The sequence below is a fragment of the Methylobacterium tardum genome, from assembly GCF_023546765.1.
Lineage (GTDB): Bacteria > Pseudomonadota > Alphaproteobacteria > Rhizobiales > Beijerinckiaceae > Methylobacterium > Methylobacterium tardum.
This window is the reverse complement of sequence record NZ_CP097484.1, coordinates 4,792,687-4,906,224: the sequence shown is the minus strand read 5'-3', so window position 1 is coordinate 4,906,224 and position 113,538 is coordinate 4,792,687. Positions and strand designations below refer to the sequence as shown.

Here is a 113,538-nt window from a genome sequence, read left to right as displayed (position 1 = left end):
AGGACGTCGCCGGCCACCGCGCCGGCGGATTCAAGGGCCCGTCCCGCCTTCGCCTCGTCGCTGTCGGCCCGAACCTCGGCGAACAGCTTCCGCGCCAGACGGTCGAGTTCCTCGTCCGACAGGGTCTGGTCCGGCTCGTCCGTCATGGGCGTCCCCTTCGCGGATCGGCCGCTCGGCCCCACCCCGATCTGCTCACGGGGCGGGGGAGCGTCCGATCTCACCAGCGTGGGCCGATACGCAACGCGGCCCGACCGTAAGGTGCCAGGATCAGGTTAGCGGGACGTCAGCTCCACCGGCCCTGCTGTGTGCCGGATCAGGCCATGGACCGTGCGGCGAGCCCGGGAAGGGCCAGGCGCAACGGTGCTTCACGCGCTTCCGGTTGAACACCCCATATGATGGCAACCGGTCTGTGAGCACGGGGTCCGGCCATGCGGTATCACCTGCGGATCGCCCGAGCACGTCTGCAAGGCAGCGTGGATACGCACTGCACTGTCCTCAACGCCCCGACCATCGAGGCCGCGATCGACCGCGCCGCCGCGATCGTGGACAGCGTCCTCGACGGCCGGCCCGGGGTCGCGACCCTCACCAGTCCCTATCGCGGGCTGATCTGGGCGCATCGCCAGAATTTGCCGGCCCCCGCGTGGCCGTAGACGAAGCCGGGCGGACGTCGCCCGCGCAGGCCGCGCGATCGCGGGGCCAGGGCGGCGATGCCGGTGACGTGGGCGTCACCCGTACGCTCATCGCCCTGCTGCGCGCTTCTGCAACGGGCGGATATGGCGGCCCAGGCCGCGGCGCGGACGCCGCGTGGCATCACGGTCCCGCGGCGGTTGCTCGACACGGATGGATCGGCGGTGCCGCAGGCTCCGCAGCCATCTGTGCCGCCGCAGGGCAACGGGGCCGGCCGGCCCCCGTCGGACAGGGATGTCAGCGCAATCCGTCGGCCGGTCCACCCGCGTGCTGACCCGAGTAGCGGTAGGCCGGCGCGGCCCGGTAGTGGGTCACCGAGATCTCCGGCAGCAGAATCGCGGCAGTGTTGCCGGCGTAACCCGCGTAGGCTGACGCGGGGTAGGGGCTGTGCTTGCTGTCGATGCCCTGCGCGAGGGCGGGCGTGGCGACGGCGACCAGGGCGGCGGCAGCGAGGATGTGGGCCTTCATGACGATCTCCATGCGTGTGCGTTTGACTTCACGGGGAAGCCATCCGGTCAGTCGGGTCGCGTGAGGAAGATCGTCGGTCTGGCGGTCTTGATCGCGGCGGCTGTGCTTGGCCGGCAGTGACCTCTCAACGGCGATCCTCCGCCGATCGTTCGCCGGATTTTGTGCGCCGCCACACAGGACACGCGGACGGCGTGCCGAGCGGTTCAGGAGGTCCGTCCCGGTCGAGGCGTCGGAGCGCGCGACAGCCCCTAACCCCGCCGGCTCCGTTGCCCGAGACGACGGCCTGCCGCGCCGCAACGCGGCCTGCCGACTCAGAACAGGGCGACCATGGCCACGCCGGCGATCATCAGCAGGGCGCCGAGGACCCGCCACAGACTGGCCGGATGCACCGGAAAGCCGACCCACCCGTAATTGTCCAGCACGAGCGAGACGGCGACGCCCACCGTCACGATGATGCCGAGGAACGACGCGGCGCCGATCGCGGGCGAGGCGTAGAGCTGAGCCAGGATCAACAGGACGCTGAAGAACCCTCCGAGCCAGGCCCACCAGGGCACCGCAGCCAGTTGCTGTCCGCTCGGCATCTCAAGCTTTCCGATGGCGAGGCCACCGATCAGCAGAGCCGCTGAGCTGACGAGGCGCGTGATCAGCCCCGCCGTGACGGGGAGCCCGAGCGACTTCGACAGCGTCGCGTTCTGGCCAGGCTGGATCGCGTTCGCGATGCCCGCGAGGATGGTGAGACCGTAGAGGAGCAGCATGCTCGGCTAGCGCGCGGGCACGCGGTCAAGCTCCGCCGATAGGGCGATGCGCGGGGTTCTGCCGCACCGCCGAAGCCCGGTGCGCCGCGCGTCCGGCCCCCGACCGTGACCCCCAGGACGACGGATGGCTCTGCCTTCGGCCCGCGGCGGCGATGCGGTCGTGCGTGTGCGCCTGCCCAGCCAAGCCGGTGGCGTGCGGCGTGCGGTGGTGTAGGAGGGCGTGACGACCCCGGCGGAGACGGTGTCGCATCCCTCTCGTGTGTGGGTCGCGGTTCATGCGCGCAAGCCGGTCGTGGTGATCTCCCGCTGGATCGCGGGCCTCGCGCTCATCGCTGTCCTGTGGGCATTCCCGACCGCACCACGCGCACAGACGCCCCCGCCCGGCTTCGGCGGCCTCGCGCTCAGCCGCGACCTGGACGAGCACCTCCGCACCATCCACGACCGGGCGAACCATCTGGCGGTGGCGGCCGCCGGCATACCGGCGGCGACCGCCGCGGCGCTCTCGGACATCGCCGCGGACGAGACGGCCTCGCCGGCCGGTCTGGCCGCCCGCCTGCTGCTGCTCTGGCTCGGGGGCTGGCTCGCCGAGCGGCTGTTCTGGCGCTGGTCGGCATCGTGGATGCAGCGGATCGTCGACAGCCCCCTGGACACGGCGCGCCAGAGGCTGCTGGCGCAGGTCCAGCGCCTCCTGTTCGCCCAGGCCCTCGTCCTGAGCTTCGCGGCGGGCGCGTGCCTCGCCTACCTCGTCGCCGCCCCGTCGGGCGCGGCCGGCGTCATGGCCCTCGACGCGCTCCTGGCCATCGTGGCCGTGCGCAGCACCCGCGCGCTCGGCCGCTTCCTGCTGGCGCCCGGCGGCGCGCGACTGCGTCTGGTCGCCCTGCCGACGCAGGCGGCGTGGCGTGCGCAGCACGGGGTCACGACACTGGCCCTCACGGCGGCGACCGGGCTGCTGTGGGCGGCCGGGCTGCGCTCGGGCGGCGCTGATCCGGCGATCGCGGACGCGGTCACCAGCCTGACGCTGCTGCTCGTGGCGCTGATGGTCCCCGCCGTCGTCGGACTGGTTGCCCTGTCGCTGCGCGGGCCCGACAGGCGGTCGCCGCGCCCGGCCGCGCTGATCCTGGGGCTCGTTCCGATCGCCGCATGGCTGCTGGCCCAGGCCGGCCTGCCCAGCGCCGCCTGGGCCACGCTGGTCCTCGGCGTCGCGCCGGCCCTGTCGCTGGCCCTGGGCGACGCGGCCCGCACGGTCGCGTTCGGGCCGAACCGCGCCGGCGAATTGACGCGCGAGGAGCGCATCGTCGCGCGTGCCGCCCGCAACGTCGCCCTGATCGCGGCCCTGCTGCTCCTCGCGGAGCGGCTGCCGGGCGCGGACGGGGGGCTGGGCCCGGCGATGACCGCGCAGATCGTGTCGGCCCTGCTGATCCTGCTCGGGACCGACCTGGCCTGGCAGGTCGTCCGGAGCCTCATCGACCGCGGTCTCGCCCACGTGGGCGGGGACCCGCGGGCGGACCGCCTCGCCACGATCCTGCCCGCCATGCGCACGGTCGTGCTCGTCGCGCTCTCGGTCACGGCCGCCCTGAGCATCGCCTCCGCCTTCGGCCTGCAGATCGGCCCCCTGCTGGCGGGCGCGGGCGTGGTCGGCCTGACGATCGGCTTCGGGGCGCAGGCGCTGGTCCGCGACGTCATCGCGGGCTTCTTCCTGCTGCTCGACGACGCCTTCCGGGTCGGCGAGACGATCGAGAGCGGCAACCTGCAGGGCCAGGTCGAGGCGTTCTCGCTGCGCTCCGTCCGGCTGCGCGACGACAACGGCCACATGCACACGGTCGCGTTCGGCGAGCTGAAGGCGGTGACGAACTTCTCGCGGGACTGGGCCGGACTGGAGGTGCCGGTCTACGTGCCGCACGGCGTGCCCTACGCGGCCGCGGCGGGGGTGATCGAGGCCGCCATCGCCGAGCTGGAGAGCGACGCGGCGCTGAGCGCCTTGATGGTGACGCCGCCCAAATTCGTGGGGCCCACGGCCCTGTCGGAGACCTGCGTCCGGCTCGCCGTGCAGGTTCGGACCCTACCGGGCAGCCAGGCGCGGCTCAGGTCGGAGCTGCTGCGCCGCATCCTGTCCGGCATGGCGGAAGCCCATGTTCCGCTCAGCACCGGCTAGAGCCGGGACCGTCGGTGTTGCGGCACGCTCCGGGGGTGGGAAGCGTGCCGGCGCGCCGCAGCAGACAGCCGCTGTCCCATCCCTGCCCTCATCCTGAGGTGCGGCGCAGCCGCCTCGAAGGAGGGCTCCAGGGATGGCAGCGGCATCTGGAGGGCTCCTTCGAGGCCTCCGCTACGCTCCGGCACCTCAGGATGAGGGCGAGGGTGAGAAAACCCACCCCCCACGCCACGACCTGGATCCTGCCGTCGCGCGCCCGAACGCGGCCGGAGCCCTAGCGCGGGGTCACGCGCGCCGCCTGCAGATCCGGACGGCGCTGCAGGGCGAGCAGCCCGGCCGAATAGGTCAGCGAGACGACGAGCGCGGCCGTAAGGGCGAGGGCGGCCCCGAACGGCTCGACCAGCAGATGGAGCGTGAGGAGCGTCAGGCCGAAGCCGAAGACGCCGCGGATCGTGATGCTCGCCAGCCGGGCCATCGCCGTCCCGCCGACGCGGCGGTGCAGGATCACGAAGGTGCTCGTGAGGGTGACCGGATAGGCCGCGACGACCCCGGTCCGCGCCGGGCCCAGGGCCGAACTCACGGCGAGGACGGCGGCCACGAACAGGGCGACGGCGGCCGCCCGGACGATGAGGTCGAGCGGCCGGGGTCGCGCGACCACGGTGCTCCGGGCGAGCGAGGTGCGCGCCGCCGGCCGGGTCAGCAGGGTGCCGGCTCCGTACACGGCCGCATTGAGCAGGAACGCCGTCAGCGGCGTCCACGCGACGGCCGAGATCGGAGCGGCCGCTGCGAGCCACGCCACCGCCGCCGGGCCCAGGCTGAGGGCCAGGCCCCGGCCGGCCGCGCGCCGGGCATAGACGATCAGGAACACGCCCGTCGCCGCGGTCGCCGCGAAGCCGTTGAGGGCCGCGCCGGCGACGAAGGCGGGATCGTGTTCCAGGGCCATGAACACATAGGCCGGTCCGGCCGAGACCGGCAGGCTGATGATGAGCGCCCCCCAGACCGGCCCGAGGATCTCCGCCAGCACGGAGGCGAGCACGACGACGGCGCCCGAAGTCAGGGCCCGGATAAGCGCTGTCACCCAGATCGCTGACAAGACCGTATCCCGTGTGTCGTGCCGCCGATCCGCGGCGGCTTCGGAGTCGCGGCCTCGCTATCACGTGGGACGTGGGACGGGCGAAGGCGTCCAGCGCGATGACGCGCGATTCTGGACGGGTGTGGCGCAAGCCGCCGCAGGATCTCCGGGCTCTGGATCCGTCAGCTGCCCCACCGCGAAGGCCGACACGCGGCGGCGCACCGATCCCGGTCCGTCGCAGCTCAGGTCCGATCGCCTCTTGAACAGCCCAGAGACCGTCGGCATCTCGGGGTCATGCCCGATGCCACGCTCGACGAAGCCAGCCTGTCCCGCTTTCTCGACGCCTTCTATGCCCGCGTGCGCGGCGATACGTTGATCGGCCCGGTCTTCGCAGCCGCGATCCCCGACCCGGACTGGCCGCAGCATATGGCGACGATCCAGGCCTTCTGGTCCTCGGTGCTGTTCAAGACCGGCCGCTACAAGGGCAACCCGTTCGGCAAGCATGTCGCCTTGGGGCAGCTTCAGCCGCCGCACTTCGCCCGCTGGCTCGGCCTGTTCGAGGAGACCGCCCGCGCGCACTTCCCGCATGACGCGGCGGCCATCCTGATCGAGCGCGCGCACCGCATCGGCGACAGCCTGAAGGCGGGCTTGTTCTTCCGACCGGGTCCGTCAGGGGCGATCTCAGGTGATCCCGTCCCGGATGCGGTCGGCGGATGATCGCGCCCGGCCTGTTCGCTGACGTGAAACGGTCGTTGACCGTCCGGATGCTGGCGGCTGTCATCGGCGCCTGCGGGCGCAAACAGGGATTCCCAGGATGAAGACGATCGGGTTTCTGTCGTTCGGTCACTGGTCGCCGACGGGGCATTCAGAGACGCGCACGGCGGGCGACACCCTGCTGCAATCGATCGACCTCGCGGTCGCGGCGGAAGAGCTCGGCGCGGACGGAGCCTATTTCCGGGTTCATCATTTCGCGCGCCAGCTCGCCTCGCCGTTCCCGTTGCTCGCCGCGGTGGGCGCCCGGACCAAGCGCATCGAGATCGGCACCGGCGTCATCGACATGCGCTACCAGAACCCCCTCGCCATGGTCGAGGATGCCGGCGCGGCAGACCTGATCGCGGGCGGCCGCCTCCAGCTCGGCATCAGCCGGGGCTCGCCCGAGCAGGTCATCGACGGCTGGCGGCATTTCGGCTTCGCGCCGCGTGAGGGCGAGAGCGATGCCGACATGGGGCGCCGGCACGCGGAGGTCTTCCTCGATCTGCTGAAGGGGACGGGCTTCGCCGAGCCCAACCCGCGGCCGATGTTTCCGAACCCGCCCGGTCTCCTGCGCCTGGAGCCGCATTCCGAGGGCTTACGCGAGCGGATCTGGTGGGGCTCCGCGTCCGACGCCACCGCGATCTGGGCGGCGCGGCAGGGCATGAACCTGCAGAGCTCGACCCTCAAGGCGGATGAGACCGGCGAGCCGTTCCACGTCCAGCAGGCGAAGCAGATCCGCCGTTACCGCCAGGCCTGGGCGGAGGCGGGGCATCCCCGGACGCCGCGGGTCTCCGTCTCCCGGTCGATCTTCGCGCTCGTGAACGACCGCGACCGCGCCTATTTCGGCCGCGGCTCGAGCAGCGACCAGGTCGGCATCATCGACAACATGCGCGCCGTCTTCGGCCGGTCCTACGCGGCGGAGCCCGACCGGCTGGTCGAGGAACTCCGGGCCGACGAGGCGATCGCCGAGGCCGACACCCTCCTGCTGACGGTGCCGAACCAGCTGGGCGTGGCCTACAACGCCCATGTCATCGAGACCATCCTGACGCACGTGGCCCCGCCGCTCGGCTGGCGCTGACCGATCCGACCGCCGGCGGTGCGGCGGGCACGGTTCCGCGCCCGCCCCGACCCGTGCTTCCGGAATGCCCGCCGGCCGGCCGTCAGAGATCCCCGGCGTGGACGCGACGCGGGATCATCGCGCGGATACGGGATGCCAGGGCCTCGACGGCGAACGGCTTGGTCAGCACGGCCATGCCGGGCTCGAGCTGGCCGTTGGTGAGCAGGGCGTTCTCGGCGTAACCGGTGATGAACAGCACCCGGAGGTTCGGCCGGGTCGCCCGCGCCGCGTCGGCCATCTGGCGGCCGTTCAGGCCGCCCGGCAGGCCGACATCGGTGACGAGCAGGTCGATCCGCGCGTCGGACTGAAGGACCTTGAGCCCGCCGGCCCCGTCGGCAGCCTCCACGGCGGTGTAGCCGAGGTCGCCGAGCACGTCCGTCACCAGCATGCGCACGCTCGGCTCGTCGTCCACGACCAGCACGGTCTCGCCGGCCTCCGCGACCGGCATCGGGCTGCCGTCCGGCAAGGCTTCGTCGCGCTCGGCCCCGCCCCGGTGGTGCGGCAGGTAGAGGGTGACCGTCGTGCCCTGGCCCACCTCGGAGTGGATGCGGACCTGTCCGCCCGACTGCTTGGCGAACCCGTAGATCATGGACAGGCCGAGGCCCGTGCCCTGGCCGAGCGGCTTGGTGGTGAAGAACGGGTCGAAGGCCTTGGCGATCACCTCCGGCGTCATGCCCGTGCCGGTGTCCGATACGCTCAGCGACAGGTACTCGCCCGCCGGCATGTCCTGCCGCTCGGCGGCCGGCGAGGCGATCCGGCGGTTGGCGGTCTCGATGATGATGCGGCCCCCGTCCGGCATCGCGTCGCGGGCGTTGATGCAGAGGTTGAGCAGCGCGTTCTCGAGCTGGGACGGATCGACCAGCGCGGGCCACAGGCCGGCCAGACCGGCCGTGTCGACCTGCACGCTGGGCCCGACCGTGCGCCGGATCAGGTCGACCATGCCCTCGACCAGGACGTTCACGTCCGTCCCCTTGGGGGCCAGGGTCTGCCGGCGCGAGAACGCCAGCAGGCGGTGGGTCAGCGCCGCCGCCCGCTTGGCCGCCCCCTGCGCGGCGGCCATGTACCGGTCAACATCCGCCAGGCGCCCCTGGTCGATGCGGGTGCTCATCAGTTCCAGGCTGCCCGAGATGCCGGCCAGCAGGTTGTTGAAGTCGTGCGCCAGGCCCCCGGTCAGCTGGCCCACCGCCTCCATCTTCTGGGCTTGGCGGAGCTGCTCCTCGGTGTTCATCAGCTCCGCGGTGCGTTCACTGACGCGCTGCTCCAGGGTCTCGGTCAGGGCGCGCAGCTGCATGATCGCGCGGTCGCGCTCCTGCTCGACGATGCGGCGCTCCTCGACGTCGAGGACCACGCCGGGAAAGCTCAACGGCGTCCCGTCCGCCGCGTGATCGACCCGGCCGTTGGCCTCGATCCAGTAGTAGCGCCCGTCCGCCCGGCGCACCCGGTACTGGTGCGCGTAGGCGCCGCCCCGGGCGATGGCCGCGCTGATCGCCCCCGCCAGCCCCTCCTGGTCGTCCGGATGGACGGTGGCGACGATCTGGGCGAGCGGAATGCCGTCGCGCCCGAGCGCGGGATCCAGCCCGAAGCTCCGGGCGAAGCCCTCGTCGACGGTGAAGCGGTCGGTGGGCAGGTCCCAGTGCCAGGTCCCGATGATCGCGCCGGCCGCCAGGGCGAGCTGCACCCGCTCGATATTGGCCCGGGCGAGGGCCTCGCTCGCCCGCAGGCGCTCCTCGGCCTCGCGCCGCGCGGTCACGTCGTTGAAGATGATGGCGATCTGCCGGTCGACGGGGTCGCCGACCGGCACGGCCCGCACGTCGAACCAGCGTGAGAACGCCTTCGCGTAGCTCTCGAAACTGGCCGGCTCCCGAGTCTTGGCGACGCGCCCGTACGTCTCGAACCAGAACTGCTCCAGGTCCGGCGCGAACTCGGTGACCCACTTGCCGCGAAGATTGACGCCGGATTCGCGCTCGAAGGCCGGGTTGGCTTCGAGAAAGCGATAATCGACGGGCCGGTCGTCGGCGTCGAACTTGACCTGGACGATGGCGAAGGCCGCATCGACGGTCTCCAGGATGGTCCGGAACCGCGCCTCGCTCTCGCGCAGGGCAGCATCCGCCGCGCGCAAGTGCAGGATCTCGGCCTCGAGCTCCGCGCGAGACAAGGCATTCAAAGCGGCACCCGACACGAACGACATGTTCCTTCTGGCAGCCGCTGACCGGCGGCGCCCGTGGCAAAGAATGAAAGCGGCCGTGCCCCGGTTCAGATCACCGCCCCGTATGAGGATGGCAACGCGCGTGCCGAGCCCTTGGAGGGCGGCGTATCGGGTGCCGGTGCCACGCAACCATGACCGGAAGCAGGCCGCGTCGTCACGGCTTCCGGCGGCTCCGGAGCGGCTTCCTGCGGCACAGTCGGGTCCTTCTGTGGAGCCGCTTGGCCGCCGAGGCCCGCTTCATACCGGTTCTGCGCGCGTCTGTCCGCTTCCGAGAGGCTGAAGGTCACCGGACGCCCGCGATTGCGCATCCGGGCCGCACGCGATCTGCAAAGGACGGTCCCATCTCCAGGGCGCGCATCTATTGTGTCGGAACACGGAAGGCTGAATTCCACCATCACCCTGTTCTGATCCCGGCCAAGTCCCGGCATCATGGCCTGGCCGTCGGGTCCACCTCCCGGGCGATGGTCTCGTCCCGCTCGACCGCGAGGCGGCGGATCCTGACGTCCCTGATCCCGCCGGTACGAGGCGCGCCATGATGCGACACGAGCACGGATCCGAGGTGACCGGAGGCGGATTGGCCCGGGCGACGCGGCGGCATCTGCTCGCCGGCGGCGTTCTGGCGACGGGCGTGGGGTCCGCTGGCGCCGCCGGGGCGGAAGGCCGCCCCGCGCCGGTCGGCGCGGTCCGCCACGGTACCGTCCGGGCCGACGGCGTGAACGTCTTCTACCGGGAGGCCGGCCGCCCCGACGCGCCCGCGTTCCTGCTGCTGCACGGCTTCGCCAATTCGTCCTTCTACTTCCGCCATCTCATGCCGAAGCTCGCCGACCGCTTCCGCCTGATCGCGCCCGATCTGCCGTCCTTCGGCTTCACCGACGTGCCGGAGGACCGCAGCTACGTCTACGACTTCGCGTCGCTGTCGCGCACGATCGAGGCCTTCGTCGATGCGCTCGGCCTCGACCGCTACATCCTCTACACCTTCGACTACGGAGCGCCGGTCGGATGGGATCTGGCCCTCGCCCATCCCGATCGGGTCGCCGGCATCGTGTCCCAGAACGGCAACGCCTATCTGGACGGGCTCGGCGAGGCGGCCTGGGCGCCGCTGCGGGCCTATTGGGCGGCGCCGAACGAAGCCGCCGTCGGGGCGATCCGCGCCCGCATGACCCTCGACGGGGTCAAGGCCGCCTACTTCCAGGGTGTCGCGGATCCATCGCGGATCGAGCCCGAGGCGTACACGCTCGACGCCGCCATCCTGGCGCGCCCCGGCAATGCGGACCGGCAGGTCGCGCTCAAGCTCGACTACAAGCGCAATCTCGAACGGTATCCGCTGGTCCAGGCCTATTTCCGCGCGCGCCGCCCGAAGCTCCTCGCCATCTGGGGCCGCAACGACCTGTTCTTCATCCCGGCGGGCGCCGAGGCGTTCCGGCGCGACATCCCGGAGGCGCGCGTCACCTTCCTCGACACCGGGCACTTCGCCCTCGAAACGGACGGGGACGCGATCGCGGAGGAGATCCGACGCCTCTTCTGAGGCGCTGCGCCGGTTCGGAATGCCGCCGTGCATCGCTCGGTTCGGCCCGTGACCGGCTCGGGCGGCGGCGCCATGCCTTAGGCGCTGTCGCGGAGTCCCGGCCTGGGCCCATCCTCACCGACGAGGGTCGCGATCAGCCGCCAGAGTTCCTGATGCTCGGGGCCGTTACGGCCCGACGCGAGGAAGGTCGCGAGACTGAAATCCGTCACATGGCCGCCGGACGCGACGTTGCCGGTATGGCGGACGAAGCTGTGCCCGGTCGTGGGATCGAACAGAAGATGCCAGTGGTCGCCGTTCGGGCTGGCATAGATCTGGCGCGCGCGTTCGGACGGGCTCACGATCATCCTCCGACCTGGGGCCCAGCGTCGTGCGCCGCGCGGATGCGCAACGCGCTAGTCGCGCCGCGCCTCGGCGCTCGCGCGCTCGACCAGGGCCCGCAACGCTGCGCTGCCTTCCACCGCGAACCAAGCGCGCAGCATGCTGGTGGTCTCGGGCGTGTCGTCCGGCCGCTCGCGGTACAGATCGGCGGCGCGGGCGAGTTCGCGCTCCACGAACATGTCGAGGTAGGCCGCCCCCTGGTCCTGGCGAGATCGGCGAGCGCGTCTTCGAGGACGCGCCGCATCATCTCGCCGACCATGGCCGAGACGTAGACCGCTTCCGCGCTTCCCTGTTCGGGCTCGTTCAAGAAACGCTCCAGCCTGCCCAGCCGCAACCCTGATCCGCGACGGGCAGGATACAATGAGCGGGCCCCAAGGCCGAAGCCCCGGGTTCTGTTGCTAGGCGTGCCCACGCCCCGGAAGATTACGCCGCGAGGCGCATCTCCATGCCGACGTTGTCGTTGGCATTTAGAGTTTTGGTCAGGTGCTCGGAACGAGGGTTGCCCGCGCCGAACCGGTCGAGTCCTTACCGAAAGCCGCATCTTACCCTGCCGAAGCAGGACAGAACTCGCGATCCCTTTACCGCCCAGTCGAACCTGTTTCACCCCCAGCAGAAGCACCCTGGCAGCGCGCCATCCGCAACGCCGGACGCGCGCCCTAACCCCCGTGCGGTATCCGGGGCAGGATGCTTCTGGTGGAGGCGCCGGGTACCGCCCCCGGGTCCTGAAGCGTTATTACGAACCGGTCATCAACCTCGCGGCCAGCGTATCCGATTGTGGCCGGCCCGTCCATCGCAGACGGGCCACGAACGCGGTCCGGAGATGCTGGCGCGCCGACAGCCGGGGCCGCGCTCGCCCCTGGAGAGACCCAGGCAGGCCCTGAGTGGATCGGGTGCCGGCCGATCCGGATCGGAGCGGCGCCTTTTATGCCGCACTGAATTTTGAATGCATCGAACGATCGTGCTGCGTTGCGGCGCGTTGGCAAGCATGGCCATTCCGAACCGCTCCGATCGTCACAACGCTGCGCTGAAGCGGCTCGCGCGCGCCCTGAACGTGCCCGCGGAGACCTTCCTGGGCGACCCGCCGGAAGGCGTCGCCGGCGAGCTGTTCGCTCTGGTGCGCCACTGGTTGGCGATCGAGGACAGCCAAGGCCGCCGACGCGTCCTCAGCGCGGCGCGCCAGGAAGCGGAGCGGTCCGGCTACAAGGAATGCGCCTGAGCCGTCCCAACCCATGTGGGCAAGGTCGCTTCTGGCCGCATGGCCACTGAGGCGGGCCTGCCATAGCTCGGCCGCATGGTCTCCGATTTCGCTCCCACCATGCTCCCCGACGCCGCCGCCCTGTGGCGCAGTGCGATCGCGGACCTGTCCCCGGACGCCTCGCCGTGCCGGCATCTCGTCCTGGCGCGCTGGGCGCCGATCCGAGAGGCGGCGATCGATTTCTGCGACCGTCTGGGCCCCGAGGCGCACGCGCTCGGCTGGACAGCGCCCGAGCTGTTCGCCGTTCACCCGGAGCACGGGACCCTGCGGGTCGATTACTGCGGCGTGCTGATGGTCACCGGCGATCGGGCGCAGGCGGTCGAGCCGGGCCGGCTCGTCTTCGCGCGCGGATCCGCCTACCGGACACGTCCCGGTCAGGTCTGGGGCGTGCCGGTCTGGGAATTCGCGGCGCGCGGTCACGCCAGCGCGTGAGGCCGGCTGCGGCCTGAAAGAGACGCTGCCCGACGCAATTGCCTGCAGGTCCGATCCGTACTTCCGCCGCGATCCAATGGCTCGATAGAGTGTCGAGACGTCGGTGATTGCAGCGATAACAGCTGCGGCCGAGATGGGGTGGATTGATGGCCCAGGGCTATTCGCGCGCTGCAGACGTTGCGCGCACCGTCAGGACCGCAATGCGCAACCTCGCTCTCGGACGCGACGATACGCTTCCGGTCGCGCCGCCGCCGCCGCGGGGCCCGTCTTATACGGTCGAAGCCGATGTCCCGGTCGATATCGGCTGCATCAAGGTTTTCCGCGCCGAGAGCTTTCCGGAATCCGGGCCCAGCCCCTGGCTCGATCAGCCCGATGCCTTGGAGATCATCGACCGGCGGGTGGCGCGACGCGAGATCAGCCCGAAGCAGGCCGAGATCTGCCGGCACTGGGAGAAGCACGGCTACTACGTCCTGCGCGGCGCCATCGATCCCGACACGATCGACGAGGCGTGGCGTGCCTACGAGGCGGCGATCGCGCGCGGCGACCTCACGCTCGCACCCGAGAAGGCTGCGGCCGATGATCCGCATCCCGGCCGGTATCTCAACCCGCACCTCAAGGTCGAGGAACTCGATTTCCTCCTGAAGCATCCGGTGCTGATGAACTTCAGCAGCATGGTGCTGGGCCGGCCGGCGATCCCGTTTCAGACGATCTCGTCGCACAAGGGCAGCCAGCAATCCGAGCACTCCGATTCAATCCATATGACGACCTATCCGCTGGGCTATCTGGCCGCCTGCTGGGTCGCGATGGAGGACATTCACGCTGAGGCCGGGCCGCTGGTCTACTACCCCGGCACACACCGTCTGCCGTACCTGTTCAGCCACGACGTCGGCATCTCGACGGACGATTTCCGCGAGCGCGGCTACGGGGCCTACGTCGAGCGCTATGAGCCTGCCATCAAGCACGAGATCGCGGAGCATGGCGCGAAGCCGGAATACTTCACGGCGCGCAAAGGTGACGTGCTGTTCTGGCACGCCAACCTGCTGCACGGGGGCTCGGCCCGCGCCGACATACAGCGGTCCCGCAAGGCCCTGGTGCACCACTATTTCGCCGAAGGCTGCGTCTGTTACCACGACCTGTCGGCCTCGACGTCGGCCGTGCATGGGCCGGTCGAGAATCTGCCGACCTGCGGTGCGTCGAGCCCCAACATCCCGGTCAGGGACAAGATCGCATCCTCGATCGCGTCCGGGATCAGGTGATCCGGCCACGAAGGCCTGAGCGTCGAACCGGGCATGGGCGCGAGACAGGCAAAGGCCCCGGGACGTCTCCGCCCGGGGCCTCAAGTCAGGTCGGATCGCGCCGCTGCGGCCTACGGGCAGTGATGCCGACGGCCATCGTTGCCCAGGTAGGTTCCCGTGCGCTGATCGTATGACCGGAAGCGCTGGACGCAGTAGCTGACGGAGTTGTCCGGCGTCGTGGCCTCGGATTCGGTCGTGCCCAGGTCGGCGCCGTATCCGACCGGCGCGTAGCCGGCGCCGTAGCCGGCCGGTCCGAAGTCGGCTCCGTAATAGCCATCGTCGAAGGCCCCGTAGCCGTAGCCCAGACCGGCACCGGCAAGACCTAAGCCGACGCCGAGCCCCAGGCCGCCGTAGCCGAAGCCTCCGCCACGGCGGAAGCCGCGTCCGGCAAACCCGCGATTGCCGACAAAGCCGGCCCCGCGCAGGCCCGAACGGCCGGCGATCCCTCGGCCGGCCAAGCCGCCCCGGAATCCTCCGCCCGCGAGCGCATTGCCTCGGAAGCCGCCGCCGACGGCGCCGCCGCGAAAGCCGCCGGCACCCAGGCCAGCGCCGCGGAAGCCACCGCCGAAGCCGCCACCGTGGAATCCACCACCGCGGAATCCGCCCCCTCCGAAGCCTCGCGCATCGGCCGAAGCCGGGATCAGCGCCAGCGCGCCAACGATCGTTGCAGCCGTCAAGACGATACGGTTCATCGTGTTCCGCCGATATGTGTGAGGAGTATCTGACGGGACAACACGGCGGCGACCGGGTTGGTCCCGCCGCAATCGGTCCGTGTCGCCGCAGGCCGTGCAGGCCCGAGATTCTGGAGCCGTCGATGGGTCTCCGCAGGGCCGGCCTGGATCGAGGACGAACGACTCGGCGCCGGCGTCCTCGAGAGCCGTCCCCGACCACGTCGAGATGGCCGACGGCAGGACACGGGCCGTTGCGTCGGGTTGGGCTTTTCTACCCTCGACCTCATCCTGAGCTGCCGAAGCGCAGCGGAGGCCTCGAAGGAGCCCTCCAGATGCCGCGGCGATCCCTGGAGCCCTCCTTTGAGACCCGCTGACGCGGCACCTCAGGATGAGGGTGGGGATGGGACATGAGCTGGTCACCGCCTTGCCAGCGCCCCCGCGCCCAGGCGTATCGCAACACGGACGGTCGCGGCTCTCGGCCGGCTACCGGTGCGGTCTCCATCGCGTCTGCCGTGACACGGTGCGGCGCGGAGCGGGTGGCACGCCGAGGCGCTGGCTCGCACCGCCGCGGCGACCGCGCCCCGCCGCACCCCGCGCTGGCACGACGCAGGAACACCCTCGGTCAGCGCGCGATGACGGTTCATCGGAACAGGAGGTCTCATGTCCGTTCGCGCTTTCGCCGCCGTCTTTGGCGTCGTGTTCCTGCTGGCTGGAATATCCGGCTTCATCCCCGGCCTGTCGCCCGAGCACGCGCATCCCGGCATGGTCGTGACGTCCGAGTCCCGGCTCGCGCTCGGGCTGTTTCCGGTCAATGTGCTGCACAACCTCGTGCACCTGGCGTTCGGCGTCTGGGGCCTCCTGGCGGCGCGGACCGTCATCGGCTCGATCCACTATGGACGGGGCGTGGCGCTCATCTACGGGCTTCTGACCGTGCTGGGCCTGATCCCGGCCACCAGCACCACGTTCGGCCTTGTGCCGATCTACGGCAATGACGTGTGGCTGCACGCCGGACTTGCTGTCGTCGCGGCGTATTTCGGATTCATCCACAAACGGCCCGCCGGAGGCTACTCGCAGGCTTGAGGGGAGAGGCTGCGCCGAGGGGCGCGGCCGGGCGGCCGCATCGACACGGCTCGAACAGCGCCGTTCGTCCCGGCGATGGAGTCCGCTGACGCGTCGGAGCAGCGGAACGGTATTCAAGGCTTGCGGTTTTCCTGATCCAGAGTGCCTTACAGGAGTCGCGTCATGCCGAATGGTGCTCAGGATCAGGGATCCCGCGCCGCCGATCCCGATGCCGGCGCGGCTCAGAGCCTGGCGGAGACGCTGCGCCAGCAGACCCAGGGCTATGCCGACAAGCGCAAGGCCGACGCGGCTCGGCTGGTCTCGGATGTCGGTGACGCGATCCGCGACACCGGCAGCAACTTCGACGGGCTGCCGCAGCTGAAGGAATTCTTCGGGCAGGCCGCGCTCGGCGTTGACGAATTGGCCGACAGCATCGCGCCGCTCGTTCAGTGAGATGTACGACGAGGTGCACGCCGCCATCCGGCGCCGTCCCGCCTTGGCGACCGCGGCGGCCGTCCTGGCCGGGTTCGCGCTGTACCGCACGTTGAATGCTTCGAAGATCCGCCCGATCCCGCGCTCGCATGCCGTGATTCCGGTCGATGTCTTCCCGACACCGGACCTTTAGGAGGACGTCATGGCTGAGCCGGGCTTGCGCAGCATCCCAACCCTGGTCGGCGATGCGGTCCGCGAATTGCGGGACCTCGTCGGCAGCGAGATCACGCTGTTCCGCACCGAGCTTGCGCAGGGCGTCCATCGCATCAGCTTCGGGCTCAGCCTGCTGCTCGTGGCGGCGGTGTTCGCCATCGCGGGCCTGTTCACGCTGCTCCTCGCCCTGGTGAAGGGCATTGCCGTCCTCGTGCAGTCGGACGCGCTGGCCGCGTTGATCGTGGGCGGCGTCTTCCTCCTGCTGGCGATCGGCCTCGGCCTGTTCGGACGCAGCAAGACGTCGCTGTCCACACTGGAGCCGACCCGGACGGGGCGGCAGGTCAAGCAGGACGCGCAGGTTCTGACGGAACGGATGGACACATGAGCGACGCGCCGGACAAGCTGGAACGAGACGTCGAGGCGAGCCGCGGGCGCCTGGACCGGACGCTGGCCGATCTGCAGGCCCGGTTCAACCAGCCGGGGATTCCGCGCGACTTGGCCGATCTGCGCCGCTCGGGGCAGGCCGCGAGCGAGACCGTGGAGCGGATCGCCCAAGATGTCCGGCTCAATCCCGTGCCGGCGCTACTGATCGCGGCCGGCTTCGGATTGCTCGTCTACGAGGCCTTCCGGACCGCCGCGGAGCGACGGCGCCTGACCCTCGTCCCGTCCGCGACGGCGATGCCGGACCGCCGCCTGCCGGAGAACCATCCGGACCCGATGCACGCGCGGCTCGACGATGCGCTGGAGGAGAGCTTTCCCGGCAGCGATCCTGTCTCGGTGCGGATCACCAAGTAAGGCCCTTCGCGCTTCGACGCTTCGAGCCGGGCCGCGGCCCTCAGTGCTGGCGGCGCGTCACCGGCCCGCACCAGCCGGGCAGGTAGTCGGCATCCTTCGACTTGGCGAGGCCCATCGCTTTCTCCAGGGCGGCGTCGAAGTCGTTCTCGATGCGCTTCTCCTTGATGTTCCGCCGCAGGAAGTCGGCCCAGAGGAACTCGCTGAACGGCGTCGTGTCCTTGGCGAAGCCGCCGGCCCGGCGCAGCTCGCCGGCGAGGCTGCGGTAGGGGTCGTCCACCAGCGCATCGATCGACTTCGGGATGTCCTTGAAGTGCTGACGCACGCCCTCGGCATCGTAGGGATGCACCCAGGACTTGTGATCGCACACCGTCCAGAAGGCGTCCTTGTCGAGGTAGTGCAGGTCCGCCACTACGGTGACCAGCACGCTCTCGACGCCCTCTTCGTGCAGGGCCCGGGACAGGTGGTGGTGGTCGATGATGTAGTGGTGCTTCTTCGGCCCGAGCAGCGTCGGGATCATGTGAGCGCCGAGAAATTCCTTCTTCTTCTCGCCGTCGTAGTCCCGCCAGCGCCGCCGCTTCTCCGCCACCTCCCGGTAGCCCACCGTCATCTGCGTCGGGCGCAGCTCGGCGATGGGGACGGGCTTGAGCAGCGGTTCGCGATTGGCCATGGACGATCCTTCCTGCGTGGTTTTGTCACGCGATCGTCGCAACATATTCAGGATGACGGGAGCGGACAGGGCGCAGGGCGCTCACGTTTCCGGGATCGCCCGCACGGCCTCCAGCACGAACACCCGGATCGCCGAGGACAGGTTCTGCGCGCCGCGCCCGGCGTCGATCGCGCCGATGAGCGCCTGGACCGACTGGCCGCGCGCTTCCGCGACCTCGCGCAGCGCCGCCCAGAACGGATCCTCCAGGGAGACGCTGGTGCGGTGGCCTGCGATCATCACGGAGCGCTTGGTGACGCCGGCGCTCATGCGGGATCGGCTGCGCGCCCCATCCCCGCTTCGCTCCGCTCGCAAGGACGCCGGCCGGGGAGCGACAGGATCATTTTGCGGTATCGGGCTCGGAGGCGGCCCGCTCCAGGCGGTGGCCCTCGTGCCGCTCGGTCTCCAGGACCTTGCGGCGCTGCTGGAGCGTCTTGGCCTTCTTCGGCTGTCCGAAGGCGATCCGGTTGGCCTCGGCTTTCGTGTCGGCCTCGGCGCGGGCCTTCGCCTTGCGGACCTGACGCAGGTTGATGATCTCGGCCATGGATCGCCTCCCGGCAATGGCGGCCGGCGCAGGACATCCGCGCCGGCCAGGTCGCAAACTTAATCGGCGCTGGGGGCCAGCATGGTCTCCGGCCGGACCACGCGCTCGAACTCCTCCTCGGTGACGTAGCCGAGGCGCAGGGCCTCCTCCTTGAGGGTCGTGCCGTTCTTGTGCGCGGTCTTGGCGATCTCGGCGGCCTTGTCGTAGCCGATCGAGGGGGCGAGCGCGGTGACCAGCATGAGCGAGCGGCTCATCAGGTCGGCGATCTTGTCCTCGTTGGCCTTGATGCCGACGACGCAATTGTCGGTGAAGCTCACGGCCGCGTCGGCGAGCAGGCGGATCGACTGCAACACCGCGTTGGCGATCACCGGCTTGAACACGTTGAGCTCGAAATTGCCCTGGGAGCCGGCGAAGCTCACCGTGGTGCCGTTGCCGATCACCTGGGCGCAGACCATCGTCAGGGCCTCGCACTGGGTCGGGTTGACCTTGCCGGGCATGATCGACGAGCCGGGCTCGTTCTCGGGCAGCGACAGCTCGCCGAGGCCGGAGCGCGGGCCCGAGGCGAGGAAGCGGATGTCCTGGGCGATCTTGAACAGGCCGGCGGCCAGCGCCGACAGGGCACCCTGCGTGAACACCAGGGCGTCGTGGGTGGCGAGCGCCTCGAACTTGTTCTCCGCCGAGGTGAAGGGCAGGCCGGTCAGCTCGGCGACCTTGGCGGCGAAGCGCTCGGCGAATTCCGGATGGGCGTTGAGGCCGGTGCCGACCGCGGTTCCGCCCTGGGCGAGGGCCAGGACACCCGGCAGGGTCGCGGCGACCCGCGAGCCGCCGAGCGCGACCTGCGCGACGTAGCCGGAGAATTCCTGGCCGAGCGAGACCGGCGTCGCGTCCTGCAGGTGGGTGCGGCCGATCTTGACGATCGACTCGAATTCCTTGGCCTTGGCGTCGAGCGCCGCGTGCAGGTGGCTGAGCGCCGGCAACAGGCGGCCCTGGATCTCGCGGGCCACCGCGATGTGCATGGCGGTGGGGAAGGTGTCGTTGGAGGACTGGCCGCGGTTGCAATGGTCGTTCGGGTGGACCGGCGACTTGCCGCCGCGGTGGCCGCCGAGCCGCTCATTGGCGAGGCTGGCGATCACCTCGTTGGCGTTCATGTTCGACTGGGTGCCCGAGCCGGTCTGGTAGATGACGAGCGGGAACTCGTCGTCGTGGCGGCCCTCCACCACCTCGGCGGCCGAGGCCGCGATGGCGTCGGCGAGCTTCGGGTCGAGGGCGCCGAGATCCTTGTTCACCAGGGCGGCGGCCTGCTTCACCACCCCGAGGGCGTGCACCAGCGGCGCCGGCATCCGGTCGGTGCCGATCTTGAAGTTCTGGATCGAGCGCTGCGTCTGCGCGCCCCAGTAGCGATGCGCCGGAACCTCGATCGGCCCGAAGGTGTCGGACTCGGTGCGGGTGGCTGTCTCGGTGGGCGACATCGTGGCCTCTACGTCTGGTGCAGTGCGGTGCCTACTTAAATGAGGCGCGGGGGAATCGCGATGCCGGTTTTCCCGGCGCGCCGACAAGGGCGGGGCTCTGTTCCCGCCGGACAAGGAGCCGATGAGCGCCACGATCGATCTGCCCGAGCCCGCCACGCGGTTTCGCCCGACCGTGCCGCCCCCGCTGAAGGAGCCGCTCGGCCTGTTCGAGTTCCTGCGGGCGGCCCGGAAGAATCCGATCACCACCTGGATGGACGCGCATTTCAAGCTGCCGGTCGTGGCGGCCGAGAGCGCGATGGGCCGGATCACCCTGGTGAGCGACCCGGCGCTGATCCGCTACCTGCTGATCGAGAACGCCGACGGTTACCGCAAGGACGACCTGCAGCGGCGGGTCCTGGCCCCGGGGCTCGGCAACGGCCTGCTCAGCGCCGAGGGCGACGAGTGGCGGCTCCAGCGTCGGACGCTGGCGCCGATCTTCAACGCCCGCACGGTCCAGGGCTTCTCTGACGCGATGAACGCCGCCGGGGCGCGGCTCGGCCGCCGCCTCGTCCGGCGCGACGGCAAGCCGGTCGACGTCGCCCTGGAGATGACCCGCGTCACCCTCGACGTGCTGGAGCGGACGATCTTCACGCAGGGGCTGCCGAGCGATCCCGACGCGCTGGGCCGCGCCATCACGCGCTTCCTGGAGGCGGTGGGGCCGATCGATCCCCTCGACGTGTTCGGCGTGCCCGATTTCGTGCCGCGGATCGGCCGCCTGCGGGCGCGCCCGGCGGGCCGCTTCTTCGCCGAGGTGGTCGACGCGCTCATCGCCCGGCGCAAGGCGCTGATGGGGCAGGGCGAGGCGCCCCGGGACCTGCTGACGCTGCTGCTCGCCGCGCAGGATCCCGAGACCGGCAACGGGCTCTCGGACCTCGCCGTGAAGGCCAACATCGTCACCTTCATCGCCGCCGGCCACGAGACCACGGCCAATTCCCTGACCTGGGCGCTCTACTGCCTGTCGCAGGATCCCGCCGCTCAGGCGCGGGTCGAGGCCGAAGTCGACGCGGCCGGGCCGGGGGATTTCGCCGTCGAGCGCCTGCCCTTCACCCGGGCGGTGATCGAGGAGGCGATGCGGCTGTTCCCGCCGGTGCCGTTCCTCAGCCGGCAGGCGATCCGGGACGACCGGCTCGGCCGGATCAAGGTGCCGCGGGGCTCGCTGGTGATGGTGGCACCCTGGGTGCTCCACCGCCACCACCTGCTGTGGGAGGACCCGGAGGCTTTCGTGCCGGAGCGTTTCCTGCCCGGGAATCGGGACGCGATCCCGCGCTTCGCCTACCTGCCGTTCGGGGCGGGGCCGCGGGTCTGCATCGGCCAGAGCTTCTCGATCCAGGAGGCGGTGATCCTGCTGGCGCACGTGGTCCGGGCGGTGCGCTTCCGGCTGCCGGAGGATCACCCGCCGATCACGCCGCTCCACCGGGTAACGCTCCGGCCGGAGCACGGCTTACGCATGGAGGCCGAGCGGCGGGCCTAATCGCCCTGCCGCGCTTCGAGCTTGCGCGTGTTGCGGTCGTAGATCCGTGCGGCGACGAACAAGCCTCCGAGGCCCGGCGCCGACACGGCGACCGCGACGACCGGGATCTGGAGAGCATAGGTCTGTGGCATGTCGCTCTTCCTCCGCCCGCAGGAACAAATGAAGCGCGATCTGACCGATCAGATGTAGGAGGAGGGCTGCCAGCAGGAAAGCCCATCCGCCGCTCGTCAGGACAGCCGTCGGGTGCTGAACCAGCAGCGTTATGAAGGCCGTTCCGAGTGTCAGGATCGCCGTGGCGTTGAAGACCGTCGCGGTAAGCTTCACGCCTTCGTTGAAGCGCTTGGCGCGATGCGTCCACTCGCTCGCCGACAGCATCGGCTGCTCGACCGTGTCGTCCACCGCATGAACCCCCGGCCGTCGAGTCGGCCGGGGAAGTTCAGCTCTTCTTGCGGAAGGCGTCCAGGCTCACGACCTCGGCGCTGCCCTCCTCGCCCTCCTTCTTGGCGGCGGGGCGGGGCGCCTTGTCGTCGGACGTGCCGGCGGCCTTCTCGCCCTGGGCGGCGGGCGCGGGAAGTCCCTTCGGCGCGCTCGCGCCGATCGTGGCGAGGCCGGCGCTCTTGGGCCGCACCTCGCTGGGCTCCGAACCGGCCCCGCGCGGGCCGGGCTTGGCCGGGGCGGTGTTCGCCTCCTCGGGGGTCTCGCCGGCCTCGCTGAGGTCGAACTTCAGGCCGAACTGCACGGAGGGGTCGAAGAAGCCCGACAGGGCGTCGAACGGCACCAGCAGGCGCTCCGGCACGCCCGAGAAGGACAGGCCGACCTCGAAGGCGTGCTCGGTGACGTTGAGGTCCCAGAACTGGTGCTGCAGGACGATCGTCATGTCCTGCGGGTACTTCTCGCGGAGGGCCTGCGACATCCGCACGCCGGGCGCTTCCGTCCGGAACGAGACGTAGAAATGGTGCTCGCCCATCAGCCCCTCGCGGGCCGCGTCGGTCAGCACCTTGCGCACGACGCCGCGCAGGGCGTCCTGTACCAGGAGATCGTAGCGGATCAGGTCGTCTGCCATCTGCGGTCGCGCTCTAGCCCGGTCTGCCCGGCGCCCCGCCGCGGATGGCCGGACCGAGGAATGAGTGGAGGCTTCTGTTGCCAGGTGCCTCCGAACCCCGCCTATGCGGTGCTACCCGCTAGGTCTTTAGGTCGGTATTGGGGACCGCTTACGCGGCCACCGCCACCGGAGCAAAGTTGTCGTTGGCAACTATTGCAAAGGCCCGATAACGGCGGAACCATGCCGAGCGAAAGTCCAACCTTTACGCCCTCGCCGATCCTATTTCGCCCCCGCCGGAACCCAGGCTCGCGGTCACGCGCCTTGCGGCAGCATGTCCTGGGTTCGGGTGGAGGCGCCGGGTACCGCCCCCGGGTCCGATAGGTTTATTGCGAAGAACGTTTATCGCCATAGCCGGCCTCGCGACCGGCTCCCAAGATATAGAGGGGATCGGTCCGGTTTTGAAGCCCGATCGTGTCGCGCCGCTGTCTCATTTGGAGCCTCCGGACGAGGCTGTTGCCGGAAGTGCGCAGTCGCGCGCCTCTGGCCCCGACCACCGCGGGCCGCTCGACCGGGCCTGGGCGGCGACTGGCGTCTCGGCGCCCTGGTCGCCCTCGTGATCCTCTATCTCGGCGCGGCGAGCCTGCTGTCGCTGGCCGCCGTGCGCGTCGGCTTCGACCTGTGGAACGGGATCGACCCGTTCCTGCCCCCGGAGCGGCGCCCGTTTCTCGGCGCGGTGGAACTCGCCCACCGGGCCTTCGCGATCGACGCCCTGCGCCAAGTCTTCCTCGCGGCCCTGGTGCTCGGCGGCGCGTGGTGGCGCGACCGGTCCGGCTGGCGGCGTCGCCTCGCCCTGGACCGCGAGCGCCCGAACGGGATGCGGCCGGTCGCGCTGCTGGGCCTGCTCCTGGTCTGGCCGGTGCTGCACATCGCCTGGGTCACCGGCACGGCGGAGCTGTTCGGCGCGAGCTTCGGCCAGCACGTGCGGCTGTCGCCGTTCATGAGCCAGGCCGCCGTCGCGGCCTGGCTCGTCTATCTTGCGATTCTGGCCCCCGTGGCCGAGGAGCTGCTGCTGCGCGGCGAGGCCTTCGCCCGTGCCGGCGCGGCGGTGGGGCCTGTTGGGGCGATCCTGGTCACCGCGATCATCTTCGCCGCCGCCCACATCTCGTCCTGGGGGCTCGCCCGGCCGGTCTCGCTGCTGCCGCTCGCCCTGGCGCTGGGCTGGCTGCGCTGGCGCACCGGCCGGCTGTGGCCGGGCATCGCCCTGCACGGCTGGTCGAACCTCGCCCTGGTGACCTATCTGCTCTGGCCGGGCTGATCACCATGATGCGGGACGGCGGTGGACATATGCCGGCGGCCAACTTGCCGGGCGGCGCGCCGACGCGCAGGAATGGGCCATGGACGCTTATCACGACCTGCTCCGGCGCATCCTCGACGCGGGCGTCGCCAAGGACGACCGGACCGGCACCGGCACGCTCTCGGTGTTCGGCCACCAGATGCGCTTCGACCTGTCGGCGGGCTTCCCGCTGGTCACCACAAAGCGGCTGCACCTGCGCTCGATCATCCACGAGCTGCTCTGGTTCCTGACGGGCGACACCAACGTGTCCGCGCTCCAGGCGAACGGCGTGACGATCTGGGACGAGTGGGCCGACGCGAATGGCGATCTCGGCCCGGTCTACGGCCGGCAGTGGCGCTCCTGGGAGAAGCCCGGAGGCGGCACGGTCGACCAGATCGCCTGGGTGCTCGACGAGATCCGGCGCAACCCCGACTCCCGCCGCCTGATCGTCTCAGCCTGGAACCCGGCCGATCTCGACCGGATGGCGCTCGCCCCCTGCCACTGCCTGTTCCAGTTCTATGTCAGCGAGGGGCGGCTCTCCTGCCAGCTCTACCAGCGCTCGGCGGACGCCTTCCTGGGCGTTCCGTTCAACATCGCGAGCTACGCGCTCCTGACCCACATGATCGCCCAGGTGACCGGCCTCGGTGTCGGCGACTTCGTCCACACCTTCGGTGACGCCCATCTCTACCGGAACCACCTGGAGCAGACCCGGACCCTGCTGGCCCGCGCCCCGCGGCCGCTGCCGCAGCTGCGGCTCAACCCGGAGGTCCGCGACCTCTTCGCCTTCCGGTACGAGGACATTGCCATCGACGGCTACGAGCCGCATCCCGCCATCGCGGCCCCGGTGGCGGTATGAGCACGACCATTGCCCTGGTCGCTGCCGTCGCCCGCAACGGCGTCATCGGCCGCGACAACGGCTTGGCCTGGCACCTGTCCAGCGACCTCAACCGCTTCAAGGCCCTGACCATGGGCAAGCCGATGCTGATGGGCCGGCGCACCTGGGATTCGATCGGCCGGCCGCTCCCCGGCCGCCGCACGCTTGTCCTGACCCGGGACCGCGGCTTCCGCGCCGAGGGCGCCGAAGTTGTCCACGACTGGGAGGCCGCGCTGGCCGCCGCCGCCGGCACCGAGTTGATGGTGGTGGGCGGGGCCGAGATCTACGCACTCGCCCTCGCGCAGGCCGACCGGCTGCACCTGACCGAGGTGGCGGCCGAGCCGGACGGCGACGTGCGATTCCCGGCCTTCGACCGGGCGCAGTTCCGGGAAACGTTCCGCGAGGCGCATCCCGCCGGACCGCGCGACGAGCACGCCTTCGCGTTCGTCGATTGGGAGCGCATCCGCTGAGGCGCGCCGCCGCATTTGCCTTCCGCGCTCCGCGTGCCCACCTGCCAGCCTTGACAGCATGGGGCGCACGCCCGCAGGTGCCTGTGAGGTGCGCATGCCCATGCGGGCGTCCGCATCCTGCGGGAAGATGCGTGCGGTCAGGCGCTTAGGCCGGCCTCAGGGACCGGGCCGCATCGCGGCCGATCGTTGGGGCCGGGACTAGGCGGGCGAGCGTGGCCGTTCACGCAGGGGGCGTCGGCCGGGGTTCCGGTCGGGCGCGGACAGGCAGGAGACGACGGCTAGGATGCCTTGGAGCAATCAGAGCGGCGGCGGGGGCCCGTGGGGCCGGCCCGGCGGCAACGGCGGCGGACCCTGGGGCAACGGCGGCAAGACACCGCCGAACCTTGAGGACCTGCTCCGGCGCGGGCAGGACCGGCTGCGCGGCCTGATCCCGGGCGGTGGCGGCACCGGCGGCTACGGTGGCGGCGGCGGTTCCGCGGGCATCGGCGGCGGCCGCAGCGCGGCCGTGATCGCGGCTCTCGCCGTGGCAATCTGGCTCGCGACCGGCTTCTACACCGTCTACCCCCGTCAGGTCGGCATCGAGACGATCTTCGGCCGCTACGTCGGCACCAAGGGCGAGGGCCTGCGCTACAACTTCCCCTATCCGATCGGCGGCGTTGTCAAGCCGGATGTCGGCTCGCAGAACTCGATCCAGATCGGCTTCCGTTCCGGCCCCGGCGGCCAGGGCCGCAACCGCGACGTGCCCGACGAGAGCCTGATCCTCACCGGCGACGAGAACATCGCCGATCTCGACTTCGAGGTGCAGTGGCGGATCAATCCGCTGAAGGCTTCCGACTTCGTGTTCAACCTCCAGAACCCGGAGGGCACCATCAAGGCGATCTCCGAGAGCGCGATGCGTGAGGTGATCGGCCGCCGCAACATCCAGGCGATCCTCACCAACGAGCAGTCGAGCATCGCCCAGGAGGTGAAGGAGATGGTCCAGAAGGCGCTGGACGAATACGGTGCCGGCGTGCGCATCGAGGTGGTGCAGCTCGTCTCGGTCAACCCGCCGCCGGAGGTGCGCCCCGCCTTCATCGACGTGAACGCGGCCCAGCAGGACGCCGACACGGCGCAGAACGAGGCCAAGACCTACGCCAGCCGCGAAGTGCCGCAGGCCCGGGGTCGTGCGTCGCAGATCGTCCAGCAGGCCGAGGCCTACCGGACCAAGGCGACCGCCGACGCCACCGGACAGGCGGCGCGCTTCAGCGAGGTCTACGCCTCCTACAAGGCTGCCCCGGCGATCAGCCGCGAGCGGATCTTCCTGGAGACGATGGAGAAGGTTCTGGGCTCCGTGAACAAGGTGATCATCGATCAGAACGGGACGCAGCCGGCACGGCCTCGGCCGCCGGCGTGCTGCCGGTGCTGCCGCTCGCCGAGTTCGGCGGCCGGGTCCAGAGCCAGACGGGAGCCGCCCGATGAAGCAGGCGCTCCGCACCGGCCTGATCGCCATCGCGGCGATCGTCGCGATCGGGCTCTACGCCTCGATCTTCACCGTCGGCCAGATGCAGCAGGCGCTGGTCCTGCAGTTCGGCCGCGTCCGCGCCGTCCTCAACGCCACCGGCGAGGACAAGCCCGGCCTCTACTTCAAGGTGCCGTTCGTCGAGAACGTCGTGATCTTCGACAAGCGCGTGCTCGACCTCGACCTGCCGGTGCAGACGGTGCTCACCGCCGACCGGCAGAACCTGGAGGTGGACGCCTTCGCCCGCTACCGGATCCTCGATCCGCTGCGCTTCTACCAGGCGGTGGGCAATATCGGGCTGGCCAACCAGCGGCTCGCGAGCTTCACCAATTCGGGCCTGCGCAACGTGCTGGCCCGCTCGACCCGCGACGCCATCGTGAAGACCGATCGCGGGCAGCTGATGCACCAGATCCAGGAGGACGTGAACCGGCAGGCCAAGGCGCTCGGCATCGAGATCGCCGACCTGCGCATGACCCGTGTCGACCTGCCGGCGCAGAACTCGGCCGCGGTCTACAAGCGGATGAAGACCGAGCGCGAGCGCGAGGCCGCCGACATCCGCGCCAACGGCGACCAGATCGCCGCCACGATCCGCGCCAAGGCCGACCGCGAGGTCACGGTGATCCTCGCCGAGGCGACTCAGAAATCCGAGCAGCTGCGCGGACAAGGCGACGCGGACAAGAACCGCATCCTCGCGGACGCGTTCGGTCAGGATGCGGACTTCTTCAGCTTCTACCGGTCGATGCAGGCCTACGAAGCTGGGCTGAAGGGCTCCGACACCCGGCTGGTGATCAGCCCGAGTTCGGACTTCTTCCGCTACTTCAGCGATCCGCAGGGTCGGGCGGCCGCCGCGGCGGCGCGTCCCGCGCGCGGACCCGCCGATCCGAGCGCCACCACCGGCTCCACCGCCGGGGCAGGGCGCTGACCGGGTACGTGTCGGCGCACTAGTGCGCCGACATCCCTTGCGACAACATTGGCGGGCGTCCGACATCCGGTCGGCTGCCCGCAGAGCCGGAAACGCGTTCTTGAAGAGGTCGATCATGTACCCCGTCGCGAGCGCCCCCGAGGCGTCCTTCGGCCGCGCGAAGGCGCAACCCCGCTCACGCGCCCGCGCGCTGATGGCGTCGATCTTGGTCGGCGCGTCGGTGGCGACGGCAGCCCTTCCGGTCCCGGCCTTCGCCAAGGGCCCGGCCTCGCTCGCCGACCTCGCCGAGCAGGTCACCGACGCGGTGGTGAACATTTCGGCCTCCACCACGGTCGAGGCGCGCAGCGGCCGCGCCGGGCCGCAGGTGCCTCCGGGTACGCCCTTCGAGGACCTGTTCGAGGAATTCTTCAACCGCCGGGGCGGTCGCGGCGGCGGTGGCGAGCGGGGCGACAACGACACGCCCCGCCAGCAGCGCAAGTCGAACTCCCTCGGCTCCGGCTTCATCATCGATGCCGCCGGCCTCGTGGTGACCAACAACCACGTCATCGGCGACGCCAACGACATCCAGGTCATCCTGCACGACGGCACGAAGCTGAAGGCCGAGATCGTCGGAAAGGATTCGAAGATCGACCTCGCCGTGCTGCGGGTGAAGCCCACGGCCGACCGGCCCCTCAAGGCGGTGCCGTTCGGCGATTCCGACAAGATGCGGCCCGGCGACTGGGTCATCGCCATCGGCAACCCGTTCGGGCTCGGCGGCTCGGTCTCGGCCGGCATCGTCTCGGCCCGGGGGCGGAACATCGAGTCCGGACCCTACGACAACTACATCCAGACCGACGCGGCCATCAACAAGGGCAATTCGGGCGGTCCGCTGTTCAACATGGACGGCGAGGTCATCGGCATCAACACGGCGATCCTGTCGCCCACCGGCGGCTCGGTGGGCATCGGCTTCGCGGTTCCGTCGGGCACGGCCAAGCCCGTGATCGACCAGCTGCGCGACTTCGGCGAGGTCCGCCGCGGCTGGCTCGGCGTGCGCATCCAGAACGTCGATGACGCCACCGCCGAAGCCCTCAACCTGAAGGGCGGGGCGCGCGGGGCCCTGGTGGCCGGCGTCGGCGAGAAGGGTCCGGCCAAGACGGCCGGCATCGAGCTCGGCGACGTGATCGTGAAGTTCAACGGGACGCCCGTGAAGGCGTCCGGCGACCTGCCGCGCATCGTCGCCTCGACCCCGGTCGGCCAGAAGGTCGACGTGGTCGTGATGCGCAAGGGCGAGGAGGTGACGAAGGCCGTCACCCTCGGCCGCCTGGAGGACGGCGACAAGCCGCAGCTCGCCAACCTGCGCCAGCCGGAGCCCGAGAGCGCGACCCGTCAGGCGCTCGGCCTCAACCTGTCCGGCATCACCGACGAGCTGCGCAAGAAGTACTCCATCAAGGACACGGTGAAGGGCGTGGTCGTCACTCGTGTCGATCCGAACTCGACGGCCTCCGACAAGCGGATCCAGCCCGGCGAGGTGATCGTCGAGGTCGGCCAGGAGGCGGTGAGCACCCCCGCCGACGTGACCAAGCGGGTCGATGCCCTGAAGAAGGAGGGCCGCAAGTCGGTCCTGCTGCTCGTGGCGAGCGCCACCGGCGACGTGCGCTTCGTCGCCATCGGGCTGGACTGAGCGACGTCAGGGACGACCTCCGAGGGGCTGTCGAGGCCGCGCGAAGCGGCTCATCGGGCCCGATGTTCGGAACGCGCCCGCCACACGGGATCGGATGTCTGATCGGCGCGGGCTTTAAAGGCCCGCGCCGATCATGCGTTCTGGCATCCGCAGCCGCGCCGATCCGCCGTCGGGTCGCATCCGCGCCGCCGCGATCACGCGGTCAGCGCGCGTGCCGGGGCGGTGCTCCCGAACCCATCGCCGAGCTGGCCGCGGAGCCGATCGCCAGCGTCCCTGTCTGGCGGCTCGCCAGGATGTGGCGGTGAGCCAGTCGCTCCATCCGAAACGGAAAACGCCCGGCCGTTTCCGGCCGGGCGTTCCGCAGCGTGGCTGATTAGTCTGGCCTTAAGCGGTCAGGACCGTGTTCGGCTCGACCTTCACGCCCGGGCCCATCGCCGAGGTGACGGCGATGCGCTGGACGTAGGTGCCCTTGGCGCCCGCGGGCTTGGCCTTGGCGACCGCGTCCGCGAAGGCCTTGATGTTCTCGGCGAGCTTGTCGGCGTCGAACGAGACCTTGCCGACGCCAGCATGGACGATGCCGGCCTTCTCGACGCGGAACTCCACCGAGCCGCCCTTGGCGCCGGCGACGGCGCCCTTCACGTCCATGGTGACGGTGCCGACCTTCGGGTTCGGCATCAGGCCGCGCGGGCCCAGCACCTTACCGAGACGGCCGACCAGCGGCATCATGTCGGGGGTCGCGATGCAGCGATCGAAGTCGATCTTGCCGCTCTGCACGATCTCCAGCAGATCCTCGGCGCCGACGATGTCGGCACCGGCGGCCTTGGCGTCGTCCGCCTTGGCGCCGCGGGCGAAGACCGCCACGCGCACCGTCCGGCCGGAGCCGTTCGGCAGGTTGCAGACGCCGCGGACCATCTGGTCGGCGTGGCGGGGATCGACGCCGAGATTCATCGAGACTTCGACGGTCTCGTCGAACTTCGCGGTCGCCCGCTCCTTCACCAGCTTGATCGCCTCGTCGAGGGGATAGAGCTTGGTGACCTCGATGCCCTCGCGGGCGGCGCGGATGCGCTTGCCTTCCTTAGCCATGATGTCCTCCCTCAGGCCGTGACTTCGAGGCCCATGGCCCGGGCGGAGCCGCGGATCATGGCAACGGCCGACTCGACCGAGTCGCAGTTGAGGTCGGGCATCTTCTTCTCGGCGATCTCGCGCAGCTGCGCCTCGGAGATCTTGCCGACCGTCGGGCCCTTGCCGGGGGTCTTGGAGCCGGAGGCGGGCTTCTTGCCGAGCTTCAGGCCGGCGGCCTTCTTCAGGAAGAAGGTGACCGGCGGCTGCTTCATCTCGAAGGTGAAGGAGCGGTCCTGATACGCGGTAATGATCACCGGGATCGGGGTGCCCTTCTCCATCTGCGCGGTCTTCGCGTTGAAGGCCTTGCAGAATTCCATGATGTTGAGGCCGCGCTGACCGAGCGCGGGACCGATCGGCGGCGACGGGTTCGCCGCGCCGGCCGGGACCTGAAGCTTCACGTAGCCCGTGATCTTCTTCGCCATGGGACTGCTCCCAATGAGAATCCGCCCCCACGCGGCCTGAAGCGCGGCGGGTCGGACGGTTGCAGGTCGCGGTGCGAGCCGTGGATCCCGGAGGCGAGGCCGGGCGGATCTCCCGCGGATGATGCCCCAGCCTCAGGAGGATGGGGCAAGTTCGCGGCCGCCGCTCAGCGTCGGCCGGAAGGACGTAGCGGCCTAAGGGCCGCCGAAATCAGGAGGCTCAGGCCTTCTCGACCTGGGCGTATTCCAGCTCCACCGGGGTCGCCCGGCCGAAGATCGACACGGCCACCTTGAGGCGGGAGCGGGCGTCGTCGATCTCCTCGACGGTGCCGTTGAAGCTGGCGAACGGGCCGTCGGCGACCCGGACGGTCTCGCCGATCTCGAAGGAGATCGAGGGCTTCGGCCGGTCGACGCCCTCGGCGACCTGGCCCTTGATCCGCTCGGCCTCGGCATCGGGGATCGGAACCGGCTTCGACTTGTCGGCACCGAGGAAGCCTGTGACCTTCGGGGTGTTCTTGATGAGGTGGTAGACCTCGTCGGTCAGGTCGCACTTCACCAGGACGTAGCCGGGGAAGAACTTGCGCTCGGCGTCGACCTTCCGGCCGCGGCGAACCTCCACGACCTTCTCGGTCGGGACCATCACCTCGTCGAACAGCTCGGTCAGCCCGCGCTGGGCCGCCTGGTCCTTGATGGACTGGGCAACCTTGTTCTCGAAGTTCGAGTAGGCGTGGACGATGTACCAGCGCTTCGACACGGTTCCGTTCAACTCCGACAAGTCCGCGGGGTCTCCCCCGACCGGCGGCGAGCCGCCCTCAGACGCCTCCGACTCAGACGCCCAGGATCAGGCCGACCAGGAAGCGCAGGGCCTGATCCACGACCGTGAAGAACAGGCTGGCGGCCACGACCATCACGAAGACCATGATCGTCGTGATCGTGGTCTCCCGGCGGCTCGGCCACGTGACCTTGCGCGCCTCGTCGCGGACCTGCGCGAAGAACTCGCCCGGCGTGGCGCGCTTCTGCGGCGCGCGCGCCGGCGTCGCCGGCCGGGCCGGCGGCGGGTTCGCGGGGCCGCGGGCTGCGCCGCGCACCAGGTCCACCTTCTTGGTCGCTTCGTTCGATGCCATGGCGCCAGTGTCTGTGCGTGTTCGGCCCCGAGGCAGAGACCGCATCCGGGAATGCGAATATCGGCGCCGAGGACCCGGATGGGCCCGCACCGACGGTCGCTTCAGATCTCGGATTGCGCCCGCTCTAGCGCAACTCCCCCGGCTTGTCGACCGGGCTGCCGCGCGCAATCGGGCAGGTTCTCTGACGGGCCGGGAATCTGGCAGGAGTGGAGGGACTCGAACCCGCAACCTCCGGTTTTGGAGACCGGCGCTCTGACCAGTTGAGCTACACTCCTAGCGCACCGCCCAATGCCCCATCGGGGCTCGGCTTGCAAGAGGCTGTATGCGGGAAGGGGCGCTCCGGATGCGGGGTCGCGGCGCTGCCCCGCCGAAAAAACCGTGTCACCGCCCCAAAACGGCGACGCCGGCCCCCGTCGAGACGAGGACCGGCGTGGCAGGGCAGGGCGGCGCGGGACCCGCCCCGGGTCGGGCTTCAGTCGTTGATGGCGGCGACGACGCCGGCACCGACGGTGCGGCCGCCCTCGCGGATGGCGAAGCGCAGCTTCTCCTCCATGGCCACCGGCACGATCAGCACCACGTCCATGGTCACGTTGTCGCCCGGCATCACCATCTCGGTGCCCTCGGGCAGCGTCACGATCCCGGTCACGTCCGTCGTGCGGAAGTAGAACTGCGGCCGGTAGTTCGTGAAGAACGGCGTGTGACGGCCGCCCTCTTCCTTGGTCAGGATGTACGCCTCGGCCTTGAACTTGGCGTGCGGCTTCACCGAACCCGGCTTGCACACGACCTGGCCGCGCTCCACGTCCTCGCGCTTCGTGCCGCGCAGCAGCACGCCGACGTTGTCGCCCGCCTGACCCTGGTCGAGCAGCTTGCGGAACATCTCCACGCCCGTGACCGTCGTGGTCTGCGTGTCGCGGATGCCGACGATCTCCACCGTCTCGCCGACCTTCACGATCCCGCGCTCGACGCGGCCCGTCACCACCGTGCCGCGGCCCGAGATCGAGAACACGTCCTCGATCGGCATCAGGAACGGCAGGTCGATCGGACGCTCCGGCTGCGGGATGTAGCTGTCCACCGTCGCCATCAGCGCCAGAACCGCGTCCCGGCCGATCTTCGGCTCCTTGTCCTCCAGCGCCATCAGCGCCGAGCCCTTGGTGATCGGGATGTCGTCACCGGGGAAGTCGTACTTCGACAGGAGCTCGCGCACCTCCAGCTCGACCAGCTCCAGGAGCTCCTCGTCGTCGACCATGTCGACCTTGTTGAGGAACACCACCAGCGCCGGAACGCCGACCTGACGCGCCAGCAGGATGTGCTCGCGGGTCTGCGGCATCGGGCCGTCAGCCGCCGACACCACCAGGATCGCGCCGTCCATCTGCGCCGCGCCCGTGATCATGTTCTTCACGTAGTCGGCGTGGCCGGGGCAGTCCACGTGCGCGTAGTGCCGGTTCTGCGTCTCGTACTCCACGTGCGCCGTCGAGATCGTGATCCCGCGCGCCTTCTCCTCCGGTGCCTTGTCGATCTGGTCGTAGGCCGTGAACGTCGCGCCGCCCGACTCCGCCAGAACCTTCGTGATCGCCGCCGTCAGCGACGTCTTGCCGTGGTCAACGTGGCCAATCGTGCCAATGTTGCAGTGCGGCTTGGTGCGGGAGAACTTTTCCTTGCCCATGATTCCCGTTCCTGCGCGGGGACCGGATCGGTGCCCCGGATTGACTCGGCCGCCCCGAACTCGGAACGGGGCGAAAAGCGCGGTCCGCTTAGAGGGTCGGCCGCCCGCGATCAAGCTCCGGCGCGCGGGACGCGTCTGGCGGGCGGTCCGCTGTCAAGCGCCGAGGGCGAATCGTGCACGGGGCGATAGCAGTCCTCGGCAGTGTTCGGGCGCTTTCAGGTCACACTGTGGCATTGCGGGCATAGCGGGATCAGTGCGGCCGAGCTTAACTGCGGGCAACAACGCGAAACGTCGGATCTCGCCACCATGATCAAGAAGCTCCTCCTCGCCACCGCCGCGACGGCCCTCGTCGCGACCGCCGCTTCGGCCGCCGACCTGCCGCGCCGCGCCGCCCCGCCGCCGGTGTTCACGCCGGTGCCGGTCTTCACCTGGACGGGCTTCTACGGCGGTCTCGAGACGGCCTACACCTTCACCGACAGCCAGCGGATCACCACGGTCGGCATCTCGCCGGTGAACGCCGCCAACGTGGCGACGGGTGCCCGCCCGGCCGCGACCCGGATCTCCGATGACGGCTTCGCCAACATCGGCGGCACGGCCGGCTACAACTACCAGTTCACCCCCGGCTCGGGCATCGTGGTCGGCATCGCCAACAGCATCGACTGGACCGATCTGGCCAAGAACCGCGCCTATCTCGGCAGCACCGGTGCGCTGAGCAGCTTCCGTCAGGGCACCGATTGGGTCGGCACGCTCGTGGGTCGAGTCGGCTACGCCTTCGACCGCGTGATGGTGTACGGCCTCGGCGGTCTGGCCTACGGCAACGTCTTCTACGACGCGAACTTCTTCGCGCCGAACGGCCGCCTCGCCTTCGCGGGCCGCCACGACGACTTCGAGACGGGCTTCGCCTACGGCGGCGGCATCGAGTTCGCGCTGCCCACCGACAGCTTCCTGAACACCTTCGCGGTGGGCCGGTATCTGGGCCTGAAGTACGACGCCCTGACGGTCAAGGCCGAGTACGTCCACTACGATCTCGGCAGCCGGAACGTGCTCGTCGGCGCGATCCCGGGCGTCGGCGTCGGCTCGGGCTACATTTCGCGCTTCCGGACCGAGGGCAGCATCGTCCGCGCAGGCTTCAACTACAAGTTCGGCGGCCTCTAAGGGCCACGAATCGTATCGCCCGGACGCCGAACGGCCCGGGCGGATCTTTCAGGGCGCGCGCCGGAACCGGCGCGCGCCCTTTTTCATGCCGGCTCTGTCCCGAGCGCCGGCGCAGACCGCATGGCCCCGCCTCGGCGGCGGAAACGGCCACGACCCTGCGGCGACGCGGCCCGCCCCTTGCCTCCCTGGACGTGATACCGAAACATACTGGGTGTCCGGTGTGCCGGTACACAACGCGGAGTTGCCGGCCCGCCGCCGGCCGGCGGAGACCGCATGGGCCTCGTCCTCTACGCCCTCAAGTTCCGGATCACGACCTACGTGCTCGCGGTGCTGATGATGCTCGGCGGCGTCGGGGCGATCCTCGTCACGCCCAAGGACGTGCTGCCGGTCGTCGATATCCCGGTCGTCGTGGTGGTCTGGACCTATACCGGCCTGTCCGCGCCGGAGATGGAACAGCGCATCACCACCTATGCCGAGTACGGCATCTCCAACAACGTGAACAACATCCGCCGCATGGAATCGGCGACGCTCCAGGGCACGGCGGTCCAGCGGATCTACTTCGACCCCTCGGTCAGCATCGACCTCGCCATCGCGCAGGTCGTGTCGTCCACCAACTCGATCCGCGCGGTGATGCCCACCGGCACGCAGCCGCCGGTGATCGTGCGCTATTCGGCCTCGTCGGTGCCGGTGATCCAGCTCGCCCTGACCTCGGCCAAGCAGAGCCTCAACGAGGTCTACGATTACGCCCAGTACCGGATCCGCCAGACGCTCGCGCAGGTCCCGGGCTCGACCCTGCCATCCCCGTTCGGCGGCGCCCCCCGGCAGATCATGGTCGATCTCGATCTCAACGCCCTGCAGGCGCTCGGCCTGACGCCGCTCGACGTCACCAACGCCATGACGGCCCAGAACCTGACGGTGCCGTCCGGTCTCACCAAGATCGGCGAGCAGCAATATCCCGTCCAGCTCAACGCCACCCCGCCGTCGATCGAGACGCTCAACACCGCGCCGATCAAGGTGGTCGCCGGGCAGCCCGTGCTGATCCGGGACGTCGCCTATGTCCGCGACGGCGGCCCGCCGCAGGTCAACGTGGTCAGCGCCGACGGCCGGCAGGCCGTGCTGATGCAGATCATCAAGAACGGCACCGCCTCGACCCTCAACGTCGTCAACAACGTCAAGGCGGCGATGCCGACGATCCGCGCGGCGGCGCCCGACGGCCTGTCGATCAAGCAGCTGTTCGATCAATCGGTCTTCGTCTCGAACGCCATCGAGGGCGTGCTGCACGAGGCGCTCACCGCGGCGGCGCTCACGGGGCTCGCGATCCTGCTGTTCCTCGGCTCCTGGCGCTCGGCGATCATCGTGCTGATCTCGATCCCGCTCTGCGTGATGACCTCGCTCGCGGTGCTGGCGGCCCTGGGCCAGACCATCAACGTCATGACGCTCGGTGGCCTCGCGCTCGCGGTCGGCATCCTGGTGGACGACGCCACGGTGGCGATCGAGAACACCTACCGGCTGTTCGAGGAGGGCGAGGAGTTCCGCGAAAGCGTGGTCCACGGCGCCGCCGGAATCGCCAAGCCGGCCCTGATCTCGACGCTGGCGATCTGCGCCGCCTTCACGGCGGTGTTCGCGCTGACCGACACGCCAAAGTACCTGTTCACCCCGCAGGCGCTCGCGGTCGTGTTCGCGATGCTGACCTCCTACCTGCTGTCGCGCACCCTGGTGCCGCTGCTGATCGACGTGATCGTGGCGCCGGAATACCGGCAGAAGCACGCCAAGAATCGGGCCGCGCACGAGGCTCCCCGCCGGGGCCGGATCGCCCGGGCCGTCGGTCTCGTCGGCGCCCCCGTGATGCGGCTTGCCGGCTGGATCCATGGCCACTTCGAGCGCGGCTTCGCGCGGTTCCACCGCGGCTATGTCGGCCTGCTCCACGCGGTGCTGCGCCACCGGATCGTCACCCTGGGCGCGGTCGGCGGCGTGCTCGGCCTGACCGGGGTGCTGTTCGTGTTCGTCGGCCAGGACTACTTCCCGCAGATCGAGGCGAGCCAGATGACCATGCATCTGCGCACCCGCACCGGCATGCGCATCGAGACCGCCCGGCAGGTCTTCGCCGAGATCGAGGACACGGTCCGCGAGGTGATCCCGCCGGACGAGGTTGACCAGATCCTCCAGAACATCGGCCTGCCGTCGAACAACTACAATTTCGCGTTCTCGGACGGTTCGTTCGTCTCCTACAACGACGGCCAGATGCTGATCAGCCTCAAGGAGGGGCACCACCCGGTGGCCGGCTATCAGAAGCGCCTGCGCGCGGTGCTGATGAAGCGCTTCCCCGACGTGGTCGTCTATTTCCAGCCCGCCGACATGATCACCCAGATCCTGAATTTCGGCGTGATCACCCCGATCGACGTGCAGGTCTCCGGCCGCCACAAGGAGAAGGATCTGGAGGTCGCTCAGCGCATCGTGCAGCGGCTGAAGCACACCAAGGGCCTCGTCGATGTGCACCTGCAGCAGATCGTCAACGAGCCGCAATTCTACGTCGACGTCGACCGGCGCCTCGCCTCCGAACTCGGGCTGACCGAGCAGCAGGTGGCGCAGAACATGAACATCTCGCTGTCGGGCAGCTACCAGGTGACGCCGAACTTCTGGCCCGATCCGAAGACCGGCATTCCCTACCAGCTCTGGGTGCAGACGCCCGAATACCGCAACAGCTCGCTCACCGACCTGCGCAACACGCCGATGTTCGTGCGCTCCGCGACCACCGGCTCCGGTCCGGGCGTGCTGACGCTGCTCTCCAGCCTCGCCGACATCCGCCGGGTGCCGACGCAGACCATGATCAGCCACGTCAACATCCAGCCGACCTTCGACATCTTCGCCTCGGTCCAGGACCGGGATCTCGGCGCGGTGGCCCGCAACATCGACGCGATCGTCCAGGACGAGCAGAAGAACCTGGAGGCGCCCGACAAGATCACGGTGCGCGGGCAGATCGAGAACATGCGCTCGGCCTTCTTCCGCCTGGAGGTCGGCCTCGCCATCGCGCTGATCGCCGTCTACCTGCTGATGGCGGTGAACTACCAGAGCTGGGGCGACCCCTTCGTGGTGATCGCGGCCCTGCCGATGGCCTTCTGCGGCATCACCTTCGCGCTGTTCATCACCGGGACCACGTTCTCGATCCCGTCGATCTTCGGGGCGATCATGTCGGTGGGCATCGCCTCGGCGAACTCGATCCTGCTCGTCACCTTCGCCAAGGAGCACCGGGAGGAAACCGGCTGCAGCGCCCTGGAGGCGGCGATCACCGCGGGCGAGACCCGTCTGCGGCCGGTGCTGATGACCGCCTCGGCGATGTTCCTGGGGTTGATCCCGATGGCGCTGGGCACCGGCGAGGGCGGCGAGCAGAACGCCGCGCTCGCCCGCGCCGTCATGGGCGGCATCGCCTTCGCGACGCCGGCGACGCTGCTTCTGGTGCCGTTCCTCTACGTGCTGATGCGGGGCGGCCCGGCCCAGCCGGTGCAGGATTACCTGGAGCCGGGCGCGCAGCCGGCCGCTTGACGATCAGGCAAGCGGAGCGGGCACCGTCATGCCGGGGCGCCGAAGGCGAGCCCGGACTCCAGAGCCGCGGTTCTGCCAGGATCCGGCATGTCGGCGGCTTTGGGTCCCGGGCTCCGCTGCGCGGTCCCGGGACGACACGCTGTTCAGACGATCTTGAAAACCCCCGGACCGCTCACCCCTCCTTGAACCCGTATTCCGGCGTGTCGTCGTCGTTGCCGTAATACTTGTACGGCAGGAACTTGCCCGACATGGTGAGCCGCACGCGGTCGCCCTTGTTGTTGGCCTCGCGGGCCATGTCCATGTTGAAGTCGATCGCCGACATGATGCCGTCGCCGAACTCCTCCTGGATCAGCTCCTTGAAGGTCGTGCCGTAGACCATCACCAGTTCGTAGAACCGGTAGATCAGCGGATCGGTGGGCGGCATCGACGGGATCGAGCCCCGGTAGGGCGGCTCGTTGAGCATGCGCTCCTCGGCGACCGTCAGGCCGAACAGCTCGGCCGCCCGCTTGGCCTGAGCCTTCGGCAGTTTCATCTGGCCCATGCAGGCCGCGGTGATCAGGAACGGCGACAGGCCGCCGATCTCCTCATGGATATGCTTCCAGCTCCAGCCCTTCTCGCGCTTGATGTCGAGCAGCTTCTCGGTGAGGTCCTCGCGCTTCATCGTCCGCTCCCAGGTCGACCGTCGGTTTGGCTCGGGTGAGACCGCGGACACGTCGCGGTCTCACCCCACCCCCGAGGGGTGCGCACCCGGACCGCGCCCGGTGAGGGGAAACGGCCGCGCCCGAGCACGGAAGGCTGCCCGCCTTGAGATCGACGCGGCGCCTCTCCTGGCACTGCGACGACCGACGGCGGTCGCATGATCTTCGGCAAACGGTGTGCCAGGCAGTGCCTGCACGAAAACATGCGACGTTACAGAATGTTGGCTGCGCCGCGTACATTCACGACATCTCGTCGGAAACGAGATATCGTCAACGGATGACGAGATCTCGTGAGCCCAGCGAGCCGTGCCCATTCGGCCCCATCTTCGAGGCCAGCCCGGATCCGATGCTGGTCCTTGCGCCGGAGGAGGACCGGATCGCGGACGCCAATCCGGCGGCGGTACGGCTGCTCGGCCATCCGCGTCAGACATTGCGTGGCGCGCGGGCCAGCGCGCTCTATCCCGGGCAACTCGCCGCCCTCACGGTCTTCACCCAGGCCGTCCTGGCGAAAGGGCATTGGTGGACGCGCGCGCTCGCGCCGCGCGACGCCGCGGGCCGCGACCTGCGGGTCGAGACGGCGGCCTTCCCGCTTCCGGGCGGGCCGACGCTCCTCCTCGTGACTCTCGCAGATCCCGACACTGTCCATCGCCGGCAGGTCGACGGCGAGGCCGAGGCCTACATGCGCGCGGGTCTTTCCGAGTGGCAGCGCATGGAGCGGATCTTCCGCGATATCGAGCACGGCAACCAGTTGATCCTTCGGGCAGCCGGGGAGGGGATCTACGGCGTCAACGCCGAGGGCGTGACCACCTTCGTCAACCCGGCCGCCGAGCGGATGCTCGGCTGGGCGGCCGCCGACCTCGTCGGCAAGGACATGCACGCCGCCGTGCACCACACGCACCCGGACGGCAGCACCTATCCGCACCGGGACTGCCCGATCTACGCGGCCTTCCGGGACGGCGCTGTGCGTCAGGTCGATCACGAGGTCTTCTGGCGGGCGGACGGAACGTCCTTTCCCGTCGAGTACACCTCGACGCCGATCCGCGACCGCGGCCGCCTGCTGGGTGCCGTGATCGTGTTCCGCGACGTCAGCCAGCGGCGGGAGGACGAGCGCCGGCTGAAGAGCGCGCTCGCCGAGGTCGACACGCTGCGGCAGCGCCTGGAGCTGGAGAACGCGTATCTGAAGGAGGAAATCCGGGCCGAGCGCCATCACCAGGGCATCATCGGCCGCTCGCCGGCCATCGCGGCGACGCTCAGGCAGATCGAGCTGGTGGCCGGTACCGACGCCACCGTGCTGATCACCGGCGAGTCCGGCACCGGGAAGGAGCTGATCGCCCGCGCGATCCACGAGGCGAGCCGCCGCAGCGCCCGCCCGATGATCCGCGTGAACTGCGCGGCGATTCCGCGCGACCTGTTCGAGAGCGAATTCTTCGGCCACGCCAAGGGCAGCTTCACGGGCGCACTCCGCGACCGTGTCGGCCGGTTCGAGCTCGCCGATGGCGGCACACTGTTCCTCGACGAAGTCGGCGAGATTCCCCTGGACCTGCAGGGCAAGCTGCTGCGCGTGCTGCAGGAGCGCTCCTTCGAGCGGGTCGGCGAGGCGCGCACCCGTGCGGTCGACGTGCGGGTGGTGGCCGCCACCAATCGCGACCTGCGCGCCGAGGTGGCGAGCGGGCGCTTCCGCGACGACCTCTACTTCCGCCTCAATGTCTTCCCGATCCAGGCGCGGCCCCTGCGCGAGCGTCCCGAGGACATCCCTCCGATCGCCCAGCATCTGCTCACGGCGGCGGCGCGCCGCCTCAACATCCCGGAGCCGCGGCTCTCGGAGGGCGATGTCCGGCGCCTCTGCCGCTACGCTTGGCCGGGGAATGTCCGCGAGCTGGAGAACGTGATCGAGCGGGCGGCAATCCTCAGTGCCAGGGGGCGGCTCCGCCTCGATCTGCCCGACGGCGAGCCAGCCCGGACGCCCGATCCGGTCCGGTTGCCGGTCGCCGCACCCGATGGACGGCCGGCCACCGAGGCCGAGCGCCGCGCCCGCGACCGCGCCGAGATCGTCGCAGCCCTGGCGCTGACGGGCGGCCGGATCTCCGGGCCCGGAGGCGCGGCCGCGCTGCTCGGCCTGCGCCCGACGACGCTCGCCTCGCGCATCAAGGCGCACGGCATCTCCCGCGATGACGGCGATCTCCGGCGCAGCTGATCTTTTCGCGGCGCTGCGAGCGTGGTTTCGATGCACCGGGCCGGCGGGAAGCGCACAACCGCGGCCGGAAACGCTTGCATCCGTGGCGTGTTTCCGGACCATGCGCCCTCTGGTCTCGGAGGCGGGCTTTGGACGGAGACGATCGGGACGGTCAGAGGGCCGACGAGGGGGCGGGCGCGTCCGCGCCGCCGGCCCCGTGGGAGTTCGTGCTTCCGGAAGAGACGGCGACCGAGGATCTCGGCCTGTTCCTCTCCGAGTTCCTGTGTCCGGGCGACGTCGTGGCCCTGTCGGGCGGTCTCGGCGGCGGCAAGACGACGCTCGCCCGCGCGGTGATCCGCGAACTCGCCGGCGATCCGCGCCTCGAGGTGCCGAGCCCGACCTTCACGCTCATTCAGCCCTACACGGCCCGGGACGGCCGCGCGATCATCCACGCCGACCTCTACCGGCTGCGCGACCCCGATGAATTGGTCGAGCTCGGCTTCGGACGAGATGGCCGAGGATGCGATCACGCTTGTCGAATGGCCCGACCGGCTGCCGCCCCGCGACGCCCCGGTGCTGACCGTCGACCTGTCCCTGCGGGCGGAGTTCGGCCCCGAGGCGCGGCTCGCCCGGATCGACGGCACCGGCGGGATGCGGGCCCGCCTCGACCGGGCCCGGGCGGTGCGCCGGCTCCTCGACCGCAGCGGCTGGGATGTGGCCGAGCGCACGCTGATGCAGGGCGACGCCTCGTCCCGCGCCTACGAGCGCCTGACCAAGCCCGACGGCACCAGCGCCGTGCTGATGATCGCCCCGCCCCGGCCCGACGGGCCGCCGGTGCGCGACGGCAAGCCCTACAGCGCGATCGTGCATCTGGCCGAGAGCGTCCACGCCTTCGTGGCCCTCGACCGGGGCCTGCGGGCGCTCGGCTTCTCGGCGCCGAAGATCTACGGCGAGGACCTCGCCGAGGGGCTGCTGATCCTGGAGGATCTCGGCAGCGAGCCGGTGATCGAGGCCGGCGCGCCGCGGCCCGAGCGCTACGCCGAGGCGGTGCGGCTGCTCGCCAAGCTCCACGCGACGCCGCTGCCCCCGGTCCTGCCGGTGGCGGACGGGATCGAGCACGTGCTGCCGCCCTACGACACGGAGGCGCTGCTGTTCGAGGCCGAACTGATGCCCGACTGGTACGCGCCCGCGATCCGGGATGCCACGCTGTCGGCCGAGGCGCGGTCGGACTTCGTCGACCTGTGGCGGGCGGCCCTTCAGGGCGCGGTCCCGGACCGGCCGACCTGGACGCTGCGGGACTACCACTCGCCCAACCTGATCTGGCTGCCCGAGCGCGACGGGCTGGAGCGGGTCGGCCTGATCGACTTCCAGGACGCCGTGATGGGTCATCCGGCCTACGACGTCGCCTCGCTGCTGCAGGATGCCCGCGTCGACACCTCCGCCGAGTTCGAGCTGCGGCTGCTCGGGCTCTACGCTCGCGAGCGCCGCGGGCGGGATCCGGCCTTCGACGTCGGCGCCTTCGCCACGGCCTACGCGCTGCTCGCCGCGCAGCGGGCCACCAAGATCCTCGGCATCTTCGCGCGGCTCGACCGGCGCGACGGCAAGCCCGGCTATCTGGCCCACCTGCCGCGGATCGAGGGCTACCTCGCCCGCAACCTCGCCCATCCCGCGCTCGCCGGGCTGCGCGACTGGCACGCGGCGCATTTGCCGGGCCTCGTCAGCCCCGCCCCCGAATCCTGACCACCGGACCTTCGATCGCATGAGCGAGCTCAAGCCAGCCGTCAGCCGCGCCTTCGTCCTGGCCGCCGGCCTGGGCAAGCGCATGCGTCCGGTGACTGCCACGGTGCCCAAGCCGCTGGTGGAGGTCGCCGGCAAGGCGCTCCTCGACCACGCCCTGGACCGGGTCGCGGAGGCCGGGATCGGCACGGCCGTGGTCAACGTCCACTATCTCGCCGACCTGATCGAGGGCCATCTCGCCCGGCGGGCGGAAGAGTCGGGCCGGGGGCCGGCCACGATCGTGTCGGACGAGCGCGCGGCGCTTCTGGAGACCGGCGGGGGCATCCGCAAGGCGCTGCCGCTTCTGGGCGCGGAGCCCTTTGTGGTGCTGAACTCGGACTCGTTCTGGCTCGAAGGACCGGCCTCCAACCTGAGCCGGCTGATCGGCCGCTGGGACGCGCACCGCATGGACTGCCTGCTGCTGGTGGCCCCCACCGCCACCAGCCTCGGCTACGAGGGCGCCGGCGACTTCGTGATGGAGCCGGATGGACGCCTGGAGCGCCGCGGGGAGCGCGAGGTCGCCCCCTTCATCTACGCCGGGGTGGCGATCCTGAGCCCGAGCCTGTTCGCCGACACGCCGGAGGGCGCCTTCTCGCTCAACCTCCTGTTCGACCGGGCGATCGAGGCCGGCCGGCTGTTCGGCCTGCGCCTCGACGGCCAATGGCTGCATGTCGGCACGCCGGAGGCGATCCGGGCCGCGGAGGAGCGGGTGCGGGCGAGCGCGCGGACACCCTAGCCGGATCGGTCGGCCGGTCTGCGGTCGCGGCGGATGGGCGGTGACGTTTCCGCATCGACCGAGTGGGGTGAGGCCCCATACCGTGCGGGTCATACGCTGTGATGTAACGAGGTGTCTTGCCAAGCCCGATCCGAGCCTCTAGAAGCCCCCTCACACCGGCGGGCCAAGACCCCGCCGCCGTGTCAGGCGCCCGTAGCTCAGCTGGATAGAGCACCAGACTACGAATCTGGGGGTCAGAGGTTCGAATCCTTTCGGGCGCGCCATCACTCAGCTTGACTTCAAAACATCGCCGAATCGACCGGGGCAACGCTGCGGCTAGCAGCGGGACAACTCGGGTTCAGCTTCCGCGCACCGGATGCGCGAGCGGCACGCGTGAACGGCAGGCTGATAAAGCTGTCGACAGCGTCCGCGCCCTGGAACCGCTCAGCGCTCCATCCGTAGCCTCCGTGTCACTGATTGATACGGAGGCCATCATGATGGCGCTGGGCGTGTTCTGTGTCTTGGCAGGCGTCAGCATGGCAGCCGGATCCCTGTGGTCTCCGCGCTACCGCGCCATCCTTGAGGTGATGGGTGGCAGCCTGTTCCTCGCCGGGCTTGGCTTCGCGGGAGCAGACCTCACGCTGGCGTCCTAATCGAGCCCATCTCTCGGTCCGCGACCCAGAGCGACAGCGTCCCGCTCGGGCGGGTGCCGCGACGCTAAACTCTTTCGTGATCGGTCCTCCGGAACCATCAATCAGCGCCCTGCCTTCCTCAAGGGGTCGAGGACGTTTTGCTGCCCCTCGATCCGCTGGTTATCCGGCTCCAACGGGCGGTACGAGAGGAAGCCTTCCTTGCGCACATCGATGATCACCGCCGCTCTCCTGGCCACGTTCAGTGCCGCCGCGTTTGTTGCCCCGGCCTCAGCGGCCCCACTCAGCCCGGTGCCAGCCGCGACGGTTGCCGGTGCCCCGGGCAGCATCACGGACGTTCGCTGGCATCCGATCCGCCGGATGCGCCGTATGATGCATCGGCACAGGCACCACCGCGTGTAATGACCGAGCGGTCGCCGTCGGCGCCGCTGCCTGAGGCTCGGCCGCGGATGATACCGCGGCCGGGTCTTCCTTTTGCGAGCCGGGGCTCGGCGCCTCGGCCGCATCCACGTCGCCTTGAGCGCGCTAAGGCACGGCCGCGTCGATGATCAGCAAGCCACGGGCTTTGCCGGACGTGGCGTCGAGCGTCGTGACGGCGCGCCACAAGCGCTCGCTGCCGACAAGAAAAGGCCGGTAATCGCCGTTCACATCGCCGACAAAGACGAGATCTCGGTCCGGGAGATATCCGAGGATCGGCGAGAAGTGCCCGGCGCCCCGGCCGAACAAGGGCCCCCGGTGAAAGTTGACGATCAGCCGCTTGGCGGGATCGTTGCCGCTGATCATCGCCGCGCGGAACTCAGGCAACGAGAGATCACGGACAACACGGACCGGACGATCGAGCCGCCTTCGGATCAGCGACGCCAGCTCATCCAGCGTCAGGCCGTTCACCAGCACGCCGAACCAGGGCTGAAACGCCGTGCCGCGGAGCACGTCGGCTTGTGAAAAATCGACGCCGAGGGAGCGGAGCAGGTTCGCTACGCTGGCAGGACCGCAGAAGCTCGGGTTGCTCTGGTATTCGTAAGGACGACGCCGGTACGCCGCGGCCACGGGCAGGGCCCAGGCCCGCGCCAGAAGGGCAGGATCGTGAAAGTCCGAGCCCGTCGCGATCGAGATCACGGACGTGTCGGCGTTCGGGCTGACGAGACGCGGACCGAGGATCGCGGCGCCGAGGATCCCGGCCAAGAGCGCGATCGCGCCGAGGACAGCGGACCGGCGGCGCCTCCAGCCACGGCCGCGTCGCACCTGTTCGGCTACCATGCTGCAAGCCCTCCGCGTCGAATGGGATTGCGCCCGGCCGCTACGGAGCCAGCCGGATGGCGAACAGGCGCAGGACGGCACAGGCTCCGCGCACCGGCCGAACGGCGACGATCCGCGCCTCGCCGGAGGTCGCATCCCGAACCACGGCCTCCGAAACGATGCAGTCGCAGGCCAGGGTGCGGGTCATCTGCTCTAGGCGGCGGGCCACGTTGACGGTGTCGCCGACCGCGGTGAACTCGACGCGCTCCGCCCCGATGGTACCGATGAAGACCGAGCCGCGGTGCAGCCCGATCCCGATCCGGACCGGCGGCAGGCCTGCCTGTTCCCGCTCGCCGCTCCAGGCCGTCATCGCGGCCGCGAGTGCGCGGGCCGCCGCCACGGCGCGATCGGTATCCCCAGGCGCCGCGTGCGGCACGCCGAACACGGCCATGACCTCGTCGCCGACGAACTTGTCGACAAGGCCGCCCGCCGCCTCGATCGCCCGCGCGGTGCGCGTCCGGAACTCCGCGAGGAACGCCGCAACCTCGCCGGGCGCCAAGGTCTCGCACAGACGGGTGAAGCCGCGGATGTCGGCAAACAGCACCGTCGCCTCCTGCTCCCAGCCGGCGCGCAGCGCGACCGAATCGGTCTCGGCAACCAAGCGGGCGACCGCCGGCGCAGCCAGGCGCGCGAGGTTGTCGCGATGGCGCGTCGCGATCCGGGCCGCGGAGCGCAGGCGCTGCGTCCGCAGCGCGAGCCACGTCAGGGCAAGCCCGGCGAGGCTGAGGGTGACGGGTTCCGGCGCCGTCGCGGTTGCGAGTCCCAGAAGCAGCGGCATCGCCGCCGCGGCCAGGAGCGGGGCGCCCCATGCCGCGGCGGTGTCGCGTTGGCGGACGGACTGCGCCGGCCCGGCTTCCCGGCGCTCCCGACCGGACCCGGGACCGGCGTCCGCCGCCGCCGTGCGGGCGTCCGGAAGGGACATCGTTGGCATCAGCAGCCCGAGCAGACGCGGTTGATGATGCGCTGTGCCTTGAGGTGCTCGCGCTCGACAGCGGGAGAGCGGGAATCCTGGCCCCGCACGGCCGGGAGGGGATGGGCCATCGCGGCCAGGCTCGGAACGTCGGGCTGCGCGAAGCGCGGGATCGGCTGCGACCACGCAGCATTCGGGGCCGCCAGCGCGAGGACAAAGGCTGCGATCGCGGCGCCTGCCGTGGATCGTGTCCGATAGTGGGTCATGGTTCTGAGCTCCGAATTTCGGAGCCTCATGCGTACATCTTCGATATTTCGCCGCTGTTCCGCAAAGCGGAAATGCTATTACAGCGGAAATGTGGCAGATGTTTTCAATATTTCGAGGAATTTTCTGACCAATATCTATTTATTATTTGATTTGGCGTGAAATCACGCGAAAAGCACCCGATCCAGCGGGCCGGGTGCCGTCATGGTCACAGAGAGGGCGGCCGCTTTTCCCGCGGCGGCCCTCGGCAAGGTCCGGTGTTCGCTCAGGCGGCGTTGCGCACGCGGCCGCCGCCGTATTGGGACAGGAGCCGCAGGATCTCGGCCTTCGCGTCGTACGTCGCATAGGCGGCGGCGAGGCGCTGCGCCTCCCGGCGGTGGCCCGGCGCGTCGAGCACGGTCCGGACCGCCCGCCGGATCGCCGCCGGCGTCGGCTCGTTCGTGGCGAGATCGATCCCGGCCCCCGACCACGCGATGCGGGCGTTCACGTCGGCCTTGTCCTCGGTGAGACCGGCGGCGACGAGCGGGATTCCGAAGCTCAGCGCCTGGTTGACGCTCCCGTAGCCGCCATTGGTCACCATGGCGTCGATCCGGGGCAGCAGCCACTCGAACGGCAGGTATTGTGACAGCCGCGCATTGGCGGGAATCGGACCCGGGATGGCGTCCAAGCCCCGCCCGCCCGCCGTCACCACGGTCAGGATGTCGGGCTCCCCGGCGAGAGCCTGGAGGGCCGGGCCGACGAGCAGGCCGAAATCGTGGTTCGCGACCGTGCCCTGCGTGACGAGCACGACCTTGCGGGTGCCGTCGAGATCGCCGGCCCAGGGCGGGAGCGCCGCCTGACCCGGGACGATCGGCAGGGCTCCGATGAAGCGCACCGTCGGCGGCATCGCGAACGGGTATTCGAAGCTTGGCACGGTGAGCTGCAGGTAGGTGTCGGCGAGCCGGACGACCGCGTCGAACAGCGGCCAGGGCGGCGCCGCCAGGCCGAGCTTCGCCAGCACGGCGGCGAGGCTCAGCCCGACCGGCCGGTCGACCGCCGCGTCGTAGGCCTCGGCGATCCGTCCGTAGGCCCTCTCCTGCTCCGGTGACTCCGCCGGCGGAAGGCCCATGAAAGCCGGGGCTTTGTCGGGGCGCGTGCAGTGGAGGAACGAGGTGCCGCACAGGACGATGGCGGGACGCTCCGCCCGCGGCCCGAGCAGCAGCGGCAGGGCGCCGAAGAACATGTCGTCGCCGATCACCACCGAGGCGGGAAAGGCCCGCAGCGCCGCGCGCAGGCCCTGGTGCTGGTCGGGGATCCGGTCGACGAAGATCCGCTCCATGGCGACGCGCAGCCAATCCGGCCCGGGCGGGATCTGAGCCAGTTCGGGCACGACGGCGCGGAGATCGCGGCCGTCGAAATCCGCTATCCCCGGCAGGGCCATGAAGCGCGCGCCCGATGCCGTGATGCGGTCGCGGAAGGCGGAGCCCGACAGGACCATGACCTCGTGGCCGTCATCGACCAGCATGCGGGCGATGGCCAGCAGGGGGTTGAGATGCCCGGTGGCGGGCGTCGAGCAGAGAAGGACCTTCATCGCATGTCCTATCTGTGAGGGGGATAGCGGGCGCCGCACGATCGCCGCGAGGCCCGGGAGACAGGCTGGGGGCGGCCTGTTACGGCGCGGCTGCGGAGCGCGGCCGAAACGGTTACGGCTGAAACGGGGGCGGGCAGGCCCTAGGCGGCGACCCGCAGCGCATCGATGCGGCGGATGCCGCTATGGCCCTGGATGGCCGGCATAGCGCCGGTCAGGCGCAGGTCTGGGGCGAGACGCATCAGGGCGCCCAGGCCCTCTTCCAGCTCGATCCGGGCCAGGGCCTCGCCGATGCAGCGGTGCGCGCCGCCGCCGAAGATCGGATGCAGGCGCGGAAGGTCGGCGCGCCGGATGTCGAACGTGTCGGGATGTGCGTAGACCGCTTCGTCCCGCAGCGCCGACAGCGTCGAGAGCAGGATCATGCTACCGGCCGGCACGACATGCCCGTCGAGCGCAATATCCTCCTGGGCGACCCGCCCGGCGGAGCCGACGCTCGGCTCGTAGCGGAGCGACTCCGCCACCGCGGCCGGGATCAGGCCGGGATCGCGGCTCACCGCCGCCCATTGCTCGGGATGCTGCAGCAGCAGTGCCACCTGCATCGCGCCGGCGACCCGGGTCGTGTCGGTGCCGCCGATGATCATCTGCACGAGCTGGACGACCACCTCCTGCGGGGTGAGTTCGCCCGCCGCATCCGCCTCCGCCAGGAAGCGCGACAGGAAATCGTCCTGGGGCGACGACCGGCGCGCCTCGAGGATCGCGCGCACGTAATCCTGCAGCGCGAGCGCCGCCGCTTCGAGATCCGGGATGTCCTCCGGTCCGAAGGTGAAGCTCAGCACCCGGGAGACCTCGTAGGCGAGCCGCGTGAAGCGCGGGATGTCGTCGCGCGGCAGGCCGAGGATGTCGGCGATGGTCTGGGCCGGGATCAGGGACGTGTAGCGCTCGACGAGGTCGACCTCGTCCTCCGCCAGCACGTCCCGGACGAGGCTTTCCGCGGCCGCCCGGATCCGGGGGCGCAGGCCTTCGATCATCCGGGCCGCGAAGGTGCGGGTGAAGGGCGAGCGGCGCCGGCGATGGACGGTCCCGTTGGCGGTGAGCATCCCGTGCGCGAAGATGTCGAACAGCGTGCCTTCCGGGATCCCGCGCGTCTCCGGATAGAGCGTCTCCGTCGCCCGGGCGCGGGGGTCGCGCATCAGCAGGTCGACATCGCGGGCACGGAGCACGAGGTAGCCCGCGACCTCGTGGCCGACGACGGGCAGCCGGGGTCGCCAGGTACGGAACACGCCGTGCGGATCGGCCTCCAGCTCCGCCACCGTCAGCGTCGGGACGCCGTCCGGGATCGCGGACAGGTCGGCGTGACGCGTCGGGTCATCGGTTCCGTTCATCTGTCATCCTCGCTGCTGTGATGCGCGAGAACTCTCGGAAGCCCGAGCTACAGGATGATTTCGGAAGCTCGGCCGACGGTTACGATCATAACATTCGGCGCGCCGGACTGCACGAGCAGAAGCGCCGGCGGGCGGAAGAGCCATCCTCCCGGGATGTGCGCGCGGACACGTCCGGCGCGCTGCGTTTCGTGCGTCAGATGTTCTGAAATCAAGCCGTAACCCGGCCCATCAAGAAAGGCTCCGCTTCACGAAAGGAGAAGTCCTCATGGTTGAAGGGTGGGCGGATACGGACGACGTCTTCGAGACGTTGTTGAGGCGGACGATCACCGAGTCTGTGATCGGCGGTCTGGATCACGGGGTCGTGCGTGACGAAGATCTTGTCCTGCGCCTGCGGGATTACGAGCGGCGGGCACGTGCGGAGCAGCTGAGCTCTCAGACGCTCCAGGTCATCACATCGGCGCGGCGCCTCCTGGGTGATCGGTCCGGCCAGGACGGGATCGGTGGCGGCAGATCGCGGTGACGCCTGATCGGTGCGCGCTGGCGGTGCTGTCAGTCCGGTTGTGGCACCGCCTCCGGTGCCGCATGTGGCTCGATGTCCCGCCTACATGCGGGTTTGCGGTTCCACCTTGTGCGTTCTGCTCCACCCCCACCTTCAGAGCCTGCCCACGAGGGCTACACGCGATAAGCGTGAAAAAATTTATCTGCCTGTCGATGGCATGTGCCTGTTGAGTGAGCCCGTCATTTCGGGGCGCCGCAGGCGAGCCCGGACCCGGAGGGGCACGCCGGAGGCGGGCAACCCAGAACCGCTCTCAGCGCAAGGTCTTGCCGCGTCGGCGTGTCTGGATCCCGGGCTCCGCTGCGCGGCCCCGGGATGACGCGGAGATGCGGCGATAGAGAAAAGAAGATGGAGAGGCTGTCTCAAACGGGAGATGACAATCACCCGATGTGCAACCCTTGGCCACGAGGGGAAGAAGCGGGCGTCGCTCCTCTTCGGAGACGCGGCGTGACCATCCATCCCTCAGTGGCGGAGTGAGCCGGGCGCGCCGGTCCGCGCCGCCACCGGAGCCTCGCCTTCCGCAGGGCGCGGCTATCGCCCGCGGCTCCGCAGGCCGACCGCCAGGAAGCGCTCGATCATCGCGTTGACCTGCTCGGCCACCTCGATCGTGTTGAAGTGGCCCGCGAGCAGCGTCTTGGCGGTGACGACCTGCGGGCAGAGTTCGCGCAGCAACTCCAGGTCGCGCGCCGCCTCGACCAGGGGCACGTCCGCCGAGATGTAGGCCATGGGAATCCGGCAGGCGCGCGCAGCCGGCACCGGGTCGTGGTGCCGGATCATGTTGCGGAGCGCCGAATAGGCCACGTGCTGGGGTGTCCTCAGGCAGGGGCCGAGGATGAACGTGTCGAAGAGTGCCTGCCGCCGCGCCGGGTGGTCGTAGTCGCAGCCGATCGACCAGGCCATCTCGCGCACGACGGCCCGGTAATCCGGGCCGCCGACGCCCGCCAGCAGCCCCTCGATCTCGGGGCTGCCGGCCGCATCCGGTGACGGCAGGACGATCGTATCGATCATCACGAGACCGGCGGCGAGGTCGGGATGGCGGCCGCACAGCTCGAGGGCCACCGCGCCGCCGAGGCTGTGGCCGATGACGACCGGCTTGACCAAGCCGAGGGTCCGGCTTTGCCACGCGATGTCGTCGGCGAAGCCCGCCATCGTGTAGTCCTGCTCGGGCGCATCGCTGGCGCCGTGACCCCGCAGGTCCACCGCCACGACCCGGCGGGTCTTCGAGAAGTGCCGGATCTGCGGCGTGAAGATGCCGTGATCGCCGGTCCAGCCGTTGATCAACAGGAGCGGCTGCCCCTCGGGCGTGAGCGGTCCGGCCTCGATATGGGCGAGCTTGGCGCCGTCGCGCGTCAGGTGGACGGGCTGCCACGGGGGCGGGTCGAAGATCATGCGGTTTCTCCGTGCTGTCGAGCGGGGGACGGGAAGGGGGCGGGGGATCGCCGGTCGGCCGGGCGCGTGAGGCCGGCCTGGGCGGCGGCCGCGGCGAGGCTGCATCCGAGCATCACGGTGGCCATCGACAGGGCGGACCGCCCGTCGAAGAACCGGGCCACGAGGTCGCTCGCGAGGGCCGCGCCGCCCATCTGCAGGAAGACCGCGACGGCGCTCGCCGCGCCCGCCGCATCCGGGCTGAGCTCCGTGGCGCCGTGCATGGCGTTCGGCGAGACGAGGCCGAAGGCCAGGGCGACGCCGACCATCGCGGCGATTACCGGTGGGGCCGCGGGAGGCCCGGCCAGGGCGGCACCGAGGAGGAGCGCCGCGGAGGCGGTCGCCAGGGCGAGGCCGGTGCCGATCACCCGCGACGGCCCGATGCTCCGGGCCGCGAGGCGGCCGTTCAGGAACGCGCCGCCCATCACCGACAGGGAGCTCGCCCCGAAGACCAGCCCGTAGGTCAGCGGACGAAACCCGAGGGCGTCGATGAACACCAGCGCGGAGCCGGTGATGTAGGCGAACACCGCGCCCGCCGCCGCGGCGTTGCACAGGGCGTAGCCGAGGAAGACCCGGCTCGCCAGGATCCGGCCGTAGCCGCGTAGGATGCCGGTCGCCGCCCGCCCGGGAGCCAGGACGCGCCGCAGGGGCTCGTCGATGTGCCGGATCGCCGCCAGCGCCACCACGGCGGCGGCGATCGGCGCGGCGTGGATCAGGCGCCAGCCGCCGAGATCCATCAGCCCCGCGCCCACCGTCGGGGCGATCATCGGCACCACGTTGATGGTGAGGACGACGAACGACATCCGGGCCCGCGCCGCCTCGCCCTCGAACAGGTCGCGCACCATCGCAAGGACCGCCATGCCGGGGCCGGCGGCGCCGATGCCCTGGAGGGCCCGGAACAGCAGGAAGTGCGGCAGCGTCCGCGCCGCGGCGCAGCCGAGGCTGCCGCCGATCAGGAGCAGGCAGCCGCAGGCGATGGCGGGCTTGCGGCCCAGGCGGTCCGAGACCGGACCGTAGACCAGCAGCGCCCCCCCGAGGCCGAGCAGGTAGGCGCCCATGGCCGCGCCCATCGCGGAGGGCGGGACATTCAGCGCGGCGGCCGTGTCCGACAGGCTCGGCAGGATCATGTCGATCCCGAAGGTGGGGAGCGCCGCCAGCAGCCCGAGCAGCGCCGAGAAGGCGGCCGAGCCGGGGCGGATGCGCGGATGCGCCGGCACGGCGGCGGCCCGGATCAGGCCCAAAGCCGATCTCCGACCCGGGCGGCGCCGCGATGCGCCGCCGTCATCGCCTCGATCTCGCGGACGAGCCCGTTCGCGTCGAGATCCGCCCGCACGGCCGCGCCGAGGGCCGCGGCGGCGGTGCGGAAGCCCGGCTCCGCCAGGATCCGGCGGGCGGCCGCCGCGATCTCGACCTCGCTCGCCCCGGCGGGCAGGCGCAGGCCGGCGCCGCGCAGGGCGATGCGGGCGGCGTTGTCGGTCTGGTCGCGGGCCAGCGGGATCACCAGCAGCGGCGCGCCGTGCAGGAGCGCCCGGCTGACGGTGCCGTGACCGCCCTGGCACACCACCAGATCGGCTTCCGCCATGAGGGCGTCATGGGAGGCGGCCGCCACGACCCGGATGGAGTCCGGGGCGGCGAGCTCCTCCGCCCCGACATGGGGGCCGGTGGTCAGGACGGTCTCGGCCTCGATCGTCCCGAGCGCCCGCGCGACCCGCCGCAGGAGGTCGGTCTGGTTCTGGGCGCCGGTGCTGCCGGCGACGAGGATCCGCGGCCGGCGCGCCCCGGGCCACGTGGTCAGCGCCCCGCGGGACCAGCCCGGCGCGTCGAGCAGGGGCCCGATGTACCGGTAATTGGCGGGCAGCGCCTCGGTGTCGAAGTCGAAGGTGCGGCTGACGGCCAGGAGGACGCGGTCGGCGCGATCGAAATGGGCGAAGGCGCTGGCGACCGGCGGCAGCCCGAAGGCGCGCCGCGCGGCGTTGAGCGCCGGCCGACCCTGCTCCATGGCCGACACGATCGCGTCGGTCGCCGCGTCCACCACGGCCCGCTCCTCGGCATTCTGCGGCGGCGTCAGGCCGCTCGCGGCGGGCGGCATGCCGGGCAGCGGGCGGATGCTGATATGCGGCGACAGGACCGCGTGCGGCAGGCTGGCCGCCTCGGCCGCCAGGGCGCAGCCGGGCAGCAGATCGAGGCTCAAGACGGCGTCGGTGGGGAGGCGGCGGATCTCGTCGAGGGTGTCGGCCGCGTAGGCGCCCGCCGGAGCGAACATGGTCTGGCGCAGCCAATCGGCCAGATCCGAGAAGTCGGCCGGATCGGCATCGCTGCCGGTCGGGGCCCGGCGCCACCCGATGAACGGGAAGCCCGCAGCCTCGACCTCGCCGCGCATCACCGGATCGGCCATGACGCGCGGCTGGTGCCCCGCCCGGTTCAGTTGCCGGGCCGCCGTGAGCACGGGGCTGAGATTGCCCGTGGTTCCCCACGAGATGCAGAGGACATTGAGCGACATGGACTGTGTTTCCCAATCTGATCGCGCAGTCGGGCCCATCGGACGGACTGTATTCGAGCGCTTTCTCGGGGATCGGCGTTGAGTTATTTGGTGATAAGATTTGGATATGGATCTGTTTGTTGATCTAGAAGATTAAGTAGCCTTGCGAGTTTTATATTTATGACTCGGGCGGTCTGCTTAGATCGCGCAGGAAGTCGACATAGTCCGGATGAATGTTGTGGATGCAGCCGCCGTAGGCGAAGCTGACCACCAATCCCTCCAGCAGCCACCGACCGAGGCCGCGACGCGCCGATCGGCCCCGTGCGTCAGACGCTGAAGCCGGGCCGGCCCGCTCCCGCGACCAAAATCCCGATCGTTTCGCAAGATCAGCTACGGCGTTACCGCGCGCTGATCGTGATTTGAGCGCGTACCGTCCGCCATTCTGGCGCACATCGGAGATTGCGGCGTCAGTCATGGTCGCCTCTCTATTGCGAGAGAATGACCCTGGTATTTGCAGATTACATCCCTATTTCGGGGTGCATCGGTTCCGGTTACAGCGGTAACAGTGCCAATTTTCTTTGTCCGGACCAGCCATGTCCGGTGCGAATGCTCGTATTGTGTTGCCCCGCACAATACGAAGGGCGCAATCCTTTGGGGGCCGTGATATCAACGCGACCGTGCAAGGCCCGACGTCCGGACGCGCCGCGATGGGCCGCCGGGATGGGTCGGCGATGGACGCGAAGGTCACCCGGTCGGCGATATCCCCGATCGGGGCGGCGCTCCCGCTCCGCGAGCCGGCGCATCGAGATCGTGCCGTCGCGGCAGGCTGCCGCGAACCGGAGGTGGCCATGATCGAACCCAGTCTGGACCGGGGTCAGGGTCGGAATGCGCGTCCCGGCACGACCCGCATTCTCCTCATCGAGGACGATGCGGGCATGCAGCGCATCGTCTCGGACCACTTCGCTGACCACGACGTCGACGTCACCCCGGCGATCAACCGGGCGGAGGCGGAGAAGCGGCTCGCGGAGGATGATTTCGACCTCGTCGTGCTCGACCTGCGGCTGGGCTCGGAGAACGGTCTCGACCTGCTGCGCGACCTGCGCGCCAAGAGCGATCTTCCGGTCATCATCACCACCGGCCACCGCCGGGACGAGATTGACCGGGTGATCGGCCTCGAACTCGGCGCCGACGATTACCTCGTCAAACCCTACGGGCTGCGCGAGCTGCTCGCGCGGGTGCGGGTCATCCTGCGCCGGGCCGAGGTCGCGCCCGCCCCGGCCCGGGCCCAGGATTCCCACCGCAGCCGCTTCGACGGCTGGGTGCTCGACCGGCGTCGGCGGCGCCTCGCCAACCCGGCCGGCGCGGATGTCGCCCTCAGCAAGGGCGAGTACGCCCTGCTGGTGGCCTTCCTCGACGCGCCCCAGCGCCCGCTGAGCCGCGAGCAGCTCCTGCAGGCCACGCGCGTCCACGAGGACGTGTTCGACCGCAGCATCGACGTCCAGATCCTGCGGCTGCGCCGCAAGCTGGAGGCGGACCCGAGCGCGCCGCGCCTGATCGTCACCGAGCGCGGCATCGGCTACGTCTTCGCCGTGCCGGTCGAGAAGCTTTAGCCGTGGCCCCGCCGCGCCTCGCCCGTTCCCTCGCGGCGGCTCTCGGGGCCGGCCTCGTCGGCAGCGCCCTGGCCATCCTGCCGCCCCGCGCCCAGGAGCAGCCGGCCGGCGGCCCGCGGCCCGCCGACGCCGTGGAGGCGATGGACGTCATCACGCCGGTCCCGAGCAGCCTCGGGGCGGATCCCGACCGGGCCGCCCTGGGCCGGATGCTGTTCACCGACACCCGGCTGTCGCGCCGGGGCGACCGGGCCTGCATCACCTGCCACGACATCCGCAGCAACGGTGCGAGCGCGGTTGCCCGGAATCTCACCACCGATGGCACGCCGGTGCCCCGCAACACGCCCACGGCCTTCAACGCGGCGCTGAGCTTCCGCCTGGGCTGGGCCGGCGACATCCCGAGCCTGCACGAGCAGGCCGAGCTCGCCCTGACGCGGCCCGAGTTCCTGGGCGGCTCCTGGCCCCGGATCCTCGACACGGTCCGCGGCGACCCGGTGCTCGCCCCGCTCTTCCAGGCCGCCTACGGGCGCGCGGCCGACCAGGAGTCGGTGATCGACGCGATCAACAGCTTCGAGCGCACCCTGCTGACCCCGGACAGCCGCTTCGACCGCTGGCTGCGCGGCGACGTCCACGCGATCACCGAGGCGGAGCGGGCGGGCTACGATCTGTTCCGGGGGATCGGCTGCGCGGCCTGCCACCAGGGCGTCAATGTCGGCGGCAACCTGTTCGAGAAGGTCGGGATCTTCGTCGCGATCCCCAACAAGGCCGCCGAGGTGCTGCGGGTGCCGAGCCTGCGCAACGTCGCGGTCACGGCGCCGTATTTCGACGATGGCGGCGTCGCCACGCTCCCCGAGGCGGTGCGGCTCATGGCCCGGGCGCAGCTCGGCCGGGAGCTGACGCCGTCGCAGACCGCCGCGATCGTGGCGTTCCTCGGGACGCTCACCGGCTCCTACGCGGGACGTCCCCTCACGGCCCCGAACGCGCCCGGCGCCGCGCCGCAGCCATGAGGCTGACCGCGCAGGCCGCCGTGCTCGGGGTGCTTCTGGCCGGGCTGCTCACGTGGCTGATGATCAACGGCAAGGGCGAGATGGACGCCGCCTACGTGCAGACCCAGCGCACGATCGACGCCCTCGCGCTCGCCGAATCCCGGATGCAGCACGACGTGCTCCGGGCGCGGACCGGACTCCTGCGCAACTACGATCCGATCGTCACCCATCTCCGGGAGATGCAGGCGGCGCTCGCCGCGATACGGGCGGCAAGCGGGCCGGACGATCGCGAGGTGCGCGCCCTCGCCGAGGCGATGAACCGCGAGGCGCAGATGGTCGAGCGCTTCAAGACCGGCAACGCCCTCGTGCAGAACTCGATCGCCTATTTCGATTCCCTCAGCGACCGCCTGTCCGAGCCGGACATCGATCCCTGGCTTGCCCGGGCGGTCGCCGCCCTGCAGATCCGGGTCTCGGAACTCGCCCGGGAGTCCAGTCCGAGGCGCCTCGACGACATCCGCGCCCGGCTCGACGCCCTGGCGGCGGTCAGCCATCCGGCGGGTCGGGGAGCGGACATCGCCGCCATCGTCCTGCACGGGCGCCAGCTCCTCGAACTGCTGCCGCAGGTCGACACCGTGACCCGCTCCCTGCCGGCCTCGCCGAGTGAGCCGGCGCGTCAGGCTCTCCTGGAGGCGCGCCGCGCTCTGAAGGACCAGAGACAGGTCCGCGCGGACGGGTTCCGCCTCGCGCTCTACGCGGCGGCCCTGGCCCTGGTGGCCCTGGTGGTGCGGGTCGGCCTGTTGATGCGGGCCGGCACCATGATCTTACGCCGGACCATCGTATTCCAAGCCGTCGTGGCGCAAGCCAACAACCTCTTCCTTGCGAGCCAGCCCGATCAGATCGAGGCGCACATCGTCGATGCCATGGCCATCGTGGGAGAAGGGGCGAACACGGATCATTGCTACGTCCTCATGCTCGACGGCACCAACGCAACGCATCTGTGGAACCGGCCGGGCCATCCGGCTCCCCGCGGATGGCCGGATGCACAACGTGCCCTGGTACCGGATCTTATCGCTGCTCCAGACGATCATATCTTTGTCGAAACGGCGGAGCGGATTGGACCTCCGGCCCTGATTCAAGCTCTCGCGCAACGTGGCGTCACCACGCTCACATGCGCGCGCCTGCGCCGAGGGGAAAGAATCGTCGGCGTATTGTGCTTCGAGCGCACGCGGAGCACCCTGCCGCCTTGGATGCGGCACTCGCGCGGCCTTCTGCAGGTTGTCGCTGACAGCTTCGGGGCCGCCCTGGAGCGCCAGCACGTCTGGGCCGAGCGCCGCGAGATCGAGACGACCCTCCGGCGCGCGCAACGGCTCGAAGCGATCGGGATCTTCGCCAGCGGCGTGGCGCACAACATCAACAACGTGCTCAACGTCATGCTCGGCCACGCCGAGATCGCCGCCGACGCCCTGCCGGCCGATCCGCACCGAGCTGCCAAGCAGATCGATCTGTTGGTTCAGGCGGGCGGGCGGGCGCACGAGATCGCGGGGCAGATTCTCGATTACGGTCGTCGGGGCGGTGCGACGCAGAGCACGAGCGACGTCGATGCGGTCGTCGCCGAGACGGTCGCCCAGATCCGGACCTCGACCGCCGACCGGGCCGCGATCCGCCTGACCGGGGCTGCCCAGGGCGCGGTCGCCGACGGCGAGCCGGCGCAGCTGCAGCAGGTGGTCCATAACCTGATCCGCAACGCCATCCAGGCTTCCGATCCGGGCAAGGCGATCGATGTGCAGCTCGAACGCGTCCGCCTCGCCGAGCGGCGGACGCTCTCCCACGGCGAGCTGTGCCCCGGCGACCACGTCCGGATCCGCGTGGTCGACGCTGGTCGCGGGATGGACGAGGCCACGCTCGCGCGGATCTTCGAGCCGTTCTTCACCACCCGTCCGGCCGGCACCGGCCTCGGGCTCGCCACCGCCTTCGAGTTCGTCCAGGAACAGGACGGCGCCTTTCACGTCCGCAGCGAACCGGGGGTGGGCAGCGCGTTCGAGGTGTGGTTGCCCGTCCGCCCGCAGACCGAGCCCGGCGACTCGGCCGCCGGCGGCACCGTGATGATCGTGGGCGGTGCGCGCTCCGCGGTGCAGGAGGATGAGGAGACGCTGGCGGCCTTGGGCTACGAGCCGATCGGCTACACGGACCCGGAAGCGGCGCTGACGGCCCTGCGCGCGGAGCCGGGGCGCTTCGACCTGCTGATCGTCGAGAACCGACCGTCGGGTCCTCTGGGCCTCGCCTTCGCCCGCCGCGCCGCCCGGATCGTGGATCGTCCGATCGTGCTCTCGCTGTCGGCCGCGGACACGGTCCGGCCGGAAGTTCTCTCAGCCATCCCCATCGCCGACGTTGCGCGCCGACCCTGGCGTTCGACCGCACTGGCGCTCACGCTGCGGCGACACCTGGGCTCCGAAACGCGTGGCACCTCGCCTCGGCGCAAGGCGGTCGAGAACCGGGCGGCGTCGCATTAGCGGCTGCTGGCGGAGTCTCGCCATGCGGTTGCCGAGGCGGAGCGACCGTCCAGACCCGGCAGCCGCTCCCAACGCCCTCGGGTCGGCGGCGGGCGTGGATGCATAAGTCTTGCTTCCGGGGTGCGTCGAGTCTCCTCTCGACCGCCACGCTCGCCCCGAAGCCATCCCCCCAGACTGACGGGCGAGCGTGGATGCCCGAAAGGGCCTCGATTTCCCGCATAGGTGAGAGACCGGGTCTTCGATCTTCCGTAGTCTCGGCCGGTCGGATGTGTGCCGATCTCCACGCCCGCCCGATGATTCCTCCAGATGGCCCGGGCGGGCGTGGCTGTGCGATCGGCGCTCCGACGCCGCCGCCCGGGTTGCCGACGTGACGGCGCAGCGCTTCGTCGTCCTGTCCTGACCGCGCCGTCTCTGCGGACCGGGGCTCGCGCGCGCCGCAGGAGGCATTCCTTAAAGGATGCGGGGGCAACCTCGGTGTTTCCACGCTCTTGCGGGCGTTCAGCCTGGGCGCCGGGGCACCTGCCATGACCATCCTGAGTGTGTTCTGCCTGCTCTCGGGTGCGGTGCTCGCCGGCGGCTCCGCGCCGCTCGGTTCAGCAGGCGACCCTGGAGAGCGCGGGCGGCGGCCTGATCGTGCTCGGTCTCGTCATCATCGGTGCCGGCCTGCCCCTGTTCCGGTAGCCGCCCCCGCGGAGCGCGCTGCGTATCGGCTCTGACCGTGGCGGTCGACTCGACCAGCCTCTATCCGGCCGAGGCCGTCTGCGAGAAGCCGAATGTCGACTATCTGCGGGCGCGCTCGGCCGAGGGCCTGCCCGCCGGCGCGGCGCGGCGCATCACCAAGGCCTACGGGCTATTGGACCTCTTCGCGACCTACGACATCGACAGCCGCCGCAAGGCGAACTTCATCGTTCAGAACGTCTTCGACAAGCGCTACCGGCCGTATCTCGACGCCTTCGCGAGCCCGGGCCTCGTCGCCAAGGCCGCGCTCAGCCTCGCCTTCGCGACGCGATAGGCGCCTCCTTGCGGGCACCCGCGTCGGCGCCGTCCCGGACGGCCGCGACATCGGACCGGACGTCGTCCAGCGCGCAGCGGACGCGTTCCAGGGCCGTCACGACCGCCTCGGCCGGGTAAGGACCGGCCGGATTCTGCGCATCCTGGCAGAAGCTATCCAGCAGGTAGGGCATCATCTTGCCGTGAAGCACCGCGTAGGCGCCAGGATTGGACAGTTCGTAGACCACCGCAAGGGCGTGATAGGCCCGGACAAGGACCTCGAGCGCGACATTGTCGCTGGGCGCGTTTCGGTTCCAATCATCGCCGTCCATCATCGCGCTTATGATTTTATTTCCGTCCCCCTATCGGGTAACATGCCCTATTAAGACTGTCGATACTTTTGGATAAGACAGTGACTGTGCCTTATTCGCGTGTAATTCTTTCATAATTCCGTAAATAGAACGTAATATCCGCCAATTTTGGCGTCCGAGATCAAATAACCGTTTGGTCACGCCCGTGTCGGGACGGTCGAACCATCGTAGCGATCCTGTTCTCCACCTCGGCGAGGACGCTGTTGACGAGACGATTTGCGCCCGCGACCGTGTCGGCGCCGAGCGTTTCGCTCCGGCTCGTTTCCTCGATGATGCGGAAATTGTCTTGGACGAAGGTGCGGATTTTCTGCTGGACCTCGGTGAACTCGCCCGGATGCGCCGTCTCGTAGAGCAGGGCCAGGGCCAGATAAGCGCGACCGACCATATCGAGCGCCAAGTTCGTGCTCGTCTCTGGGTTGGCGGACTCTGTGGGCGGCACGACGCGCGCATCTCCGTCAAGATGATCTGACGGACCTAGCATGCTCTCAGTCCGCGCGCCAATCGTCCAGGTTGCGCCTCAGGGTGATTACTGTCGTCCTTTCCGCCGGTTGGCACAGGAGTCGAGATGTCGAGACTTCATGGCACTGTCAAACATCCCCGACACGGTGGGGTGTCGCCGTTGCTTCGTCAGAGGCCGGACCGATCGGCGCTCCCGAGGCGTCATGGGCTTGTCGGACGCCTGACGCCGGCGCGCAGCCGTCGTCGATTCCACATTCCCGGCTGTAGTCTCGCGCGGTCAAGCCGATTATCGACACGCGCACGAGGCCGGCCGCGCGCGGCGCGCCCAAGTCCAGGAGAATCGTGACTGTGCCCGAGAGTGCCCCGCGTCCCGTGATGCTCGTGATCCTCGATGGTTGGGGACTCCGGGACGAGGTCGCCGATAACGCCGTCCACCAAGCCAAGACGCCGGTCTTCGACGCGCTGATGCGGGAGCGCCCGCGGGCGCAGCTGCGCACCTTCGGCGCCGATGTCGGCCTGCCCGAAGGGCAGATGGGCAATTCGGAGGTCGGCCACCTCAATATCGGCGCGGGCCGCGTGGTCCTGCAGGACCTGCCGCGCATCGACGCCGCCGTGGCCGACGGCTCGCTGGCCGCGAACCCGGCCTTCATCCGGTTCATCGAGGCCCTGCGCGCGTCGGGCGGCACCTGCCATCTCGTCGGCCTGCTCTCCCCGGGCGGCGTCCACGCCCACCAGGATCACGCGGTGGCGCTGGCGCGCGTGCTGACGGCGGCCGGCATCCCGGTCTGTCTGCACGGCTTCACGGACGGGCGCGACATGCCGCCCCGCTCGGCCGCCACCTGCGTGGCCGCCGTGGGGCCCGCGCTGCCCAAGGGCGCGCGCATCGCCACCCTGTGCGGCCGCTACTTCGGGATGGACCGCGATCGGCGCTGGGAGCGGGTGCAGACCGCCTACGACGCCCTGGTCGACGCGCGCGGAACCCGCTTCGACCGGGCCGGTCAGGCGATCGCCGCGTCCTACGCGCAGGACGTCTCCGACGAGTTCATGCAGCCCGCCATCATCGGCGACTATGCCGGGATGCGGGACGGCGACGGCATCCTGAGCTTCAACTTCCGCGCCGACCGGACCCGGCAGATCCTGGAGGCGCTCCTCGACCCGGATTTCGCGGGCTTTTCCCGGGCACGGACCGTCCGGTTCGCCGCCGCCCTCGGGATCGTGCAGTACAGTGTCGAGATCGACGCCTTCGCCGAGACCCTGTTCGGGCCCCTCGACCTGCCGAACGGGCTGGGCGAGACCGTGTCGCGGGCCGGGCGCACGCAGCTGCGCATGGCCGAGACCGAGAAATATCCGCACGTCACCTACTTCATGAACGGCGGCCGCGAGGCGCCCTTCGAGGGCCAGGACGCGGTGCTGGTGCCCTCGCCGAAGGTCGCGACCTACGATCTGCAGCCGGAGATGTCGGCGCCTGAACTCACCGACCGGGCCGTGGAGGCGATCGGCTCGGGCCGGTACGACCTGATCATCCTGAACTTCGCCAATCCCGACATGGTCGGCCATACCGGCAGCCTCGCCGCCGCCGTGACGGCGGTGGAGACCGTCGACACCTGCCTGGGCCGGGTGGTCGACGCGGTGACCAAGCAGGGCGGCGCCCTCCTCGTGACTGCCGACCACGGCAATTGCGAGATGATGCGCGATCCGGAGACCGGCGAGCCGCACACCGCCCACACCCTCAACCCGGTGCCGGCGATCCTGGTCGGCCGGGCGGGGACGTCCCTGGCCGACGGCCGGCTGGCGGACGTGGCACCGACGCTCCTCGACCTGATGGGCCTCGACCAGCCGGCCGAGATGACCGGGCGGTCGCTGATCCGGACGGCGGGCGGTCGCTGAGGGCCGGGTCGGCGGCACGCGGCCTGCACCGCCCCGGCTGCCATGCGTGTGCGCCCTGGGAGACGTCCCGCCATGAACCCGGTGCGTCCCAGAGCGGTGCGAGGTCGTCGTGCGTCTGACCGATCCTAGGACATGATCGCCCGGCACAGCCTGATCTATGTCGGCTCGCGGGGTTTCGCGGCCGCCCTGAACATGGCCTCCGTGGCGGTGTTCACGCGGCTCGCGCCGGTGGAGAGCTACGGCACCTACCTGTACGTCCTGTCGTGGGCGCTGGTGCTCTACGGGGCGACCTGTCAGTGGCCGAAATTCGCGTTCTTCGCCCTCTACGATGAGGCGCGCGAGCCCGCGCAGGTCGGCACGGTGGTGCGGATCCTGGGGGGCACGCTGCTGCTCGCCGGCCTCGGCAGCGCCCTGGCCGCCGGCCTCGGGCTGATGCCGGCCCGGATGGCCGCCGCGATCCTGGCCCTGGCCTTCGGCACGACCCTGTTCGAGGGCTCGACCGAGATCGCGCGCACGCGCCTGCAGGCCGGAGCCGTGGCGGCCTCGGTGATGAGCCGGGCGGTTCTGATCCTTGTCCTCGGCAGCGCGGCTCTGCACCTCTCGGCCGACCCGCTGCACCTCGCCTTCGCGGTGGCCGCCGCCAACGCGCTGGCCGCGCTCCCGGCCGCCGCCACCATCGCGCCGATGATGCCCGGCCGCGGCAGCCGGGCCGAGGCCCTGCGCCTGTTCGCCTATGGCTGGCCGCTGGTGCTCTCCTTCGGGACGGCGGCACTTGCCCAGAGCCTCGACCGGCTGATCATCGCCCACACGGTTGGACCGGCAGGGCTCGGCGCCTACGGCGCCCTCGCCGATTTCCTGCGGCAAAGCTTCATCGTGTTCGGCGAGGCGATCGCCCTGTCGCTGATCTCGATCGCCAAGCGCGATGCCCGCGCGGGCGGCATGGCGGCGGCCGCGCGGGTGCTGAGCGATGCCGCCCGGGCCATGACGCTGATCGCCGCCTTCGGGGCCGTGTTCTTCCTGTGCTTCGGCGATATCGTGGTGGCGGTGCTCCTCGGGCCCGATTACCGGGCCGAGGCTCAGCAGCTCGCCCCGGTGCTCGTTCTGGCGAGCATCCTGATGATGTTCCGCGCCTACTACTTCGGGCAGGTGATCTACTTCACGAGGACCAGCAGGCTCGAGGCGGCGGCGGCCGTCGCCACGCTGGCGACCGTGGCCGTCCTCTCGCTCCTGCTGATCCCGGCGCTGGGCGCCACCGGGGCGGCCCTCGCCTTCGCGGGCGGGCAGAGCGCGGCCTGCCTCGTCCTGGTGCTGGGCGCCCGCCGGGCCGGCACGACGATGCCGCTGCCGCTCGCCGACATGGCCGGGATCGCCGGAATCGCGCTCGCCTGCGGCGCCGTGATGGCCGGGATCGGCCTGATGCCGGGCGGGCTGATGGTCCCCGGGCAGGGGCTGCGCCTGGTTCTTCTCGCGGCCGCCGCGGGGGCGACCGCGTGGCGCTACGACGTGCTCGGCTTCGCCGGCGCGATCCGCCACCGGCTCGCCGCCTGACGGGCCGCCATGCCGGAAACCGCCACCCTTGCCTCCGGCCTCGTGGCGGCACACCGCCCCCTCGACCCGGCGATGCCGTGGATCCCGGCCTGGCGGGCGCTCGGCGCCGCGGCCCGGGTCCGGAACCCGTTCTACGAGGCGGGCTACGCCCTCGCGGCCGGCGGTGCCTTCGGCGCGGGGGTGCGCCTCCTGCTCGTCGCTGACCGGCCTCCCGAACAGCCGGGGGCGCGGCTCCTCGCGGCCTGGCCGTTCCGGGTCTCGTGGCGGCGCTGGGGGTGCCGCTGCCGCTGCTGCTGGGCTGGACCCACGGCTACTGCCCCTTCGGCGCGCCGCTCCTCGACGGGACCGACCCGGTGGGTGCCTTGGCGGCCCTGCTCGCCGCCCCGCGGGCGCTCGGCCTGCCGCCGCGGCTGTACTGGCCGAATGCACCCGCGGACGGGCCGCTGATGGATCTTCTCGCGGCCTGCACTCCGCGCCGCGCCGCCTACTGGCCCCACACGCGCGGGCTGCTCGACCTCACGGCGCACGCACCGGAGGCCCGCAACGCCTATCTTGATCACCTCTCCGGGCCGCGTCGGCGCAAGCTGCGCCGCGCCCGGGCGCTCCTGGAGGCGGATGGCCCGGTCCTGTTCGAGATCCTCGAGGCGCCCGCCGACCTCGAGGCCGCCCTGGATTCCTATGTCGGCCTCGAGGCGGCCGGGTGGAAAGGCCGAGCCGGTACGGGCCTCGGGCAGAGGCCGGAGGAGGCCGCGTTCCTGCGCGCTGCCTTGGCCGATCTCGGCGCGGTGGGCGCGGTGCGCGTCGTCCGCCTGCGCCGGGGGGAACGGACGCTCGCCGCCGCCATCGTGCCGGTCACCGGAGCCGAGGCCTGGGTCCTGAAGATCGCCCACGACGAGGCGCAACCGGAGGCCGCCCCCGGTGTCCAGCTCGTCCATCGCCTGACCGAGGCGGTGCTCTCCGGTGCGTGGGGGATCGACCGGATCGATTCATGCGCGCCGCCGGACTTCGCCCTCGGCTCCACCTTCTGGACGGAGCGCCGGCCAATCGCCCATCTCCTGATCGAGGCCGGGCGCGATCCCCTGTTCCCGGTGGCCCGAAGGCTGGAGCGGGCCCGCGAAAGCGTGGCCCGGGCGCGCCTCACCAGCCGAACCGGGCGATCTGCTCCAGCCGCGCCCGCGTCGCCGCCGCGTCCCGCCCCATGACGGCGATCCGGCCCGACAGGTCGTAGCAGGTCGCGCAGAACGGGAGCTGCAGCAGCGTGAACCCATCGTCGCGCGCCCGGGAGACGGACGTGATCAGGCAGGGCAGGACCGGCTGATCCGCCGGGGCCGCGAGGCAGGCGGCGCGCGGACTGCCGAAGACCGGCCGGTTCGGCCAAGTCAGCAGGAGCGTGGTGCCGCCGCGCCGGTCGGGTGCCGGTGGCAGGGTGTAGCTGCGCAGGAACAGCGCGCCGGCCCCCAGCACGAGCACCGGCAGGATCAGGGCTGTGCGCATGGCCGGCCTCTCAGCGCCTCAATCGCCTTCGCCGAAGCGCGTGCGATAGAACACCTCCCGGCCGGCGCCGTCGATCACCCGGACCGCTTGGGCCGGCTCGCCCGAACGCTGCGGCACCCGGGCGCGGGCGAACAGGCGCAGTGCCCGCTCCTGCGCGCTCTCCAGGCTGCCGACCCGCACGGAGATCCGCGTCTGGATCTCGTCGGGTTCTGGACCGAGGACTTCGATATGGAAGGTCTCGCGCAAGGGTATCCGCCTGATCGAGGGGCTTTCAGTGCCGGATCGGGCTGTCCGGCCGGGACGCGGCATACCACGATCCGGTCCAGCGCAGCCCGTATGCCCGGCACGCGCCCAACACCACCGTCATCGCGAGCGGAGCGAAGCGACTCAGGGACGCGCCACAGGCCCGATCGTGGGGCTGCGGGATTGCTTCGCTTCGCTCGCAAGGACGGTGCGCGCGGCCGCTCCCGGGCTTGGACCCCTATCGGATTCAGGCCGGGCTTGAGCGGAAGTCCAATTGCCCCGCGGCCGGTCAGGGCTCTATGAGGGCGGCCCCGACCGAGGAGAGATCACCGGAGAACCCGTTGGACCCGCTCAAGGCCGCTGCTGCGACCCTTCTCTGCCTCGCCCTGTTCTGGCTGGCCTTCCGGCTGACGCGGCGGCTGGTCGATCTCGCCATCGCGGGGGGCTATGCCGAGGAGCGGCAGCGGCTGGCCGATGAGGCGGCTCAGATCGAGGCCGGCGCCGTGCCGCAGGCCTCGGCCATCCGGGCCACCGCGGCGAGCTTGGCCTCGAACAAGGACCAGTCATCCGCCGCGGCGATCGGCGCCCACAGGGCTTCGACCTCGCCGATCAGCAGGGTGCAGGGCGCCGCCGCGAAGTAGGGATGGTCGAGCCGCGCGCCGGCCACCGGCGCGAGCGGCTCCAGCGCGGCCCGCACCGGCGCGAAGGCCTCGGACCGGTAGTGGGCTTCGGCCGGGCCGGCCTCGGCGCGCGCGGCGCTCGCCGTGCCGCCGTACCAGTCGAAGAAGAACCGCTCGAACGGCGCCCGGCTCTCGGCCAGGAACCGCCAGACCGCGGAGACCAGCCGGTCGGTCTCGGGTCGCGGCGCCTCGGCGAGCCCGAGCCGGCGGAACAGGGCTGCCGCGAACGCCTCCTGCAGGGCCGGCCCGAAGCCCGAGAGGGCGGATTCCAGCCGCGCCTGGGGCGCCAGGGTCAGCAGGCAGTCGGCGAGCCGGGCGAGGTTCCAGAACAGCGCCTCCGGCTGGCGGCCGAAGCTGTAGAGCCCGGTCTCGCCGAAATACGCGGCGGTGAAGTCCGGGTCGAAATGCGGCAGGAAGCGCCAGGGCCCGTAATCGAAGCTCTCGCCGGTGACGTTGATGTTGTCGGTGTTCAGCACCCCGTGGACGAAGCCCGCCGCCGCCCATTGCGCCCCCAGCCGGGCGACCCGGACGACCACGTCCTCCAGGAAGGCGACGCCCCGGTCCTCCAGGCTGTCGCGCCAGAGCTCCGGCCGGTGCGTCTCGATCGTGTGGTCGAGGAGCCGGGCGATGTTGTCGGGTTCGCCCAAGGCCAGGAAACGCTGGAAGCTGCCGATGCGGATGTGCCCGTGGGACAGGCGCACCAGCACGGAGGACCGCGCCGGTGAGGGCTCGTCGCCGCGCGCGAGGTCCTCGCCAGTCTCGATCAGGCTGAAGCTCTTGGAGGTGTAGACGCCCTGCGCCTCCAGAAGCGCGGTCGCCAGCACCTCGCGCACGCCGCCCTTCAGGGTGAGCCGGCCGTCGGCACCGCGCGACCAGGGCGTCGTCCCGCTGCCCTTGGTGCCGAGATCGAGGAGCCGCCCGTCCGCCAGGTCATGGACCTGCGCGAACAGGAAGCCGCGGCCGTCGCCGAGATCCGGGTTGTACGCGCGGAACTGGTGGCCGTGGTAACGCAGGGCCAGCGGTGTCTCGAAGCTGCCGGGCAGGGGCTCGAACCGGCCGAAATGGGCGAGCCACTCGGCTTCCGAGAGGCCGCCCAGGCCGACCCGCTCCGCCCAGGCCTGGTTGCGGTAGCGCAGGATGGTCTGCGGGAACCGGGCCGGCGTGACGCGGTCGAAGAAGGCGGGCCCGAGATCGGCGTGGCGTCGCGAGGGCTTGAAGGCGGTGTCGTCCATGCGGCGGCGCGTCTCTCCGGTCGGAAGGTGGACCTCGTTCTACCAAGCCGGCGGAACGGGATCCGTTGCCGATCCCGTTTTGCCAGCGGAGCGTGGCGATCCAGCCGGCACCCCGATTCCGGGTTGCCCCGGGTTGCTTCGCTCCGCCGGCGGGGGCGGCGGGCGGCCGTCGTCGTGCGCGCTGTTCGTCGGCGACGGTCAGCCCGTCTGCCGCAGCGCCTCGCCGGCGATCATCGCGGCCGCCACCGCGACGTTCAGCGAGCGCAGGCCCGGCCGGATCGGCACCACCACCCGGGCGTCGGCCGCCGCGTGCACCGCCTCCGGCACGCCGGCGGATTCCCGTCCGACCATCAGGCAGTCGCCGGGGCGGAAGGCGAAGTCCGTATAGGGCAGGGCGCCCGCCGTGGTGGCGAGCACGAGCCGCAGCCCGGCCTCGGCCCGCCAAGCCTCGAAGGCCGCGAACGAGCGGTGCCGGGTGATCGCCACGTGGTCGAGGTAGTCGAGGCCGGAGCGGCGCAGGTGGCGGTCCGAGACGTCGAAGCCGGCCGGCTCGACGATCTCCACGGCGAGCCCGAGGCAGGCGGCCATGCGCAGCATCGTGCCGGTGTTCTGGGGAATGTCGGGCTGGTAGAGGGCGAGGCGGAGCATGGTGCCCGCCTTGTGGGCGGCCGGAGCCGCGTCGTCAAAGACCCGCGGCGGCGCTACGCAGCCGGCAAAGCGCCGTGCCGGTCCCGCGGACCCGGTGAGGAGGCGCGGAACTTAAGGCCCGCCGGAACCTTAAGGCGGCGCCACCCCGTTCGCGGCCCGACGTCCGAAAGACCTGATCCGATGCGCACCCCGCTCCTCGCCTCGGCCCTGCTGCTGGCCGGCCTCGCCACAGCCTCGGCGCAGAATGCCGGCCCGGACAGCGGCAGCGCCGCGACCCCGGTGCCCGGCCAGCCCGCCACCATGGCCGACAACCTGCGCCCGACCTTCGTGGCCCAGACACCCGACGACATGGTCGCCAGCAAGCTGATCGGCTCGAGCGTCGTCAACGGCGCCAACGAGACGATCGGGCAGATCGCCGATTTCGTCCTCGACCAGAAGGGAGCCGTGAAGGCCTGGATCATCGGCGTCGGCGGCTTCCTGGGGATCGGCTCGAAATATGTCGCGGTCGATCCGTCCGTGCTCAAGCTTAACCGGGCCGACGACAAGACGCTCCAGGCGCGCATCGACACGACCAAGGATCAGCTGCGCGCCGCGCCGGAATACGTCTACCTGGGCAAGGAGCCGCCGAAGGGCGCCGCCCCGGCGAGCCCCGCGGGCGAGCCCGCAGCGAAGCCCTGACGGGCCGCGCCAGCCACGTATGAGTGCCGGCGGCGCCGCGCCGGCTTGCGTCCGCGCGCCGTTCCGTGCTGTGCCAACCGCCGCACGGAGGTCGGAACCGTCACATGCGCCGCGCCCTCATCCCGCTTCTCGCCTTCTGCCTCGGCCTTGTCGGCATCACCGGGGCGGCGGTGTTCGCGTTCATGCCCGACCGGGCACCGGTGGGTGTGCCCGGCGTCGGCGGCCCGTTCACGCTGATCGACCAGGACGGGCGCACGGTCACCGAGCGTGACTTCACCGGCGCGACGCACCTCGTGTTCTTCGGTTTCACCCATTGCCCGGACGTGTGCCCGACGACCCTGCAGCAGGTCTCAGACGTGCTGGCTGCTCTGGGACCGAAGGCCGAACGGATGCGCGTCGCGTTCATCACGGTCGATCCGGAGCGCGACGACCCGGCGAGCCTGAAGACCTATCTGTCGAGCTTCGACCCGCGCATCACCGGGCTCACCGGCAGCGCCGAGCAGGTCGCCGCCACCGAGAAGGCCTATCGCGCCTATGCCCGCAAGGTGCCCGGCAAGGACGGCGACTACACGATGGAGCACACCGCCATCGTCTACGTGATGGACGGGCAGAACCGCTTCCTCGGCGCCCTGGACCTGTCGCGACCGGCGGCGGATACGGCCGCGCAGCTCGCCAAGAAGATCTGAGCCGACTTTCGCGGAACGGTCTTGCGCGGGCGCCCTACAGGGTCATCCCGGCATGGAAGCGGTCGGGGGAGAGCGGCAGCAGGAACTGCACGCCGAAGCCGCCCTCGAAGTAGCGCACCAGCCGCCCGGGGGTGCTGCCCACCGTCACGGGCGTGCCCAGAGGCGGGGTCAGCGGGCAGGCGATCGCGACGCCCGACATCGAGATGTCGATGAGCCGGGCCTTGACCTCGTGGTCGCCGTCGATCCGCAGGATCACCGCCGCCTGGATCGGCACGAGACGCTCGTGGGACCGCCCTTCCGGCAGCCCCAGCATCTCCCGGTTGGCCAGCCAGGTGAGCTGGGAGGCGAGCTTATCGCGCTTGCGCGGCGTGGCGTTGAGCTGAACTGCGAAACCGTCCGGGCAGTGACGGGCGATGATGCCCTCGATCCGGCCGATATGTTCCAGGTAGAGCACCACGCGCTCGCCGACCTCGCCCTGCACCGCGCAGGTCAGCCGCACGCCGCCCGGCGACATGTCCACGGTCTGGCAGGGGTATTCCCGACGGTCGGCCAGCATGTAGCGGCCGAGCACGGCGATCCGGACACGTTGGTGACGACGCTGGTCGGCGGCGCCGCGCGCCGGTCGGAGCGCTTCGTGTAGCCTGGTTCCAGCAAAGGCGTCGACCGCGATCATCCTGAGATTGGTCCTGCGCCGTCGTAATCGTGGCCGCAGGCTAGCCACAGACTGTTACGAAACCATTTTCCACTCTCTGAGGATGTCCGGACATCGCGCGGCCCGCTGCCGGGCGGGTCCAGGCGGACCCGCCGGCGGCCCAACGCGGCCAACGTCAGGTAGCCGGCCTCCGGAATCGGTTTCGTCTCGCGGCAGGCCGGCGTTCAGGCTCGCCCGCCGGCATGCACGAGGAGGTGTCCGCGGCGCACGGGGCCCGGGTAGCTGGTTGCGGTCCGGACGGCCGGCCGCGCGGGCACCGCAGCCTCGGGGCGGCGGCTGGGCAGGATGCGCAGCGACGTCGTCTCCGCCTGCATCAGCGGCCGCAGGCCGATCCAGTGCGGCGTGCCGTCCAGGCTCAGCGCGCCGAGGGCGCGCACCTGCGTGCGACCGCGGTGGCGCAGCGGCAGGAGCAAAAGCTCGAGATCCGCCGCCTCGCCGGCTCCGTTGGTGCCGCGCAGGCCCGCCACCACGCCGAGCGTGTCGCTGGCGACGATCTCGACGATCCGCCAAGGGTCCGGAGCCTGCGAGCCCCAGAGCCGGGCGAAAGCCTCGCCCTTCAATTCGCGCCCGTACAAGGCGCAGACCCGTGTGCCGGCGAGCCGGATCGTGGCCGAGCGAGCGGCCATGTCGAGTTCCAGGATCAGGCTGTCGGCGAGGAGGTGGCGGATCTCGCCCGGTTCGATCTCGGCGCGCTCCGGCGCGGCGCGCTCTCCGCGCAATCGCTCCCAGTAGGCGTGGAGCATGCGGCTGGTGGGATGCTTCATCGGTGTCCCGACTCTAAACGCCTGTGTTTGATCCCTGGATCATTCTGGCACATCCGCGAGGCTGTGGCCGGTCGATCCGGGCGCTCGCGGCGGCAGGGCGCATGGGCCGTGCCGCCCGGGCTGAGACGCGCCTGCGGTGCTGCATCGAGCTCAGGGCCGGCGCCTGAGGCATTGCGGATCGAATCAACGACGTGTCCGGCGAGAGACCTGCGCGAAGCCACCGAACTTTACAACCAGCTTGGCCGGGGCCGCCCGATAGGAGCCGAAAAGTTCACGGGCGCCGTTCTCATCCGGCAGATTCAATACGTCGCCGGGACTTGCCCCGCCGGCCACAGCCCCGACATGGTGCCGCGATGGATGCCTCCCCGATTTCCCGCGGCAGAGCCGCGTGCCCGTGTTCAACATGCCGGGGGTGGTGACACTCTCGATCGGGCTGCTGCTGGCGATCCAGGCGGTGCGCGAGTTCCTGCTGCCGGACACCTGGGACATCCGCCTCGTCCTCGACCTCGCGCTGGTGCCGGCCCGCTGGACCCTGTGGTTCGATCCCGGACGCGCGTCCGAAGTGATCCGCGCCGCCGCCGAGACCGGCGACCCCAGCCTGGAGGCCGCGCGCGAGGCCTTCGCCCGCTTCATCGTGGGCGAGCACGCGTTCCAGCCCTGGACGCTGGTCACCTACGCGCTGCTGCACGGCTCGTGGATGCACGTGATCTTCAACAGCGTCTGGCTCGCGGCCTTCGGCTCGCCGGTGGCGCGGCGCTGCGGCGCCCTGCGCTGGGGGGGCTCGCGCTGGCCGGCACGGCGGCCGGCGGCCTGCTCCACGTGCTGATCGATCCCCTGAGCGCGGGGCCGCTGGTCGGCGCCTCGGCGGGGATCTCGGCGCTGATGGCCGCGGCCGCCCGCTTCGTGTTCCAGCCGCCGGTCTCCGGCTACGGCGGCCCGTCCTGGCAGGTGCCGCCGCACCGGCCCGCCGAGACAATCCCCGAGCTTCTGCGCAACCGGACGGCGGTCTCGTTTCTGGTGATCTGGCTTCTGACCAACCTGCTCTTCGGACTGGTCAGCGTGCCGCTCGTCGGCGAGAGCGCGGCCATCGCCTGGGACGCGCATCTGGGCGGCTTTGTCGCGGGCTTCCTTCTCTTCCCCCTCGCCGATCCGCGGGAGCCCGGCCGGCACTGACCACCTTGCCAACCGGCTGGATCAGTCACACACTCGCCACAATGTGAAAGAGCCGGGGCCTACCCGGACGACAGCGCAACGCGGGCGCCGTGGGCTGACGGCGCACCCGACGCGTCACAAGGGAGAGAGTCATGAATGTCGCACGCATCCTCGCCGAGAAGGGCAGCTCCGTCGTCACCGTGAGCCCCGACAAGACCCTCGAGGACGTGATTCAGATCCTCGCCGACAAGCGGATCGGCGCCCTGGTGGTCGCCCAGGCCGACGGGTCGGTGGCGGGCATCATCTCCGAGCGCGACATCATGCGGGCGCTCGCCCAGCACGGCGGCTCGGCCTTCGATGCGCCGGTCTCGTCCCACATGACGGCTGCGGTCACGACCTGCACCAAGAGCGCGACGATCGAGGAGGTCATGGCGCTGATGACGGACGGCCGCTTCCGCCACGTGCCGGTCTGCGAGGACGGCCGCCTGATCGGGCTCGTCTCGATCGGCGACGTGGTCGCGCGCAAGATCGCCACCGTCGAGGCCGAACATCAGGCCCTGCGCGACTACATCACGATGGCGTAGGGGCGGGGCTCTCGCCGGTCCGCCTGTGCGGGAATCGTCATTCCGGGGCGCCGTGCGGCGAGCCCGGAACCATGAACACCGTCAGCGCCGACACGGGCACCGCGGCGTGCCTGGATCCCGGGCTCCGCTGCGCGGCCCCGGGATGACGGGCGCGTACGCCCGCCTCACGCCTTCGCGGGATCGAGCGTGACGTGCCAGAGGTCGGTGTCGGCCGCGTCCTTGAGGGTCACGGTCATCTGCTCGGTGGCGCCGTCGACCGCCACATGGCCGAAGAACTGGTATCCGGCCGCCGGGGACAGGTTCACCTGCCCCTTCTCGGGCGCCTTCACGAAGCGCAGCTGCGGCCCGAACGTGTTGTCGAGGGCGTTCGGCCCAAAGGTCCCGGCGTGCAGCGGCCCGGAGACGAATTCCCAGAACGGGTCGAAATCCTGAAACTGCGCCCTGTTGGGGTCGTAGTAGTGGGCCGCCGTGTAGTGCACGTCGGCGGTCAGCCAGACCGTGTTGCGGATGCCGGCGCTCTTGATGAAGCGTAGGAGGTCGGCGATCTCCAGCTCGCGTCCGAGCGGCGGCCCGTCGCCCTGCGCCACCGCCTCCGAGCCGAAGTTGCGGTCGGTGTCGTAGGTCACCACGAGGCCGAGCGGCATGTCGGCGGCGATCACCTTCCAGGTGGCGCGCGACTCGAGCAGCGCCCGCTTCAGCCACGCGAGCTGTTGCGGCCCGAGGAAGTAGGCGTCGGGCCCGTATTCCGTCTGCCGGTTCTCGCCGTTCGGGCCCCGGTAGGAGCGCATGTCGAGCATGAACACGTCAACCAGCGGCCCGTAGGCGATCTTGCGGTAGACGCGGCCGGGCTCGGACGGCTCGAAGCGCATCGGCATGTACTCGTGGAACGCGCGTGCCGCGCGCAGCTGCAGCGCCAGCACGTTCGGGTCGGCGTATTTCTTCTTCAGGTGCTCGGCCCGGGTGAGGGGCTCGCCCGGCCACCAGTTGTTGGTGACCTCGTGGTCGTCCCACTGCGCCAGGATCGGCACGGCGGCGTTCATCGCCAGCACGTTCCGGTCGGTGAGATTGTACTTGTGCCGGCCGCGGAACTCCGCGAGCGTCTCGGCGGGCTTGGAGACCGCCTCGGTCACCCGGTTGCGCCAGAGGCTGCCGTCGGGGAGCGTCACCTCGGAGGCGATCGGCCCGTCCGCGTAGATCGTGTCGCCGGAATGGATGAAGAAGTCCGGCCGGTTCTTCAGGATGGCGGAGTAGATCGTCATGCCGCCCCGGGCCTCGCCGATGCCCCAGCCCTGGCCGGCCGTGTCGCCCGACCAGCAGAACGACACGGAGCGCCGGTCCGCCGGCGCGGTGCGGAACCGCCCGACCTGTGCCGGGCCCACGATCGTCGGCGCGGCGATGTCCTGAAGGCGGACCCGGTAGAACACGTCCTGGCCCGCCGGCAGTCCGGTCAGCGCCACCTTCACGGTGCCGTCGGTCTCGGGGAGCGCGTCGGCGAACACGCCGCCGCGGATGTCGGAGAAGCTCTCGGTGGTCGCCCACTCGATGACAGCCCGGGCGGGCCGGTCGGACCGCGCCCAGACCGCCGCCGAGTCGATGCCGACATCGCCCGACTGGAGACCGTGGGTCAGGAGCGGCCGGTCGGCCGCGCGGCTCAGGCCGGGGCGTGCGAGGCCGGAGGCGAGCCCGACGAGGCCCGCGCCTCCGGAGAGCAGGATCTGACGACGACTCGCGGACATTGGAAGCGCTCCAGCTGGCCGGGCGCCCATCGCAGGCGGCCACGACAGCGGGATGACATTCCTCGACCTGCGCTGCCGGTCAGCGCAGCAGCGCGGCCTTGTCCACCTGCAGCGCCGCCGCGATCTCGTCGAGCGCCTTGTGCTCGACCGCGCTGATACCGCCGAAATCGGCCACGTCGGCGCCGATCAGGAACACGTCCTGCCGCTGCTCGATCGGCCGCTCCGCGATGGCGCCGACGAGGCGCAGGTTCTCCAGGCGCCCGGCCCGGGTCTTGGCCCGGGCGATCGCCTCGTAGAGCTCCTGCTCGACCCGAAGGGTGTCGTAGGATTTCTCGAGGATCGGGTTGGCGCGGATGCCGGCGATCGCCGACTCGATCTCCTCCTCGGCCACGTCGCCGTCGGCCACGATGACGTTGGCCGCGGACGAGACCGAGGCCTGCAGGAAGACCGCATCGCCCGCATACGACATGATCGTGCGGCCGAACCGAAGGATGGCGTCCTGGAAAATGCTCATGCCGACCTCCCGTCGGATCGGAAGTGGCGGATATTGTGGCCGCCGAGTCAAGATCCGGCCGAGCTTGCCCCGGGGATGCCGGATTCAGGTCGCCGGTTCATGGCCCGGCCAATCCCGCCCCAGATGGGCGGCCACGCGGGCCGGCTCGTCGCCGACCTCCGCCACGGCGGCCTCGACCTGCTCCACCGGCACCATGAACCGGCGCGCCCAGTAGGCCCGCTCCCAGGCATGGGCGGTGTTGACGGCCCTGGGCTCCGTCGGCTCGGTCCGGTCCTGCGCGCTGTCGTCGGTCATCGGCCTTCCGCATCCGGTGAGGACCGGACGGCCCTCCGGGGTGACAAACGCCGGTCGGGCCGGATCGGCTCCGCACAGCGGCGGGGCTCGGTCTGCGGCGAAGACACGCCACCGTCCTTGCGAGCGGAGCGAAGCCATCCAGGGCCGCGCGACCTCTGTCGGCGTGGCGCAACTGGATGGCTTCGCTCCGCTCGCGAAGACGAACCGGCCCACTGGTCCGATTGTCAGCAGCAGCGGAACCCGGACGTGTTGCCGACCCCGAAGCGGGCGTTCTCCCGGTTGCGGAAGAACTCCACCTCGGTCATCGGCGACCGGTCGGGATGGGTGCGGCGGATATGGTCGGCATAGGCCGCGTAATCCCCCTGTCCCACCATCAGCCGGGCGCCGTCGCACACGCATTTGGACAGCGTCCGGAGCCGGTCCCGCAGGTTGGGCTGTTGCAGCATGGCGCGTCCTACTCCGCCGCGGCAGGCGGGGCTCGGTCTCCAGGGCGGTCCAGCGATCCGCGCGCCACGCCTTCACGCAGGCGGCGATGCCGAAGCCCGCGATGGCGACGACGAGGCCGATGAACAGGGCCGCCAGCACCGCGTCGATCCGGTCGTTGAGGATGATCTGGCTCATCTGATCGGCGTTCTTGGCCGGGGCCAGAACCTTGCCCTCCGCGGCGGCGGCTGCGTAGCGCTCGGCATGGGCCAGGAAGCCGATCTTCGGGTCGGCCGAGAAGATCTTCTGCCAGCCGGCCGTGAGGGTGCAGATGCACAGCCACGCGGTCGGGATGATGGTCACGAACGCGTAGCGCTCGCGCTTCATCTTGAAGATTACCACCGTGCAGAGCGTCAGCGCCACCGCGGCCAGCATCTGGTTCGAGATGCCGAAGAGCGGCCACAGGGTGTTGATGCCGCCCAGCGGGTCGGTCACGCCCTGGTAGAGGAAGTAGCCCCAGGCGCCCACCGAGATGGCGGTCGCCGCGATGCTCGGCCCCCACGACGTGGTGTTCTTGAACGACGGCACCGCCAGCGCGACGAGATCCTGCACCATGAACCGGCAGGCGCGGGTGCCCGCATCCACGGCCGTGAGGATGAACAGGGCCTCGAACAGGATCGCGAAATGGTACCAGAAGGCCATCATCGCCTTGCCGCCGATGGCCGACGAGATGATGTGGGCCATGCCGACCGCGAGCGTCGGCGCGCCGCCGGCCCGCGAGATGATCGTGTGCTCGCCGACGTCGGCGGCGGTTTGGGTGATGATTTCGGGCGTCGTGGCGAAGCCGAGCTTGGTCACGGCCGCGGCCGCCGTCTCGGGCGTCGTGCCGACCAGGGCGGCCGGCGAGTTCATCGTGAAGTAGACGCCCGGGTCGATCACGCAGGCCGAGACCAGCGCCATGATCGCAACGAAGGATTCCATCAGCATGCCGCCGTAGCCGATGAAGCGGGCGTCGGACTCGCTGGCGATCAGCTTCGGGGTGGTGCCCGACGAGATCAGGGCGTGGAAGCCCGAGACTGCGCCGCACGCGATGGTGATGAACAGGAACGGGAACAGGCTGCCCGCCCAGACCGGTCCGGTGCCGTCCACGAACTTGGTGACCGCCGGCATCTGCATGTGCGGCGCCACGAAGGCGATGCCGAGGGCGAGGCCCACGATGGTTCCGATCTTGAGGAAGGTCGACAGGTAGTCGCGCGGCGCCAGCAGCAGCCAGACCGGCAGGATCGACGCCACGAAGCCGTAGCCGATCAGCATCCAGCAGAGCTGCGGGCCCGTGAAGGTGAAGGCCGGGCCCCAGACCGGGCTCGACGCCACCGAGCCGCCGGCCACGATCGCCAGCATCAGCAGGACGAAGCCGAGGATCGAGACCTCGCCGATCTTGCCCGGCCGGATGTAGCGCGAATAGACGCCCATCAGCATGGCGATCGGGATCGCCGACATCACCGTGAAGGTGCCCCAGGGGCTCTCGGCCAGTGCCTTGACGACGATCAGCGCCAGCACGGCGAGCAGGATCACCATGATCAGGAAGGTGCCGAACAGGGCGATGATGCCCGGTATGGTGCCGAGCTCGGCCCGGATCAGCTCGCCGAGCGAGCGCCCGTCCCGGCGCATTGACACGAACAGGACCATGAAGTCCTGCACGGCGCCGGCGAGCACGACGCCGGCCAGGATCCAGAGCATGCCGGGCAGGTAGCCCATCTGGGCGGCGAGCACCGGGCCGACCAGCGGACCCGCGCCCGCGATCGCCGCGAAATGGTGGCCGAACAGGACGCCGCGGTTGGTGGGCACGTAATCGAGCCCGTCATTGTGGCGCACGGCCGGCGTCACGCGCTTCGGGTCGAGGCGCATCACCTTGTCGGCGATGAACTTGGCGTAGTACCGGTAGGCGATGAGGTAGGTGCAGACCGAGGCGACCACGATCCAGAGGGCGTTGATGGTCTCGCCGCGCTGGCTCGCCACGATCGCCAGCGCCGCGGCGCCGAGCGCCCCCACGAGGGCCCAGGGCCCATGCCTGCCGATCGCCGAACCCATGTCCCACTCCCTGCGCGTCGCCTCGGGCTCGGGCGGCCGTTCTGGCCTCCGGCCGGAATTCTAGGATCCCGTGCGACAGGGTCGGTTTATCCTATCGGTCTCCCGTTGACGCAAGCGATCCGAGCTGTGATGCAGCGCTCCGGACCGCACGATGACCGCCGCCTGTAACGGCGGCCCCTCGTCACGGACCTGCTCTCCTCACCGGGCCGGATCATGGAAACCCGACGCCGCTCGCCGCTGATGTGGCTCCTGCTGCTGCCCTTCCTGGGGCTCTTGTGGGTGCCGTTCTACAACCAGCACGATCCGATGCTGTTCGGCTTCCCGTTCTTCTACTGGTACCAGCTGGCCTGGGTGCCGCTGACCTCGCTGATCCTCTACGTCGTCTACCGGGCCGTGCGCGATGACCGCTGATCTCGACATCCCGGCGCTGTCGGTCTTCGTCTTCTTCTTCCTGCTCGTGACCGTGATGGGCTTCGTGGCCGCGCGCTGGCGCCGGCCCGAGACGCTGGCCCATCTCGACGAGTGGGGCCTGGGCGGCCGCAAGTTCGGCACCTGGATCACGTGGTTCCTGATCGGCGGCGACTTCTACACCGCCTACACGGTCATCGCGGTGCCGGCCCTGGTCTACGCCGTGGGCGCCTACGGCTTCTTCGCCTTGCCCTACACGATCATCGTCTATCCGTTCGTGTTCGCGGTGATGCCGGTCCTGTGGCAGGCCGCCAAGGACAAGGGCTACGTCACGGCGGGCGACGTCGTGTACGGCACCTACGGCTCGCGGACGCTGGAACTCGCGGTCGCGCTGACCGGCGTGATCGCCACCATGCCCTACATCGCGCTCCAGCTGATCGGCATGGAGGTGGCGATCAAGGCGTTGGGGCTGCACGGCGAGATCCCGCTGATCGTCGCCTTCCTGGTGCTGGCCTTCTACACCTACTCGTCGGGCCTGCGGGCGCCGGCGCTGATCGCCTTCGTCAAGGACATCATGATCTACGTCGTGGTGCTGGTGGCGGTGGCGATCGTGCCCTCGAAGCTCGGCGGCTACGGCGCGGTGTTCGACGCGGCCGACGCCGCCTTCAAGGCCAAGGGCTCGGGCGGCATCCTGCTCAGCCCGGCGCAGATCCTGCCCTACGCGTCGCTCGCGCTCGGCTCGGCGCTCGCGGCCTTCATGTACCCGCACACGCTCACCGGCATCTTCGCCTCGTCGGGCGGCAACACGATCCGCAAGAACGCCGTGCTGCTGCCGGCCTACACGCTGCTCCTCGGCCTGCTGGCCATGCTCGGCTACATGGGCCACGCCGCCGGCCTGAAGGTGACGAGCAACAACGACGTCGTGCCGGCCCTGTTCAAGACGCTGTTCCCGGGCTGGTTCGCGGGCTTCGCCTTCGCGGCGATCGCCATCGGCGCGCTGGTGCCGGCGGCGGTGATGTCGATCGGCGCGGCCAATCTGTTCTCGCGCAACGTCTGGAAGGCCTACGTCAACCCGAACGTCACCCCGTCCGGCGAGGCGCAGGTCGCCAAGATCACCTCGATGCTGGTCAAGATCGGCGCGCTGGTGGCGATCCTGGTCCTGCCGACGCAGTTCGCCCTCGACCTGCAGTTGCTGGGCGGCCTGTGGATCCTGCAGACCCTGCCGGCGCTGGTCTTCGGCCTCTACGTGTCGTGGTTCCGCGCCCCGGCCCTCCTGGCCGGCTGGGCGGTCGGCTTCGTGGCCGGCAGCGCCATCGCGTGGTCGGACGGGCTGAAGCCCCTGCACACCCTGACGCTCGGCGACGCGAAGTTCACGCTCTACACCGGGCTGCTGGCGCTCGCCGTGAACATCGTCGTGGCGGTGGTGGTGAACGCGGCGCTGAGCCTCGGCGGCCGGAACCCTGCCGTCGCGGCGGGCCGCTGAGCCCCCCGGAACCCTGATTGAGGAGAGCACTATGGCGAAGGTCGCATTCCTGGGTCTCGGCGTGATGGGCGGCCCGATGGCCGGCCACCTCGCCAAGAAGGGTGGCCACGACGTCACCGTCTACAACCGCACCACCCCGAAGGCCGAAGCCTGGGTGAAGACCTATGGCGGCGCCTTCGCGCCCACACCCCGGCAGGCCGTCGAGGGCGCCGAGATCGTGTTCGCCTGCGTCGGCAACGACGACGACCTGCGCAGCGTCGTGCTGGGTGAGGACGGGGCGCTCGCCGGCATGAAGCCCGGCGCGATCTTCGCCGATCACACCACGGCCTCGGCCGAGGTCGCCCGGGAGCTCGCCGGTGCGGCCGAGGCGAAGGGCCTCGGCTTCATCGACGCCCCGGTCTCGGGCGGCCAGGCCGGCGCCGAGAACGGCGTGCTCACCGTGATGTGCGGCGGCGACGCGGCGACCTACGCCAAGGTCGAGGGCGCGATCGGGGCCTTCGCCCGGGCGTGCCGGCTGATGGGACCGGTGGGATCCGGCCAGCTCACCAAGATGGTCAACCAGATCTGCATCGCGGGCCTGGTCCAGGGCCTGTCCGAGGGCGTCCACTTCGCCAAGCGCGCCGGCCTCGACGTCGAGGCGGTGCTCGACGTGATCTCCAAGGGGGCCGCCGGCTCCTGGCAGATGGAGAACCGCGGCAAGACCATGAACCAGGGCAAGTTCGACTTCGGCTTCGCGGTCGACTGGATGCGCAAGGATCTCGGGATCCTGCTGGACGAGGCCCGCCGCAACGGCGCCAAGCTGCCGGTCTCGGCCCTCGTGGACCAGTTCTACGCCGAGGTACAGGCCATGGGCGGCAACCGCTGGGACACGTCGAGCCTGGTGGCGCGGCTGGAGCGCTGAGACTTCCCGCACTGAGCGCGGCTTAAGGCCGAGCGCGGTGGTGCGGCCGCCGGGCTGGCGCCTCGGAGGTCTCCTCCGAAGACGGAGAGATCACCGGCCGTCATCCCGGGGCCGCGGAGCGGAGCCCGGGATCCAGACCCGCCGGCGGGATCAGGACCTGCACCGACGCCGCGTCTGGATTCCGGGCTCGCCTGCGGCGCCCCGGAATGACGTTTTGAGATGGACACGCCGGAGGGGTGACGATCGTCCTAGTCCGTCTCGGTAGGCCCCGGGCGCAATCCCGTCACGACGGATCGGCGCTCGCAGCAGCCTCCGGATCCATCCAGCGCCAGCCCTCGCCCATCTGGTGGCGGAACCACGTGAACTGGCGCTTGGCGTAGGCGCGCGTATCCGCCTGCCCCCGCGCGATGGCCTCGCCGAGGCTGAACGCCCCGTCGAGATGGGCGATCAGGCCCGGCACGCCGTGGGCGCGCATCACCGGCAGCATCGGGTCGAGGCGTCGTGCGCGCAGGCGGGCGACCTCGTCCAGCGCGCCCTCCGCGATCATGGCCCGGAACCGGGCATCGATGCGGGCGCGCAGGACCGACCGGTCGGGAGCCAGGAAGATCTTCTCGAGATCCCAGCCGGTCAGCGGCCCCGGCACCGGGTTGCCGTAGAAGCTCGCGATCGGGCGGCCGGTGGCGCGGAAGATCTCCAGGGCGCGCATCACCCGCATCCGGTCGCTCGGGCGCAGGCGGGCGGCGCCTTCGGGGTCGAGCCGGGTGAGGTCGGCGTGCAGCGCTTCGGTCGGGCGGCCCTCGGCCTCTTCCCGCACCCGCGCGCGCACGAGGTCGGGCACCGGCGGCAGCTCCGAGAATCCCTGCTCCAGCGCCCGGAAATACAGGCCGGTGCCGCCGACGAAGACCGGCAGCCGCCCGTCGAGCGTCGCCAGCAGCGCCGCCGCATCCCGTGAAAAATGCCCCACGGAGTAGTTCACGGCGCCGTCGACATGGCCGTAGAGCCGATGGGGCACACACGCCTCCTCATCCGGGCCGGGCCGGGCAGTGAGGCGGTGCAGATCCGCGTAGACCTGCATCGAATCGGTGTTGATCACCGTGCCGCCCCGCTGTCGCGCCAGCCGGGCGGCGAGCGCCGACTTGCCCGAGGCGGTGGGCCCTGCGATGAGAATGGCCGCCGGGCGCCCCCGGCCTCCCCCGGTCTGGCGGCAAGGCGAAACTCCACGATGCTGGTCGCGGTCCTGATAGCAAACCCGGATCGGCCGTCCATCACCGACGCGGTGCTGGCCGAGACCCGCGCCGTGCTGCGGACGGAGCACCAGCCGCGGATCCTGCACGGGGAGGTCGCGGCCGAGCTGCTGGTGCCGGGCGAGCCCGGCGCCGCCGCGTCCCTGACGGAGCGGCTACGGAATGCGCTCGCCGGCGAGCCGATCGACCTCGCCGTGCTCCCCGCCGACGCGCATCGGCGCAAGCGCCTGTTCCTAGCCGACATGGACTCGACCATGATCGAGCAGGAATGCATCGACGAGCTCGCCGGGACGCTCGGCCTCAAGGACCACGTCGCGGCGATCACCGAGCGGGCGATGCGCGGCGAGATCGCCTTCGAGCCGGCTTTGCGCGAGCGCGTGGCCCTCCTGAAGGACATCCCGGTCAGCGCGGTGGACGGCCTGATCGCCGAGCGGCTGACCCTGACGCCGGGCGGCCATACCCTGGTGCAGACGATGCGCGCGCACGGCGTCCACACCTGCCTCGTCTCGGGCGGCTTCACCCTGTTCACCGGCCCGATCTCCGCGATGATCGGCTTTCACGAGCACCGGTCCAACGTGCTGGGCGTCGCCGAGGGCCGGCTCACCGGCAGGGTGGAGGATCCGGTCGTCGGCCGTGCCGAGAAGCGCGCGGCGCTGATCGGACTGCGCGAAACGCTGGGCCTCGCCCCTACGGCGACGCTCGCGGTGGGCGACGGGGCCAACGATCTCGACATGCTGACCGAGGCCGGCCTCGGCGTGGCGTTCCGCGCGAAGCCCGCGGTCGCCGCCGCCGCGCGGGTCCGGGTCGAGTACGGGGATCTGAGCGCGCTCCTGTACCTGCAGGGCTACGCGGCCGCGGAGTTCGTTGGGTGAGCACTCGGCGGGGATCCTCGGGATCCCGCGCGCTCGCCTCACGCCATTCTTAACCGCGAGGGGGGCGCCAACGCGCACGGCTGTGCTAGATAGTCCGCCATGCGATGCACCCTGACGGTCACCTCCAAGCGACGCATCCTGTGCGTCTTTCCCGCCTACACGCCGTCCTTCGGGACATTCTCCCACGCCTACCCGCTGATGGGCGGGGTGAAGGCGTTCATGCCGCCGCAAGGGCTGCTGCTGATCGCGGCCTACATGCCCGAGGCCTGGGAATGCCGGTTCATCGATGAGAATATCCGCCGCGCCGGCCCGGCCGACTTCGCCTGGGCCGACGCGGTGTTCGTGTCCGGGATGCACATCCAGGAGCCGCAGATCCACGATATCCGCGACCGCGCCCACGCGGCCGGCAAGGTCACGGTGCTGGGCGGCCCCTCGGTTTCGGGTGCCCCGGAGAAGTACGGCGACTTCGACTACCTCCATATCGGCGAGATCGGCGACGCCACCGACCAGCTCGTCACGCGCCTCGACGCCGACCTGACGCCGCCGCCTGCTCAGGTGGTGCTGGAGACGAAGGACCGGCTCGCGCTCTCGGACTTCCCGGCCCCGGCCTACGAGGCGGCGCCGCTCAAGCGCTACCTGATCGGCTCGCTGCAATTCTCCTCGGGCTGCCCGTATCGCTGCGAGTTCTGCGACATCCCGCAGCTCTACGGGCGCCAGCCGCGGCTGAAGAGCCCGGAGCAGATGTGCGCCGAGCTCGACGCCATCATCAGCCAGCCCGGCCATCCGGCGGTGGTCTACTTCGCCGACGATAATTTCATCGGCAACCGCAAGGCGACCCGCGAGATGCTGCCGCACCTCGTGGAATGGCAGAAGAAGAACAATTACCCGCTCCAGTTCGCCTGCGAGGCGACGCTGAACATGGCCAAGCAGCCCGAGATCCTCGAGCTGATGCGGCAGGCCAACTTCATGACGGTGTTCGTCGGCATCGAGACACCGGAGGCCGAGGCCCTCAAGGGCATCGACAAGACCCACAACGCCGCCGTGCCGATGTACGAGGCGATCGAGACGCTGAACTCCTACGGGCTCGAGGTGACCTCGGGCATCATCCTGGGGCTCGATTCCGACACCGACAAATCCGAGCAGAACCTGATCGACTTCATCGACCGCTCGGCGATCCCGGTCCTGACCATCAACCTGCTCCAGGCGCTGCCCAAGACCCCGCTCTGGGACCGGCTGGAGCGCGAGGGTCGGCTCCTGCACGACGCCAGCCTCGAATCGAACGTGCTGTTCAAGCGGCCGCACGATTCGGTGGTCAGCAGCTGGCGCCGGGCGATCGCCCATGCCTACGAGCCGGAGAAGATCTTCGAGCGGTTCAAGCACCAGTGCGCGGTGACCTACCCGAACCGGATCACGACGCCGACCGCCGGCAAGCTGACCTTCACCAACCTGCGCCGCGGCCTGATCCTCGGCTTCAACATCATCACCCGGGTCGGGATCTTCTCCGACTACCGCAAGCCGTTCTGGAGCGCGGCCGGCTACGCGCTGAAGCGTGGGCAGATCGAGGCAGTGTTCAACATGGGCTTCGTCGCCCACCACCTGATCCGCTTCACCCGCGAGGCCCTGCGCGGCGAGCACAACGCCTCGTTCTACGCCGCCAAGGCCGCGGAGGCGAAGGAGGCCCGTGACCGGAGTTGGTGGGAGGCGGCCCGGCGCAAGCTGGTGCCGGAGCGCGAGGCGGCGTAATCGACACCCGCCAAGCGATGCAATCGCGGCAAGGCTCCCACGCAACCCCTTGCCTGCGGCGGAAAAGTCGCGCTTCGGCCCTTGGCAGGTGGCTTGCTAGGCTCTATACACCGCGCCTCACGCATTTCATCCTCACGGAAGGAGAACGGCCAATCGGCCGGTTTCCGCTTGAAATGTCGCCCGGGCAACCGGGTGGCACTGGCCGGAAGGATCCAAGGGGCGACGAGCCCCGCGGAGCCTTGTCCGGCCATGTCCTGTCCGAGACTGCAGGTGCCGGTTCGCCGGCTTAATCCGCCAGCCTGCACAGACGGGGAAGACCGAATTCGAAACGCCTCGCCTCGGCTCCCGGCCGCGGGGAGGTATCGGTTTGAACCCACTCGCCCGAGGCGGCCCGGAAGGGCACGCGCGGGGACAGGGCCGCGAAGCGTCGTTCGGACGTTCCCGGTCTTTCGGCCGAGATCACGTCCGGGCGGCATGTGCAACCGGCGGACCCGAACCCGGGTTCCGCCAACCGGAGAGAGCCCAGTGGACCGGACAGCTAAAGCTGATCTCGTCTCGACGCTCAACGGCGTGTTCAATCAGAGCGCCGTCGTCGTCGTGGCCCACTACAAGGGCCTCACGGTCGCCGACATGCAGAAGCTGCGTTCGCAGATGAAGCAGGCCGGCGCCACCGTGAAGGTCGCCAAGAACAGCCTCGCCGGCATCGCACTCGATGGCACGGACGTCGCCTCCATCAAGCCGCTCCTGAAGGGCCCGACCCTGCTCGCCTATTCGGGCGATCCGGTCGCTGCCGCGAAGGTCGCGGTCGATTTCGCCAAGGCTAACGACAAGCTCGTGATCCTCGGCGGCGCGATGGGGACAACGGCCCTGAACCCGGACGGCGTGAAGGCCCTCGCCTCGCTCCCGTCCCTCGACGAACTGCGCGCAAAGATCGTGGGCCTCGTGCAGGCGCCCGCGACCAAGATCGCCCAGGTCGTCAATGCGCCGGCGGCCAAGCTCGCCCGCGTGTTCGGGGCTTATGCCAAGAAGGACGAGGCCGCCTGAGGCCCTTCAAAAATCACCTGTTCGAACCGATATCTGAGAGGAATTCAAAATGGCTGATCTTGCCAAGCTCGTCGACGACCTGTCCTCGCTGACCGTTCTCGAGGCTGCCGACCTCGCCAAGATGCTCGAAGAGAAGTGGGGCGTCTCGGCCGCTGCCGCCGTCGCCGTGGCTGCCGGCCCGGCTGCCGGTGGTGGCGCTGCTGCCGTCGAGGAGCAGACCGAGTTCACGGTCGTCCTGGCGTCCGCCGGCGACAAGAAGATCGAGGTCATCAAGGAGGTCCGCGCGATCACCGGCCTCGGCCTCAAGGAGGCCAAGGACCTGGTCGAGGGCGCGCCGAAGCCGGTCAAGGAAGGCGTCGCCAAGGACGAGGCCGAGAAGCTCAAGGCCCAGCTCGAGAAGGCCGGCGCCAAGATCGAGCTCAAGTAAGTCGACGATGGGCCGGTTCCGGCCCATCACCCCACGGAGGTCCGTCTCGGGCCTGTCGTGACCGGAGCCCGCGGGTGTTGCGCCCGCGGGCTTTAGGCCGCTTCGGCGGATGGTCCCGCGAGGGGCCGGCGAGAGATTCAGGTTCGGTGGCGCGGCCCGGCGGGGCGCGCGTCACGGCCCGGTGCGGGAGGTCCCTTTCGGGAACGCTTCCCCGGGCGAGAGGTACGCGGGTAGGAGCGAGGTCACATGGCCAACACGCTGGTCGGTCGCAAGCGCATTCGGAAGTTCTTCGGCAAGATCAAGGAAGTTGCCGAGATGCCGAACCTCATCGAGGTTCAGAAGGCGTCCTACGACCAGTTCCTGATGGTCGACGAGCCCGAGGGCGGGCGCGCCGACGAGGGGCTGCAGAGCGTGTTCAAGTCGGTGTTCCCGATCTCCGACTTCGCCGCCACGGCGCTGCTCGAGTTCGTGCGCTACACCTTCGAGGCGCCCAAGTACGACGTAGACGAGTGCCGCCAGCGAGGCATCACCTTCGCGGCCCCGCTGAAGGTCACGCTGCGCCTCATCGTGTTCGATGTCGATCCCGACACCCAGGCCAAGTCGGTCAAGGACATCAAGGAGCAGGACGTCTACATGGGCGACATGCCCCTGATGACGGAGAACGGCACCTTCATCGTCAACGGCACCGAGCGCGTCATCGTCTCGCAGATGCACCGCTCGCCGGGCGTGTTCTTTGACCACGACAAGGGCAAGACCCACTCGTCGGGCAAGCTCCTGTTCGCCGCCCGCATCATCCCGTACCGGGGCTCCTGGCTCGACGTCGAGTTCGACGCCAAGGACATCGTGCATGTCCGCATCGACCGGAAGCGCAAGCTGCCGGCGACGTCGCTGCTCTACGCCCTGGGCCTGGACGGCGAGGAGATCCTGTCGACCTTCTACAACAAGGTCGTCTACGACCGGGACGGCGCCGAGTGGCGCGTGCCGTTCGATGCCGAGCGCATGAAGGGCATGAAGGCGACCGTCGACCTGATCGACGCCGATTCCGGCGAGGTCGTGCTCGAGGCCGGCAAGAAGCTCAACGCCCGCAACGCCCGCCAGATCACCGAGAAGGGCACCAAGTTCCTCAAGGCGACCGACGAGGATCTCATCGGCCAGTACATCGCCGAGGATCTGGTCAACACCCAGACCGGCGAGATCTGGGCCGAGGCCGGCGAGGAGATCACCGAGAAGCTCCTGAAGAGCCTCGAAGAGGTGGGCACCACCGAGCTGCCGGTGCTCGACATCGACCACGTCAACGTCGGTCCCTACATCCGCAACACGCTGGCGGTGGACAAGAATTCCGGCCGCGAGGGCGCGCTGTTCGATATCTACCGGGTCATGCGCCCGGGCGAGCCGCCGACCCTCGACACCGCCGAGGCGATGTTCCACTCGCTGTTCTTCGATTCCGAGCGCTACGACCTCTCGGCGGTCGGCCGCGTGAAGATGAACATGCGTCTCGATCTCGACGCCGCCGACACCGTGCGCACGCTCCGCAAGGAGGACATGCTGGCGGTGGTCAAGGCGCTGGTCGAGCTGCGCGACGGCAAGGGTGAGGTCGACGACATCGACCACCTCGGCAACCGCCGCGTCCGCTCGGTGGGCGAGCTCATGGAGAACCAGTACCGCCTGGGCCTCCTGCGCATGGAGCGCGCCATCCGCGAGCGCATGAGCCAAGTCGATATCGACACGGTCATGCCGCAGGATCTGATCAACGCGAAGCCGGCGGCCGCGGCCGTGCGCGAGTTCTTCGGCTCGTCGCAGCTGTCGCAGTTCATGGACCAGACCAACCCGCTGTCCGAGGTGACGCACAAGCGCCGCCTCTCGGCGCTTGGCCCGGGCGGTCTGACCCGCGAGCGCGCCGGCTTCGAGGTGCGCGACGTGCACCCGACGCATTACGGCCGCATCTGCCCGATCGAGACGCCGGAAGGCCCGAACATCGGCCTGATCAACTCGCTCGCCACCTTCGCGCGGGTGAACAAGTACGGCTTCATCGAGACCCCGTTCCGCCGCGTCCGCGACGGCGTGGTCACCGACGAGGTCGCCTACCTCTCCGCCATGGAGGAGGCGAAGTACTACGTCGCCCAGGCGAACGCCCAGATGGACGAGAACCGCAAGCTCACGGAGGACCTCGTGGTCTGCCGCCGGGCCGGCGAGGTGATCGTCGTGGGTCCTGAGCGCGTCGACCTCATGGACGTGTCGCCGAAGCAGCTCGTCTCGGTCGCCGCGGCGCTGATCCCGTTCCTCGAGAACGACGACGCCAACCGCGCGCTCATGGGCTCGAACATGCAGCGCCAGGCGGTGCCGCTGGTCCGCGCCGACGCCCCGTTCGTGGGCACCGGCATGGAGGCGGTGGTCGCCCGCGATTCCGGCGCCGCCATCGCGGCCCGCCGGGCCGGCATCATCGACCAGGTGGACGCCACCCGTATCGTCATCCGCGCCACCGAGGAGGCCGACGCCAACAAGCCCGGCGTCGACATCTACCGGCTGCAGAAGTTCCAGCGCTCCAACCAGTCGACCTGCATCACGCAGAAGCCGCTGGTCCGCGTCGGCGAGTTCGTGAAGAAGGGCGAGATCATCGCCGACGGTCCCTCGACCGAGTTCGGCGAGCTGGCGCTCGGCCGGAACGTGCTCGTCGCGTTCATGCCGTGGAACGGCTACAACTTCGAGGACTCGATCCTGCTCTCCGAGCGGATCGTGAAGGATGACGTGTTCACCTCGATCCACATCGAGGAGTTCGAGGTGATGGCCCGCGACACCAAGCTCGGGCCGGAGGAGATCACCCGCGACATCCCGAACGTCTCCGAGGAGGCGCTCAAGAACCTCGACGAGGCCGGCATCGTCTACATCGGTGCCGAGGTGAACGCGGGTGACATCCTCGTCGGCAAGATCACCCCGAAGGGCGAGAGCCCGATGACGCCGGAGGAGAAGCTGCTCCGCGCCATCTTCGGCGAGAAGGCCTCGGACGTGCGCGACACCTCCCTGCGGGTGCCGCCGGGCGTCACCGGCACGATCGCCGAGGTCCGGGTGTTCAACCGCCACGGCGTCGACAAGGACGAGCGCGCCCAGGCGATCGAGCGCGAGGAGATCGAGCGGCTCGCCAAGGACCGCGACGACGAGCAGGCGATCCTCGATCGCAACACCTACGCCCGTCTGGCGGACGTGCTGATCGGTCAGGCGCCGGTGGCCGGCCCGAAGGGCTTCAAGAAGGACACCACGCTCACCCGCGAGCTGATCAACGACTACCCGCGCTCGCAATGGTGGCAGTTCGCCGTCATCGGCGACCGTCTCATGACCGAGATGGAGGCGATGCAGAAGCAGTACGACGAGTCGAAGAAGCGCCTCGAGCAGCGCTTCCTCGATAAGGTCGAGAAGCTGCAGCGCGGCGACGAGCTGCCGCCCGGCGTCATGAAGATGGTCAAGGTCTTCGTGGCGGTGAAGCGCAAGATCCAGCCGGGCGACAAGATGGCTGGCCGTCACGGCAACAAGGGTGTCGTGTCGCGGATCGTGCCGATCGAGGACATGCCGTTCCTGGAGGACGGGACGCATGCCGACATCGTGCTCAACCCGCTGGGCGTGCCCTCGCGCATGAACGTCGGCCAGATCCTGGAGACGCACCTCGGCTGGGCGGCTGCGGGCCTGGGTCGCAAGGTGTCGAAGGCGGTGGATGCCTATCTGAAGACGCAGGACATCGCGCCGCTGCGGGAGGAGATGAAGGCGATCTACTCCCCGGGCGAGCTCGACGGCCTGACGGACGAGGAGCTGGCCGAGGCCGGCAACAACGTCCGCCGCGGCGTGCCGATGGCCACCCCGGTGTTCAATGGCGCCAAGGAGGCCGACATCGAGCAGATGCTGGAGATGGCCGGGCTGGACCGCTCGGCGCAGTCGACGCTCTACGACGGGCGCACCGGCGAGCCCTTCGACCGCAAGGTCACCATGGGCTACATCTACATGCTGAAGCTCCACCACCTCGTGGACGACAAGATCCACGCGCGCTCGATCGGCCCGTACTCGCTCGTCACCCAGCAGCCGCTGGGCGGCAAGGCGCAGTTCGGCGGACAGCGCTTCGGCGAGATGGAGGTCTGGGCGCTGGAGGCCTACGGCGCGGCCTACACGCTGCAGGAGATGCTCACGGTGAAGTCGGACGACGTGGCCGGCCGCACCAAGGTCTACGAGGCGATCGTCCGCGGCGACGACACGTTCGAGGCCGGCATCCCCGAGTCGTTCAACGTGCTCGTCAAGGAGATGCGCTCGCTCGGCCTCAACGTCGAGCTCACCTCCTCCAAAAAGGCGGCCAACGACCAGCTGGAGCCGCCGGCGGACGCGGCCGAGTAAGCCAAGAGAACCACACCTCCCGTGGCGGCGGAGTGCCGCCGCCACGGTCGAGCGGGAAGGGGAGGGGCCTTCCAGGGTTCGACGACGGTGAGCAGCGCCCGTGCGGGGTGCGGCGCCGGATCTTTTTCAGGACGCGGTGGCCCGGCGCGGGGCTGCCGGCGTCAACAAGGAGCGGATCATGAACCAAGAGGTCATGAACCTTTTCAACCAGCAGGCCACGCCGGTCAGCTTCGACCAGATCAAGATCTCGATTTCATCCCCGGAGAAGATCCTCTCTTGGTCGTACGGCGAGATCAAGAAGCCCGAGACCATCAACTACCGGACCTTCAAGCCCGAGCGCGACGGCCTGTTCTGCGCGCGTATCTTCGGGCCGATCAAGGACTATGAGTGCTTGTGCGGCAAGTACAAGCGCATGAAGTACAAGGGCGTCATCTGCGAGAAGTGCGGCGTCGAGGTCACCCTCGCGCGCGTCCGGCGCGACCGCATGGGCCATATCGAGCTGGCCGCCCCTGTCGCCCACATCTGGTTCCTGAAGTCGCTGCCGAGCCGCATCGGCCTGCTGCTCGACATGGCGCTCAAGGACCTTGAGCGGATCCTGTACTTCGAGTCGTACTGCGTCATCGAGCCGGGTCTCACCCCCCTGAAGGAGCGTCAGCTCCTGTCGGAGGAGGAGTACCTGCGCGCGCAGGAGGAGTACGGCGAGGACTCGTTCACCGCCATGATCGGCGCCGAGGCCATCCGGCGCATCCTGCAGGAGCTCGACCTCGACAAGATCGCCAACGATCTGCGCGAGGAGATTGCGGTCACCACCTCGGAGCTGAAGCCCAAGAAGCTCCTGAAGCGGCTCAAGATCATCGAGGCCTTCCAGATGTCCGGCAACAAGCCGGAATGGATGATCCTCACGGTCGTGCCGGTGATCCCGCCGGACCTGCGCCCGCTGGTCCCGCTGGACGGCGGCCGCTTCGCGACCTCCGACCTGAACGACCTTTACCGCCGCGTCATCAACCGCAACAACCGCCTGAAGCGGCTGATCGAGCTGCGCGCGCCCGACATCATCATCCGCAACGAGAAGCGGATGCTGCAGGAGGCCGTCGACGCCCTGTTCGACAACGGCCGCCGCGGCCGCGTCATCACGGGTGCCAACAAGCGCCCGCTGAAGTCGCTCGCCGACATGCTGAAGGGCAAGCAGGGCCGGTTCCGCCAGAACCTGCTCGGCAAGCGCGTCGACTACTCGGGCCGCTCGGTCATCGTGGTGGGTCCGGAGCTGAAGCTGCACCAGTGCGGCCTGCCCAAGAAGATGGCGCTGGAGCTGTTCAAGCCGTTCATCTACGCGCGCCTCGACGCCAAGGGGTTCTCGGCCACCGTCAAGCAGGCCAAGAAGCTCGTGGAGAAGGAGAAGCCGGAGGTTTGGGACATCCTCGATGAGGTGATCCGCGAGCACCCGGTGATGCTGAACCGCGCGCCGACTCTGCACCGCCTCGGCATCCAGGCCTTCGAGCCGAAGCTGATCGAGGGCAAGGCGATCCAGCTGCACCCGCTGGTCTGCGCCGCGTTCAACGCCGACTTCGACGGCGACCAGATGGCCGTGCACGTCCCGCTGTCGCTTGAGGCGCAGCTGGAAGCGCGCGTCCTCATGATGTCGACCAACAACATCCTGCACCCGGCCAACGGTCAGCCGATCATCGTGCCGTCGCAGGATATCGTTCTCGGCCTCTACTACCTGTCGATCGTGGCCGAGGGCGCTCCGGGCGAGTTCAAGCCGGGCAACACCAAGAACCCGATGCAGGGCGTCTACGGCGACATGGGCGAGCTGGAGCACGCCCTGGCCGCCAAGGCCGTGTCGCTACACTCGAAGATCAAGTGGCGCTGGACCGGCATCGGACCGGACGGCGAGCCGCTGACCAAGACCTACGAGACCACGCCCGGCCGGGTCATCCTGTCCGGCGCCCTGCCGAAGCACGCCAAGGTGCCCTTCGACGTCGTCAACAAGCTGATGACCAAGAAGGAGATCTCGGCGATGATCGACACCGTCTACCGCCATTGCGGTCAGAAGGAGTCGGTGATCTTCTGCGACCGGATCATGGCGCTGGGCTTCACCCACGCGTTCAAGGCCGGCATCTCCTTCGGCAAGGACGACATGGTCGTGCCGGAGAACAAGTGGTCGATCGCCGACACGACCCGCGCGCTCGTGAAGGATTACGAGCAGCAGTACAACGACGGCCTGATCACGCAGGGCGAGAAGTACAACAAGGTGGTCGATGCCTGGGCCAAGTGCTCGGACAAGCTGGCCGCCGAGATGATGGGCCGCATCTCGGCCGTCCAGAAGGACGAGCACGGTGCGGACAAGCAGGTCAACTCGATCTACATGATGAGCCACTCGGGTGCCCGTGGCTCGCCTGCCCAGATGAAGCAGCTCGCGGCGATGCGCGGCCTCATGGCCAAGCCGTCGGGCGAGATCATCGAAACCCCGATCATCTCGAACTTCAAGGAAGGCCTGGACGTTCTGGAGTACTTCAACTCCACGCACGGTGCCCGTAAGGGCCTGGCCGACACCGCCCTGAAGACCGCCAATTCCGGCTACCTGACCCGCCGCCTCGCCGACGTGGCGCAGGACGCCGTCATCCGCGAGACGGATTGCGGCACGACCAACGGCATCAAGATGCGCGCCATCGTGGATGCCGGCCGTGTCGTGGCGACGCTCGCCACCCGTATCCTGGGCCGCGCCACGGCCGAGGATCTGGTGGCCGCGGACGGCACGGTGATCGTCAAGACCGGCGAGACCATCGAGGAGCGGCACCTGCCGGCGATCAACGCCGCCGGCATCCAGGAGGTGAAGATCCGCTCGGTGCTGGTCTGCGCCACCAAGAGCGGCGTCTGCGCTACCTGCTACGGGCGCGACCTCGCCCGCGGCACGCCCGTCAACATGGGTGAGGCCGTCGGCGTCATCGCGGCGCAGTCGATCGGCGAGCCGGGCACGCAGCTCACGATGCGCACCTTCCACATCGGTGGTGCGGCCCAGATCGCCGACTCGTCCTTCATCGAGTCGAGCTTCGAGGGCACGATCAAGATCCGCAACCGCGCCGTGGCCAAGAACACGGACGGGGATCTGATCGCCACCGGCCGCAACGTGGCGGTCGTCATCGTCGGGTCGGACGGGGTCGAGCGGGCGGTCCACCGCCTGCAGTACGGCGCCAAGCTCCGGGTCGACGAGGGTGACAAGATCAAGCGCGGGCAGCGGATCGCCGAGTGGGATCCCTACACCCGTCCGATCCTCACCGAGGTGGACGGCATCGTGGCCTACGAGGATCTGGTCGACGGCCAGTCCATGACCGAGACCACCGACGAGTCGACCGGCATCGCCAAGCGCGTCGTCGCCGACTGGCGCGGCTCGGCCCGGACCTCGGACCTGAAGCCCGCGATGGTCGTGGTCGACCGGGACGGCAAGGCGCTCAAGCTGCCGCGCGGCTCGGACGCCCGCTACTTCCTGCCGGTCGACGCCATCATCGGCTTCGACCCGGGCGCGACGGTCAAGGCCGGCGACATCCTCGCCCGCGTCTCGACCGACTCGGCCAAGACCCGCGACATCACCGGCGGTCTGCCGCGGGTGGCGGAGCTGTTCGAGGCCCGGCGCCCGAAGGACGCGGCGATCATCGCCGAGAAGTCGGGCACCATCGCGTTCGGCCGCGACTACAAGAACAAGCGTCGGCTCACGCTGACGCCGCATGACGGCTCGGAGGCGGTCGAGTACCTGATCCCGAAGGGCAAGCACATCCACCTGCAGGACGGCGACGTGGTCGAGCTCGGCGATTACATCGCCGACGGAAACCCGGCGCCGCACGACATCCTGGCGATCAAGGGCGTGGAGGAGCTCGCGGCCTACCTCGTCAACGAGATCCAGGAGGTCTACCGGCTGCAGGGCGTGTCGATCAACGACAAGCACATCGAGGTGATCGTCCGTCAGATGCTGCAGAAGGTCGAAGTGACCGACGGCGGCGACTCGGACATCCTCTCGGGTGACCAGATCGATCGCACGGAGCTGACCGACTACAACGAGAAGCTGCTTGCCGAGGGCAAGAAGCCGATCCAGGGCGTCCCCGTCCTGCTCGGCATCACCAAGGCGTCGCTGCAGACCAAGTCGTTCATCTCGGCGGCCTCGTTCCAGGAGACCACCCGCGTCCTCACCGAGGCGGCGGTCAACGGCAAGGTCGACACCCTGGAAGGCCTGAAGGAGAACGTGATCGTCGGCTCGCTGATCCCGGCGGGCACAGGCTCGATGGTGGCGGATATCCGCTCCATCGCCCGCCGCCGCGACGCGATGATCCTGCAGCAGAAGCAGACCGAGAGCGGTGCGATGCCGGTCGAGGAGCTTCCGCCCGCCGCCGCCGAGTAAGGCGGCAGGTCGGACTGAGACGGGAGAGGGCGGCCTTCGGGCCGCCCTTTTCTTTTGCGGGAACGCGCCGTCTTTCCGGGGCGCCGGAGGCGAGCCCGGAACCCAGAGCCGCTGTCGGCGCAGGATCTCGATGCGTCGGCGGCTCCGGGATGACGACGGCGGGACCCGGCAGAGTTCCCGCACAATGCGGGACAATGCGCACGTCAACGGCTTAACCGACCCGCAACCATACCGCGCGATAAATCCTGGGCGGCCCCAGAAACACCCTGGAAACGGGGAGGATCGGGCCGGTTCGGGTGCGTGAGTGCGGGTCTGGCGTCGTGGGCACGAGACGGGGACGACGGGAATCGAGCCTGCGCTGGCTCTCGGCGGCGATGACGCCCTGGATGGTCGGCCTCGGCCTCCTGGTGTCGTTCACAGCCGATGCCGGCACGGAGAACGCCATCGGGTCGAGCCGGCTCGGCGTGATCGATGCCGGCACCGTCCCGCCGCTGCCGCCAGGCACCGTCCTGATCGGCTCCGCCCTGCGGCGCCTCTCCGACGAGCCGCCCCAGGCCGTGTTCAAGACCGGCGCGCATGTCTTCCCGGTGGTGCAGCGGGGGACCAAGGGCAATCCGGCCCGGCCACCCGCCGAGAGCTTCATCCGTCGGGCCGCCGCCCTGCGCGAGACGGGCGCCGCCCTGGTGTTCGGCGACGTCACCGGCAGCGTCAGCGGCGTGCTCACCCAGGGCTCCGCAATCTGGGACCCGGAATCCGAGCCGGAAGCCACCTTCATCCCGGTGCCGGATCTCGGCCTGACCACGGGCGCCGGCAGCGCCGCCTCCACGGGCGAGGGCTCGGCCGACCTGACCGAGGACGGCGGTCCCGAGCGCTTCGACGGCTCGACCCCACCGGTGCCCCGCGCGGTCGCCCTGTCGTCGACCACGCCGGCGCCGGCGGACGCGATCCCCGTCGAGGTCGCCGCGGCGAGCCTCGCCCTGCCCGATTTCGCGATCCGCACCGAGCGTCCCGACAGCGCCCAGCCGGTCCCGGAGGACGCGCGGCGCCGCTACGCCGACCTGATCGACCCGGATTCCCTCGACAAGGAGCAGCGCTGCCTGTCGGAGGCCGTGTATTTCGAGGCCCGGAGCGAGCCGGAGGCGGGGCAGGCCGCCGTCGCCCAGGTGGTACTGAACCGGGTGAAGAGCGGGCTCTACCCGGCGAGCGTCTGCGGCGTCGTCTACCAGAACCGGCACCACTACATGGGCTGCCAGTTCTCCTTCGCCTGCGAGGGCAAGTCCCTGCGCATCACCGATGCCGGCGCCTGGGAATCGGCCACCCGCATCGCCCGCTCGGTGATCGAGGGCCGGACCTACCTCGCCGAGGTGGGCGCCGCGACCCACTACCACGCCGACTACGTGCGGCCCGGCTGGGCGCGCCGCCTGCGCAAGATGGACGTGATCGGCCGTCACATCTTCTACCAGCTTCGGGCCGGGCAGACTTGAGGAGCCGGCCCTGGTCCGGATTTCACAAGAAAGACTGTCGTTAAAAGAGAGAATCCTACCTAAGTAGGCGACGTCTAAGCAGTCGAAACCGAGGGTTAATTTTACCTTCGATTCGGATAATGCTTGCGCGCAAGGCAACGAGTCGGGCCTCTAGTACGTCGAGACGGGCGTCGCTTCCGCGTCGCTTCTCGCCAGTATCGCGTACCAGAGGACGTCCATGACCGCGCCGGTCGCTCGCATCACTCTTCTTGCCGCCGCTCTCGGCGGCCTGCTCCTCGCCGCACCCGCCCAGGCCGGCGGCTGCTACAGTTCCGAATGCTACCGCCACGTGGTCACGCCGCCGGTCTACGACACCGTGCAGGAGAACGTGCTGGTGCGTCCGCCGCGCACGGTCTACCGGACCACGCCGCCGGTCTACGACACCGTGTCCGAGCGCGTCATGGTCTCGCCGGGCGGCCGCTTCTGGCAGACCAGCCGCGGTCCCGGCGGTGAGCTGGTCGGCTGCTGGGTGACCACGCCGCCGCGCTTCGCGGTGCGCACCCGGACCGTGCTGGTGCGTCCGGCCCAGTCGATCCCCGAGACGATCCCGCCGGAATACGCCAGCGTGAGCCGCCGGGTGCTCGTGGCGCCGGCCCGCTCCGGCTGGGTGCCGGCCGGAGGCGGCTACGGCGGCGGTTACGCCCCTGCTGCCTATGCGGGTGGTCCGCTCGTCGGCTCGATCCCCGATGCGGTCGGCATCACCGGTGCCAGCTCGTCGGATATCGGCGTCGGCCTCGGCTTCTCCTACGGCAGCCGCTACGAAGGTTACTGATCGGAGGCGCGGCCCGGGCGACGTGTCCGGGCCGCCTTGATTCCGGACGGCCCGGCCACACCTCACCGCGCAACACGGGAGGTGACGATGGGGACGTTCAAGGCCTGGGTGGTCGAGAAGAACGAGGGCGGCCAGAGCCTCGCCTTCCGGGATTTCGACGATGCCGACCTGATGGACGGCGACGTCACCGTGCGGGTGACGCACTCCACCCTGAACTACAAGGATGGCCTCGCGCTCACCGGCACGTCGCCGGTGGTGCGCCGCTTCCCGATGATCCCCGGCATCGACTTCTCGGGGGTCGCCGAGACCTCGGATCACCCCGCGTACAAGCCGGGCGACGCCGTGGTGCTCACCGGCTGGGGCGTTGGCGAGACCCATCTCGGCGCCTACGCGCAGCGCGCCCGGGTCAAGGGCGACTGGCTGGTGCCGCTGCCGCAGGGCCTGACGCCGGAGCAGGCCATGGCGGTCGGCACCGCCGGCTACACGGCGATGCTGTGCTGCATGGCGCTCGACGCCCATGGCGTGAAGCCGGAGCACGGCCCGGTGATCGTCACCGGCGCCTCCGGCGGCGTCGGCTCGGTGGCGGTGGCGCTGCTCGCCCGGGCCGGCTGGCACGTGATCGCCTCCACGGGCCGCGACGGCGAATCCGATTACCTGAAGGGGCTCGGGGCCGCCGAGATCCTCGACCGGGCGGAGCTGTCGAAGCCCGGCAAGCCGCTCGGCAAGGAGCGCTGGGCGGCGGGTGTCGACGCGGTCGGCTCCACGACGCTCGCCAACGTGCTCGCCATGACCAAGGCCGACGGTGCGGTCGCCGCCTGCGGGCTGGCGCAGGGCATGGATCTGCCCACCTCCGTGGCGCCGTTCATCCTGCGCGGCGTCTCGCTCCTCGGCATCAACAGCGTCACGACCCCGCAGCCGAAGCGCCGCGAGGCCTGGGCGCGGCTCGCCCGGGAACTCGACCTCGGCAAGCTCGCCACCATGACCAGCAAGGTCCGCCTGGAGGAGGTCGGCCGGCTCGGCGCGGAGATCCTGGCCGGCAAGGTCCGGGGGCGGATCGTGGTCGAGGTGGCGTAGAGGCGGCGGGCCTCACGGCGCCTTCCGGGCCTGCAGCAGGTAGCTCATCGGCAGCATCCGGCCGGCCGCGAGTGACTCGCAGGCCGCCGAGCTGATGTTGTCCGGGAACTCGCGGAGCCGCTCGATCGCGAGGCCCGAGCCGATCAGGGCCTCGACCACGCAGCCCAGGGGATGGGCGAACCAGTAATGGGGACCGACCCGCGGCGCCGGGCCGTTCCCGTAGACGATCGCGTCCTCGCCGACGAAGGGTGTCGGGCGGAAGTAGGAGTGCCTGACGAGGAGCGGCGGCTCCGCCCGCGGCTCGAACATGTTCACCACGGGGTGTTCCTCGTGGATGAGGATCCGCCCGCCCGCGCGCAGCAGGCGCGCCGGCACGGCCATGAACCGGGCGAGATCCGGCATCCAGCCGAGCACGCCGATCGTGATCACCACGAGGTCGAAGGCGCCGTCGTACCGGGCCTCGATCGCGTGCACGTCCCCCGCCACGAACGTGCAGGCGCGCCCGGCCACCGCCGCCAAGTCCCGGGCCTGATCCAGGAAGGCGACCGACTGGTCGAAGCCGACAGCCTCCCGGGCGCCCAGGTTCATGAGCGACACCGTCTCCCGACCGTTGTTGCAGCAGAGATGGGCGACCGCACGATCACCGAGGCCGATCGCCCGCAGGGCCGCCTCCATGGGCGGATCGAACCACGAGAAGCCGGGATCGCGCGCGAAATGCTGCTTCAGGCGCTCCCAGGACGGGTCGTCGCGATGGAGCGGGGCGGAGGCGTCCCAGGCTCGGCGGTTGGCTACGATGGCGTCGGCCGGGGAGGGGGAGGTCATCGGCTGCTCCGGGTGATTCCCGGTCGATCGTACGGCGCCGGCCCCGAACCACGCCAGGCGCGATGCCGCGGCCTGTTCGATGGCTCGGAAGTCCGATCGTGCGCTCGGTTCGAGGCGATGGCCGGCGCTGCCGAGCCGGCGTGAGGCGGCAGGTTTCGCGGCCCGGCTGGAACCTTTGCCGTACCTGACGGGTTACCTTTTTTATGAGCGTCGCATTCGTCAAAGAGCCCGAGGGCGGGGAAGCGTTCGAGAATCTGCCGGATCGGCCGATCTCGCCCCATACCAACTTCGTCACCCCGGAAGGCCTCGCGCAGATCGAGGCCGAGGTCGCGCGCCTGGAGAAGGAAGTCGCCTCCCTGGATCCCGCCGACAAGGCCGAGGATTCCCGGATTGGGCGCGATCTGCGCTACTGGGCGGCGCGCAAGAACACCGCACAGCTCGCCGAGCCCAAGGGCGGCGACACCGTCCATTTCGGCGCCACCGTTACGATCGTACGCGAGGACGAGACCGGCAAGGAGAGCCGGCAGACCTTCCGGATCGTCGGCGAGGACGAGGCCGACCCGCACAAGGGATCGATCTCCTACGTGGCGCCGCTCGCCCGGGCGATCACCGGCAGGGCCGTCGGCGACGTGGTCGAGGTGAACGGCCACGAGGTCGAGGTCGCCGAGATCCGCTGAGCCGGATCACCGGCCCTCGAACCGCGCCCGCAAGGGAAGCATCGCTTCGGCGAAATGCTCCATGAAGACCCGGACCCGCGCCGCGTGGCGCAGGTCGGGATGCGTCAGCACCCAGAGATCGGCCCCGAGTTCCGGATAGGGGCCGGACAGGCGGCGCAAGGCCGGGTTGGCATCGGCCACGAAGCAGGGCAGTGGACCGATCCCGAGGCCGGCCGAGACCGCCGCGTCGAGACCCGTCACCGTGTTGAGCTGCAGCCGGATCCGGTCGGCCGGAGCGCGGGCGGCGACGAACCGCATGAACGAGCCGTTCGCCACTCCGGGACCTGGGCAGACCCAGGCCTCCCGGGACAGGTCGCCATACTCCCGGTCGGCCCGGCCGTAGAGCCCCCAGGCCGTGGCGGCCAAGCGACGCCCGACCAGGGTCTCGCTCGGTTCCCGGCTCACACGGATCGCCACATCGGCGTCCCGGCGCGACAGGTTGAGCGCCTCCTCGGTGAGGAGCAGGTCGATCCGGATCTCCGGGTAGCGTGCGCTGAAATCAGCCAGGACCGGCATGAGCAGATCGGCCGCGAAGCCGGCGGGCGCGGTCACGCGCAGTTCCCCCGACGGCGTCTCGCCGCGGCCCGCCATCGCGCGGGCGAACTGCGTGACGTCGGTCTCGATCCGGGCGGCCGCCGCGATCATCGCCTGACCCGCCGGAGTCGGGACGTAGCCGGTGCGCAGGCGCTCGAACAGCCGCGCGTCGAGCTTCGCCTCCACCGCCGCGAGCCGCCGGAATGCCGTCGAGTGGTTGATCCCGAGCTGCGCGGCCGCCGCCGTCAGGCCGCCGTGATCCGCCACGGACTTCACAAACCGGAATTCGTCCCAATCCAGCGACACGTTCTGACCCTTGCGTCAATGCAAGACCACTCTTGCGCCGCGGGGCATTTTTGCAAAGCGTGAAACGCGCCATGGAGGGCACCGCACCGGCGAACGATTCGCCGGGCTGTTCGAGACACGGGATGGGAGACCACCGCATGGCCAAGGTTCTGGTGCTGTACTACTCGACCTACGGGCACGTGGAGCAGATGGCCTACGCCGTCGCCGAGGGTGCGCGCGAGACCGGGGCCGAGGTCGTGGTGAAGCGGGTGCCCGAGCTGGTGCCCGAGGAGGTCGCCCGGCAGAACCACTTCAAGCTCGATCAGGCCGCGCCAATCGCCACCGTGGCCGAGCTGGCCGACTACGACGCCATCATCTTCGGCACGCCGACCCGCTACGGCAACATGGCTTCGCAGATGAAGCAGTTCATCGACCAGACCGGCGGGCTGTGGATGAAGGGCGCGCTGGTCGGCAAGGTCGGCTCGGTCTTCACCTCGACCGCCTCGCAGCACGGCGGCCAGGAGACCACCCTGACGAGCTTCCACACGGTGCTGTTCCACCACGGCATGGTTGTCGTCGGCCTGCCCTATAGCTTCCAGGGCCAGGCCGGCGTCGAGGCAGTCAAGGGCAACACCCCCTACGGCGCCAGCACGATCGCGGACGGCGACGGCTCCCGCCAGCCCAGCGCCGTGGAACTGGAGGGCGCCCGCTTCCAGGGCCGGCACGTCGCCGGGATCGCCGCCAAGCTGGCCTGAGAGAAGCCCAAGAAAAAAGGCTCGGATTGCTCCGAGCCTGGAAGGAAAAGGCCATTTGGGGGCTGAGAAGGCCTTCGTGATCAATAAACGGATGGCGGCGATATCTGTTCCGTCGCCACCGAAAAAATCTCTGCTCTCAGCGCGGCGCCGCGGCCCGGGCGAGGCGGTCGCCGATAGCCTCGCCCAATCCTTCGGCGGGGATCGGCACCACCGCTATCGTGTCGGCGCCGCTTGCGTCGAGATCACGCAAGGCGCCGAACAGCCGCGCCGCCGCCTGGGCGAGATCACCCGACGGGCTGAGGTTGAGCGCGGCGCATGCCCGCTTGTGACCCGCCGGGCGTGCCGATCCGAACAGCAGCACCGCCTCGCCCGGCTCGATCTGTGCCGCATTCAGGCGGACCCGCGCGCGGGGAGCGTAGTGCGAGGCGAGCATGCCGGGGCCGGCCGGGCGGTCGGCATCCGCGGATGCGGGCACGGCCGGTTCAAGGCCGAGGATGTCGCGCAGCGCTGCGCGGGTGATCCCGCCGGGCCGCAGCAGCCGGGGCGTCCCGCCGAGACACGCCACCACGGTCGATTCGACGCCGACCTGCGTGTCGCCGCCGTCGAGCACGGCGCCGATCCGGCCCGCGAGATCCGCAAGGACGTGGTCCGCCCGGGTCGGGCTGACCCGTCCGGACCGGTTGGCCGAGGGCGCCGCGACCGGGCGGCCGACGCCGGCCAGCAGGGCCTGGGCGAGCGGATGCGCCGGAACCCGCAGGGCGACGCTCGGCAGGCCGGCGCGGGCGAGATCGGAGATTTGCGTCTTCGGGTGAGCCGGTACCACCAGGGTCAGCGGACCCGGCCAGAAGGCCTCCGCGAGGCGGCGCGCGTGTTCGTCGAAGTCACCTTCCGCGAAGGCGGCTTCCGCCTCCGGCAGGTGGGCGATCAGCGGGTTGAAGCGCGGCCGGTCCTTGGCGGCGAAGATCCGCGTCACCGCATCGGCGTCGGTGGCGTCCGCCCCGAGCCCGTAGACGGTCTCGGTGGGAAAGGCCACGAGACCGCCGGCCCGCAGCAGCGCGGCGGCCTCGGCGAGGCCGGAGGCGTCCGGGCCGAGCCGCCGGGTCGCGGCCGGGACCGTTGACCCGGGATCGTTCATGCGAAAAGCCGTTCCCAAGATGATGGCGGCGCGCGGCGCGTGCGCCTATTCTCGGGCCGCCGTAGCCCCGGTTCGCGGGCGCGGTCAAACCCGCCCCGGGGGTAACGAACGGGCGGGCCGCGCTGAGGGAGGATCGTATGAGTTACCGCGCCCCGGTCCCCGAGATGCTGTTCACCCTCCGGCACGTGGTCGGGCTCGACGCGGTCGACCCCGACGATGCCGAGGCGATCCTCACCGAGGCCGGGCGGATCGCCGCCGGGGTGATCGCGCCGCTCAACCGCGTCGGCGACCGGCACGGCACCCCGTTCGCGGATGGGCGCGTCACCACCCCGCCGGGCTGGCGGGAGGCGTACCGCACCTTCACGGAGGGCGGCTGGAACGGGCTCTCGGCGGAGGCCGATCACGGCGGGCAGGGCCTGCCGAAGCTGATCGAGGCCGCCTGCACCGAGATGTGGAACGGCGCCAACCTCGCCTTCGGGCTCTGCCCGCTCCTGACCCAGGGCGGCATCGAGGCGCTGGCGGCCCACGGCTCCGACGACCTGAAGGCGCGCTACCTCGAGAAGCTGGTCTCGGGCGAGTGGCCCGCCACCATGAACCTGACCGAGCCGCAGGCGGGCTCCGACCTCGCGCTGCTGCGGACCCGGGCCGTCCCCGTAGGCGACGGCACGTACCGGATCACCGGCAACAAGATCTACATCACGTACGGCGAGCACGACCTCGCCGAGAACATCGTCCACCTCGTGCTGGCCCGGCTGCCGGACGCGCCGGCGGGCACGCGGGGCATCTCGCTGTTCCTCGTGCCGAAGGTGCTGCCGGATGGCACCCGCAACGACCTGCGCTGCTCCGGCATCGAGCACAAGCTTGGCATCCACGCCTCGCCGACCTGCTCCATGGCGTTCGGCGACCAGGGCGGCGCCACCGGCTGGCTGATCGGGCAGGAGAACAAGGGGCTGGCCTGCATGTTCACGATGATGAACGCGGCCCGGCTCAATGTCGGCCTGCAGGGCGTCGGCGTGGCCGAGGCCGCGACCCAGCGGGCGCTCGCCTACGCGCAGGAGCGCCGGCAGGGACGGGCGATCGGCGCCGCCGAGGCGACGAGCCCGATCGCCGCGCATCCGGACGTGCAGCGGATGCTGCTCACCATGAAGGCCTCCACGGCCGCCGCCCGCGCGATCTGCTACCTCACCGCCGCCGCCCTCGACGCGTCGAAGGGGCCGGAGGGGCAGCCCGCTCTGGACCGCGCCTCCCTGCTGACACCGGTGGCGAAGGCGTTCGCGACGGATCTCGCCAACGAGGTCACCTCGCTCGGCGTGCAGGTCCATGGCGGCATGGGCTTCGTGGAGGAGACCGGGGCGGCGCAGCTCATGCGCGACGCCCGCATCCTCGGCATCTACGAGGGCACCAACGGCATCCAGGCCATCGACCTCACCGCCCGCAAGCTGCCGCTCAACGGCGGCGCCACGGCCCGGTCGCAGATCGCCTGGATGCGCAAGGCGGCGGAGGGGCTGCTCAAGGCCGGCGATCCCGCCTTCGGCCAGATGGCGGCGCGGCTGCGGGACGGGATCGGCAGCCTCGACCGGGCGACGAGCCACCAGCTCGCGGCGCTGCGCTCCAACCGTCCGGAGACGGCGCTCGCCGGCGCGACGCCGTACCTGCGCCTGTTCGGCCTGGTTCTCGGCGGCGCCTGCCTCGCCCGGAGCGCGCTCGCCGCCAGCGCCGCCCTGAAGGCCGGCGAGACCGATCCGGCCCATGCCGGCCGCATCGCCCTCGCGCGCTTCTATGCCGAGAACCTGCTGACCGCAGCCGAGGGGCTGGAGCAGAGTGTCGTGGCGGGCGGCGCCTTCACGGACGATGCCGCGCTGGCGCTGGCGGTTTGAGGGGAGCGGATCATGGCCGATACCGTCGCGATCGGCGATCTCCAGGGCGGCGTCCGCCTGATCACCCTGAACCGTCCGGAGAAGAAGAACGCGCTGACCGGCGCGATGTACGACGCCATGCGGGAGGCGCTGGTCGAGGCGGATGCCTCGGACCAGGTCGGTGCCGTGGTCTTCGCCGGGCAGCCCGGCATGTTCAGCGCCGGCAACGACCTCACCGACTTCATGGGGCATGCCGGGGACGGGTTCACCGCCTCGCCGGCCCTGGCCTTCATCCGCCAGCTCGCCCGCACCCGCACCCCGATGGTGGCGGCGGTCGACGGGATCGCGGTGGGGATCGGCGCGACGCTCTGCCTGCACTGCGACCTAGTCTACGCGAGCCCGGCGGCGCGGCTGCGCATGCCGTTCGTGGAACTCGGCCTCGTGCCGGAGGCGGCCTCGAGCTACCTGCTGCCCCTGCGGGTCGGACGGCTCCGGGCCACCGAGCTGCTGCTCCTGTCCCGGCCCCTCGACGCAGACGAGGCGCAGGCGCTCGGCCTCGTCAACGCGGTCCTGCCGGCCGACATGCTGGTCGAGCAGGCGATCGCGCAGGCCGCGCGCCTCGCCGCCCTGCCGCGCGGGGCGCTGGCGGCCTCCCGCGCCCTGATCCGGGGCGACCAGGCGCAGGTCGAGGCCGCGCTGGAGGCGGAAGCCAAGGCCTTCGACGCGCAGCTGCGCTCGCCCGAATCCCAGGAGCGGCTCGCTGCCTTCCTGTCCCGGTCGAAGCCCGCGTCCTCGGCGTGAGCGCGCCGGACCTTTCCCAGAAGATCTGCCTCGTGGCGGGGGCCTCGCGGGGCGTCGGCCGGGGCCTCGCCCGGGCTCTCGGAGAGGCGGGGGCCACCGTGATCGTCACCGCCCGGTCCAGCGAGACCGGCGCACGGACCGAGATGCGGCCCGAATCGATCGAGGACACGGCCCGGATGGTCGATGCCGCCGGCGGCCGCGGGCATCATTACATCTGCGATCACCGCTCCGAGCGCGCCACCGACACCCTGGTCCACTGGGTGCTGCGCCGCTTCGGCCGGATCGACGTCGCGGCCTGCAGCGTCTGGGGCGGGAACGAGGGCTACGACGGCGAGCGCTACCCGGATGGCGCCGACTGGGGCACGCCGTTCTGGCGCCGCTCGGCCGAGCCCTATCTCGGCTTCCTGGAAGCCGGTCCGCTGCCGGCGCTGCTGCTCGCGCGTGCGGTCGCGCCCGCCATGGTGGCGGCGCGTTCCGGCCTGATCGCGCTGGTCTCCTTCGGAACCGAGGATTACCTCGGCGACGTCTTCTACGATTCCGCCAAGGCCGCCACCAACCGGCTCGCCCTGGCCTTCGCCCGGGAACTGGCGCCGCACGGCGTGACCGCGCTCGGCCTCTCGCCGGGCTTCGTCGCCACCGAGCGGGCGCGCGATCTCGGGCAGGATGGGCTCGCCACAGAAGGACCGCTCTATGCGGGCCGGGCGCTCGCCGCTCTGGCGGCCGACCCGGACATCGCGGGCCGGGCCGGCGCGGTGCTGCATGCCGGCGACCTCGCCCGAATCTACGGCTTCACCGATGCGGACGGCGCGCAGCCGGAGCGGTTCCGAATCGCGCCCTGACGGCTCCCGGATCTTGCCGAAGTCGCGATGTGTCGCGCAAAGGGCGCAGCGTCCGGGTAATCGGATCGCCGACCCGGCGGCGGGGCTCGGCAGGGTTGCTTTGCGGCGTCCGGGCGGGCGTCTTGGCGCAATCGGCGCTCCGATTGCTGCGGGAGCGAAAAACGGCCTTAATTCGCCCGCAGGTCAGGGGTCGATCCTGCGTCCGCATCGATCTCTGATCGGAGTTGGGCCACGCGTATGAACGAGGGAACTGGCATGTCGGAAGCGAACACGGCGCCGCGCGTGCTGATGGTGTTCCCGAAGTTCTACGAAAACTCGATGTGGAACTTCAAAGAGGCCATGGAGCTGCAGGGCGCCCGCGCGCCCGCACCGCCTCTGGGCCTGATCACGCTCGCCGCGATGCTGCCGCCGGCCTGGCAGGTGACGCTCGTTAACCGCAACTGCGAGGAGCTGACGGACGCGCAGATCCAGGCGGCCGACCTCGTGATGACCGGCGGCATGCTGCCCCAGGAGCCGGATTGCCTCGTGGTCATCGACCGCTGCGTGGCCCTCGGCACCCCGGTCTGCGTCGGCGGCCCCGCGCCGACCTCGACGCCGGAAGTCTACGACAAGGCCGATTTCCTGGTGCTGGGCGAGGCCGAGGGCATCCTCGACAAGTTCGTGGCCGCCTGGGAGGCGGGTGAGCGCCGCGGCCGGCTCACGGCCGAGAAGTTCAAGGCCGACGTCACCAAGAGCCCGATCCCGCGCTTCGACCTGCTGACCTTCAGCCACTACCTCTATATCGGCGTCCAGTTCTCCCGCGGCTGCCCGTTCACCTGCGAGTTCTGCGACATCATCGAGCTCTACGGCCGGGCCCCGCGGACCAAGACTACGCCGCAGATGCTGGCCGAGCTCGACCGGCTCTACGGCCTCGGCTATCGCGGCCATGTCGACTTCGTCGACGACAACCTGATCGGCAACAAGAAGGCGATCAAGCTGTTCCTGCCCCACCTGATCAAGTGGCAGGAGGAACACGGCTACCCGTTCAAGTTCTCCACCGAGGCCTCGCTTAACCTCGCGGACGATGACGAACTGCTCGGGATGATGCGGGACGCGAACTTCTTCGCCCTGTTCACCGGGATCGAGACGCCCGACGAGGCGACGCTGATCCAGACGCAGAAGAAGCAGAACACCAAGCGCTCGATCGCCGACAGCGTGCACAAGCTCTACGAGCACGGCATGTTCGTCACGGCCGGCTTCATCGTCGGCTTTGACACCGAGAAGGACAGCATCAGCAAGGCGATGTCGCTGTGCATCAGCCAGACCGGCATCCCGATCGCCATGGTCGGCCTGCTGTTCGCGCTGCCGAACACGCAGCTCTCGCGCCGCCTGCGCAAGGAGGGCCGCCTCTACGAGAATTACGCGGCGACCACGGCCGACCAGGGCGACCAGTGCACGCAGGGCATCAACTTCGTGACCCTGCGTCCGCAGCGCGACGTGCTGGCCGATTACCGCGACGTCCTCCAGGAGATCTACGACCCGCCGAACTTCTTCGACCGCGTGCGCGTGGTCGCGCGGCAGGTGAAGCGGCCGAAATTCGCCGCGCAGAAGCTCAACTGGCGCCACATCGCCCACGATCTCTATTCGCTGCTGCGCGTGTGCTGGCGGATGACCGTGCGGCGTCCGGAACTCGCCAAGCACTTCTGGAGCGTGTTCCTGGAGACCGCCCGCCGCAACCCGGCCGCCCTGGAGGCGGTGGTCACCAACATGGTGATCTACCTGCACGTCTACCCGTTCTCGCGCTACGTCATCCGCGAGATCAACGGCCGGATCGCCGACCTCGATGCCGGCCGCTGGGTGCAGCCGCCGGTCCTGGCGCCCGAGGCCGAGACCTGCAAGGCGCCGCCGGTCGGCAAGGTGGTGGCCAAGGCCGAGGTCAAGCACCTCGCGGCGGTGGCCTGACGGGTCGCCTGTTCAGGGTATCACACCGGCCTCCTCATCCTGAGGTGCCGGAGCGCAGCGGAGGCCTCGAAGGAGGCCTCCAGAGGCCGCCGCGATCCCTGGAGCCCTCCTTCGCGGCCGCTGACGCGGCACCTCAGGATGAGGGCGGTGCGTGGGATCTGATGTCGCCGCGCTTGCAGGCTTAGCCGATCGACCTTAGCTGAGCCCCCGCGAGGCCACGTCCTCCCCGCAGGCGGGGTACAAGTCCGGGACGGCCCGGCCCTTTCAGGAGGGCCGCATGGCCTGGATCTATCTCGTCACCGCGGGCGTGCTGGAGGTCGTCTGGGCCTTCGCGATGAAGCAGTCCGCCGGCTTCACGCGCCTCTGGCCGACCGCGATCATGGCCGTGTCGATGGCCGGCAGCGTCGGCTTCCTGGCGCTGGCCATGCGCACGCTGCCCCTGGGGACCGCCTACACGATCTGGACCGGCATCGGCGCGGTCGGCGCGTTCCTGGTCGGCATCGCCGTTCTCGGGGAACAGGCGAGCGCCAGCCGGATCCTCGCCGCCGGCCTGATCGGCTCCGGGCTCGTCCTGATGAAGCTGTCGAGCCCGGGCTGAGCCTCAGGCGGCGCGCACCGTCTGCAGGAACGCGTCGATCTCCCGGCGCAGCTCGGCGGATTGCTCCGAGAGGCTCGCCGCCGAGGCGAGCATCCGCGTCGCGGCGGAGCCCGTGTCGTCGGCCGCCCGCGCGACCTCGTCGATCGTGCCGGTGACGGCACCGGTCCCGGATGCGGCCTCGGCGACGTTGCGGGCGATCTCCCGGGTCGCCGCGCCCTGCTGCTCCACGGCCGCCGCGATCGAGGTCGCCACGCTGTCGATCTCGCGGATGCGCGTCGCGATGTCGTCGATCGCGCCCACGGTCTGACCCGTCGCGCCCTGGATGCGGCCGACCTGACCGGCGATCTCCTCCGTGGCCCGGGCGGTCTGGGCCGCGAGCTGCTTCACCTCGCTGGCGACCACCGCGAAGCCGCGCCCCGCGTCGCCCGCCCGGGCGGCCTCGATCGTGGCGTTGAGGGCCAGCAGATTGGTCTGGCCGGCGATGTCGGTGATGAGGCGCACGACGTCGCCGATCCGGCCCGCGGCGGAGCTCAGCTCCTGCACCAGGCCGGCCGTCTCGCCCGCCTGGACCACCGCGCCCCGGGCCAGCTCGGCCGAGCCGTCCACCTGCCGGCCGATCTCCAGGACCGAGGCCCCGAGTTCCTCCGCGGCCGCCGCGACCGTGCCGACATGCATGGCGGCTTCCTGCGCCGCCCCCGCCACCGTCGCCGAGCGCTCGGCCGTGTGGGTGGCGGTGCTGGTCATGGCTTCGGCCTCGGCCCGCAGGCCGAGGGCGGCGTCCGACACCCGCGCCAGCACGCCGCCGACCGCGGCCTCGAACGATTCGGCCATCGCGTGGACGGCGCGCCGGCGCTGCGCCTCGGCGCCTTCCCGCGCCAGGGCCGTGTCGCGCTCCAGCGCGCGGGTGTGGATCAGGTTGTCCTTGAACACCTGCACGGCCGCCGCCATCGCGCCGATCTCGTCACCGCGTCCCGTGTGGGGGACCGGTACGGTTTCGTCGCCCTCGGCGAGCCGGCCCATCGCACCGGTCATGCGCTCGATCGGGCGCGCGATCCCGAACAGGGCGAACAGCATCGCGGCCGCCGCGACCGCGAGGCCCACCACGGTAGCGGCCATCGCGATGAGCTTGGCGCGCGTCGCCGCCTGCACGGTCTCGGCGACGTTGGCTTCCGTCAACGCCCGGGCCGAGGCGATCGATTCCGTCAGGCTCGCCACCGCCGCGTCGTTCTGCGTGGCCGTTGCCCCGTCCAGCACCAGCCCGAGGGCGCCGGGTTGATCGCCCGCGATCATCAGCTCGACCACTTGGAGCTGGATGTTCTGGTAGGCGTTCCAGGCCGTCGTGAAGCGCTCGTAGATCTCACGATCCCGCGGGCTGGTCAGGCGGTCCTGATAGGCCTGCCGCAGCCCGGAGAGTTCGGCCAGGGTGTCGGTGAGCGCGGTCTGATTCTTGTCCAGGGCCGCCGGGTCGGGGGAGGCGATCGCGAGCCGGTAGAGGCGCAGCCGCGCCTCCCGCACGGCCGTCCCGATGGCCTCGGCCTGGTTCTGCGCGGGCAGGGCCTGCTGGGAGACCGCGTTGGCGTTCCGCTCGATCTCCGACAGGGTCACGACGCTGGCGATCCCCTGGCCGACGGCGGCGAGGGCGAGCAGGCCGATCGCACCGGCGAGGACCGTCTTGAGAGAGAGTCGCATGGGAGATTCCGTCCTCGCGGCCGAGCCGCGCCTACAGGCTCCGACATGCTTCCACAGAGGTCTTAATATTTTATCGGCTCTGGACCAGCATTTGTGGCTAGAGCCACTTCTTCCATCGGAAGAAAACGTATGGAAATACGGCAGCGACCACCATCATGACCAACGCCATCGGGTATCCGAACGAGAGATCTAGTTCCGGTATGGATTTAAAGTTCATGCCGTAGATCGACGCGATCAGCGTCGGCGGCATGAAGACCACGGCCATGACCGAGAACAGCTTGATGATGTTGTTCTGCTCAAGGTTGACGAGGCCAAGAGTTGCATCAAGCAGGAATTGAATTTTCGTAGACAGGAAGGTCGCGTGCTCCTCCAGGGATTGAAGATCCCGCAGGGTCGAACGGACATCCTCCCGCAGATCACGCGGGGCCTTGTTGGTTCGGTACGTGGCGGACAGCGAGAGCAGGATCCGCTCCATGGAGACGAGGCTCTCGCGCTGCTTCGAGATCAGGTCACCGTGCCGACCCAGTGCCCGCAACGTGTCCTGCAGGGCGGTGTTGCGGGCGGAGGGGTCCTCCTGCACCTCGAAGATCTTGCCCGACAGACGGTCGATGCGCTCGCCCTGGAGCTGGAGCACGTCGGCCGCCCGGTCGATCACCGCCTCGATCAGGCCCGCGAGAATCGCCTCGCCGGAGGCCGCGGAGGCGCTGCCGTTGCCCATCGAGCGTCCGGCGCGCTGCGTGTACATGCGGAAGGCCTGCGGCTCCTCGTGGCGCACGGTCACGAGCCGGTTGCCGCGCAGGATGAAGGTGATGCCGGCGAGCCCCGGCTCCTCGGCGTCGCTCACCTTCGAGAGCACGCGCCCGGTCATGTAGCGGGCGCCGTCCTCGACGTAGAGCAGCTCGGAGGGCTCGATGTCCTTCATCTCCTCGCGGGTGGGCACCTCGATCCCCGCGAAGGCCTCGACCTTCAGCTCCTCCTCGCGACTCGGTCGGATCAGGTCGAGCCAGATGGTGTCTTCGGGGATCGTGTCCTGAAGGTCGATGATCCGGCGCTCGAGCAGCGTGGCTCCGGCGCCGACGGCAGGCTGGTGGATGAAGATCACGAACGGGTCTCGGATGCGGAACGGTCACGGAGCGACGCTGGCTCAGCCCGCATCCGGCACGCCGAGTCCCGAAGCAAGCTGTGCGGCGGATGTGGCGGTGTTTTCTGACGCTTCCGTGACATCGCCGTCCGCCTCGCAGGGGCGGCGCGGCCTCAGTTGCAGCCGTCGCAGATGCTGTCGTCGATCTTGTCGGTCAGCGCCCGCTCGCGCCGCTGCTCCCTGCGCGAGGGAATCTCGCCAGGGCCGAGCGACGTGCCCGGCGGCTTGGTCACGCCGAGGCTGTTGGTGTTCGGCGCCGTGATGGTCGAGGCCGGTCCGCCGCCGGTCCCGGTCTGGTCGGGCGCGACGGTCTGTGCCGCCAGCGGCGCGGCGCAGGCGAGGCTCAGCGCAGCCAGCGCGAGCGGGCGAAGTAAGCCGCGAGCCATGGGACCTCCAATCTTCGGGAGAACGTGAAACTGCGCCGCCGGTTGCGTGGTTTCAGCGCCGCCGCGCGGCCGGGCGGCGAAACACGCCGACCATCTCGACGTGGCCCGAATGGCGGAACTGGTCCACCGGCGTGACCCGCTCCAGCCGGTAGCCGCCCGCGACGAGCGTCGCCGCGTCCCGGGCGAAGGTCCCGGCATCGCAGGCGACGCCGACCACCAGGGGCACGCGCGACGCGGCGAGCTGGCGGGCCTGGGCCTCCGCGCCGGCCCGGGGCGGATCGAACACCACCGCGTCGAAGGCGTCGAGCTCGGTCGGGAGCAGCGGCCGGCGGAAGAGGTCGCGCCGCTCGCGCGTGATCGCGCGCAGGCCCGTCGCCGCGCGGGCCGACCGGTCGAGGCCCGCGAGGGCGTCCGCCTCGGCTTCCACCGCGTGGGTTGCGGCGGTCCGGGCCAGCGCGAGGGTCAGCGGCCCGCACCCCGCGAACAGGTCCGCGGCGCGCTTCGTGCGCGGTCCCAGCGCCGTCAGCGTCAGATCCGTGAGCGCGGCCTGCCCGGCGGCGGTCGCCTGCAGGAAGCCGCCGGGGGCCGGGTAGAGACGGGTCTGGCCATCGGTGACCGAGACCGGCTCGGCCTCCATCAGCCGCTCGCCGTGAAGGGAGAGCCGGGCCAAGCCGAGTTCGCCGGCGATCCGCACCAGGGCGGCGCCGACGCCGGCACTCACCGGCCCGTGCCCGCGAAGGTCGACGTCGAGACCCTGGTCGGTGGCGCTGACGGCCACGTCGAGGGGCTTGCGGCCATGGCCGAGGGGCACCGCGAGGCGGCGCGCCACTTCGGGCGCGGGGTGCAGCGCCGGCACGGTGATCGGGCAATGGTCGATCGGCACCAGCGCGTGGCTGCGGGCCGCCATCAGGCCCGCTTCGGCCCGGCCGTCGATCTCCCGGACATGGAGCGTGATCCGACGCCGCCCGGCGCCGTGCGCGTCGATGGCCGGATCGGGCGCCACGTCGAGGCCGGCCTGGGACAGGGCCTGCGCGATGAGGCCGCGCTTCCAGGCCAGTTCCGCCGGCCGGGCGAGATGCTGGGTCCGGCAGCCGCCGCAGCGCATGAAGTAGGGGCAGAACGGCTCGACCCGGTCGGCGGAGGCCTGTTCGAGGCCCAGAAGCTCGGCCCGCCGACCCTCCCGGCGGATCGTCGCGCGCTCGCCCGGCAGCGTATAGGGGACAAGGACCCCGTCCTCCGCGACGCCGTCGCCGCGGGCGCCAAGGTCCCGGATCGTGACCGTCTCACTCATGGGAATC

The 113,538-nt window shown here is 70.2% G+C and carries 103 protein-coding genes, 2 tRNA genes, 2 other RNA genes and 4 pseudogenes (2 of these 111 cut by a window edge); 58 read left to right on the top strand and 53 right to left on the bottom strand.

The window, feature by feature from the left end:
* Positions 1-146, bottom strand: partial view of a hypothetical protein gene (locus M6G65_RS23505; protein ID WP_238196960.1) — the 5' portion only. Its footprint begins 64 nt before the window's first position; only the first 146 of its 210 coding nucleotides appear in the window; it begins with the start codon at positions 144-146; its stop codon lies off the left edge, out of view.
* 327 nt (positions 147-473) lie between these two features.
* On the opposite strand from M6G65_RS23505, the gene M6G65_RS23500 reads away from it, so the two are divergent.
* A complete protein-coding gene (locus tag M6G65_RS23500) occupies positions 474-650 on the top strand; it encodes a hypothetical protein (RefSeq protein WP_250102950.1) in 177 nt (58 codons plus the stop codon).
* Positions 651-924: 274 nt separating this feature from the next.
* Here the strand turns inward: M6G65_RS23500 and M6G65_RS23495 are convergent, their stop codons facing one another.
* Together M6G65_RS23495 and M6G65_RS23490 are read right to left on the bottom strand one after the other, a co-directional pair.
* A complete protein-coding gene (locus M6G65_RS23495) occupies positions 925-1,155 on the bottom strand; it encodes a hypothetical protein (protein ID WP_192711238.1) in 231 nt (76 codons plus the stop codon).
* A gap of 311 nt (positions 1,156-1,466) precedes the next feature.
* On the bottom strand, positions 1,467-1,910 hold the full coding sequence (locus tag M6G65_RS23490) for a DMT family transporter (RefSeq protein ID WP_238196962.1): 444 nt from the start codon (positions 1,908-1,910) through the stop codon (positions 1,467-1,469).
* Between the two features lie 220 nt (positions 1,911-2,130).
* Between M6G65_RS23490 and M6G65_RS23485 the strand changes: the two genes are divergently transcribed.
* Positions 2,131-4,062 carry a mechanosensitive ion channel domain-containing protein gene (locus tag M6G65_RS23485; RefSeq protein WP_238196963.1) on the top strand — a complete coding sequence of 644 codons (1,932 nt, stop codon included), beginning with the start codon at positions 2,131-2,133 and terminating at the stop codon, positions 4,060-4,062.
* 271 nt (positions 4,063-4,333) lie between these two features.
* Here the strand turns inward: M6G65_RS23485 and M6G65_RS23480 are convergent, their stop codons facing one another.
* Positions 4,334-5,137, bottom strand: a complete 804-nt coding sequence (locus M6G65_RS23480; RefSeq protein ID WP_250102949.1) for a hypothetical protein — start codon at positions 5,135-5,137, stop codon at positions 4,334-4,336.
* 288 nt (positions 5,138-5,425) lie between these two features.
* Here M6G65_RS23480 and M6G65_RS23475 point away from each other — a divergent pair, with 288 nt between their 5' ends.
* Both M6G65_RS23475 and M6G65_RS23470 read left to right on the top strand, forming a co-directional pair.
* Positions 5,426-5,848, top strand: coding sequence for a group III truncated hemoglobin (locus M6G65_RS23475; protein WP_238196965.1), 423 nt, complete (start codon positions 5,426-5,428; stop codon positions 5,846-5,848).
* A gap of 97 nt (positions 5,849-5,945) precedes the next feature.
* Entirely contained in the window at positions 5,946-6,962 is a 1,017-nt protein-coding gene (locus tag M6G65_RS23470; RefSeq protein WP_238196966.1) for an LLM class flavin-dependent oxidoreductase, read from the top strand.
* Between the two features lie 82 nt (positions 6,963-7,044).
* On the opposite strand, the gene M6G65_RS23465 is transcribed toward M6G65_RS23470, so the two are convergent.
* Positions 7,045-9,189, bottom strand: coding sequence for an ATP-binding protein (locus tag M6G65_RS23465; RefSeq protein WP_308445197.1), 2,145 nt, complete (start codon positions 9,187-9,189; stop codon positions 7,045-7,047).
* Positions 9,190-9,739: 550 nt separating this feature from the next.
* Here M6G65_RS23465 and M6G65_RS23460 point away from each other — a divergent pair.
* Positions 9,740-10,732, top strand: a complete 993-nt coding sequence (locus tag M6G65_RS23460) for an alpha/beta fold hydrolase (RefSeq protein ID WP_238196967.1) — start codon at positions 9,740-9,742, stop codon at positions 10,730-10,732.
* Positions 10,733-10,809: 77 nt separating this feature from the next.
* Here the strand turns inward: M6G65_RS23460 and M6G65_RS23455 are convergent, their stop codons facing one another.
* The 3 genes from M6G65_RS23455 to ssrA (M6G65_RS34075) form a co-directional block, all read right to left on the bottom strand.
* Positions 10,810-11,070, bottom strand: a complete 261-nt coding sequence (locus M6G65_RS23455) for a hypothetical protein (protein WP_238196968.1) — start codon at positions 11,068-11,070, stop codon at positions 10,810-10,812.
* A gap of 54 nt (positions 11,071-11,124) precedes the next feature.
* Positions 11,125-11,289, bottom strand: coding sequence for a hypothetical protein (locus tag M6G65_RS23450; protein WP_250102948.1), 165 nt, complete (start codon positions 11,287-11,289; stop codon positions 11,125-11,127).
* Positions 11,290-11,680: 391 nt separating this feature from the next.
* Positions 11,681-11,853: a transfer-messenger RNA gene (ssrA, locus tag M6G65_RS34075) on the bottom strand.
* Between the two features lie 215 nt (positions 11,854-12,068).
* Here ssrA (M6G65_RS34075) and M6G65_RS23440 point away from each other — a divergent pair.
* From M6G65_RS23440 to M6G65_RS23430, 3 genes are all read left to right on the top strand, one after another.
* Positions 12,069-12,326, top strand: a complete 258-nt coding sequence (locus tag M6G65_RS23440; protein ID WP_250102947.1) for a hypothetical protein — start codon at positions 12,069-12,071, stop codon at positions 12,324-12,326.
* A 99-nt stretch (positions 12,327-12,425) separates the two neighbouring features.
* Complete coding sequence (locus M6G65_RS23435; protein WP_238196971.1) at positions 12,426-12,797, top strand: hypothetical protein; 372 nt, start codon at positions 12,426-12,428, stop codon at positions 12,795-12,797.
* Between the two features lie 200 nt (positions 12,798-12,997).
* Positions 12,998-14,053, top strand: coding sequence for a phytanoyl-CoA dioxygenase family protein (locus M6G65_RS23430; RefSeq protein ID WP_238196972.1), 1,056 nt, complete (start codon positions 12,998-13,000; stop codon positions 14,051-14,053).
* A 110-nt stretch (positions 14,054-14,163) separates the two neighbouring features.
* Here the strand turns inward: M6G65_RS23430 and M6G65_RS23425 are convergent, their stop codons facing one another.
* Complete coding sequence (locus tag M6G65_RS23425) at positions 14,164-14,784, bottom strand: BA14K family protein (RefSeq protein ID WP_238196973.1); 621 nt, start codon at positions 14,782-14,784, stop codon at positions 14,164-14,166.
* Between the two features lie 639 nt (positions 14,785-15,423).
* Here M6G65_RS23425 and M6G65_RS23420 point away from each other — a divergent pair.
* The 5 genes from M6G65_RS23420 to M6G65_RS23400 all read left to right on the top strand — a co-directional run bounded on the left by M6G65_RS23420 (position 15,424) and on the right by M6G65_RS23400 (position 17,262).
* On the top strand, positions 15,424-15,843 hold the full coding sequence (locus M6G65_RS23420; protein WP_238196974.1) for a DUF4383 domain-containing protein: 420 nt from the start codon (positions 15,424-15,426) through the stop codon (positions 15,841-15,843).
* 162 nt (positions 15,844-16,005) lie between these two features.
* A complete protein-coding gene (locus tag M6G65_RS23415) occupies positions 16,006-16,275 on the top strand; it encodes a hypothetical protein (RefSeq protein ID WP_250102946.1) in 270 nt (89 codons plus the stop codon).
* 1 nt (position 16,276) lies between these two features.
* The gene (locus M6G65_RS23410) at positions 16,277-16,447 is read left to right on the top strand and encodes a hypothetical protein (RefSeq protein WP_250102945.1); all 171 of its coding nucleotides are present in this window, start codon (positions 16,277-16,279) and stop codon (positions 16,445-16,447) included.
* Between the two features lie 9 nt (positions 16,448-16,456).
* Positions 16,457-16,852: a phage holin family protein gene (locus tag M6G65_RS23405; protein WP_192711254.1), complete on the top strand. Its 396-nt coding sequence runs from the start codon at positions 16,457-16,459 to the stop codon at positions 16,850-16,852.
* Positions 16,849-17,262: a hypothetical protein gene (locus M6G65_RS23400; RefSeq protein WP_238196997.1), complete on the top strand. Its 414-nt coding sequence runs from the start codon at positions 16,849-16,851 to the stop codon at positions 17,260-17,262. The genes M6G65_RS23405 and M6G65_RS23400 overlap by 4 nt, the downstream gene beginning before the upstream one ends.
* Before the next feature lie 40 nt (positions 17,263-17,302).
* Here the strand turns inward: M6G65_RS23400 and M6G65_RS23395 are convergent, their stop codons facing one another.
* From M6G65_RS23395 to fumC, 4 genes are all read right to left on the bottom strand, one after another.
* Positions 17,303-17,929 (bottom strand): ParB-like protein, encoded by a 627-nt coding sequence (locus M6G65_RS23395; protein WP_238196976.1) that lies wholly within the window; start codon positions 17,927-17,929, stop codon positions 17,303-17,305.
* A gap of 81 nt (positions 17,930-18,010) precedes the next feature.
* Positions 18,011-18,235, bottom strand: coding sequence for a ribbon-helix-helix domain-containing protein (locus tag M6G65_RS23390; RefSeq protein ID WP_238196977.1), 225 nt, complete (start codon positions 18,233-18,235; stop codon positions 18,011-18,013).
* Between the two features lie 70 nt (positions 18,236-18,305).
* Entirely contained in the window at positions 18,306-18,509 is a 204-nt protein-coding gene (locus M6G65_RS23385; RefSeq protein WP_238196978.1) for a DUF4169 family protein, read from the bottom strand.
* 59 nt (positions 18,510-18,568) lie between these two features.
* Positions 18,569-19,978 carry a class II fumarate hydratase gene (gene fumC, locus M6G65_RS23380; RefSeq protein ID WP_238196979.1) on the bottom strand — a complete coding sequence of 470 codons (1,410 nt, stop codon included), beginning with the start codon at positions 19,976-19,978 and terminating at the stop codon, positions 18,569-18,571.
* A gap of 121 nt (positions 19,979-20,099) precedes the next feature.
* On the opposite strand from fumC, the gene M6G65_RS23375 reads away from it, so the two are divergent.
* Entirely contained in the window at positions 20,100-21,488 is a 1,389-nt protein-coding gene (locus M6G65_RS23375) for a cytochrome P450 (protein WP_238196980.1), read from the top strand.
* Here the strand turns inward: M6G65_RS23375 and M6G65_RS33560 are convergent.
* From M6G65_RS33560 to ssrA (M6G65_RS23365), 3 genes are all read right to left on the bottom strand, one after another.
* Positions 21,485-21,619 (bottom strand): hypothetical protein, encoded by a 135-nt coding sequence (locus M6G65_RS33560; protein WP_283214867.1) that lies wholly within the window; start codon positions 21,617-21,619, stop codon positions 21,485-21,487. The two genes, M6G65_RS23375 and M6G65_RS33560, sit on opposite strands and share 4 nt — an antisense overlap.
* A gap of 305 nt (positions 21,620-21,924) precedes the next feature.
* Entirely contained in the window at positions 21,925-22,551 is a 627-nt protein-coding gene (locus M6G65_RS23370) for an SspB family protein (protein WP_192711261.1), read from the bottom strand.
* 63 nt (positions 22,552-22,614) lie between these two features.
* Positions 22,615-22,997, bottom strand: a transfer-messenger RNA (tmRNA) gene (gene ssrA / locus M6G65_RS23365).
* 146 nt (positions 22,998-23,143) lie between these two features.
* On the opposite strand from ssrA (M6G65_RS23365), the gene M6G65_RS23360 reads away from it, so the two are divergent.
* From M6G65_RS23360 to M6G65_RS23335, 6 genes and pseudogenes are all read left to right on the top strand, one after another.
* The gene (locus M6G65_RS23360; protein ID WP_250102944.1) at positions 23,144-23,845 is read left to right on the top strand and encodes a CPBP family intramembrane glutamic endopeptidase; all 702 of its coding nucleotides are present in this window, start codon (positions 23,144-23,146) and stop codon (positions 23,843-23,845) included.
* Positions 23,846-23,924: 79 nt separating this feature from the next.
* On the top strand, positions 23,925-24,719 hold the full coding sequence (locus tag M6G65_RS23355) for a thymidylate synthase (RefSeq protein WP_238196982.1): 795 nt from the start codon (positions 23,925-23,927) through the stop codon (positions 24,717-24,719).
* Positions 24,716-25,207 carry a dihydrofolate reductase gene (locus M6G65_RS23350; RefSeq protein ID WP_238196983.1) on the top strand — a complete coding sequence of 164 codons (492 nt, stop codon included), beginning with the start codon at positions 24,716-24,718 and terminating at the stop codon, positions 25,205-25,207. Before M6G65_RS23355 ends, M6G65_RS23350 begins: the two co-directional genes overlap by 4 nt.
* A gap of 283 nt (positions 25,208-25,490) precedes the next feature.
* A pseudogene (hflK, locus tag M6G65_RS23345) lies at positions 25,491-26,665 on the top strand (FtsH protease activity modulator HflK).
* Positions 26,662-27,627, top strand: a complete 966-nt coding sequence (hflC, locus tag M6G65_RS23340; protein ID WP_250102943.1) for a protease modulator HflC — start codon at positions 26,662-26,664, stop codon at positions 27,625-27,627. Before hflK ends, hflC begins: the two are co-directional and overlap by 4 nt.
* Positions 27,628-27,742: 115 nt before the next feature.
* Complete coding sequence (locus M6G65_RS23335; protein ID WP_250102942.1) at positions 27,743-29,287, top strand: DegQ family serine endoprotease; 1,545 nt, start codon at positions 27,743-27,745, stop codon at positions 29,285-29,287.
* A gap of 384 nt (positions 29,288-29,671) precedes the next feature.
* On the opposite strand, the gene rplA is transcribed toward M6G65_RS23335, so the two are convergent.
* The 6 genes from rplA to tuf all read right to left on the bottom strand — a co-directional run bounded on the left by rplA (position 29,672) and on the right by tuf (position 33,615).
* Positions 29,672-30,370 carry a 50S ribosomal protein L1 gene (rplA, locus tag M6G65_RS23330; RefSeq protein WP_250102941.1) on the bottom strand — a complete coding sequence of 233 codons (699 nt, stop codon included), beginning with the start codon at positions 30,368-30,370 and terminating at the stop codon, positions 29,672-29,674.
* 11 nt (positions 30,371-30,381) lie between these two features.
* On the bottom strand, positions 30,382-30,831 hold the full coding sequence (gene rplK, locus M6G65_RS23325) for a 50S ribosomal protein L11 (RefSeq protein WP_238196987.1): 450 nt from the start codon (positions 30,829-30,831) through the stop codon (positions 30,382-30,384).
* 217 nt (positions 30,832-31,048) lie between these two features.
* Positions 31,049-31,582, bottom strand: a complete 534-nt coding sequence (nusG, locus tag M6G65_RS23320) for a transcription termination/antitermination protein NusG (RefSeq protein ID WP_012320778.1) — start codon at positions 31,580-31,582, stop codon at positions 31,049-31,051.
* A gap of 73 nt (positions 31,583-31,655) precedes the next feature.
* Positions 31,656-31,952: a preprotein translocase subunit SecE gene (secE, locus tag M6G65_RS23315; protein ID WP_056526345.1), complete on the bottom strand. Its 297-nt coding sequence runs from the start codon at positions 31,950-31,952 to the stop codon at positions 31,656-31,658.
* A gap of 198 nt (positions 31,953-32,150) precedes the next feature.
* Positions 32,151-32,227: transfer RNA gene (locus tag M6G65_RS23310), tRNA-Trp, on the bottom strand.
* Between the two features lie 197 nt (positions 32,228-32,424).
* On the bottom strand, positions 32,425-33,615 hold the full coding sequence (gene tuf, locus M6G65_RS23305; protein WP_238200379.1) for an elongation factor Tu: 1,191 nt from the start codon (positions 33,613-33,615) through the stop codon (positions 32,425-32,427).
* Between the two features lie 306 nt (positions 33,616-33,921).
* On the opposite strand from tuf, the gene M6G65_RS23300 reads away from it, so the two are divergent.
* Both M6G65_RS23300 and M6G65_RS23295 read left to right on the top strand, forming a co-directional pair.
* Positions 33,922-34,770 (top strand): outer membrane protein, encoded by an 849-nt coding sequence (locus M6G65_RS23300; RefSeq protein WP_238197714.1) that lies wholly within the window; start codon positions 33,922-33,924, stop codon positions 34,768-34,770.
* A gap of 273 nt (positions 34,771-35,043) precedes the next feature.
* Positions 35,044-38,310, top strand: coding sequence for an efflux RND transporter permease subunit (locus M6G65_RS23295; protein ID WP_250102940.1), 3,267 nt, complete (start codon positions 35,044-35,046; stop codon positions 38,308-38,310).
* A 172-nt stretch (positions 38,311-38,482) separates the two neighbouring features.
* Here M6G65_RS23295 and cynS read toward each other — a convergent pair whose 3' ends face one another.
* Complete coding sequence (gene cynS / locus M6G65_RS23290; protein ID WP_238197709.1) at positions 38,483-38,971, bottom strand: cyanase; 489 nt, start codon at positions 38,969-38,971, stop codon at positions 38,483-38,485.
* A 383-nt stretch (positions 38,972-39,354) separates the two neighbouring features.
* Between cynS and M6G65_RS23285 the strand changes: the two genes are divergently transcribed.
* The 5 genes and pseudogenes from M6G65_RS23285 (at position 39,355) to M6G65_RS23265 (ending at position 44,325) form a co-directional block, all read left to right on the top strand.
* On the top strand, positions 39,355-41,202 hold the full coding sequence (locus M6G65_RS23285; RefSeq protein ID WP_430929508.1) for a sigma 54-interacting transcriptional regulator: 1,848 nt from the start codon (positions 39,355-39,357) through the stop codon (positions 41,200-41,202).
* 128 nt (positions 41,203-41,330) lie between these two features.
* Positions 41,331-42,921, top strand: a pseudogene (gene tsaE / locus M6G65_RS23280) (tRNA (adenosine(37)-N6)-threonylcarbamoyltransferase complex ATPase subunit type 1 TsaE).
* Positions 42,922-42,940: 19 nt separating this feature from the next.
* Complete coding sequence (locus tag M6G65_RS23275; RefSeq protein ID WP_238197703.1) at positions 42,941-43,693, top strand: nucleotidyltransferase family protein; 753 nt, start codon at positions 42,941-42,943, stop codon at positions 43,691-43,693.
* A 186-nt stretch (positions 43,694-43,879) separates the two neighbouring features.
* Positions 43,880-43,956, top strand: a tRNA-Arg gene (locus M6G65_RS23270).
* A 210-nt stretch (positions 43,957-44,166) separates the two neighbouring features.
* Positions 44,167-44,325: a hypothetical protein gene (locus M6G65_RS23265; protein ID WP_238197702.1), complete on the top strand. Its 159-nt coding sequence runs from the start codon at positions 44,167-44,169 to the stop codon at positions 44,323-44,325.
* Positions 44,326-44,847: 522 nt separating this feature from the next.
* Here the strand turns inward: M6G65_RS23265 and M6G65_RS23260 are convergent.
* The 8 genes from M6G65_RS23260 to M6G65_RS23225 all read right to left on the bottom strand — a co-directional run bounded on the left by M6G65_RS23260 (position 44,848) and on the right by M6G65_RS23225 (position 54,222).
* Positions 44,848-45,504: a phytochelatin synthase family protein gene (locus M6G65_RS23260; RefSeq protein ID WP_238197700.1), complete on the bottom strand. Its 657-nt coding sequence runs from the start codon at positions 45,502-45,504 to the stop codon at positions 44,848-44,850.
* A 115-nt stretch (positions 45,505-45,619) separates the two neighbouring features.
* Positions 45,620-46,540: an adenylate/guanylate cyclase domain-containing protein gene (locus tag M6G65_RS23255; RefSeq protein ID WP_238197698.1), complete on the bottom strand. Its 921-nt coding sequence runs from the start codon at positions 46,538-46,540 to the stop codon at positions 45,620-45,622.
* Positions 46,541-46,548: 8 nt separating this feature from the next.
* The gene (locus tag M6G65_RS23250) at positions 46,549-46,794 is read right to left on the bottom strand and encodes a hypothetical protein (RefSeq protein ID WP_238197696.1); all 246 of its coding nucleotides are present in this window, start codon (positions 46,792-46,794) and stop codon (positions 46,549-46,551) included.
* A gap of 263 nt (positions 46,795-47,057) precedes the next feature.
* Positions 47,058-48,362, bottom strand: coding sequence for a glycosyltransferase (locus tag M6G65_RS23245; RefSeq protein ID WP_238197695.1), 1,305 nt, complete (start codon positions 48,360-48,362; stop codon positions 47,058-47,060).
* Positions 48,363-48,502: 140 nt separating this feature from the next.
* Positions 48,503-49,741: a cytochrome P450 gene (locus M6G65_RS23240; RefSeq protein WP_238197693.1), complete on the bottom strand. Its 1,239-nt coding sequence runs from the start codon at positions 49,739-49,741 to the stop codon at positions 48,503-48,505.
* A gap of 1,087 nt (positions 49,742-50,828) precedes the next feature.
* Complete coding sequence (locus M6G65_RS23235; protein ID WP_238197691.1) at positions 50,829-51,686, bottom strand: alpha/beta fold hydrolase; 858 nt, start codon at positions 51,684-51,686, stop codon at positions 50,829-50,831.
* Positions 51,683-52,963 (bottom strand): Bcr/CflA family efflux MFS transporter, encoded by a 1,281-nt coding sequence (locus M6G65_RS23230; RefSeq protein ID WP_238197689.1) that lies wholly within the window; start codon positions 52,961-52,963, stop codon positions 51,683-51,685. The genes M6G65_RS23235 and M6G65_RS23230 overlap by 4 nt, the downstream gene beginning before the upstream one ends.
* Positions 52,954-54,222, bottom strand: a complete 1,269-nt coding sequence (locus M6G65_RS23225) for a glycosyltransferase (protein ID WP_238197687.1) — start codon at positions 54,220-54,222, stop codon at positions 52,954-52,956. The genes M6G65_RS23230 and M6G65_RS23225 overlap by 10 nt, the downstream gene beginning before the upstream one ends.
* An 827-nt stretch (positions 54,223-55,049) precedes the next feature.
* Here M6G65_RS23225 and M6G65_RS23220 point away from each other — a divergent pair.
* From M6G65_RS23220 to M6G65_RS34070, 5 genes are all read left to right on the top strand, one after another.
* The gene (locus M6G65_RS23220) at positions 55,050-55,811 is read left to right on the top strand and encodes a response regulator (RefSeq protein WP_238197685.1); all 762 of its coding nucleotides are present in this window, start codon (positions 55,050-55,052) and stop codon (positions 55,809-55,811) included.
* A 2-nt stretch (positions 55,812-55,813) separates the two neighbouring features.
* Entirely contained in the window at positions 55,814-56,815 is a 1,002-nt protein-coding gene (locus M6G65_RS23215; RefSeq protein WP_238197683.1) for a cytochrome-c peroxidase, read from the top strand.
* On the top strand, positions 56,812-59,304 hold the full coding sequence (locus M6G65_RS23210; RefSeq protein WP_250102939.1) for a two-component system VirA-like sensor kinase: 2,493 nt from the start codon (positions 56,812-56,814) through the stop codon (positions 59,302-59,304). Before M6G65_RS23215 ends, M6G65_RS23210 begins: the two co-directional genes overlap by 4 nt.
* A 558-nt stretch (positions 59,305-59,862) precedes the next feature.
* Positions 59,863-59,985, top strand: a complete 123-nt coding sequence (locus M6G65_RS33555) for a hypothetical protein (protein ID WP_284042359.1) — start codon at positions 59,863-59,865, stop codon at positions 59,983-59,985.
* A gap of 37 nt (positions 59,986-60,022) precedes the next feature.
* Positions 60,023-60,316 carry a hypothetical protein gene (locus M6G65_RS34070; protein ID WP_373323824.1) on the top strand — a complete coding sequence of 98 codons (294 nt, stop codon included), beginning with the start codon at positions 60,023-60,025 and terminating at the stop codon, positions 60,314-60,316.
* On the opposite strand, the gene M6G65_RS23200 is transcribed toward M6G65_RS34070, so the two are convergent.
* Together M6G65_RS23200 and M6G65_RS23195 are read right to left on the bottom strand one after the other, a co-directional pair.
* Complete coding sequence (locus M6G65_RS23200; RefSeq protein ID WP_238197678.1) at positions 60,291-60,629, bottom strand: hypothetical protein; 339 nt, start codon at positions 60,627-60,629, stop codon at positions 60,291-60,293. The genes M6G65_RS34070 and M6G65_RS23200 overlap by 26 nt on opposite strands.
* 157 nt (positions 60,630-60,786) lie before the next feature.
* A complete protein-coding gene (locus M6G65_RS23195) occupies positions 60,787-61,062 on the bottom strand; it encodes a hypothetical protein (protein WP_238197676.1) in 276 nt (91 codons plus the stop codon).
* 437 nt (positions 61,063-61,499) lie between these two features.
* Between M6G65_RS23195 and gpmI the strand changes: the two genes are divergently transcribed.
* The 3 genes from gpmI (at position 61,500) to M6G65_RS23180 (ending at position 65,761) form a co-directional block, all read left to right on the top strand.
* Entirely contained in the window at positions 61,500-63,011 is a 1,512-nt protein-coding gene (gene gpmI, locus M6G65_RS23190; protein ID WP_238197721.1) for a 2,3-bisphosphoglycerate-independent phosphoglycerate mutase, read from the top strand.
* 132 nt (positions 63,012-63,143) lie between these two features.
* On the top strand, positions 63,144-64,559 hold the full coding sequence (locus tag M6G65_RS23185; RefSeq protein WP_250102938.1) for a lipopolysaccharide biosynthesis protein: 1,416 nt from the start codon (positions 63,144-63,146) through the stop codon (positions 64,557-64,559).
* A gap of 260 nt (positions 64,560-64,819) precedes the next feature.
* A complete protein-coding gene (locus M6G65_RS23180) occupies positions 64,820-65,761 on the top strand; it encodes a GNAT family N-acetyltransferase (protein ID WP_250102937.1) in 942 nt (313 codons plus the stop codon).
* On the opposite strand, the gene M6G65_RS23175 is transcribed toward M6G65_RS23180, so the two are convergent.
* From M6G65_RS23175 to M6G65_RS23160, 4 genes are all read right to left on the bottom strand, one after another.
* Complete coding sequence (locus M6G65_RS23175) at positions 65,697-66,053, bottom strand: hypothetical protein (protein ID WP_238197670.1); 357 nt, start codon at positions 66,051-66,053, stop codon at positions 65,697-65,699. The two genes, M6G65_RS23180 and M6G65_RS23175, sit on opposite strands and share 65 nt — an antisense overlap.
* Before the next feature lie 18 nt (positions 66,054-66,071).
* A complete protein-coding gene (locus M6G65_RS23170; protein ID WP_250102936.1) occupies positions 66,072-66,299 on the bottom strand; it encodes a hypothetical protein in 228 nt (75 codons plus the stop codon).
* 481 nt (positions 66,300-66,780) lie between these two features.
* Positions 66,781-68,208, bottom strand: a complete 1,428-nt coding sequence (locus M6G65_RS23165) for a protein adenylyltransferase SelO (protein WP_250102935.1) — start codon at positions 68,206-68,208, stop codon at positions 66,781-66,783.
* Positions 68,209-68,406: 198 nt separating this feature from the next.
* Positions 68,407-68,856: a tRNA (cytidine(34)-2'-O)-methyltransferase gene (locus M6G65_RS23160; RefSeq protein WP_192710179.1), complete on the bottom strand. Its 450-nt coding sequence runs from the start codon at positions 68,854-68,856 to the stop codon at positions 68,407-68,409.
* A gap of 180 nt (positions 68,857-69,036) precedes the next feature.
* On the opposite strand from M6G65_RS23160, the gene M6G65_RS23155 reads away from it, so the two are divergent.
* Entirely contained in the window at positions 69,037-69,534 is a 498-nt protein-coding gene (locus tag M6G65_RS23155; RefSeq protein ID WP_238197666.1) for a PRC-barrel domain-containing protein, read from the top strand.
* Positions 69,535-69,638: 104 nt separating this feature from the next.
* Entirely contained in the window at positions 69,639-70,220 is a 582-nt protein-coding gene (locus M6G65_RS23150; protein ID WP_238197665.1) for an SCO family protein, read from the top strand.
* A 34-nt stretch (positions 70,221-70,254) separates the two neighbouring features.
* Here the strand turns inward: M6G65_RS23150 and M6G65_RS23145 are convergent, their stop codons facing one another.
* Together M6G65_RS23145 and M6G65_RS23140 are read right to left on the bottom strand one after the other, a co-directional pair.
* Positions 70,255-70,893, bottom strand: a complete 639-nt coding sequence (locus M6G65_RS23145; RefSeq protein WP_192710176.1) for a PilZ domain-containing protein — start codon at positions 70,891-70,893, stop codon at positions 70,255-70,257.
* 203 nt (positions 70,894-71,096) lie between these two features.
* The gene (locus M6G65_RS23140; RefSeq protein WP_238197663.1) at positions 71,097-71,696 is read right to left on the bottom strand and encodes a PAS domain-containing protein; all 600 of its coding nucleotides are present in this window, start codon (positions 71,694-71,696) and stop codon (positions 71,097-71,099) included.
* A 403-nt stretch (positions 71,697-72,099) separates the two neighbouring features.
* Between M6G65_RS23140 and M6G65_RS23135 the strand changes: the two are divergent.
* Both M6G65_RS23135 and M6G65_RS23130 read left to right on the top strand, forming a co-directional pair.
* Positions 72,100-72,869, top strand: a pseudogene (locus tag M6G65_RS23135) (rhomboid family intramembrane serine protease).
* A 131-nt stretch (positions 72,870-73,000) separates the two neighbouring features.
* Entirely contained in the window at positions 73,001-73,432 is a 432-nt protein-coding gene (locus M6G65_RS23130; protein ID WP_238197659.1) for a CBS domain-containing protein, read from the top strand.
* A gap of 164 nt (positions 73,433-73,596) precedes the next feature.
* On the opposite strand, the gene M6G65_RS23125 is transcribed toward M6G65_RS23130, so the two are convergent.
* The 5 genes and pseudogenes from M6G65_RS23125 to M6G65_RS23105 all read right to left on the bottom strand — a co-directional run.
* A complete protein-coding gene (locus M6G65_RS23125) occupies positions 73,597-75,168 on the bottom strand; it encodes an alkaline phosphatase D family protein (protein ID WP_250102934.1) in 1,572 nt (523 codons plus the stop codon).
* A 79-nt stretch (positions 75,169-75,247) separates the two neighbouring features.
* On the bottom strand, positions 75,248-75,682 hold the full coding sequence (locus M6G65_RS23120; RefSeq protein ID WP_192710171.1) for a tellurite resistance TerB family protein: 435 nt from the start codon (positions 75,680-75,682) through the stop codon (positions 75,248-75,250).
* 84 nt (positions 75,683-75,766) lie between these two features.
* Positions 75,767-75,976, bottom strand: a complete 210-nt coding sequence (locus M6G65_RS23115) for a DUF3606 domain-containing protein (protein ID WP_238197655.1) — start codon at positions 75,974-75,976, stop codon at positions 75,767-75,769.
* Between the two features lie 224 nt (positions 75,977-76,200).
* Complete coding sequence (locus M6G65_RS23110) at positions 76,201-76,422, bottom strand: YbdD/YjiX family protein (protein WP_238197653.1); 222 nt, start codon at positions 76,420-76,422, stop codon at positions 76,201-76,203.
* Positions 76,423-76,444: 22 nt separating this feature from the next.
* Positions 76,445-78,490 (bottom strand): annotated as a pseudogene (locus M6G65_RS23105) (carbon starvation CstA family protein); the annotation flags it as partial.
* A 213-nt stretch (positions 78,491-78,703) separates the two neighbouring features.
* Between M6G65_RS23105 and M6G65_RS23100 the strand changes: the two are divergent.
* Genes M6G65_RS23100 through M6G65_RS23090 form a run of 3 tightly spaced genes read left to right on the top strand, consistent with a single transcriptional unit; the run spans position 78,704 to position 81,282 of the window.
* Positions 78,704-78,901 carry a DUF3311 domain-containing protein gene (locus tag M6G65_RS23100; protein ID WP_160536759.1) on the top strand — a complete coding sequence of 66 codons (198 nt, stop codon included), beginning with the start codon at positions 78,704-78,706 and terminating at the stop codon, positions 78,899-78,901.
* The gene (mctP, locus tag M6G65_RS23095; protein WP_192710167.1) at positions 78,891-80,381 is read left to right on the top strand and encodes a monocarboxylate uptake permease MctP; all 1,491 of its coding nucleotides are present in this window, start codon (positions 78,891-78,893) and stop codon (positions 80,379-80,381) included. The genes M6G65_RS23100 and mctP overlap by 11 nt, the downstream gene beginning before the upstream one ends.
* A gap of 31 nt (positions 80,382-80,412) precedes the next feature.
* Complete coding sequence (locus M6G65_RS23090) at positions 80,413-81,282, top strand: NAD(P)-dependent oxidoreductase (protein ID WP_250102933.1); 870 nt, start codon at positions 80,413-80,415, stop codon at positions 81,280-81,282.
* A 283-nt stretch (positions 81,283-81,565) separates the two neighbouring features.
* On the opposite strand, the gene miaA is transcribed toward M6G65_RS23090, so the two are convergent.
* The gene (gene miaA / locus M6G65_RS23085) at positions 81,566-82,450 is read right to left on the bottom strand and encodes a tRNA (adenosine(37)-N6)-dimethylallyltransferase MiaA (RefSeq protein ID WP_250104278.1); all 885 of its coding nucleotides are present in this window, start codon (positions 82,448-82,450) and stop codon (positions 81,566-81,568) included.
* A gap of 54 nt (positions 82,451-82,504) precedes the next feature.
* On the opposite strand from miaA, the gene serB reads away from it, so the two are divergent.
* The 9 genes from serB (at position 82,505) to acuI (ending at position 98,742) form a co-directional block, all read left to right on the top strand.
* Positions 82,505-83,398, top strand: coding sequence for a phosphoserine phosphatase SerB (serB, locus tag M6G65_RS23080; protein WP_250102932.1), 894 nt, complete (start codon positions 82,505-82,507; stop codon positions 83,396-83,398).
* A gap of 99 nt (positions 83,399-83,497) precedes the next feature.
* Positions 83,498-85,141, top strand: coding sequence for a B12-binding domain-containing radical SAM protein (locus M6G65_RS23075; RefSeq protein WP_250102931.1), 1,644 nt, complete (start codon positions 83,498-83,500; stop codon positions 85,139-85,141).
* 525 nt (positions 85,142-85,666) lie between these two features.
* On the top strand, positions 85,667-86,185 hold the full coding sequence (gene rplJ, locus M6G65_RS23070; protein WP_192710162.1) for a 50S ribosomal protein L10: 519 nt from the start codon (positions 85,667-85,669) through the stop codon (positions 86,183-86,185).
* A 49-nt stretch (positions 86,186-86,234) separates the two neighbouring features.
* Positions 86,235-86,612, top strand: coding sequence for a 50S ribosomal protein L7/L12 (gene rplL, locus M6G65_RS23065; RefSeq protein WP_192710161.1), 378 nt, complete (start codon positions 86,235-86,237; stop codon positions 86,610-86,612).
* 246 nt (positions 86,613-86,858) lie between these two features.
* Positions 86,859-90,983, top strand: a complete 4,125-nt coding sequence (gene rpoB, locus M6G65_RS23060) for a DNA-directed RNA polymerase subunit beta (protein ID WP_250102930.1) — start codon at positions 86,859-86,861, stop codon at positions 90,981-90,983.
* Between the two features lie 178 nt (positions 90,984-91,161).
* Positions 91,162-95,373, top strand: a complete 4,212-nt coding sequence (gene rpoC / locus M6G65_RS23055; RefSeq protein WP_250102929.1) for a DNA-directed RNA polymerase subunit beta' — start codon at positions 91,162-91,164, stop codon at positions 95,371-95,373.
* Positions 95,374-95,759: 386 nt separating this feature from the next.
* A complete protein-coding gene (locus M6G65_RS23050; protein WP_238197719.1) occupies positions 95,760-96,857 on the top strand; it encodes a cell wall hydrolase in 1,098 nt (365 codons plus the stop codon).
* Positions 96,858-97,074: 217 nt separating this feature from the next.
* A complete protein-coding gene (locus M6G65_RS23045) occupies positions 97,075-97,668 on the top strand; it encodes a hypothetical protein (protein ID WP_238197644.1) in 594 nt (197 codons plus the stop codon).
* A gap of 87 nt (positions 97,669-97,755) precedes the next feature.
* Positions 97,756-98,742, top strand: coding sequence for an acrylyl-CoA reductase (NADPH) (gene acuI, locus M6G65_RS23040; RefSeq protein ID WP_250102928.1), 987 nt, complete (start codon positions 97,756-97,758; stop codon positions 98,740-98,742).
* 12 nt (positions 98,743-98,754) lie between these two features.
* Here the strand turns inward: acuI and M6G65_RS23035 are convergent, their stop codons facing one another.
* On the bottom strand, positions 98,755-99,564 hold the full coding sequence (locus M6G65_RS23035) for a class I SAM-dependent methyltransferase (RefSeq protein WP_238197642.1): 810 nt from the start codon (positions 99,562-99,564) through the stop codon (positions 98,755-98,757).
* A gap of 203 nt (positions 99,565-99,767) precedes the next feature.
* On the opposite strand from M6G65_RS23035, the gene greA reads away from it, so the two are divergent.
* Entirely contained in the window at positions 99,768-100,241 is a 474-nt protein-coding gene (gene greA, locus M6G65_RS23030) for a transcription elongation factor GreA (RefSeq protein ID WP_250102927.1), read from the top strand.
* 6 nt (positions 100,242-100,247) lie between these two features.
* Here greA and M6G65_RS23025 read toward each other — a convergent pair whose 3' ends face one another.
* Positions 100,248-101,120, bottom strand: coding sequence for a LysR family transcriptional regulator (locus M6G65_RS23025; RefSeq protein WP_192710230.1), 873 nt, complete (start codon positions 101,118-101,120; stop codon positions 100,248-100,250).
* Between the two features lie 137 nt (positions 101,121-101,257).
* On the opposite strand from M6G65_RS23025, the gene wrbA reads away from it, so the two are divergent.
* Positions 101,258-101,854, top strand: a complete 597-nt coding sequence (gene wrbA / locus M6G65_RS23020) for an NAD(P)H:quinone oxidoreductase (protein WP_238197640.1) — start codon at positions 101,258-101,260, stop codon at positions 101,852-101,854.
* A 136-nt stretch (positions 101,855-101,990) separates the two neighbouring features.
* On the opposite strand, the gene M6G65_RS23015 is transcribed toward wrbA, so the two are convergent.
* Positions 101,991-102,989, bottom strand: a complete 999-nt coding sequence (locus M6G65_RS23015) for an L-threonylcarbamoyladenylate synthase (RefSeq protein WP_238197639.1) — start codon at positions 102,987-102,989, stop codon at positions 101,991-101,993.
* Between the two features lie 137 nt (positions 102,990-103,126).
* On the opposite strand from M6G65_RS23015, the gene M6G65_RS23010 reads away from it, so the two are divergent.
* From M6G65_RS23010 to M6G65_RS22990, 5 genes are all read left to right on the top strand, one after another.
* Positions 103,127-104,866 carry an acyl-CoA dehydrogenase family protein gene (locus M6G65_RS23010; RefSeq protein WP_238197638.1) on the top strand — a complete coding sequence of 580 codons (1,740 nt, stop codon included), beginning with the start codon at positions 103,127-103,129 and terminating at the stop codon, positions 104,864-104,866.
* 12 nt (positions 104,867-104,878) lie between these two features.
* On the top strand, positions 104,879-105,646 hold the full coding sequence (locus M6G65_RS23005; RefSeq protein WP_250102926.1) for an enoyl-CoA hydratase-related protein: 768 nt from the start codon (positions 104,879-104,881) through the stop codon (positions 105,644-105,646).
* A gap of 32 nt (positions 105,647-105,678) precedes the next feature.
* Positions 105,679-106,485: an SDR family NAD(P)-dependent oxidoreductase gene (locus M6G65_RS23000; protein WP_238197718.1), complete on the top strand. Its 807-nt coding sequence runs from the start codon at positions 105,679-105,681 to the stop codon at positions 106,483-106,485.
* A 255-nt stretch (positions 106,486-106,740) separates the two neighbouring features.
* Complete coding sequence (locus M6G65_RS22995) at positions 106,741-108,426, top strand: B12-binding domain-containing radical SAM protein (RefSeq protein ID WP_238197636.1); 1,686 nt, start codon at positions 106,741-106,743, stop codon at positions 108,424-108,426.
* A gap of 277 nt (positions 108,427-108,703) precedes the next feature.
* Positions 108,704-109,024, top strand: a complete 321-nt coding sequence (locus M6G65_RS22990) for a DMT family transporter (protein ID WP_132367091.1) — start codon at positions 108,704-108,706, stop codon at positions 109,022-109,024.
* A 3-nt stretch (positions 109,025-109,027) separates the two neighbouring features.
* Here the strand turns inward: M6G65_RS22990 and M6G65_RS22985 are convergent, their stop codons facing one another.
* The 5 genes from M6G65_RS22985 to M6G65_RS22965 form a co-directional block, all read right to left on the bottom strand.
* Positions 109,028-110,713: a methyl-accepting chemotaxis protein gene (locus M6G65_RS22985; protein WP_238197635.1), complete on the bottom strand. Its 1,686-nt coding sequence runs from the start codon at positions 110,711-110,713 to the stop codon at positions 109,028-109,030.
* A gap of 97 nt (positions 110,714-110,810) precedes the next feature.
* Positions 110,811-111,815: a magnesium transporter CorA family protein gene (locus tag M6G65_RS22980; protein WP_238197634.1), complete on the bottom strand. Its 1,005-nt coding sequence runs from the start codon at positions 111,813-111,815 to the stop codon at positions 110,811-110,813.
* A 152-nt stretch (positions 111,816-111,967) separates the two neighbouring features.
* Positions 111,968-112,240 carry a hypothetical protein gene (locus M6G65_RS22975; RefSeq protein WP_192710146.1) on the bottom strand — a complete coding sequence of 91 codons (273 nt, stop codon included), beginning with the start codon at positions 112,238-112,240 and terminating at the stop codon, positions 111,968-111,970.
* Positions 112,241-112,292: 52 nt separating this feature from the next.
* On the bottom strand, positions 112,293-113,531 hold the full coding sequence (locus M6G65_RS22970) for a class I SAM-dependent RNA methyltransferase (RefSeq protein WP_238197633.1): 1,239 nt from the start codon (positions 113,529-113,531) through the stop codon (positions 112,293-112,295).
* A protein-coding gene (locus tag M6G65_RS22965) for a TlyA family RNA methyltransferase (protein WP_238197632.1) crosses the window boundary here: on the bottom strand, positions 113,528-113,538 show its final stretch. Its footprint extends 772 nt past the window's final position; only the last 11 of its 783 coding nucleotides appear in the window; its start codon lies off the right edge, out of view; the stop codon is at positions 113,528-113,530. Before M6G65_RS22965 ends, M6G65_RS22970 begins: the two co-directional genes overlap by 4 nt.

Coding starts and splice junctions, on each gene's coding strand:
- M6G65_RS23495 (WP_192711238.1), bottom strand. CDS start 1,155: ATGAAGGCCCACATCCTCGCTGCCGCCGCCCTGGTCGCCGTCGCCACG.
- M6G65_RS23490 (WP_238196962.1), bottom strand. CDS start 1,910: ATGCTGCTCCTCTACGGTCTCACCATCCTCGCGGGCATCGCGAACGCG.
- M6G65_RS23475 (WP_238196965.1), top strand. CDS start 5,426: ATGCCCGATGCCACGCTCGACGAAGCCAGCCTGTCCCGCTTTCTCGAC.
- M6G65_RS23470 (WP_238196966.1), top strand. CDS start 5,946: ATGAAGACGATCGGGTTTCTGTCGTTCGGTCACTGGTCGCCGACGGGG.
- M6G65_RS23465 (WP_308445197.1), bottom strand. CDS start 9,189: ATGTCGTTCGTGTCGGGTGCCGCTTTGAATGCCTTGTCTCGCGCGGAG.
- M6G65_RS23460 (WP_238196967.1), top strand. CDS start 9,740: ATGATGCGACACGAGCACGGATCCGAGGTGACCGGAGGCGGATTGGCC.
- M6G65_RS23450 (WP_250102948.1), bottom strand. CDS start 11,289: ATGTTCGTGGAGCGCGAACTCGCCCGCGCCGCCGATCTGTACCGCGAG.
- M6G65_RS23435 (WP_238196971.1), top strand. CDS start 12,426: ATGCTCCCCGACGCCGCCGCCCTGTGGCGCAGTGCGATCGCGGACCTG.
- M6G65_RS23430 (WP_238196972.1), top strand. CDS start 12,998: ATGCGCAACCTCGCTCTCGGACGCGACGATACGCTTCCGGTCGCGCCG.
- M6G65_RS23425 (WP_238196973.1), bottom strand. CDS start 14,784: ATGAACCGTATCGTCTTGACGGCTGCAACGATCGTTGGCGCGCTGGCG.
- M6G65_RS23420 (WP_238196974.1), top strand. CDS start 15,424: ATGTCCGTTCGCGCTTTCGCCGCCGTCTTTGGCGTCGTGTTCCTGCTG.
- M6G65_RS23415 (WP_250102946.1), top strand. CDS start 16,006: ATGCCGAATGGTGCTCAGGATCAGGGATCCCGCGCCGCCGATCCCGAT.
- M6G65_RS23410 (WP_250102945.1), top strand. CDS start 16,277: ATGTACGACGAGGTGCACGCCGCCATCCGGCGCCGTCCCGCCTTGGCG.
- M6G65_RS23405 (WP_192711254.1), top strand. CDS start 16,457: ATGGCTGAGCCGGGCTTGCGCAGCATCCCAACCCTGGTCGGCGATGCG.
- M6G65_RS23400 (WP_238196997.1), top strand. CDS start 16,849: ATGAGCGACGCGCCGGACAAGCTGGAACGAGACGTCGAGGCGAGCCGC.
- M6G65_RS23395 (WP_238196976.1), bottom strand. CDS start 17,929: ATGGCCAATCGCGAACCGCTGCTCAAGCCCGTCCCCATCGCCGAGCTG.
- M6G65_RS23390 (WP_238196977.1), bottom strand. CDS start 18,235: ATGAGCGCCGGCGTCACCAAGCGCTCCGTGATGATCGCAGGCCACCGC.
- M6G65_RS23385 (WP_238196978.1), bottom strand. CDS start 18,509: ATGGCCGAGATCATCAACCTGCGTCAGGTCCGCAAGGCGAAGGCCCGC.
- fumC (WP_238196979.1), bottom strand. CDS start 19,978: ATGTCGCCCACCGAGACAGCCACCCGCACCGAGTCCGACACCTTCGGG.
- M6G65_RS23375 (WP_238196980.1), top strand. CDS start 20,100: ATGAGCGCCACGATCGATCTGCCCGAGCCCGCCACGCGGTTTCGCCCG.
- M6G65_RS33560 (WP_283214867.1), bottom strand. CDS start 21,619: ATGCCACAGACCTATGCTCTCCAGATCCCGGTCGTCGCGGTCGCCGTG.
- M6G65_RS23370 (WP_192711261.1), bottom strand. CDS start 22,551: ATGGCAGACGACCTGATCCGCTACGATCTCCTGGTACAGGACGCCCTG.
- M6G65_RS23355 (WP_238196982.1), top strand. CDS start 23,925: ATGGACGCTTATCACGACCTGCTCCGGCGCATCCTCGACGCGGGCGTC.
- M6G65_RS23350 (WP_238196983.1), top strand. CDS start 24,716: ATGAGCACGACCATTGCCCTGGTCGCTGCCGTCGCCCGCAACGGCGTC.
- hflC (WP_250102943.1), top strand. CDS start 26,662: ATGAAGCAGGCGCTCCGCACCGGCCTGATCGCCATCGCGGCGATCGTC.
- M6G65_RS23335 (WP_250102942.1), top strand. CDS start 27,743: ATGTACCCCGTCGCGAGCGCCCCCGAGGCGTCCTTCGGCCGCGCGAAG.
- rplA (WP_250102941.1), bottom strand. CDS start 30,370: ATGGCTAAGGAAGGCAAGCGCATCCGCGCCGCCCGCGAGGGCATCGAG.
- rplK (WP_238196987.1), bottom strand. CDS start 30,831: ATGGCGAAGAAGATCACGGGCTACGTGAAGCTTCAGGTCCCGGCCGGC.
- secE (WP_056526345.1), bottom strand. CDS start 31,952: ATGGCATCGAACGAAGCGACCAAGAAGGTGGACCTGGTGCGCGGCGCA.
- tuf (WP_238200379.1), bottom strand. CDS start 33,615: ATGGGCAAGGAAAAGTTCTCCCGCACCAAGCCGCACTGCAACATTGGC.
- M6G65_RS23300 (WP_238197714.1), top strand. CDS start 33,922: ATGATCAAGAAGCTCCTCCTCGCCACCGCCGCGACGGCCCTCGTCGCG.
- M6G65_RS23295 (WP_250102940.1), top strand. CDS start 35,044: ATGGGCCTCGTCCTCTACGCCCTCAAGTTCCGGATCACGACCTACGTG.
- cynS (WP_238197709.1), bottom strand. CDS start 38,971: ATGAAGCGCGAGGACCTCACCGAGAAGCTGCTCGACATCAAGCGCGAG.
- M6G65_RS23285 (WP_430929508.1), top strand. CDS start 39,355: ATGCTGGTCCTTGCGCCGGAGGAGGACCGGATCGCGGACGCCAATCCG.
- M6G65_RS23275 (WP_238197703.1), top strand. CDS start 42,941: ATGAGCGAGCTCAAGCCAGCCGTCAGCCGCGCCTTCGTCCTGGCCGCC.
- M6G65_RS23265 (WP_238197702.1), top strand. CDS start 44,167: ATGATGGCGCTGGGCGTGTTCTGTGTCTTGGCAGGCGTCAGCATGGCA.
- M6G65_RS23255 (WP_238197698.1), bottom strand. CDS start 46,540: ATGTCCCTTCCGGACGCCCGCACGGCGGCGGCGGACGCCGGTCCCGGG.
- M6G65_RS23250 (WP_238197696.1), bottom strand. CDS start 46,794: ATGACCCACTATCGGACACGATCCACGGCAGGCGCCGCGATCGCAGCC.
- M6G65_RS23245 (WP_238197695.1), bottom strand. CDS start 48,362: ATGAAGGTCCTTCTCTGCTCGACGCCCGCCACCGGGCATCTCAACCCC.
- M6G65_RS23240 (WP_238197693.1), bottom strand. CDS start 49,741: ATGAACGGAACCGATGACCCGACGCGTCACGCCGACCTGTCCGCGATC.
- M6G65_RS23235 (WP_238197691.1), bottom strand. CDS start 51,686: ATGATCTTCGACCCGCCCCCGTGGCAGCCCGTCCACCTGACGCGCGAC.
- M6G65_RS23225 (WP_238197687.1), bottom strand. CDS start 54,222: ATGTCGCTCAATGTCCTCTGCATCTCGTGGGGAACCACGGGCAATCTC.
- M6G65_RS23220 (WP_238197685.1), top strand. CDS start 55,050: ATGATCGAACCCAGTCTGGACCGGGGTCAGGGTCGGAATGCGCGTCCC.
- M6G65_RS23210 (WP_250102939.1), top strand. CDS start 56,812: ATGAGGCTGACCGCGCAGGCCGCCGTGCTCGGGGTGCTTCTGGCCGGG.
- M6G65_RS23200 (WP_238197678.1), bottom strand. CDS start 60,629: ATGATGGACGGCGATGATTGGAACCGAAACGCGCCCAGCGACAATGTC.
- gpmI (WP_238197721.1), top strand. CDS start 61,500: ATGCTCGTGATCCTCGATGGTTGGGGACTCCGGGACGAGGTCGCCGAT.
- M6G65_RS23185 (WP_250102938.1), top strand. CDS start 63,144: ATGATCGCCCGGCACAGCCTGATCTATGTCGGCTCGCGGGGTTTCGCG.
- M6G65_RS23175 (WP_238197670.1), bottom strand. CDS start 66,053: ATGCGCACAGCCCTGATCCTGCCGGTGCTCGTGCTGGGGGCCGGCGCG.
- M6G65_RS23165 (WP_250102935.1), bottom strand. CDS start 68,208: ATGGACGACACCGCCTTCAAGCCCTCGCGACGCCACGCCGATCTCGGG.
- M6G65_RS23160 (WP_192710179.1), bottom strand. CDS start 68,856: ATGCTCCGCCTCGCCCTCTACCAGCCCGACATTCCCCAGAACACCGGC.
- M6G65_RS23155 (WP_238197666.1), top strand. CDS start 69,037: ATGCGCACCCCGCTCCTCGCCTCGGCCCTGCTGCTGGCCGGCCTCGCC.
- M6G65_RS23150 (WP_238197665.1), top strand. CDS start 69,639: ATGCGCCGCGCCCTCATCCCGCTTCTCGCCTTCTGCCTCGGCCTTGTC.
- M6G65_RS23145 (WP_192710176.1), bottom strand. CDS start 70,893: ATGATCGCGGTCGACGCCTTTGCTGGAACCAGGCTACACGAAGCGCTC.
- M6G65_RS23140 (WP_238197663.1), bottom strand. CDS start 71,696: ATGAAGCATCCCACCAGCCGCATGCTCCACGCCTACTGGGAGCGATTG.
- M6G65_RS23130 (WP_238197659.1), top strand. CDS start 73,001: ATGAATGTCGCACGCATCCTCGCCGAGAAGGGCAGCTCCGTCGTCACC.
- M6G65_RS23125 (WP_250102934.1), bottom strand. CDS start 75,168: ATGTCCGCGAGTCGTCGTCAGATCCTGCTCTCCGGAGGCGCGGGCCTC.
- M6G65_RS23120 (WP_192710171.1), bottom strand. CDS start 75,682: ATGAGCATTTTCCAGGACGCCATCCTTCGGTTCGGCCGCACGATCATG.
- M6G65_RS23115 (WP_238197655.1), bottom strand. CDS start 75,976: ATGACCGACGACAGCGCGCAGGACCGGACCGAGCCGACGGAGCCCAGG.
- M6G65_RS23110 (WP_238197653.1), bottom strand. CDS start 76,422: ATGCTGCAACAGCCCAACCTGCGGGACCGGCTCCGGACGCTGTCCAAA.
- M6G65_RS23100 (WP_160536759.1), top strand. CDS start 78,704: ATGGAAACCCGACGCCGCTCGCCGCTGATGTGGCTCCTGCTGCTGCCC.
- mctP (WP_192710167.1), top strand. CDS start 78,891: ATGACCGCTGATCTCGACATCCCGGCGCTGTCGGTCTTCGTCTTCTTC.
- M6G65_RS23090 (WP_250102933.1), top strand. CDS start 80,413: ATGGCGAAGGTCGCATTCCTGGGTCTCGGCGTGATGGGCGGCCCGATG.
- serB (WP_250102932.1), top strand. CDS start 82,505: ATGCTGGTCGCGGTCCTGATAGCAAACCCGGATCGGCCGTCCATCACC.
- M6G65_RS23075 (WP_250102931.1), top strand. CDS start 83,498: ATGCGATGCACCCTGACGGTCACCTCCAAGCGACGCATCCTGTGCGTC.
- rplL (WP_192710161.1), top strand. CDS start 86,235: ATGGCTGATCTTGCCAAGCTCGTCGACGACCTGTCCTCGCTGACCGTT.
- rpoB (WP_250102930.1), top strand. CDS start 86,859: ATGGCCAACACGCTGGTCGGTCGCAAGCGCATTCGGAAGTTCTTCGGC.
- rpoC (WP_250102929.1), top strand. CDS start 91,162: ATGAACCAAGAGGTCATGAACCTTTTCAACCAGCAGGCCACGCCGGTC.
- M6G65_RS23050 (WP_238197719.1), top strand. CDS start 95,760: ATGGTCGGCCTCGGCCTCCTGGTGTCGTTCACAGCCGATGCCGGCACG.
- M6G65_RS23045 (WP_238197644.1), top strand. CDS start 97,075: ATGACCGCGCCGGTCGCTCGCATCACTCTTCTTGCCGCCGCTCTCGGC.
- acuI (WP_250102928.1), top strand. CDS start 97,756: ATGGGGACGTTCAAGGCCTGGGTGGTCGAGAAGAACGAGGGCGGCCAG.
- M6G65_RS23035 (WP_238197642.1), bottom strand. CDS start 99,564: ATGACCTCCCCCTCCCCGGCCGACGCCATCGTAGCCAACCGCCGAGCC.
- greA (WP_250102927.1), top strand. CDS start 99,768: ATGAGCGTCGCATTCGTCAAAGAGCCCGAGGGCGGGGAAGCGTTCGAG.
- wrbA (WP_238197640.1), top strand. CDS start 101,258: ATGGCCAAGGTTCTGGTGCTGTACTACTCGACCTACGGGCACGTGGAG.
- M6G65_RS23015 (WP_238197639.1), bottom strand. CDS start 102,989: ATGAACGATCCCGGGTCAACGGTCCCGGCCGCGACCCGGCGGCTCGGC.
- M6G65_RS23010 (WP_238197638.1), top strand. CDS start 103,127: ATGAGTTACCGCGCCCCGGTCCCCGAGATGCTGTTCACCCTCCGGCAC.
- M6G65_RS23005 (WP_250102926.1), top strand. CDS start 104,879: ATGGCCGATACCGTCGCGATCGGCGATCTCCAGGGCGGCGTCCGCCTG.
- M6G65_RS22995 (WP_238197636.1), top strand. CDS start 106,741: ATGTCGGAAGCGAACACGGCGCCGCGCGTGCTGATGGTGTTCCCGAAG.
- M6G65_RS22990 (WP_132367091.1), top strand. CDS start 108,704: ATGGCCTGGATCTATCTCGTCACCGCGGGCGTGCTGGAGGTCGTCTGG.
- M6G65_RS22985 (WP_238197635.1), bottom strand. CDS start 110,713: ATGCGACTCTCTCTCAAGACGGTCCTCGCCGGTGCGATCGGCCTGCTC.
- M6G65_RS22975 (WP_192710146.1), bottom strand. CDS start 112,240: ATGGCTCGCGGCTTACTTCGCCCGCTCGCGCTGGCTGCGCTGAGCCTC.
- M6G65_RS22970 (WP_238197633.1), bottom strand. CDS start 113,531: ATGAGTGAGACGGTCACGATCCGGGACCTTGGCGCCCGCGGCGACGGC.